This window comes from Nocardia sp. NBC_00403 (assembly GCF_036046055.1).
Taxonomy (GTDB): Bacteria; Actinomycetota; Actinomycetes; order Mycobacteriales; family Mycobacteriaceae; genus Nocardia.
In genome coordinates, this window is record NZ_CP107939.1 from 5,736,124 (window position 1) to 5,851,466 (window position 115,343).

General features: G+C 65.6%; 102 protein-coding genes and 6 pseudogenes (2 of these 108 only partly in view). 51 read left to right on the forward strand and 57 right to left on the reverse strand.

Features of this window, described 5'->3' with window-relative positions:
- From OHQ90_RS25515 to OHQ90_RS25530, 3 genes and pseudogenes are all read right to left on the reverse strand, one after another.
- Nucleotides 1-461 carry the 5' portion of an AMP-dependent synthetase/ligase gene (locus tag OHQ90_RS25515; protein WP_328413090.1) on the reverse strand. The gene continues 1,378 nt to the left of window position 1, outside the view, so only the first 461 of its 1,839 coding nucleotides appear in the window; the start codon lies at nt 459-461; the stop codon falls past the left edge of the window.
- A gap of 399 nt (nt 462-860) precedes the next feature.
- Nucleotides 861-3,187: pseudogene (locus tag OHQ90_RS25525) on the reverse strand (heavy metal translocating P-type ATPase).
- A 296-nt stretch (nt 3,188-3,483) separates the two neighbouring features.
- A complete protein-coding gene (locus tag OHQ90_RS25530) occupies nt 3,484-4,842 on the reverse strand; it encodes a phosphoribosyltransferase (protein WP_328401589.1) in 1,359 nt (452 codons plus the stop codon).
- Nucleotides 4,843-5,238: 396 nt separating this feature from the next.
- On the opposite strand from OHQ90_RS25530, the gene OHQ90_RS25535 reads away from it, so the two are divergent.
- From OHQ90_RS25535 to OHQ90_RS25550, 4 genes are all read left to right on the forward strand, one after another.
- On the forward strand, nt 5,239-5,472 hold the full coding sequence (locus OHQ90_RS25535; protein WP_328401591.1) for a hypothetical protein: 234 nt from the start codon (nt 5,239-5,241) through the stop codon (nt 5,470-5,472).
- A gap of 75 nt (nt 5,473-5,547) precedes the next feature.
- Entirely contained in the window at nt 5,548-6,951 is a 1,404-nt protein-coding gene (locus OHQ90_RS25540; protein WP_328401593.1) for a wax ester/triacylglycerol synthase domain-containing protein, read from the forward strand.
- A 173-nt stretch (nt 6,952-7,124) separates the two neighbouring features.
- Nucleotides 7,125-8,039, forward strand: coding sequence for a universal stress protein (locus OHQ90_RS25545; RefSeq protein ID WP_328401595.1), 915 nt, complete (start codon nt 7,125-7,127; stop codon nt 8,037-8,039).
- A gap of 291 nt (nt 8,040-8,330) precedes the next feature.
- Nucleotides 8,331-8,471, forward strand: a complete 141-nt coding sequence (locus OHQ90_RS25550) for a hypothetical protein (RefSeq protein WP_328401597.1) — start codon at nt 8,331-8,333, stop codon at nt 8,469-8,471.
- A gap of 89 nt (nt 8,472-8,560) precedes the next feature.
- Here the strand turns inward: OHQ90_RS25550 and OHQ90_RS25555 are convergent, their stop codons facing one another.
- Nucleotides 8,561-9,520 (reverse strand): acyl-ACP desaturase, encoded by a 960-nt coding sequence (locus OHQ90_RS25555; RefSeq protein WP_328401599.1) that lies wholly within the window; start codon nt 9,518-9,520, stop codon nt 8,561-8,563.
- An 803-nt stretch (nt 9,521-10,323) separates the two neighbouring features.
- On the opposite strand from OHQ90_RS25555, the gene OHQ90_RS25565 reads away from it, so the two are divergent.
- The 3 genes from OHQ90_RS25565 (at nt 10,324) to OHQ90_RS25575 (ending at nt 12,049) form a co-directional block, all read left to right on the forward strand.
- Nucleotides 10,324-10,803: a nitroreductase/quinone reductase family protein gene (locus OHQ90_RS25565; RefSeq protein ID WP_328401601.1), complete on the forward strand. Its 480-nt coding sequence runs from the start codon at nt 10,324-10,326 to the stop codon at nt 10,801-10,803.
- A gap of 390 nt (nt 10,804-11,193) precedes the next feature.
- Nucleotides 11,194-11,445, forward strand: a complete 252-nt coding sequence (locus tag OHQ90_RS25570; protein WP_328401603.1) for a hypothetical protein — start codon at nt 11,194-11,196, stop codon at nt 11,443-11,445.
- Between the two features lie 244 nt (nt 11,446-11,689).
- Nucleotides 11,690-12,049 (forward strand): ArsR/SmtB family transcription factor, encoded by a 360-nt coding sequence (locus tag OHQ90_RS25575; protein ID WP_328401605.1) that lies wholly within the window; start codon nt 11,690-11,692, stop codon nt 12,047-12,049.
- Here the strand turns inward: OHQ90_RS25575 and OHQ90_RS39540 are convergent.
- The 4 genes from OHQ90_RS39540 to OHQ90_RS25595 all read right to left on the reverse strand — a co-directional run bounded on the left by OHQ90_RS39540 (nt 12,030) and on the right by OHQ90_RS25595 (nt 16,690).
- A complete protein-coding gene (locus tag OHQ90_RS39540; protein WP_442941175.1) occupies nt 12,030-12,536 on the reverse strand; it encodes an NADH-quinone oxidoreductase subunit B family protein in 507 nt (168 codons plus the stop codon). The two genes, OHQ90_RS25575 and OHQ90_RS39540, sit on opposite strands and share 20 nt — an antisense overlap.
- Before the next feature lie 177 nt (nt 12,537-12,713).
- The gene (locus OHQ90_RS25585) at nt 12,714-14,435 is read right to left on the reverse strand and encodes a SulP family inorganic anion transporter (RefSeq protein ID WP_328401607.1); all 1,722 of its coding nucleotides are present in this window, start codon (nt 14,433-14,435) and stop codon (nt 12,714-12,716) included.
- Nucleotides 14,432-16,264, reverse strand: coding sequence for a phosphoenolpyruvate carboxykinase (GTP) (locus OHQ90_RS25590; RefSeq protein WP_328401609.1), 1,833 nt, complete (start codon nt 16,262-16,264; stop codon nt 14,432-14,434). The genes OHQ90_RS25585 and OHQ90_RS25590 overlap by 4 nt, the downstream gene beginning before the upstream one ends.
- 90 nt (nt 16,265-16,354) lie before the next feature.
- Nucleotides 16,355-16,690, reverse strand: coding sequence for an ArsR/SmtB family transcription factor (locus OHQ90_RS25595; protein WP_328413094.1), 336 nt, complete (start codon nt 16,688-16,690; stop codon nt 16,355-16,357).
- 217 nt (nt 16,691-16,907) lie between these two features.
- On the opposite strand from OHQ90_RS25595, the gene OHQ90_RS25600 reads away from it, so the two are divergent.
- Both OHQ90_RS25600 and OHQ90_RS25605 read left to right on the forward strand, forming a co-directional pair.
- Complete coding sequence (locus tag OHQ90_RS25600) at nt 16,908-17,288, forward strand: DUF5313 family protein (protein ID WP_328401611.1); 381 nt, start codon at nt 16,908-16,910, stop codon at nt 17,286-17,288.
- 454 nt (nt 17,289-17,742) lie between these two features.
- Nucleotides 17,743-18,549, forward strand: coding sequence for an alpha/beta fold hydrolase (locus OHQ90_RS25605; protein ID WP_328401613.1), 807 nt, complete (start codon nt 17,743-17,745; stop codon nt 18,547-18,549).
- Here the strand turns inward: OHQ90_RS25605 and OHQ90_RS25610 are convergent.
- Both OHQ90_RS25610 and OHQ90_RS25615 read right to left on the reverse strand, forming a co-directional pair.
- The gene (locus OHQ90_RS25610) at nt 18,536-18,928 is read right to left on the reverse strand and encodes a hypothetical protein (RefSeq protein WP_328401615.1); all 393 of its coding nucleotides are present in this window, start codon (nt 18,926-18,928) and stop codon (nt 18,536-18,538) included. The genes OHQ90_RS25605 and OHQ90_RS25610 overlap by 14 nt on opposite strands.
- Nucleotides 18,929-18,970: 42 nt before the next feature.
- Nucleotides 18,971-19,627 (reverse strand): annotated as a pseudogene (locus tag OHQ90_RS25615) (DUF4389 domain-containing protein); the annotation flags it as partial.
- 317 nt (nt 19,628-19,944) lie between these two features.
- On the opposite strand from OHQ90_RS25615, the gene OHQ90_RS25620 reads away from it, so the two are divergent.
- The gene (locus OHQ90_RS25620) at nt 19,945-20,499 is read left to right on the forward strand and encodes a flavodoxin domain-containing protein (RefSeq protein WP_328401619.1); all 555 of its coding nucleotides are present in this window, start codon (nt 19,945-19,947) and stop codon (nt 20,497-20,499) included.
- A gap of 123 nt (nt 20,500-20,622) precedes the next feature.
- Nucleotides 20,623-22,920 carry a phosphoenolpyruvate synthase gene (ppsA, locus tag OHQ90_RS25625; protein WP_328401621.1) on the forward strand — a complete coding sequence of 766 codons (2,298 nt, stop codon included), beginning with the start codon at nt 20,623-20,625 and terminating at the stop codon, nt 22,918-22,920.
- Between the two features lie 244 nt (nt 22,921-23,164).
- Here the strand turns inward: ppsA and OHQ90_RS25630 are convergent, their stop codons facing one another.
- The 3 genes from OHQ90_RS25630 to OHQ90_RS25640 all read right to left on the reverse strand — a co-directional run bounded on the left by OHQ90_RS25630 (nt 23,165) and on the right by OHQ90_RS25640 (nt 26,499).
- Nucleotides 23,165-24,052 (reverse strand): universal stress protein, encoded by an 888-nt coding sequence (locus OHQ90_RS25630; RefSeq protein ID WP_328401623.1) that lies wholly within the window; start codon nt 24,050-24,052, stop codon nt 23,165-23,167.
- A 55-nt stretch (nt 24,053-24,107) separates the two neighbouring features.
- Nucleotides 24,108-24,710: an Rv1733c family protein gene (locus OHQ90_RS25635; protein WP_328401625.1), complete on the reverse strand. Its 603-nt coding sequence runs from the start codon at nt 24,708-24,710 to the stop codon at nt 24,108-24,110.
- A 79-nt stretch (nt 24,711-24,789) separates the two neighbouring features.
- Nucleotides 24,790-26,499, reverse strand: a complete 1,710-nt coding sequence (locus OHQ90_RS25640) for a SulP family inorganic anion transporter (RefSeq protein ID WP_328401627.1) — start codon at nt 26,497-26,499, stop codon at nt 24,790-24,792.
- A 147-nt stretch (nt 26,500-26,646) separates the two neighbouring features.
- On the opposite strand from OHQ90_RS25640, the gene OHQ90_RS25645 reads away from it, so the two are divergent.
- Nucleotides 26,647-27,174, forward strand: coding sequence for a flavodoxin family protein (locus OHQ90_RS25645; RefSeq protein ID WP_328401629.1), 528 nt, complete (start codon nt 26,647-26,649; stop codon nt 27,172-27,174).
- A gap of 17 nt (nt 27,175-27,191) precedes the next feature.
- The gene (locus tag OHQ90_RS25650; protein ID WP_328401631.1) at nt 27,192-28,082 is read left to right on the forward strand and encodes a DUF302 domain-containing protein; all 891 of its coding nucleotides are present in this window, start codon (nt 27,192-27,194) and stop codon (nt 28,080-28,082) included.
- Between the two features lie 217 nt (nt 28,083-28,299).
- On the opposite strand, the gene OHQ90_RS25655 is transcribed toward OHQ90_RS25650, so the two are convergent.
- Nucleotides 28,300-29,196, reverse strand: a complete 897-nt coding sequence (locus tag OHQ90_RS25655; protein WP_328413096.1) for an NAD(P)H nitroreductase — start codon at nt 29,194-29,196, stop codon at nt 28,300-28,302.
- Nucleotides 29,197-29,413: 217 nt separating this feature from the next.
- Between OHQ90_RS25655 and OHQ90_RS25660 the strand changes: the two genes are divergently transcribed.
- The 6 genes from OHQ90_RS25660 to OHQ90_RS25685 all read left to right on the forward strand — a co-directional run bounded on the left by OHQ90_RS25660 (nt 29,414) and on the right by OHQ90_RS25685 (nt 36,150).
- Nucleotides 29,414-30,178 carry an SDR family NAD(P)-dependent oxidoreductase gene (locus tag OHQ90_RS25660; protein WP_328401633.1) on the forward strand — a complete coding sequence of 255 codons (765 nt, stop codon included), beginning with the start codon at nt 29,414-29,416 and terminating at the stop codon, nt 30,176-30,178.
- The gene (locus OHQ90_RS25665; protein ID WP_328401635.1) at nt 30,175-31,704 is read left to right on the forward strand and encodes a bifunctional aminoglycoside phosphotransferase/ATP-binding protein; all 1,530 of its coding nucleotides are present in this window, start codon (nt 30,175-30,177) and stop codon (nt 31,702-31,704) included. The genes OHQ90_RS25660 and OHQ90_RS25665 overlap by 4 nt, the downstream gene beginning before the upstream one ends.
- A gap of 26 nt (nt 31,705-31,730) precedes the next feature.
- Nucleotides 31,731-32,381, forward strand: a complete 651-nt coding sequence (locus OHQ90_RS25670; protein ID WP_328401637.1) for a response regulator transcription factor — start codon at nt 31,731-31,733, stop codon at nt 32,379-32,381.
- Between the two features lie 69 nt (nt 32,382-32,450).
- Entirely contained in the window at nt 32,451-34,196 is a 1,746-nt protein-coding gene (locus OHQ90_RS25675; RefSeq protein ID WP_328401639.1) for a sensor histidine kinase, read from the forward strand.
- A gap of 128 nt (nt 34,197-34,324) precedes the next feature.
- A complete protein-coding gene (locus OHQ90_RS25680; protein ID WP_328401641.1) occupies nt 34,325-35,242 on the forward strand; it encodes a universal stress protein in 918 nt (305 codons plus the stop codon).
- Between the two features lie 29 nt (nt 35,243-35,271).
- Nucleotides 35,272-36,150, forward strand: a complete 879-nt coding sequence (locus tag OHQ90_RS25685; RefSeq protein WP_328401643.1) for a universal stress protein — start codon at nt 35,272-35,274, stop codon at nt 36,148-36,150.
- Nucleotides 36,151-36,193: 43 nt separating this feature from the next.
- On the opposite strand, the pseudogene OHQ90_RS25690 reads toward OHQ90_RS25685, so the two are convergent.
- The 3 genes and pseudogenes from OHQ90_RS25690 to OHQ90_RS25700 all read right to left on the reverse strand — a co-directional run.
- A pseudogene (locus tag OHQ90_RS25690) lies at nt 36,194-36,380 on the reverse strand (alcohol dehydrogenase catalytic domain-containing protein); the annotation flags it as partial.
- Between the two features lie 29 nt (nt 36,381-36,409).
- Nucleotides 36,410-37,417, reverse strand: a complete 1,008-nt coding sequence (locus tag OHQ90_RS25695; protein ID WP_328401645.1) for a 1-phosphofructokinase family hexose kinase — start codon at nt 37,415-37,417, stop codon at nt 36,410-36,412.
- 160 nt (nt 37,418-37,577) lie between these two features.
- Nucleotides 37,578-38,036 carry a DUF2267 domain-containing protein gene (locus tag OHQ90_RS25700; RefSeq protein ID WP_328401647.1) on the reverse strand — a complete coding sequence of 153 codons (459 nt, stop codon included), beginning with the start codon at nt 38,034-38,036 and terminating at the stop codon, nt 37,578-37,580.
- Between the two features lie 402 nt (nt 38,037-38,438).
- On the opposite strand from OHQ90_RS25700, the gene OHQ90_RS25705 reads away from it, so the two are divergent.
- Nucleotides 38,439-39,425 (forward strand): potassium channel family protein, encoded by a 987-nt coding sequence (locus tag OHQ90_RS25705; RefSeq protein ID WP_328401649.1) that lies wholly within the window; start codon nt 38,439-38,441, stop codon nt 39,423-39,425.
- A gap of 147 nt (nt 39,426-39,572) precedes the next feature.
- Here OHQ90_RS25705 and OHQ90_RS25710 read toward each other — a convergent pair whose 3' ends face one another.
- From OHQ90_RS25710 to otsB, 3 genes are all read right to left on the reverse strand, one after another.
- Nucleotides 39,573-40,517, reverse strand: a complete 945-nt coding sequence (locus OHQ90_RS25710) for an LppY/LpqO family protein (protein WP_328401650.1) — start codon at nt 40,515-40,517, stop codon at nt 39,573-39,575.
- 1 nt (nt 40,518) lies between these two features.
- A complete protein-coding gene (locus OHQ90_RS25715; protein ID WP_328401652.1) occupies nt 40,519-41,019 on the reverse strand; it encodes a DoxX family protein in 501 nt (166 codons plus the stop codon).
- 267 nt (nt 41,020-41,286) lie between these two features.
- Entirely contained in the window at nt 41,287-45,276 is a 3,990-nt protein-coding gene (gene otsB / locus OHQ90_RS25720; RefSeq protein WP_328401655.1) for a trehalose-phosphatase, read from the reverse strand.
- Here otsB and OHQ90_RS25725 point away from each other — a divergent pair.
- The 3 genes from OHQ90_RS25725 (at nt 45,229) to OHQ90_RS25735 (ending at nt 48,898) form a co-directional block, all read left to right on the forward strand.
- Nucleotides 45,229-45,849 (forward strand): hypothetical protein, encoded by a 621-nt coding sequence (locus OHQ90_RS25725; protein WP_328413457.1) that lies wholly within the window; start codon nt 45,229-45,231, stop codon nt 45,847-45,849. The two genes, otsB and OHQ90_RS25725, sit on opposite strands and share 48 nt — an antisense overlap.
- A gap of 215 nt (nt 45,850-46,064) precedes the next feature.
- Complete coding sequence (locus tag OHQ90_RS25730; RefSeq protein ID WP_328401657.1) at nt 46,065-47,477, forward strand: wax ester/triacylglycerol synthase family O-acyltransferase; 1,413 nt, start codon at nt 46,065-46,067, stop codon at nt 47,475-47,477.
- 509 nt (nt 47,478-47,986) lie between these two features.
- A complete protein-coding gene (locus tag OHQ90_RS25735) occupies nt 47,987-48,898 on the forward strand; it encodes an alpha/beta fold hydrolase (protein WP_328401659.1) in 912 nt (303 codons plus the stop codon).
- Between the two features lie 312 nt (nt 48,899-49,210).
- Here OHQ90_RS25735 and OHQ90_RS25740 read toward each other — a convergent pair whose 3' ends face one another.
- Complete coding sequence (locus tag OHQ90_RS25740; RefSeq protein ID WP_328401661.1) at nt 49,211-49,537, reverse strand: DUF1918 domain-containing protein; 327 nt, start codon at nt 49,535-49,537, stop codon at nt 49,211-49,213.
- Nucleotides 49,538-49,756: 219 nt separating this feature from the next.
- Here OHQ90_RS25740 and OHQ90_RS25745 point away from each other — a divergent pair, with 219 nt between their 5' ends.
- Entirely contained in the window at nt 49,757-49,882 is a 126-nt protein-coding gene (locus tag OHQ90_RS25745) for a hypothetical protein (RefSeq protein ID WP_328401664.1), read from the forward strand.
- A 282-nt stretch (nt 49,883-50,164) separates the two neighbouring features.
- On the opposite strand, the gene OHQ90_RS25750 is transcribed toward OHQ90_RS25745, so the two are convergent.
- Both OHQ90_RS25750 and OHQ90_RS25755 read right to left on the reverse strand, forming a co-directional pair.
- A complete protein-coding gene (locus OHQ90_RS25750; RefSeq protein ID WP_328401666.1) occupies nt 50,165-51,055 on the reverse strand; it encodes a universal stress protein in 891 nt (296 codons plus the stop codon).
- A gap of 324 nt (nt 51,056-51,379) precedes the next feature.
- Nucleotides 51,380-52,351: an Acg family FMN-binding oxidoreductase gene (locus OHQ90_RS25755; RefSeq protein ID WP_328401668.1), complete on the reverse strand. Its 972-nt coding sequence runs from the start codon at nt 52,349-52,351 to the stop codon at nt 51,380-51,382.
- Nucleotides 52,352-52,457: 106 nt separating this feature from the next.
- Here OHQ90_RS25755 and OHQ90_RS25760 point away from each other — a divergent pair, with 106 nt between their 5' ends.
- On the forward strand, nt 52,458-52,727 hold the full coding sequence (locus OHQ90_RS25760) for a hypothetical protein (protein ID WP_328401670.1): 270 nt from the start codon (nt 52,458-52,460) through the stop codon (nt 52,725-52,727).
- A gap of 5 nt (nt 52,728-52,732) precedes the next feature.
- On the opposite strand, the gene OHQ90_RS25765 is transcribed toward OHQ90_RS25760, so the two are convergent.
- Nucleotides 52,733-52,954, reverse strand: a complete 222-nt coding sequence (locus OHQ90_RS25765; RefSeq protein ID WP_328401672.1) for a hypothetical protein — start codon at nt 52,952-52,954, stop codon at nt 52,733-52,735.
- Between the two features lie 366 nt (nt 52,955-53,320).
- Between OHQ90_RS25765 and OHQ90_RS25770 the strand changes: the two genes are divergently transcribed.
- On the forward strand, nt 53,321-53,779 hold the full coding sequence (locus OHQ90_RS25770) for a CBS domain-containing protein (protein WP_328401675.1): 459 nt from the start codon (nt 53,321-53,323) through the stop codon (nt 53,777-53,779).
- Nucleotides 53,780-54,449: 670 nt separating this feature from the next.
- On the opposite strand, the gene OHQ90_RS25775 is transcribed toward OHQ90_RS25770, so the two are convergent.
- The 8 genes and pseudogenes from OHQ90_RS25775 to OHQ90_RS25810 all read right to left on the reverse strand — a co-directional run bounded on the left by OHQ90_RS25775 (nt 54,450) and on the right by OHQ90_RS25810 (nt 62,674).
- Nucleotides 54,450-55,358: a DUF5995 family protein gene (locus tag OHQ90_RS25775; RefSeq protein ID WP_328401677.1), complete on the reverse strand. Its 909-nt coding sequence runs from the start codon at nt 55,356-55,358 to the stop codon at nt 54,450-54,452.
- 204 nt (nt 55,359-55,562) lie between these two features.
- A pseudogene (locus OHQ90_RS39545) lies at nt 55,563-55,812 on the reverse strand (SDR family NAD(P)-dependent oxidoreductase); the annotation flags it as partial.
- The gene (locus OHQ90_RS25785) at nt 55,803-57,017 is read right to left on the reverse strand and encodes an NADH:flavin oxidoreductase (protein ID WP_328401679.1); all 1,215 of its coding nucleotides are present in this window, start codon (nt 57,015-57,017) and stop codon (nt 55,803-55,805) included. The gene OHQ90_RS25785 and the pseudogene OHQ90_RS39545, both read right to left, overlap by 10 nt.
- On the reverse strand, nt 57,014-57,592 hold the full coding sequence (locus OHQ90_RS25790) for a helix-turn-helix domain-containing protein (RefSeq protein WP_328401681.1): 579 nt from the start codon (nt 57,590-57,592) through the stop codon (nt 57,014-57,016). The genes OHQ90_RS25785 and OHQ90_RS25790 overlap by 4 nt, the downstream gene beginning before the upstream one ends.
- Nucleotides 57,593-57,932: 340 nt before the next feature.
- Nucleotides 57,933-59,927, reverse strand: a complete 1,995-nt coding sequence (locus tag OHQ90_RS25795) for a prolyl oligopeptidase family serine peptidase (protein WP_328401683.1) — start codon at nt 59,925-59,927, stop codon at nt 57,933-57,935.
- A gap of 216 nt (nt 59,928-60,143) precedes the next feature.
- Entirely contained in the window at nt 60,144-60,518 is a 375-nt protein-coding gene (locus OHQ90_RS25800) for a hypothetical protein (protein ID WP_328401685.1), read from the reverse strand.
- A gap of 96 nt (nt 60,519-60,614) precedes the next feature.
- Nucleotides 60,615-62,006 carry a HAMP domain-containing sensor histidine kinase gene (locus OHQ90_RS25805; protein ID WP_328401687.1) on the reverse strand — a complete coding sequence of 464 codons (1,392 nt, stop codon included), beginning with the start codon at nt 62,004-62,006 and terminating at the stop codon, nt 60,615-60,617.
- Entirely contained in the window at nt 62,003-62,674 is a 672-nt protein-coding gene (locus OHQ90_RS25810) for a response regulator transcription factor (RefSeq protein WP_328401689.1), read from the reverse strand. Before OHQ90_RS25810 ends, OHQ90_RS25805 begins: the two co-directional genes overlap by 4 nt.
- Nucleotides 62,675-62,912: 238 nt before the next feature.
- Between OHQ90_RS25810 and OHQ90_RS25815 the strand changes: the two genes are divergently transcribed.
- Together OHQ90_RS25815 and OHQ90_RS25820 are read left to right on the forward strand one after the other, a co-directional pair.
- Nucleotides 62,913-64,310, forward strand: a complete 1,398-nt coding sequence (locus OHQ90_RS25815) for a glycoside hydrolase (protein ID WP_328401691.1) — start codon at nt 62,913-62,915, stop codon at nt 64,308-64,310.
- Between the two features lie 4 nt (nt 64,311-64,314).
- Nucleotides 64,315-65,268: an endonuclease/exonuclease/phosphatase family protein gene (locus OHQ90_RS25820; RefSeq protein WP_328401692.1), complete on the forward strand. Its 954-nt coding sequence runs from the start codon at nt 64,315-64,317 to the stop codon at nt 65,266-65,268.
- 151 nt (nt 65,269-65,419) lie between these two features.
- Here OHQ90_RS25820 and OHQ90_RS25825 read toward each other — a convergent pair whose 3' ends face one another.
- From OHQ90_RS25825 to OHQ90_RS25835, 3 genes are all read right to left on the reverse strand, one after another.
- Entirely contained in the window at nt 65,420-66,475 is a 1,056-nt protein-coding gene (locus OHQ90_RS25825) for a DUF4185 domain-containing protein (protein ID WP_328401694.1), read from the reverse strand.
- A gap of 928 nt (nt 66,476-67,403) precedes the next feature.
- Nucleotides 67,404-68,606, reverse strand: a complete 1,203-nt coding sequence (locus OHQ90_RS25830; RefSeq protein ID WP_328401696.1) for a lipid-transfer protein — start codon at nt 68,604-68,606, stop codon at nt 67,404-67,406.
- A complete protein-coding gene (locus OHQ90_RS25835) occupies nt 68,599-69,045 on the reverse strand; it encodes a Zn-ribbon domain-containing OB-fold protein (protein ID WP_442941178.1) in 447 nt (148 codons plus the stop codon). Before OHQ90_RS25835 ends, OHQ90_RS25830 begins: the two co-directional genes overlap by 8 nt.
- A 132-nt stretch (nt 69,046-69,177) precedes the next feature.
- Between OHQ90_RS25835 and OHQ90_RS25840 the strand changes: the two genes are divergently transcribed.
- Nucleotides 69,178-69,969 carry a GTP-binding protein gene (locus OHQ90_RS25840; protein ID WP_328401698.1) on the forward strand — a complete coding sequence of 264 codons (792 nt, stop codon included), beginning with the start codon at nt 69,178-69,180 and terminating at the stop codon, nt 69,967-69,969.
- A 319-nt stretch (nt 69,970-70,288) separates the two neighbouring features.
- Here OHQ90_RS25840 and OHQ90_RS25845 read toward each other — a convergent pair whose 3' ends face one another.
- The 5 genes from OHQ90_RS25845 to OHQ90_RS25865 all read right to left on the reverse strand — a co-directional run bounded on the left by OHQ90_RS25845 (nt 70,289) and on the right by OHQ90_RS25865 (nt 74,366).
- Nucleotides 70,289-70,957, reverse strand: a complete 669-nt coding sequence (locus tag OHQ90_RS25845) for a hypothetical protein (RefSeq protein WP_328401700.1) — start codon at nt 70,955-70,957, stop codon at nt 70,289-70,291.
- A gap of 124 nt (nt 70,958-71,081) precedes the next feature.
- Nucleotides 71,082-71,621, reverse strand: a complete 540-nt coding sequence (locus tag OHQ90_RS25850; protein ID WP_328401702.1) for a tetratricopeptide repeat protein — start codon at nt 71,619-71,621, stop codon at nt 71,082-71,084.
- A 693-nt stretch (nt 71,622-72,314) separates the two neighbouring features.
- Entirely contained in the window at nt 72,315-73,169 is an 855-nt protein-coding gene (locus tag OHQ90_RS25855; protein ID WP_328401704.1) for a haloalkane dehalogenase, read from the reverse strand.
- 10 nt (nt 73,170-73,179) lie between these two features.
- Nucleotides 73,180-73,554 (reverse strand): pyridoxamine 5'-phosphate oxidase family protein, encoded by a 375-nt coding sequence (locus OHQ90_RS25860; RefSeq protein WP_328401706.1) that lies wholly within the window; start codon nt 73,552-73,554, stop codon nt 73,180-73,182.
- Entirely contained in the window at nt 73,551-74,366 is an 816-nt protein-coding gene (locus tag OHQ90_RS25865) for an NAD(P)H-binding protein (protein ID WP_328401708.1), read from the reverse strand. The genes OHQ90_RS25860 and OHQ90_RS25865 overlap by 4 nt, the downstream gene beginning before the upstream one ends.
- A gap of 68 nt (nt 74,367-74,434) precedes the next feature.
- On the opposite strand from OHQ90_RS25865, the gene OHQ90_RS25870 reads away from it, so the two are divergent.
- Together OHQ90_RS25870 and OHQ90_RS25875 are read left to right on the forward strand one after the other, a co-directional pair.
- Nucleotides 74,435-74,653 (forward strand): hypothetical protein, encoded by a 219-nt coding sequence (locus OHQ90_RS25870; protein ID WP_328401710.1) that lies wholly within the window; start codon nt 74,435-74,437, stop codon nt 74,651-74,653.
- Between the two features lie 21 nt (nt 74,654-74,674).
- Nucleotides 74,675-75,562: an LLM class flavin-dependent oxidoreductase gene (locus OHQ90_RS25875; protein ID WP_328401712.1), complete on the forward strand. Its 888-nt coding sequence runs from the start codon at nt 74,675-74,677 to the stop codon at nt 75,560-75,562.
- A 230-nt stretch (nt 75,563-75,792) separates the two neighbouring features.
- Here OHQ90_RS25875 and OHQ90_RS25880 read toward each other — a convergent pair whose 3' ends face one another.
- The 3 genes from OHQ90_RS25880 to OHQ90_RS25890 are packed head-to-tail and all read right to left on the reverse strand — an operon-like array spanning nt 75,793 to nt 78,325.
- Nucleotides 75,793-76,950, reverse strand: coding sequence for an oxygenase MpaB family protein (locus tag OHQ90_RS25880; RefSeq protein WP_328401714.1), 1,158 nt, complete (start codon nt 76,948-76,950; stop codon nt 75,793-75,795).
- A gap of 48 nt (nt 76,951-76,998) precedes the next feature.
- The gene (locus OHQ90_RS25885) at nt 76,999-78,051 is read right to left on the reverse strand and encodes a polyprenyl synthetase family protein (RefSeq protein WP_328401716.1); all 1,053 of its coding nucleotides are present in this window, start codon (nt 78,049-78,051) and stop codon (nt 76,999-77,001) included.
- Nucleotides 78,044-78,325: a hypothetical protein gene (locus OHQ90_RS25890; protein WP_328401718.1), complete on the reverse strand. Its 282-nt coding sequence runs from the start codon at nt 78,323-78,325 to the stop codon at nt 78,044-78,046. Before OHQ90_RS25890 ends, OHQ90_RS25885 begins: the two co-directional genes overlap by 8 nt.
- A gap of 433 nt (nt 78,326-78,758) precedes the next feature.
- On the opposite strand from OHQ90_RS25890, the gene OHQ90_RS25895 reads away from it, so the two are divergent.
- Complete coding sequence (locus tag OHQ90_RS25895; protein ID WP_328401720.1) at nt 78,759-80,765, forward strand: polyprenyl synthetase family protein; 2,007 nt, start codon at nt 78,759-78,761, stop codon at nt 80,763-80,765.
- A 66-nt stretch (nt 80,766-80,831) separates the two neighbouring features.
- Here the strand turns inward: OHQ90_RS25895 and OHQ90_RS25900 are convergent, their stop codons facing one another.
- The 3 genes from OHQ90_RS25900 to OHQ90_RS25910 all read right to left on the reverse strand — a co-directional run bounded on the left by OHQ90_RS25900 (nt 80,832) and on the right by OHQ90_RS25910 (nt 83,628).
- A complete protein-coding gene (locus OHQ90_RS25900) occupies nt 80,832-81,650 on the reverse strand; it encodes a hypothetical protein (protein WP_328401722.1) in 819 nt (272 codons plus the stop codon).
- The gene (locus tag OHQ90_RS25905) at nt 81,647-82,252 is read right to left on the reverse strand and encodes an ABC transporter ATP-binding protein (RefSeq protein ID WP_328401724.1); all 606 of its coding nucleotides are present in this window, start codon (nt 82,250-82,252) and stop codon (nt 81,647-81,649) included. The genes OHQ90_RS25900 and OHQ90_RS25905 overlap by 4 nt, the downstream gene beginning before the upstream one ends.
- A gap of 935 nt (nt 82,253-83,187) precedes the next feature.
- On the reverse strand, nt 83,188-83,628 hold the full coding sequence (locus OHQ90_RS25910; protein ID WP_328401726.1) for a LysR substrate-binding domain-containing protein: 441 nt from the start codon (nt 83,626-83,628) through the stop codon (nt 83,188-83,190).
- 127 nt (nt 83,629-83,755) lie between these two features.
- On the opposite strand from OHQ90_RS25910, the gene OHQ90_RS25915 reads away from it, so the two are divergent.
- Together OHQ90_RS25915 and OHQ90_RS25920 are read left to right on the forward strand one after the other, a co-directional pair.
- Nucleotides 83,756-85,105, forward strand: coding sequence for a serine hydrolase domain-containing protein (locus tag OHQ90_RS25915; RefSeq protein ID WP_328401728.1), 1,350 nt, complete (start codon nt 83,756-83,758; stop codon nt 85,103-85,105).
- A 249-nt stretch (nt 85,106-85,354) separates the two neighbouring features.
- Nucleotides 85,355-86,140 carry a CPBP family intramembrane glutamic endopeptidase gene (locus OHQ90_RS25920; RefSeq protein WP_328401730.1) on the forward strand — a complete coding sequence of 262 codons (786 nt, stop codon included), beginning with the start codon at nt 85,355-85,357 and terminating at the stop codon, nt 86,138-86,140.
- Between the two features lie 445 nt (nt 86,141-86,585).
- On the opposite strand, the gene OHQ90_RS39550 is transcribed toward OHQ90_RS25920, so the two are convergent.
- A complete protein-coding gene (locus tag OHQ90_RS39550) occupies nt 86,586-86,771 on the reverse strand; it encodes an oxygenase MpaB family protein (protein WP_442941180.1) in 186 nt (61 codons plus the stop codon).
- A gap of 93 nt (nt 86,772-86,864) precedes the next feature.
- Between OHQ90_RS39550 and OHQ90_RS25925 the strand changes: the two genes are divergently transcribed.
- The gene (locus tag OHQ90_RS25925) at nt 86,865-87,086 is read left to right on the forward strand and encodes a hypothetical protein (RefSeq protein ID WP_328401732.1); all 222 of its coding nucleotides are present in this window, start codon (nt 86,865-86,867) and stop codon (nt 87,084-87,086) included.
- A 12-nt stretch (nt 87,087-87,098) separates the two neighbouring features.
- Here OHQ90_RS25925 and OHQ90_RS25930 read toward each other — a convergent pair whose 3' ends face one another.
- Nucleotides 87,099-88,331 (reverse strand): alpha/beta hydrolase fold domain-containing protein, encoded by a 1,233-nt coding sequence (locus tag OHQ90_RS25930; protein ID WP_328401734.1) that lies wholly within the window; start codon nt 88,329-88,331, stop codon nt 87,099-87,101.
- Nucleotides 88,332-88,441: 110 nt separating this feature from the next.
- Between OHQ90_RS25930 and OHQ90_RS25935 the strand changes: the two genes are divergently transcribed.
- Together OHQ90_RS25935 and OHQ90_RS25940 are read left to right on the forward strand one after the other, a co-directional pair.
- A complete protein-coding gene (locus tag OHQ90_RS25935) occupies nt 88,442-88,891 on the forward strand; it encodes an alpha/beta hydrolase (protein ID WP_328401736.1) in 450 nt (149 codons plus the stop codon).
- Nucleotides 88,888-90,147 carry an FAD-dependent monooxygenase gene (locus tag OHQ90_RS25940; protein ID WP_328401738.1) on the forward strand — a complete coding sequence of 420 codons (1,260 nt, stop codon included), beginning with the start codon at nt 88,888-88,890 and terminating at the stop codon, nt 90,145-90,147. The genes OHQ90_RS25935 and OHQ90_RS25940 overlap by 4 nt, the downstream gene beginning before the upstream one ends.
- 356 nt (nt 90,148-90,503) lie before the next feature.
- On the opposite strand, the gene OHQ90_RS25945 is transcribed toward OHQ90_RS25940, so the two are convergent.
- Complete coding sequence (locus OHQ90_RS25945) at nt 90,504-90,731, reverse strand: hypothetical protein (protein ID WP_328401740.1); 228 nt, start codon at nt 90,729-90,731, stop codon at nt 90,504-90,506.
- A 39-nt stretch (nt 90,732-90,770) separates the two neighbouring features.
- On the opposite strand from OHQ90_RS25945, the pseudogene OHQ90_RS25950 reads away from it, so the two are divergent.
- Nucleotides 90,771-91,072, forward strand: a pseudogene (locus OHQ90_RS25950) (HD domain-containing protein); the annotation flags it as partial.
- 35 nt (nt 91,073-91,107) lie between these two features.
- On the opposite strand, the gene OHQ90_RS25955 reads toward OHQ90_RS25950, so the two are convergent.
- The 3 genes and pseudogenes from OHQ90_RS25955 to OHQ90_RS25965 form a co-directional block, all read right to left on the reverse strand.
- Nucleotides 91,108-92,193 (reverse strand): sulfite oxidase, encoded by a 1,086-nt coding sequence (locus OHQ90_RS25955; protein ID WP_328413102.1) that lies wholly within the window; start codon nt 92,191-92,193, stop codon nt 91,108-91,110.
- Nucleotides 92,194-92,561: 368 nt separating this feature from the next.
- Nucleotides 92,562-93,064: pseudogene (locus tag OHQ90_RS25960) on the reverse strand (amino acid permease); the annotation flags it as partial.
- 201 nt (nt 93,065-93,265) lie between these two features.
- The gene (locus OHQ90_RS25965) at nt 93,266-93,676 is read right to left on the reverse strand and encodes a DUF3224 domain-containing protein (protein WP_328413104.1); all 411 of its coding nucleotides are present in this window, start codon (nt 93,674-93,676) and stop codon (nt 93,266-93,268) included.
- A gap of 2 nt (nt 93,677-93,678) precedes the next feature.
- Here OHQ90_RS25965 and OHQ90_RS25970 point away from each other — a divergent pair, with 2 nt between their 5' ends.
- From OHQ90_RS25970 to OHQ90_RS25995, 6 genes are all read left to right on the forward strand, one after another.
- On the forward strand, nt 93,679-96,942 hold the full coding sequence (locus tag OHQ90_RS25970) for an AfsR/SARP family transcriptional regulator (RefSeq protein ID WP_328401742.1): 3,264 nt from the start codon (nt 93,679-93,681) through the stop codon (nt 96,940-96,942).
- Nucleotides 96,943-97,015: 73 nt separating this feature from the next.
- Nucleotides 97,016-97,453: a DUF4267 domain-containing protein gene (locus OHQ90_RS25975; protein WP_328401744.1), complete on the forward strand. Its 438-nt coding sequence runs from the start codon at nt 97,016-97,018 to the stop codon at nt 97,451-97,453.
- Between the two features lie 7 nt (nt 97,454-97,460).
- On the forward strand, nt 97,461-97,913 hold the full coding sequence (locus OHQ90_RS25980) for a DUF2871 domain-containing protein (protein WP_328401746.1): 453 nt from the start codon (nt 97,461-97,463) through the stop codon (nt 97,911-97,913).
- A complete protein-coding gene (locus OHQ90_RS25985) occupies nt 97,910-99,373 on the forward strand; it encodes an amidase family protein (protein ID WP_328401748.1) in 1,464 nt (487 codons plus the stop codon). The genes OHQ90_RS25980 and OHQ90_RS25985 overlap by 4 nt, the downstream gene beginning before the upstream one ends.
- 25 nt (nt 99,374-99,398) lie before the next feature.
- Nucleotides 99,399-99,644 carry a hypothetical protein gene (locus OHQ90_RS25990; RefSeq protein ID WP_328401750.1) on the forward strand — a complete coding sequence of 82 codons (246 nt, stop codon included), beginning with the start codon at nt 99,399-99,401 and terminating at the stop codon, nt 99,642-99,644.
- A gap of 654 nt (nt 99,645-100,298) precedes the next feature.
- Nucleotides 100,299-100,817 (forward strand): hypothetical protein, encoded by a 519-nt coding sequence (locus OHQ90_RS25995; protein ID WP_328401752.1) that lies wholly within the window; start codon nt 100,299-100,301, stop codon nt 100,815-100,817.
- Between the two features lie 277 nt (nt 100,818-101,094).
- Here the strand turns inward: OHQ90_RS25995 and OHQ90_RS26000 are convergent, their stop codons facing one another.
- Nucleotides 101,095-103,158: a LuxR C-terminal-related transcriptional regulator gene (locus OHQ90_RS26000; RefSeq protein WP_328401754.1), complete on the reverse strand. Its 2,064-nt coding sequence runs from the start codon at nt 103,156-103,158 to the stop codon at nt 101,095-101,097.
- A 123-nt stretch (nt 103,159-103,281) separates the two neighbouring features.
- Between OHQ90_RS26000 and OHQ90_RS26005 the strand changes: the two genes are divergently transcribed.
- The 3 genes from OHQ90_RS26005 (at nt 103,282) to OHQ90_RS26015 (ending at nt 107,423) form a co-directional block, all read left to right on the forward strand.
- Nucleotides 103,282-106,035 (forward strand): ATP-binding protein, encoded by a 2,754-nt coding sequence (locus tag OHQ90_RS26005; RefSeq protein ID WP_328401756.1) that lies wholly within the window; start codon nt 103,282-103,284, stop codon nt 106,033-106,035.
- A 369-nt stretch (nt 106,036-106,404) separates the two neighbouring features.
- On the forward strand, nt 106,405-106,662 hold the full coding sequence (locus OHQ90_RS26010) for a helix-turn-helix transcriptional regulator (protein WP_328401758.1): 258 nt from the start codon (nt 106,405-106,407) through the stop codon (nt 106,660-106,662).
- Nucleotides 106,659-107,423, forward strand: a complete 765-nt coding sequence (locus OHQ90_RS26015; protein ID WP_328401760.1) for a hypothetical protein — start codon at nt 106,659-106,661, stop codon at nt 107,421-107,423. The genes OHQ90_RS26010 and OHQ90_RS26015 overlap by 4 nt, the downstream gene beginning before the upstream one ends.
- 1,321 nt (nt 107,424-108,744) lie before the next feature.
- Here OHQ90_RS26015 and OHQ90_RS26020 read toward each other — a convergent pair.
- Nucleotides 108,745-108,993, reverse strand: a complete 249-nt coding sequence (locus tag OHQ90_RS26020; protein ID WP_328401762.1) for a recombinase family protein — start codon at nt 108,991-108,993, stop codon at nt 108,745-108,747.
- Between the two features lie 410 nt (nt 108,994-109,403).
- Here OHQ90_RS26020 and OHQ90_RS26025 point away from each other — a divergent pair, with 410 nt between their 5' ends.
- Together OHQ90_RS26025 and OHQ90_RS26030 are read left to right on the forward strand one after the other, a co-directional pair.
- Complete coding sequence (locus OHQ90_RS26025) at nt 109,404-110,510, forward strand: HesA/MoeB/ThiF family protein (protein WP_328401764.1); 1,107 nt, start codon at nt 109,404-109,406, stop codon at nt 110,508-110,510.
- Nucleotides 110,507-111,781 (forward strand): hypothetical protein, encoded by a 1,275-nt coding sequence (locus OHQ90_RS26030; protein WP_328401766.1) that lies wholly within the window; start codon nt 110,507-110,509, stop codon nt 111,779-111,781. Before OHQ90_RS26025 ends, OHQ90_RS26030 begins: the two co-directional genes overlap by 4 nt.
- A gap of 77 nt (nt 111,782-111,858) precedes the next feature.
- Here OHQ90_RS26030 and OHQ90_RS26035 read toward each other — a convergent pair whose 3' ends face one another.
- The 3 genes from OHQ90_RS26035 to OHQ90_RS26045 form a co-directional block, all read right to left on the reverse strand.
- Nucleotides 111,859-112,227, reverse strand: a complete 369-nt coding sequence (locus tag OHQ90_RS26035; RefSeq protein WP_328401768.1) for a hypothetical protein — start codon at nt 112,225-112,227, stop codon at nt 111,859-111,861.
- A 14-nt stretch (nt 112,228-112,241) separates the two neighbouring features.
- Complete coding sequence (locus OHQ90_RS26040) at nt 112,242-112,373, reverse strand: hypothetical protein (RefSeq protein ID WP_328401770.1); 132 nt, start codon at nt 112,371-112,373, stop codon at nt 112,242-112,244.
- A 1,122-nt stretch (nt 112,374-113,495) separates the two neighbouring features.
- Nucleotides 113,496-113,621, reverse strand: a complete 126-nt coding sequence (locus OHQ90_RS26045; RefSeq protein ID WP_328413459.1) for a hypothetical protein — start codon at nt 113,619-113,621, stop codon at nt 113,496-113,498.
- 265 nt (nt 113,622-113,886) lie between these two features.
- Here OHQ90_RS26045 and OHQ90_RS26050 point away from each other — a divergent pair, with 265 nt between their 5' ends.
- A complete protein-coding gene (locus OHQ90_RS26050) occupies nt 113,887-115,113 on the forward strand; it encodes an SMI1/KNR4 family protein (protein ID WP_328413105.1) in 1,227 nt (408 codons plus the stop codon).
- A gap of 69 nt (nt 115,114-115,182) precedes the next feature.
- On the forward strand, nt 115,183-115,343 hold the start of the coding sequence (locus OHQ90_RS26055; RefSeq protein WP_328401772.1) for an MFS transporter. It continues 1,225 nt past the right edge of the window; only the first 161 of its 1,386 coding nucleotides appear in the window; its start codon is at nt 115,183-115,185; its stop codon lies beyond the right edge, outside the window.

A 115,343-nucleotide genomic window follows, 5' to 3' on the forward strand; every position in this document is an offset into this window, starting at 1 on the left:
TCGAAGATCACTACCTGTTGCACGTCAGGCAGTTCGGCGCGGTGCTCGATCAGTTTGTCGACCTGGGTCTGATTCTCGGCAACAACGACACGGCTGCCCGAGTTGGCGACGATGAACGTGACGCCGGTGGCGTTGGTGGTGGGGTAAACGGTGGTGGTGGCCGCACCGGCGCACATCACCGCGAAATCGACGAGCACCCATTCATACCGTGTGGACGACACGAGCGCGATCCGGTCCTGAGCGTCGATTCCCAGCGCGATCAATCCGGCGGCGAGGATGTTGATTCGGTCACCGACCTGCTGCCAGGACACACTGGTCCAACCCTCGCCGTCGGGGAATCGGAATGCCTCTACGTCTGGAGTTGCGGCGACGCGGTCGACCAGTATCTGGGCGACCGACGGTGCCCGATTCTCGATCTTGCCGAGGTCGGGAGGTTCCTCGGATTCCTGGAGGAACGTCATCATTCGATCCTACGAGTCCCCGGCCGATCGCCGGGGCGTTCGGATGAGAAACATGTGCGCAAAGACAGCCACTCCGCAGGTGAAGAGCGGGAGCAGTGAAAGCGGCCGGACGTGCACCGTAGATCGGGATGGCGTGCTGAGCTGGCGGCCTGGGTGAGGCGGGCGGTGAGTGACGAATTCACTCCCGTCGGCTCTTTCGGATTGCTCGGTTTGGTACTTCCCGCTTGCGGGAGTATCTCGGCCGCTAGATGGGCCACCCGTGTAGGTAGGCGAGAGAAGTCTCCCTTCGAGGGGATGAGATCGTGTGGCTACCGGCCTGCGGTCGGGACCGCCGGGATCGGTTCCGAACGTTGTGCGAGACGCACGAGGCGGGTACGTGGTCGTCCTCGATGTCCACTCTCAGGCTGGACTCGTCGCGGAGTTGTCGGCCGGGTTGCGCGCCAGCGTGAACAGCGCCTCGTCCTCCTGCGCGAAGTGCAGGGTGAGGACCGCGTCGAGTCCGTAGAGGGTGGCACGCAGATCGTCGATCTGGTCGGCGCGGATTCCGTGTGGTGAGTCGTCGAGGTGGCGGCGGATCCGGTCGACGAGCCGTTCGATCTCGGTGTGCTCGCGGCTCATCGTCACCATCGCCTCCGGGTCGCGCAAATAGTCGGCCAGCGCTGGATACAACTGCGACTCCTCGGCATGTTCGTGCGGCAGTATGTGCTCGACGAGAAGATCGAATGCGCGGCGGACTGCCGCATCGGCGCGCGGGCCAGGGCCACGGGACAGCGCGTCGGCCGCTTGCCGAACCGAGGCGCGTGCAGTCTGCAGCCGGTCGTGCTCCCGCGCGAAACGAGCGACCAGAGGGTCGATCTCTGCGGTGCGACGCCCACGATGAATCCGTAAGGCCCGCAACGCGTTCAGGATCACCACGATGTCGATCCCCTCCTGTACCAGCGCGCCGGCAGCGGGCACGAGCAGCCCCAAGGCAGCAGCGATCATCGCCGCCAGTGACAGCGTCATACCCGCGACCGCGCTCTGCACGGCCAGCCGATGCGCCCGCTGGGCGACCTCGACCGCGTCTGCGAGGCGATCGATGCGGTCGTCTACGATCACCGCGTCGGCGGCCTGTACGGCGGCCGTGGACCCACGAGATCCGAGGGCGACGCCCACATCCGCCACTGCGAGTGCCGGTGCGTCGTTCACACCATCACCGACCATGACGGTCACGCCGTCGCCGCGTTCCGCGCGGATGGCCGCGATCTTGTCGGCAGGGTCGGCGTCGGCGACAACTTCGGTGAGCCCAGTAAATGTGCCACCTCGGCGGCGTTATCGACCCGGTCGCCGGTGAGCAGGAGCAGCCGCCGCAGGCCCGCGGATCGCAGGCGACGCATAGTGCGTGCGGCGTCGGCGCGAATGCGGTCACGCACCAGCAGTGCAGCCATGGGCACATCATCGACGCACACCCACACGAGGACTGCCAGATCCAGCCGCGCCCGCCGCTGGGCGGCTTGCGCCCAGGGCGCGGGCTCGGTTCGCGACGGCAGCCGCCCGACCCGAACCCTATGACCGTCCACGGTCCCCGTGGCACCCAGGCCGGGTTGCTCCGAAACATCCTGCGCGGCATCGGGCTCCAGCCCGCGAGCCGTGGCCGCGGCGGTGACGGCGTTGGCGAGCACATGCGGTGAGAACCGTTCGACCGCGGCGGCCTGTCGCAGCACCCGGTCGGCGTCGGCACCGGGCGCGGTGACGATGTCGATCACCGCTGGTCGGCCTACGGTGACGGTACCGGTCTTGTCCATCGCCAGACACCGTGCGTGCCCAAGAGTTTCGAGCGCTGCGCCGTCCTTCACCACCACACCCGCTCGGGCAGCCCGCGACATTCCGGCCGTGATCGCGACCGGCACCGCCAGCAGTAGCGGACAGGGCGTGGCGGTAACCACCACGGCAACAGCCCGCACTGGATCCCGCGTGAGTATCCAGGCGAGACCGGCGATCACGAGCGCGAGCGGCAGGAACCATACCGCAACTCGATCGGCCAGCCGCGCCGTCGGCGCCACCGTGGCGGCCGCCTGCCGCGCCAGCGTGACGATTCCGGCATAGGTACTCTCATCCACGGTTGCGGAGGCCCGAATATCCACGGCCGCACCGGCATTCACCACACCGCTGCGTACCTCGGTGCTCACGCGGCGCACTACGGGGACCGACTCCCCGGTCAGTGCCGATTCGTCGAAAACCCCCGCCATGGCGAGCACTCCGTCGACGGGCACCGTCTCACCGGGCAGAACGACCACGACATCGCCCGGAGAAATCTCGGTGGCCGCAACGGTTTCGATGCCGCCGGCACGCCGCTGATGCGTCTGCATCGGCGCCCGCCCCAATAACGCGGATAGGTCGCGCCCGGCCCGGCGGCTCGCATACGCCTCCAATACCCGGCCGGTGGCCACCATCAACGCGATCAGCGCGCCCGCGAAATACTCGCCGACCGCGGCGGCACCTACCAGCGCCACCAGCGCGAGCAGATCGGCGCCGTAACGTCCACGCCGAAGATCCTGGAAAACCCACACTGCTGCGGGCACGAGCGCGACCACTGTGGCCACGAGCCACAACATATCGGCGACCGCCCCACTGAACGGACGTACGACCAGCCCGGCCGCACCCAACACGCCGATCACGGCGACGAGGACCGCCTCACGAAGCACCCTCCGCGCCGGTGTCTTCGACGTGGTCTCTGCAGTTTTCATGGAGTCTCCTCGATCTCGAACCGCGGCGACGAAGCACCGATCCGGGCGCTGCCCGCCCGCGAGAAGGGACTACTCGGCCACGGAGCTGCGATCGACCGTGCCGTAAGTGGCTTGTGTTGCAGCTGCGCTGTGGAGACGAGCGATGGCATTCGCCCGCAGCGGGCCGATCACGCAGACCTCGATCGGCGGGGTCGCGTCCTGGTATGTGAGGGTGTCGCCTTCCACGACACGACGCAGGCCGAGATCACGCAGTCAGCGGCCCGTGCGTGGCGGCCACGACGATGTCGCCGGCGTGGTCATGACCGTGTGTCCGTCGTCGAGCCGCTCCGGTCGTCGGCCGCAGGCGCGGGCGCCAGCTGGTTGACCAACCAGTCGCGGGCGAGTTCGGCGACTTTCTCCAATGCGCCCGGCTCGGCGAACAGGTGGGTGGCGCCGGGCACCACCGTCAGTGCGGTCTCGCACGACATCTCCTGCGCCGCGAGACGGTTCAGCTCCAGCACGACATGGTCGTGCCCGCCCACGATCAGCAAAGTCGGCGCGCACACCGCCGCAAGGGCCGTACCTGCCAGATCCGGCCGGCCGCCACGTGACACCACTGCGGCGATGTCCACGCCGGGGTCGGCCGCCGCCCGAAGCGCCGCGGCGGCACCCGTGCTGGCCCCGAAGTACCCGATCCGCAGGCCGCTGACGTCGTCTTGACGAGTCAGCCAGCCGGTCGCGTCGACCAGTCGCCGCGACAGCAGCTCGATATCGAAGACCAGTGCCCGGTGGATCTCCTCTTCCGGAGTGAGCAGGTCGAAAAGCAGGGTGCCCAACCCGGCTCGGTTCAGCACCGCGGCCACATAGCGATTGCGCGGGCTGTGGCGGCTGCTGCCGCTGCCGTGTGCGAACACCACCATCCCGATCGGGTTCTCCGGAACGGTGAGATGCCCGGCCAGTTCGACCTCCCCGACCCGGACTCGCACCTCGTCGTCGCGCAGCGGTGGATCAACCGCGGGATCCGCCTGGGGCTCCCGCACATCTCCGGCGGCCCGGCGCAGCAACTCGGTGACCTCTGCATCGGAGACCTGGCCGAACCGCCGATACCAGCAGCCGACAGCGCCGAACCACGTCGGTAGCTCCAGGCAGACCACCTCGTCGGCTTCGTCTTTCAGCATCGCCAGCGTGTCCCGGGGCGCCACCGGAACGGCAAGTACGACGCGCTGTGCGCCGTGTGCCCACGCGACCTGGCAGGCCGCACGGGCGGTCGCGCCGGTGGCGATGCCGTCGTCGACGACGACGACGGTGCGGCCCGACAGCGGGATACGCGGATGTGCGCGCCGCAGCCGCTCGGCCCGCCGCGAGAGTTCCTCGCGTTCGCGGCGCTCCACAGTCCCCATATCCGCACTGGTGAGTTGCGTGTACGCGACCACGACGTTGTTGATCACCTGGACGTCGTCCTCGCCGATCGCGCCGAAAGCCAGCTCCGTCTGATATGGGACACCGAGTTTGCGCACCACGATCACATCCAATGGCGCTTCCAGCGCCCGCGCGACCTCGTACGCGACCGGAACACCGCCGCGCGGTAGGCCGACCACGACAACATCCTCGTCCCGGAGATATTCCAGCCGCCCCGCCAGTCGGCGTCCGGCGTCGCGGCGATCGTCGAATAGCATCGCAGGCCTCCTCACAGATCTCCTCCAGCGTGGACATCGACGGAGCGCGGCGACAGGTCCGATCGTCGCCGAGTGGAGAGCCGTTGGTCCCGGATGCCTGCACTGTATCGCCGTCGTCGACGCGCACTCGGCCTGCGACCAGCAGTTCGTTCAGGCACATGCTGTGCCGTGCTCAGTAGGGCCCGACTGGGCCGGACGATCGACACCGACAGCGGATGATCAACGCCCGTGCCGCGAGTGAGCAGTTGCGCGCTGGCCGAGGCACACGGCGAAACAGCGTAATCCGGACCGTCGGCGATTCCAGGCCGGCCAGAGCCAGCGGAGAGGACGAAAGGCCTCGTCATAAGGGTCTTCATGATCGGTTGCCTGCGGTCGGGATCGAGCAGGCTTAGTGGTATGGATACCGCCGAGCATGCCGCCGTTCGGGCACGCGCGATCGAGCGAAGGCTAGGCGGCATGGTATGCGATGTCCGCTGGTCGCCACGGGATTCGGCCTATATCGCGTTCGGCGCCGAGTTCCCGGAACTGACGTGCGCCGATGCCTGGTCATCGCGGGCGGCGATCAATGGTCTGGAAGACAAGATCCGCGCGGCACTCTCGGCGGAACCGAGCCGGACCGTGGAGGTCTGAGGAAGCAGAAGCGAAGTGGTACAACGTACAACGGCGAAGACGAAGACAGCAGGCTATGGACCCCGCGAATTCCACATGTCGCAATCGGACCTGTTCTCGTGGAACATGGAGCGTGATCCGATCCTGCGTTCGACCATCGTCTCGGTTCTGATTCTCGATACCGATCCGGACTGGGATCGCCTGGTGGAGACGATCGAACGCGGCACCCGCCTGGTGCCGAGGTTGCGGCATCGGTTGGTCACCGCGCCATTCGGTCTCGCCCCGCCCAGGTGGGCGCTCGATCCGGATTTCGACCTGTCCTGGCACCTGCGACGGGCCGCGCTGCCGGAACCGGCGACCATGTCCGCGGTACTCGAATTCGCGCGCACCGAGGCGATGACCGCTTTCGATCCGGCTCGTGCACTGTGGCGCTCGACGTTGCTCAGCGGTTTGTCGGGTGGGGGGTCCGCGCTGGTGATGACAGTCCACCACAGCCTCACCGATGGTATCGGCGGCATCCAGATCGCCACAGCGCTACTCGATTTCGACCGTGCGGGCACTGATCGTGGCCATCCGCCCCAGCCGCCGTACGACCATGACGGCGCGCTGCGCGATATCGTGGCATGGAACTGGTCTATCGGCTCGGATCTCCTGCGCGGCGGCATCCGGGCGGCGCCACAAACCGCGTGGCGAGCTGTCACTCATCCCGCGCGGGCGGTACGCGACAGCGCCGCGCTCGCGACCTCACTGGTCCGCCTGGCCATGCCCGTTACCGCAACGCTGTCGCCAGTGATGATCGAACGCAGTCTCGGTCGCCGACTGGCGGTGCTGGATGCACCCGTCGAGCAAATGCGCCGCGCCGCGCGGGCTGCGGGCTGCACAATGAACGATGCCTTTCTGACCGCGGTGGTCATCGGGCTGCGCAGGTATCACGATCGGCACGGGGCGAAGGTCGACCATCTGCGGCTGACCATGCCGATCAGTCTTCGGACGGCCGATGATCCACTCGGCGGCAACCGGATCACGCTCGCTCGTTTCGCATTGCCGGTCGGCATCGCCGAGACCCCAGAGTTGATGCGCGCTGTGGACGCCGCGGTCGGCGGTTGGCGCCGCGAGCCTGCCATACCGCTGTCCGGTGCTGTCGCGGCAGCGTTCAATCGGTTGCCGGTCGGAGTGGTCACCGAGATGCTCAAACATGTCGACTTCGTCGCCTCCAACGTCCCGGGTTCCCCGGTGCCCCTCTATATCGCCGGGGCGCGCATCGACCGTATGTACGCTTTCGGCCCTACCATCGGCACGGCCGTCAACGTGACATTGACCTCGCACGCCGGAACCTGCTACGTCGCGATCAACGCAGACACCGCCGCGATCCCGGACCTCGAGACCCTGACCGAATGCCTCGCCGCAGGCTTCGCCACCGTGCTCCGCCTCGGCGGCGAGTGCGCACAGCAAGCCGCCGCCGACGGCACAGCCGAAGCATCTCGATCGACACCGGTCTGATCGGTTCCCGAGCGATCAGAACACCCCCGCTTCTTGCGATCGTCCGACCAGGCATCGTCACATGCTCTTGGTCATCGCGGCCGATGACGTTCGGCACCTCACAGCCGCGTCGGTCGGGCGAGATGCTGTGTTCGACACACCGACTCGAACATCGCGACCTAAGGGGCAGCGGAATGAGCACCCGACATGATGCGGATCGACACCAGCTTGCCTCGGCCGCGGTGGTAGTGGGGACCGATGGGTCCGCGACCGCCGATGCCGCCGTCCGATGGGCGGCTGAAACGGCGGCTCGGAAGGGACGGCACTTGCTGATCGTGCACGGCCTCGACCTCGCGGTCACTCGCACGGTCCTCGGGAGCCACCTCCCCATGATGTCCTCGGTCATCGAGGCGATGCACGGCCACGGCGATCACATCCTCGCCGAGGCCCGTGCCCTTGCGTGCGACATCGCTCCCGATCGCACCGTAGCCACCGAACTCTCCGAAGCGAACCCGGCGAAGTCGCTGATCGCGCTCTCGGAAAGTGCGCACCTCGTTGTCATCGGCGCGACCAGAGGCGACGGCATGCTCGCGCACCTCGGATCGACATTGCTCGCGGTGGCCGGGCACGGCCACGGCACAACCGTGGTCGTGCCGGGCACCGGAGAACCGAATCATCGCAGCGGTCCGGTCGTAGTGGGCGCGGACGGCAGCCCGGTCGGTGAAGCCGCCCTCGGCGCGGCATTCGCCGAGGCATCCGAGCGCAATGCCGAACTCGTCACCATGCACGCCTGGAGCGACCTGACTTTCGGCGCGTACGCCGGAAATTCATATCTCGAAATCCCTATCGTCGACCTCGAGATCGCCGAACACGCACTGCTGGCCGAGCGTCTCGCGGGTTGGCAGGAGAAATACCCTGACGTCACCGTGACCCGTAAGGTCTCCGTTACCGGGCCGCGCGAGCAGTTAGCGAACTGGTCGAAGTCCGCGCAGCTGCTCGTGGTCGGCAGCCGCGGCCGCGGCGGATTCCGCGGTCTACTCCTCGGCTCGACCAGCAGCTGGCTCGTGCAGCATGCGGACTGTCCGGTCATGGTCGTGCACCCGAACTAGTTCGCACTCCCACAGCGGCGAAACAAACCGCCGCCGTCGCCATCGCGCTGATCATGGTGATCATGCCCCGTGCCCGGGGCCGTCGTATCGCAGGCCCGATGCCGAGTGATGCGCCCCGGTGGTGACTGGCCCCAGGAGGCCCGGAAGTCCGATGGCACACCGTCATCTGGCAACCGCGCGCCGTGATCCGGCATGCACGCTCCCCGAGGGCTCCAGGACCACGGCAGCCGACCGCCGCAGACAAGAACGGTTGATGGGTTGGCAACATGCGCACTAACCTGTATCGCCGAATTGCCCACGGGCCGACAGGTCCTCGCGATCCTGCTCGCCCATCCCGGCGTGCCGCAGGTCGTGATTCGCATCGGCACAGCGCCCGACAAGGAAGCCGAGGCCCCGCCGGCCCTCGTCGATATCCTCACCAGCCGCCGGTGACCCCGAGCCGTCTTCACGATGCGAGCCAACGACTACGAGAGGACACCGCGGGATGCGGCGCTCGCGGCCGACCCGTCGTCGCGGTCTGATCAGGCACGGGCGCGGTCGCGAGCCAGAGCGCGGTCGCGCTGTTCCTCGAAGCGCGGGATCTTCACCTTCTCCATATCCTCTAGGAACGCGGCGAGCCGCTCTCGGATCTGTTCGCCGCGTGCACTGAAGTCGGTGCGGCCGAACAGATTCCACTGCCGCAATACCGGCTGCAGCACCTCTTCGAGGTGCTGACGCAGGTCGTAGACACCGTGTTTGGCCATGAGTACACCGTTGCGGCGGAAGTGCGGCATCCCGGCGCCGGGCATCCGGAAATTCTGCACGATGTTGGCGACAGCCTCGATCGCCTGATCCGGCACCAGATCCAGCGCCCCGCCGCACATAGTGCGATAAAAGATCATGTGCAGGTTCTCGTCGGCGGCGATGCGTTGCAACATCTTGTCGGCAATCGGATCATTGCACACCCGGCCGGTATTGCGGTGGGTGACCCGGGTGGCCAACTCCTGAAAGCTCACGTAGGCAACCGAATGCAGGAAGCCCGCGCCGCTGTCGACCTCGGCCTCGCTGACTCCCGAGGAGAAGCCATTGGTCATATGCACCATCCTGGCCTCTTCCAACGCGACCGGGTCGACACCGCGGGTCACCACCAGATAATCGCGAATTACGGTGCTGTGCCGCATTTCTTCAGCGGTCCACCGCCCCACCCAGGTGCCCCAAGCACCGTCGCGGGAGAAGTTCTCGGCGATCTCGCGGTGGTAGGAGGGCAGATTATCCTCGGTCAGGAGGTTCGTGACCATCGCCGCCTTGGCGACCTCGCTGAGCCCGGATTGTTCGGCCTCCCAGTCGATTCCGCCGAGGGCGGCGAAGTTGCGGCCTTCGTCCCATGGTATGTAGTCGTGCGGATGCCAATCCTTGGTCATCGATAAGTGCCGATGCACGCAGTCCCCAGCCATCGGCTCCAGCTCGGTGAGTATTTCGCGTTGGGTCAGGTCACGCGTCAAAGGTGGTACCTACCTTTCCTTCTCGTTGAGTCCAAGGCCGTCTGTCGGCTCCCATGCCACCACCGAGTTCCGGCGGCCCCCAGGGCCGAAGGTCCCGCAGAGTTCGGGACCGAATGCCCTTATCTCGAGGCCGCGAAATGGACCACACTCCCGCGATGTCGCGGCGGTCCAAGACCGGCAGGGCGGCCACCAGCGCCACCGCACCCGCCAGCACCAGCCAGCCGTATGCGGCGGGCAGCCCGGCACCGAGTGGGCCGCCCTCGATCACCTGAACGGCGGTGCCAGTCTCCACGGCCGGACGGCCTCGACCAGTTTGCTCGCGACGTAGCGCACATACGCGCCGACCGCGAGCACCGACGTGACGGCAGGTGCCGCAGTCCGCCTCCGCCGAGAGGCATCCCCGCACCTCAGGTTTCGCCGATCGTGCCGGTCAGCCGGAGGAGTGCTGATCGTTAGTGAGCGGGAGATCAGGGTGATCTCGCCGGTGTCGCGTCGGCGGATGAGCTCCTCGCGGGTGATGGCATCGTCGGGAGTCCGAGGACCTCGGAGGCGGCGCGAGCGACGTCGGCCAGGTGCGTCTCGGCGACGATTTGCACCTGGGGCGAACAGATGGGCGGCGTCGGTCCCTGCGACGCGGTAGTACGGTATGACCGCCCTGCGATCACATTTCCGATCGGGGTGGTAGCGAGCGCGGCCGATGGCCCAACGGCGGCGGATATGCGAGAGTGAATCCAGGACGACAGCAGTGCCGCAAGACCATCGCGGACAGGGGCTTTGGGCCCTGGGCAGTCGAGGAGCGCGTCATGCGGGGTTACGGCAACTATCTGCGCTCGCTGTATCGCACCGGTCGGCCGAATTGGTTCGCTCGACTACAGAATCGTTGGTCGGCATGGGTCTTCGCGGCAGGGATCGCACCGCGGCGGGTCGCCGCCCTCGGTGTCCGCGGGCGCCACAGCGGGCGGCTGATCTGGTTTCCGGTGGTGCTGACAGATCTCGACGGCGCCCGCTATGTGGTGTCGATGCTGGGGCGGAACGTGAACTGGGTCCGTAACTTGGCCGCCGCCGACGGCCGGGCCGAGTTGCGGCACGGTGCACGCGAGCGCGTGCACCTCGTGGCGGTCGAACCGGAACAGCGGGCGCCGATCCTGCGGCGGTACGTGCGCATCGCACCCGGAGCCCGCCCACACATCCCGGTATCGCGGCACGCCGCGGCGGCGGACTTCGAGCGGATAGCCGCGAAGTACCCGGTGTTCCGCATCGAATCCGAGCCGGTACCCGGCTGACCGAGTGGGCGGCGGTCACACCTTGTCGACCGCGTCCTCGTCGTCTTGCTCATCGAACGGTCCCGTGTTGATACCGAACAGCAGGTTGCGAGCGATGGCAGATCGAAATCACCTACACCGAACTCGTATCGACCATCCGCAATGGCCACGGGCTACGCGCCCGCACCCAGGACGGGATCAACCAAGAGGTCTACGCCCTTCTAGCTCGAGTCTTAACCTTGCGGGTGCCGGGCGCAGCACCCGGTTGATCTTGAACGAAGGCCCTTGGCCGATGATTCTTCTTGCGACAGAACGAATCTCACAACTTGGGGCTTCAATTGATCAGTGTAAACGACAGCTGGCTGCGTCCAGGGGCCCGTACCTGCCCGCAGCGGATCCTGTGCCACACCCATGGCCGCGGTAGGGACCAGCCATCTGATGATTCCCGGCTGGCCGTATTCGCTGATCTGTGCGTTTGAATCGGGCCATAGTTCCTGGACCGCGCAGCAGATGCGAAGGGTCGTGGAGAACCTGATCGCCGCCGGGCACGGGCAGCCCGGTGATCCCAACATCTGGGTGCTCATCGACGCCGGATACGACGCACCCCAGCTAGCGTTCCTGCGAGTCTCCGGTCGCAGAGGCAATCGATATCGGCGCCGGTGACGCTGTGCTCGATCGGGATTCCGACCTGCTGACACAGCGATCGCGCCACTGCCGCGGAGTCGCCGGTGAAGCACCTTCAGTGCGACACCCTCGCTGCGGAACCCGGCCGCCGCGGCGGTGGTTCTCGACCTTGCCTACGCTGGCGTCGACATCCGACGATGGCGGATCCCCGCGACCGGTCTACAAGTTGCTAAGATTAGAAAACAATCTCGGGGCCGTGTACATGCGGGGAGTGGAGGACGTCATGGCGGATTCGCGTCAGCCGCTCTATCGGATGAAAGCCGACTTCTTCAAAACGCTCGGTCATCCCGCGCGGATCCGGGTGCTCGAGTTGCTCAGCGAACGCGATTACGCGGTCTCGGAGATGTTGCCCGAGGTCGGTATCGAGCCGGCCAATCTGTCGCAGCAGTTGTCGATCCTGCGCCGCACCGGCCTGGTCACCGCCCGTCGTGAGGGGCTGTCGGTGTCCTACGCTCTGACCTCGCCGCGCGTCGCGGAGCTTCTGACAGTGGCCCGGGCGATTCTCACCGGGGTCGTCGCCGGGCAAGCCGAGCTGCTCGAAGAGCTGCCCGAACCCGCGCTGATCACCGAGTCCACCGGCTGACCCCACCATCCACAGCGAGGCAAGCAGGGCTTCGCAGGATTTCTGAAGTGCGTACCTTGCACAGAATGGGTCTGCGCCTACGGTGACCACCGATTCCGCCGCCGAAGAGGCCACGCCACGTCGGAAACCCGCGACAAGCTGCCGAAGTTCTGGTGCTGGCCGCGGTGCGATGGTGCACGAGTACCAAGCGCGGCCGCGGCGTCGCGTCCAGGGTCCGTTGCAGTGGTTCAGCCATATTCCGGGTGACGACCCCGGTCACCAGCAACGCATCGGCGTGACGAGGGGACGCCACCAGTCGCGCACCGTAGCGTTCCGCGTCGTACACCGGCCCGAACGCACCCGAGATCTCCACCTCGCAGCCGTTGCACGAGTCGGCGTCGACGTGCCGGATCCGCAGTGAACCCCGCACGGCGGCAGGAACATCGGCGGCTGCTGGCGCTGCCGGTGCCGGTTCGGCCACCCGACCGACCCGCAGGATCTTGCGCACTCAACCATCGCGAGCTCTGCCGGCTGCCGGGTCGATCTACCTCGCCCACAGTTAGACGTCGACCAGACTACGAGCCAGCAATCTCTTTGATTGCGAAAACATGCAACCGCACATATTGTGTCGCTTCGAGCTGAGTCGTGATCCGCCGCCCGTGCGGCCGCAAGTCGGTGTACGGATTCAGCCTGGAATGTGGGTAAGCCGCTGAGCTCGAGGCGTGTTGGTGGGTGTGGGGGTCTGGGCCGCCGGTGGCCGGTGTGCGATGGGTGCCCGGCACAGCGGAACGTAGCGGCGCGCGTGGTCTATCGCCTCACAGGTATTGGCGAACAGGCTGTCGCGACCGTCGGCCGGTAGCGCGCCGAGGGCGGCTAGGCGTCGTTGATGGTCGGTGCGTAGTCCGGACAGCAGCACTGTGATGTGACGGTGTTCGAGCTTGCCGATGGCGTCTTTGAGCACCAGCGCGCCGGTGGTGTCCAGGGCGGTGATCTTGGACATGCGCAGGATGACGACCTTGACGTCGGCGACCTCGGCCAGTTCCAGCAGGAACCGGTGCGCGGCAGCGAAGAATAGCGGTCCGTCGATGCGGTAGGCGACGATGTGGTCGCGCAGGAGATCGTGTTCCTCAGCGAGGTGGTCGGTTTCGTCGAGGGATACCTGTTCGAGCCGGGCCTCGCGTGCCACCGAGCGCAGCGCGAGGACGACGGCGAACCCGACGCCGACCGCGACGGCGGTGACCAGGTCGAGCGCGACGGTGACGCCGAAGGTGACGACCATGATGATCGCGTCACCGCGCGAGGCGCGGGCAATCGCGATCAGCGCAGTGGTTTCCACCATCCGCACCGTAGTCGCCAGCAGCACGCCCGCGAGGGCAGCCAGAGGGATGTCGGCGACGAGCGGCGCGGCCAGGTAGATGATGGCGGCCAGAATCACCGCGTGGGTGAGCGCGGCCAGGCGGGTGCGTGCGCCGGAGCGGACGTTGACCGCGGTGCGGGCGATCGCGCCGGTGGCGGGTACACCACCGAACAGCGGTGCTGCGATGTTGGCCAGGCCTTGGCCGAACAGTTCCCGGTCCGGGTCGTGCCGGGTGCCCACAGCCATCGAATCCGCCGCAGTCGCCGACAACAGTGATTCGAGTGCGGCCAACGCCGCAACCGCCAGCGCGGGTCCGATCAGCGACCCAAGCTCGTCTAGTTGCAGGAAACTCAGCGACGGTGCGGGCAACCCGGACGGAATAGTGCCGATCCGTGTGAGGCCCATCCCGAACAACTGCGCAGCCACGGTGGCGGCGACGACCGCGACCAAAGCGAAGGGCAGCTTCGGCAGGTAGCGTCCGCCAATCAAGACGGTCGCGGCCACCACCAGTGCGGTAACCGGTGTCGCTGCGCTCGGCTCCTCGGCGAAGCGGCGCACGGCGTCGAGAGCGGACTGCCATACTTTCTCGCCCTCGGCGTGAGCGATGCCCAGCGCGGACGGGAACTGTTGCAGCGCGATCACGACCGCGATCCCCGCGGTGAACCCCTCGATCACCGGGGCAGGCATGTACCGCACCGCGCGCCCGACACCCGTGACCGCCAGCACGACCAGCACGAGTCCTGCCATCAATCCGACCGCAAGGACCCCGGTTGCGCCGTGCGCGGCCACGATCGGCACGAGCACCACGGTCATCGCGCCCGTCGGACCTGACACCTGGAACCGCGAACCGCCGAAAACCGCCGCCAGCACACCGGCGATGACCGCGGTGGCCAGACCGGCCGCCGCGCCGAGCCCGGAGCTGATCCCGAATCCCAGCGCCAGCGGCAGCGCGACCAAAGCGACGATGAGTCCGGCCATCAGGTCCGCACCCGGAGCGCGCGCGGCGGGTTTCCATTCCGACCAGGTCGGCAGCAGCGTTCGCACCGTCATCGAGCACCGAGCAGGCGCAGCTTCAGTGCGGCCAGCTGGTCGCGCAGCTCTTCGGGCAACCGGTTGCCGCCGATGGTGGCGTACCACTCATCGATCGAACGGGTTTCGGCTACCCATTCCTCGTTGTCGACTTCCAGCGCCGTGCCGACCAGTGACCGGTACCGCTCATCGAGACCGGTGAAATCGAGTGCGTTCAGGGTCGGTACATGTCCGATCGGCGTCCACCTGGCGGGGGCAGTGCCGTCCAAGCGTTCCAGCGCCCACTTCAGAACCCGGATGTTGTCGCCGAATCCCGGCCACAGGAATTTTCCGTCCGCGCTGCGCCGGAACCAGTTGACTTGGAAGATCTTCGGTAGCTTCGCTGCATCAGCACCAGCGCCGAGCGACAGCCAGTGTGCGAAATAGTCCCCGACGTGATAGCCGAGGAACGGTAGCATCGCCATCGGGTCGCGCCGCACCACGCCGACCTTGCCGGCTGCCGCGGCGGTGGTCTCCGAGGACAGCGTGGAGGCCACGAATACCCCATGGGCCCAGTCGAAGGATTCGGCGATCAAGGGGATGGTGCTGGCGCGGCGCCCGCCGAAGAAGATCGCTGAGATGGGCACCCCGGTGGGGTCGTTCCATTCCGGTGCGACCGATGGGCACTGCTCGATGGGGGTGCAGTATCGCGAATTCGGGTGTGCGGCGGGCGTTGCGGATTCCGGTGTCCAGTCCCGGTGATGCCAGTCGGTCAGGTGCGCTGGCGGGGTGTCGGTCAGGCCCTCCCACCACACGTCGCCGTTGTCGGTGAGCGCGGTGTTGGTGAAGATCGAATTGCCGCGATCGATGGTCGCGATCGCGTTCGGATTGGTCTTGGCACCAGTCCCCGGGGCGACGCCGAAGAAACCGGCCTCCGGGTTCACCGCGTAGAGGCGGCCGTCGACGCCGAAACGCATCCAGGCGATGTCGTCACCGACTGTTTCGGCCTTCCATCCGGCCAGCGCCGGTTCGAGCATCGCGAGGTTGGTCTTGCCGCACGAGGATGGGAACGCGGCGGCAATGTAGTGCACCTTCTGCTGCGGGGAGGTGAGTTTGAGGATGAGCATGTGCTCGGCAAGCCAGCCTTCGTCGCGGCCCAGTACCGAGGCGATCCGCAGCGCGAAGCACTTCTTGCCCAGCAGCGCGTTGCCGCCGTAGCCGGAGCCGTAGCTCCAGATGGTGCGCGACTCCGGGAAATGCGCAATGTATTTTGTGTTGTCGCACGGCCACGGCACGTCTGCCTCACCTGCGGCCAGGGGCGCACCCACCGAGTGCAGGCACTGCACGAATTCGTCACCGGCGGTGAGCTTCTCCCAGACCGGGGCGCCCGATCGCGTCATGATCTGCATCGAGACCGCCACGTACTCCGAATCGGTGATCTGCACACCGAATTTCGGCTCCGCCGCATCCAATGGGCCCATGCAGAACGCGATGACGTACATGGTCCGCCCGGACATCGCGCCGCGAAAGTGTTCGGTCATCACTGTGCGCATGTCGAGCGGGTCGACCCAGTTGTTCGTCGGCCCCGCGTCCAACGCCGACTCCGAACAGATGAAGGTCCGGTCCTCCACTCTGGCCACATCGTCGGGATCCGACACACACCAGAACGAATTCGGCTTTTCCGCCAACCGGACGAACGTGCCTCTATCCACCAGCTCCGCGGTAAGCCGGTCCCATTCCTGCCGGGATCCGTCGCACCAGACGATCCGATCCGGCGCCGTCAGTTCGGCGACTTCGCGGACCCAGGCGGCGATACCCGGGTGATCGGTCGGGCGCTTCGGGGTCAGGGTGGACGCGGAGCGTTCGGTCACGGGTGCTCTCCTTCGAACTAACTAGGTACTTAGTTTAGAAATTATGCAATCAGTTGGCCATGGGTGGAGCAGGTGATCATGCCCACTGCCTCACGCGCGCCCGCCACCCGGCCCCCAGAGTCCGGTATCGATGGCGCTCTCCAGCAGTTCGGCCTGCACTGCCACCACACCGGCCAGGATTGCGCGAGCGGCGACCAGGAGGTCCACGATCTGCGGCGAGGTCGGGGCATAGGTCGCCGACAACCCCTCGCAGCGTGCGGTAAACAGACCGGCCCGCCGCAAAATCGACAGTTGCTGGGACAGGTTCGCCGGCTCCACCCCCACATCCGCCAGGATCTCCGACACCGCATGCTCACGTTCACTGAGCAACTCCAGTACCCGGATCCGAACTGGGTGCCCGAGGGCCTTGAAGAAGTCCGCCTTCATCTGATGCAGGGGTGTACTCGATCCCGGCACTCGCGAACTTTCCTCCCACCACATACGACACCAGCGCCCGTAGTCGATATATTGATTGCGCAGTTTAGCAAGCAGGGAGAACACAGTTGATCATCGCATTACATACCAACCCAGCCCAGCAACCGGATCAGTCCACACTGCCCCCACGCGGCTGCCCCACCGCGCACGCAGCCGGGGCGATGCACCGATGACCGAACATGCAACTCCGACCCCCGCCCAGCGGATCGGCTACATCTGCGGGCGCACACTGCCCGCGGAGATGGCGCAGTGGGTTGGCAACGACCTGACAGGACCTGGCGCCACCCGCCGGTATCTGATGCGGATCCTGATCCCGATCACTCCGGTACTGATGTTGTTCCTGCTGGTACCGGGACCGATCTGGATGGGCCTGGCCATGATGGCCCTGTTGTATCTGCCGCTGATCTATTTCACCGTCGCGCTGAGCAACGTTTATCGGCGCAACCGGCTGATCAAACACGGACTCGACCCCGAACTCGCCGACGCCCGTGCCACAAGCCACGCCGAGGCCGAACGCCTCGCCTACGAACGCCGACATGGCCGCGCCTGATCCAGCAAACGACTCAGCGGTCGACGGCAGTGCAACCAGCCAGGCCAGACAACCTTCGACTAGATACTTGCTAACATTAGCAAGCATCTAGGGAGGTCGATGTGATGCGTGTGACCCCGATCGGCCGATTCCGCGGGCGGATCTTGCGGTGCCCGGACTGCGGCCTTCTGTGCAGAACATCGGCGCTGGCGGCGGGGACCGCGGCCTGCCCCCGATGTGGGGCGCAACCGCTGACAGTTCTCGGCACAGGCAAGTCGTACAGCGCCTCCAGAACAGAGTGAGGCGCTCGGCGTACCATGCTGCGAACATCCGAATTCGCCTGGACCGGGCTCGGTCCGCAGCGAACAGGATGCGCATCGGATCGATCCGTCGACGCCCGGGTGATGGCGTCGACTCACCCCGCACCACAACACCATTCGTCACACATCGCACGCTGTTCCACGGAAGAAGGACCATGCCCATCGCCACCCTCAACGGGACCCGTATCAACTACGACATCACTGGAACGGGTCCGCTGGTCGTGCTGGTGATGGGGACCGGCAGCCCGGGGAGAGTCTGGCGGACCTATCAAGTGCCTGCCCTGGTCAAGGCCGGATTCCGGGTCGCAACACCAGACAACCGCGGGATCGCACCGTCGGACGAATGCGCCGGGGGCTTCGACATCGACGATCTGGTCGCCGACACCGCCGCGCTGATCGAGCATCTCGGCGTCGGCCGCGCCAACGTGGTCGGCCACTCGATGGGCGCAAGAGTCGTCCAGGAGTTGGCTCTGGCCCGTCCTGACCTCGTCGACAAAGCCGTCATGCTCGGAGCCGCCGGACGACCGCATCCGTTGGCGCGCACCTTCAACGTCGGTGAACAAGCCCTGTACGACCAAGGAATTCAGTTGCCTGCGCAGTACGCGGCAGCCATCAAGGCAATGCTGAACCTGTCCCCGCACACCCTGAAAGATGAGACAAAAGCCCAGGAATGGCTCGACATCTTCGAGTTCACCACGGGCAAAACAACACCGGGGGTCCGCGCGCAGATCGGCATGGACCGCTCCCGCGACCGACTGCCCGACTACGCGCGAATTACCGCACCGAGTCTGGTCGTCGGATTCGCCGACGACCAGATGACGCCGACCTTGTTCGGCCGCGAGGTCGCCGCCGCCATCCCCCGCGCCCGCTACGTCGAAATCGAACGCTGCGGACACTACGGCTATCTGGAACGACCGGACGAAGTCAACCGCGTGATCATCGAATTCCTCACCGCCGCATAACAATCGGTAAACGTGAAAGGACAACTCCGTGACCGGCGAGGAGCACGACATCGACAACGACCTGTGGCTTGTGTACGGTCTGTCCTTCAAGAACGCCGTTGACGGCGAAATTCGACATATGCGTTCGGCAGATTCCATGTGTGCTCGCCGGTGAGCAGGATGATGTCCGCGGCCCGAGCGGATCGAGCACATCGCAGACGATCATCGTGCTCTGGCTGTATTGCCAGTAGACAGGCAGGCCCTGGGTGGTGCCTTTGACCTCAATTCGCGCGACCGTGAATGGATCGGCTTGGTAGCCCTCGGCGGTGTCGACCTCATCAATCCAGCAACCCCGAACACAGCCACTGCGGCGATCAATACGGCCTCGCTGAACATGCAAAGCCGCAACACTTTTCGAAGCTCACCCAGCGGCTTCATCAGGTCACGCCAGAGCTGAGTCGGAGGATTCGCGTGGGCCTTGGTCGAGGCGGAACGGCGGGTACTCGTCACGCATCAGCGCGGCGTAGGCCAGCACGCGATAGGACCAGCGGTTGATGCCGACGATGAAGTCGAACATCGGGCGCGGGTATCGGGCGGTGAACAGCAGCGTCACCATGGAGACCAGGACGAGTAGTCCGAGCAGAGAGATCCCGGCAGAACCATTGTCACCGTCGCCCCAACTTATGGTCGCCCCCGCGCTGGTCATCGCGGCGACGATCAAGTAGTGCGGGATCGCCAGTAGCCACCACTTCACCAGCACCTGGCCACGGGACAGCTTTTCCGGGTAGCCGACCTGCAAGTCCGCCGGATAGGCGGTGGGGCGCAGCGTGAACGGCGGGTACTTATCGGTGCCGATCGGGGAGAACGCGTAGAACTGGACGCGCCACATCCAGCGCAGCACGCCGACGTTGAAGTCGAATATTCCCCGCGGGTAGCGGCCGGTGAACAGGATCGCGAAGCCCGCGACGACGGTGAGCACCACGAAGGCGATCCAGAAGAAGAACAGGACGACGTAGTGCGGTATCGCGAGGATCCATTTCACGAGCCAGAGCCAACGTGACAGCGGTTCGTCGAGATCACCGCGGAAGTTCACAGGGTAGAGGGGGGTCTTGTCGGGGTTCATGATCGGCGCTCCTGACCGGGTGCAGCGTTATGCTCCGCGCCGACGCCGTGCAGCGCGCACGCGGTTCGTATCCAGCATTGCCGGATTCGATGCGACCTCCGAGGCCGAAATGTCATTCATCGGGAGGACGTTGGACCTCAGGTTCGGCTGCTGTATTGCCACAATGCCCACGATGCCGAGGCGGGGATGGCGACCCTCCTCTGATATCGGAGCCGACGCCGAGGGCCCTTGGTCCCGGCGCAACGGGCATCACGCCTCTGCCCGCCAGGTACGCGACGCGCGACGCTGTTCACATGGAAGCGAACAAGACCCGCATCGCCGTCATCTACGCGACGGCACAAGGATCGACCCGCGATATCGCCGAGTTCATCGGCGAAACACTCACCGCTCGCGGCGTTGCCGTCGAATTGAGCGATATCGAACACGCACCGGAGCTGTCCGGCTTCGACGCGGTGATCCTGGGCAGCGCGGTGCACGACAGAGCCCTGTTGCCCGCGGTGACATCGTTTGTCAGCACACACCGCGACGCATTGGCGGACACCGACGTCTGGCTGTTCAGCGTCGGCCTCGGGCCGGCGCTGCGCGGCCCGATCGGTCGGCGCATCGGCCGCACCGTCCCGAAGAAGATCGCCGCACTGCGTGATTCGATATCGCCGCGCGACTATCGTGCCTTCGCGGGACACTACGAACGCGCAGGCGTCTCGTTGCAAGCGCGGGCGCTCTACCGGCTCATGGGTGGCACCCGCTACGGCGATCTGCGCGACTGGACCGCGATCCGCACATGGGCCACCGACATCGCCGTTTCGCTCGGCCTGCCGAAAGCGAAATCGACGCCGATCCACCCCTAGCTGATATCCGGCCGCGGGCCCAAGGCCGCCGGACGCCGGGACCTGCGGTAGTAGTGGTCGCCCCGTGGTCGGAGTGACGCTGAGATCCGAGTCCATTCCAGGTGCTAACGATGGGAAATCGACATGGGCGACTACGTAGCCGAACTCGGCGAGCTGCGACTCACCGACGCGAATCAGGCAGGCGGCAAGGGTGCGAACCTGGGCGAGCTGGTGGCAACCGGAGTACCAGTACCCCCGGGTTTCGTCATCCTGCGCTCCTGCTACGAGCAGGTGATCGCGGACGGACCGAATGGCGCGGAGCTCGATCGCCTACACAGCGAAGCGCTGCGGTCGAGCACCGATGGACCTCGGGTGAACGAACTATGTCGCAGAATGCGGGAACTCGTGCATCAAAGCATGCTGGACGCGCCAATGCGCGAGATGATCCTGGCGGCCTATCAGGCACTCGGCGATGATGTTTCGGTGGCCGTTCGCTCGTCGGCGGTCGGCGAGGACAGCGCCACCTCTTCGTTCGCCGGAATGAACCTCTCACGGACCAACGTGCACGGCGACGAGAAGCTGCTCGCCGCCGTGATCGACTGCTGGGCTTCACTGTTCACCCCGCGCGTTGTCACCTATCGGTCGCGACGCGGAATGGATCAGCGGCCGGTGATGGCCGTGGTCGTGCAGCGCATGGTCAGCGCGCTATGTTCCGGGGTCGCGTTCACCGCCGACCCGACGACCGGGCGCCGCGACCGGGTGGTGATCGACGCCGCACGCGGGCAGGGCGAGGTCGTGGTATCCGGAGCCACCGAACCCGACACTTATCTACTCGACGCCGAGGGGCCCACCCTGCTGGAGACCCGCAACGGCCACCAGAGTTTCGCCATCGTGGCAGGCCCTGACGGCGACCGGCGAGTCGAATTGACCGGAGCCGAATCGGACGCACCGGCGCTGAGTGAGGAGCAGGCCGTCGAGGTGGCTCGGCTCGCGTTGACGGTGCAGAAACATCACGGCTGTCCGCAGGACGTCGAGTGGGCCTTCGACACGGACATGCTGTGGTTGGTGCAAGCCCGCCCGATCACCACACTGCCGGACTATCCGGCCGGACCGACCATGGCGGGCACGATGCCCCGGACTGTGCTGGTGCGTGGTCTCGCCGCGGCACCGGGTCGTGCGAGCGGACCGGTCCGCGTCCTTACCTCCCCCACCCAGGGCCAGGCGTTGCGCGACGGCGAGGTCCTGGTGGCGCCGATGACCAACCCGGACTGGCTGCCGACCATCACACGGGCAGCGGCCGTTGTCACCGACAGCGGCGGCATGACCTGTCACGCCGCCATCGTCGCACGCGAATTGGGAGTCCCGTGTGTGGTCGGCACCCGCACGGCCACAACCGCGCTGGCCGATGGAACGTCGGTGACCGTCGATGGCTCGACAGGCGAAATCCAAGCGGGGCAAGTGCCTTCGAGCACCAGTGCCGTCATCCCTACGCCCACGGTGGCCGCTGCAGAGCCGACGGCCACCCGAATCTACGTCAACCTCGCGCTGCCCGAGGCGGCCGAGCGCGTCGCGGCGAGCGACGTGGACGGCGTCGGCTTGCTGCGTGCGGAAACGCTGCTCACCGAGGCGCTCGGCGGTCGACATCCGCGGGACATGATCGCCCGCGGCGAGGGGCACGCCTTCGTAGATCGGATGACGGAGTCGCTGCACCGCATCACGGCCGCCTTCCAGCCTCGACCCGTGGTGTATCGAGCCATCGATATGCGCAGCAACGAGTTTCGCGCACTGGAGGGCGGCGCCCGATACGAGCCCGTCGAGCACAACCCGATGATCGGCTATCGGGGCTGCTACCGCTATGTCCACGAACCCGAACTGTTCGGACTGGAGCTCGCCGCACTCGCCCAGGTGCGTGAACGAACCCCGAACCTGCACTTGATGATTCCGTTCGTCCGCACCCGCTGGGAGCTGGAGGCGTGTCTGGAACTCGTCGATACAAGCCCACTCGGGCGGCAGCGTGGCCTGCACCGCTGGGTGATGGCAGAGGTGCCCTCGGTGGTGCATTGGCTGCCAGAATACGTCGGTCTCGGGATCGACGGGGTGTCCATCGGCACCAACGATCTCACCCAGCTGATGCTCGGTGTCGACCGCGATTCCGAGCAGTGCGCCGAGTTGTTCGACGAATCCGATCCCGCGGTACTGGACGCCATCGGCCGTATCGTCTCGACCGCGCGCCGTCTCGGGATCACCTCCTCACTGTGCGGGCAGGCACCATCGAATAGACCGGAGTTCGCCGAACACCTTGTGCGCATGGGTATCACTTCGATTTCGGTGACACCGGACGCGGTATCGGCAACCCGACGAGCGGTCGCCACAGCCGAGCGGCGCCTGTTGCTCGACCGAGCGTTGGCAGACGGCCAGCGGAAATCGACCGCATCGCACTGACAATCGCGACCGTGACCCTGCGCTGGAGCGTGGGGCCACAAGTGGGTCGCTGTTGCGCGAACAGTGACGACAGTCAACGCTATTTCGCTGAGAACGAATGCTTCCCACCCGAGTTCACAGCACACTCCAAAAGTCCGCCGAATGCCCATCGTCTGCCGGGCGTTCGGCAAATCCGGTGGCGCGGGGTCCGATTCCGAACACCACGCCATCGGCAGATCGAATCAGCTCTTGCGGGCAGATCGAATCAGGTCTTGCGCACCACGACCATCGGGCACTCCACCGAATGCAGCAGCGCGTTGCTCGTGGAGCCGAGGACCATGCTCTCGAAACCTCCGCGTCCGTGACTTCCGACCACAAGCAGCTGAGCGTTCGCCGATTCCTCGAGGAGAGCACGAACAGGCCTGTCGCACTTCAGGATTCGCTTCAAAGGTACTTCGGGGTAGCGGTCGCAGAAGCCGGCCAGCTGCTCGGCCAATCGTGCCTGTTCCGATTCGCGTTGCGCTTCCCACCCGGAATACGGCAGCTCGATCCCGCTGGCATCGCTCCAGGTGTGCAGTGCGGTCACGCCGACCTTGCGCCGCGATGCCTCCTCGAATGCGAGCTCGATGGCGGGCACGCTGTTGGCGGTCCCGTCGACGCCGACCAGAACAGGCATACTCGCCGACACCGGATCGATCGCCGCGATACCGTGGATCACGGCGACCGGGCAGTGCGCGTGGTGAGTCACCGCGGTGCTGACCGAACCGAGCAGCCCGCGGTGGAACGCTCCGATGCCGCGACTGCCCACAACGAGCATCTTGGCGCGCGCTGAGCGCTCGATCATGGTCGGGATGATCTCGACGAAGGTCAGTTCCGTCGTGAGGTCCAGCTCCTCGGCCGGTGCGGCCTGACGCGCCACCCGCGCGGCCTCGGTCAGGATCCGCTCACCGTCGCTTCGCAGCCACTCCACGTCGGCCTTGCCCAACGACATCCCGGACCCGAAGCCGGTGGAGATCGCCATCGAGGTGAGGATATGCAGCGAGTGGTGGTGCAGCGTAGCGTCGACCGCCGCCCAGGCGACCGCCTGGTACGAGCTCGCCGAACCGTCGACGGCTGCCACGATCGGCGGCAGCGGCGTGGAGGGGTTGGGCATGATTGTTCCTTTCGGTGCCACAGATGTCACGGACGCCGCAGCGGTGTCGGCGGACTCATTGAGTGTCTTCTCTGATCGGGCGATTCAGCTGCCGCCACTGCCGGGCGCATTGGGCGTCATGATGGCGTTCGAGCAGCCACCCTGAGCCTTTGACCAGCGACCACGCGGCGAACCAGGTGGCGACCAGCACCACGACCCCGACACCGATCCCGGTCATCGCGGCCACGCCGGGCGGGTGCGGTGGCGTCGTCGGAAGGACGTCGGAGTCGAGCCACACGACGACCTGATCACCGAGAGACGCTTTGCTCGACACCCGCACCGTGGCGGTGCCGGGTCGGCCATCGCGGGTCCACTGCACAGGCGCTTCGAACAAATGCGCCTTCAGCTGCCCGGGTTCAGCGGTAATCGTCGCGCTGACAGCGGTTTTCGCCGCGTCCTCGGTGCGGATCCGTGCGGCGTCGGAGGTGTAGGCGGTCGTTGCCAGCGCACCGGCAATTGGTATCGCGACGAGTACCACGAGCGTTGCGATGATCCGCAATACGGCCTCGAGCCGATCCGACGGGCGCAGCAGCGGATTGGGATTCCATGGACGCATCCACCACAGGCGCGCCACGGGTGACCATGCTCCGCGGATCGGGAACGCCGAGTACTCGGACATCGCCGGTCACCTTCTTTCGGTGGCATCTCTCTCGACTTCGAGCATCTCGCGTCGGCGCGCGGGCAGGCAGAGACGAAAGTCATTGCTCGTGAGGGTCTACGGGCCCTGCTTTGCGGTACGCCCGGTACGCCGCGATCGCGGTCGGCAACGTCGGATACAGATGCTCGGCACCGATCTTCGCGGTCAGCCCGGCCGCGTCCAGATCGTCGCGCAGATCTTGTTTGACGCGCGCCATCGCGAAGACCACCCCGCGCGCCGCCAAGTCCGACCGCAGCTGCTCGACCGCGTCCATCGCGGTGAGGTCGACCTCCACGTTGGCTTCGGCGTTGAGCACGAACCAGTGCACACTCGCGCCGCGCTCGGCCCATTGATCGACCGCGGCGAGTGCCCGACGGTGGAAGTCCTCGGCATTGGCGAAGCACAGTGGCGCGTCGTAGCGGTAGACGACCAGTCCGGGAACCGGTTTCGCGTCCGGATAGTCGTCGACGTCGTGCATCCCCGCCAGCCCGGGAACGAACCCGAGGATCGCGTCGTGCGCCCGCGCCACTCGACGCAGCAGATCGAAGATCGACAGCGCGATCGCCACCAGCACGCCGTAGAGCACACCCAGTGCGAGCACCGCGACAACCGTGCCGAGCGCAAGGACGAACTCGCTGCGCCGAAATCGAGCGATCCGCCGGAACTCCGTCACATCGATCAGGCGCAGCGCCGCATAGATGACCAGCGCGCCCAGTGCCGCCGTCGGGAACCCCGCCAGGATTCCGCGTGCCCCGAGCAGGACTACCAGCACACTCCCCAACGCGACAACGGAATACATCTGGGTGCGCGCGCCCATGGCGTCGGCGATGGTCGTCCGACTGCCACTGCAACTCACCGGGAAACCGTGCAGCAACCCCGCCGCCACGTTCGTCGCGCCCAACGCGGCCAGTTCGGTGTTCGCCTCGATGTGACGTCCGTGCCGGGCCGCGAAAGCCCGCGCGGTCAACGCATTGTCGGAGAAGGCGACCACCGCGATCCCGACAGCGGGCAGGATCAACTGGGCGATATCGGCGGTGGCGACGCCGGCGAACCCCGGAACCGGCAGCCCCGCGGGAATCGACCCCACAACCTCGATGCCGTAGCGCCGCAACGAAAAGATCGCCACCACGCCGGTGGCGAGCAGCACCGCGAGCAACGGCCCTGGCACGCGCGGCGCATACCAAGCCCCCAACAGCAGACCGGTCAGCACAAGCACGGCAAGGACCACGGTCTGCCAGCGCCATTGATCAGCATGCGCGACGAACGAACGGAGCTGCGCGAAAATCGATTCCCCATCGACCGGCACTCCGGAGACCCGCCCGAGCTGGCCGACGATCATGATCACGGCGGTACCTGTCAGATAGCCGACCAGGACCGGCTTCGACAGTAGATCGGCAAGGACACCGAGCCGCCCCGCCGCCCCCACCAGGCACAGCGCACCGACCAGCAGTGCCAGCACCGCCGCCAAGGCTGCATATCGGCCAGGATCACCGAGCGCCAACGGCGCGAGTGCCACCGCCGTCAGCAAAGCCGTTGTCGATTCCGGCCCGACCGACAGCTGTCGCGAGGTGCCGAACAGTACGTACACCGCGAGCGGCCCGATCGCCGCCCACAACCCCACCACCGGTGGCAGACCAGCGACGGTCGCATATGCCATCACCTGCGGCACCAGATAGGCCGCGACCGTGACGCCCGCAAGTACATCCGATCGGAGCCGAACTCGGTCGTAACCCTCGAATTGCCGTAGCCCCGGAAACAGAAGCGCCCGCACCCCGTCAGCATGACGTGCTTCGTTGCCCGATGTGACTGTCTTAGGTCCCTCGGCAAGCGTCGGTTCGGCACTGTGCCGCCGCCATCGCCGGTGCGTAGCGTCGAGATCGACAAGATCTTCGCAGGTCGAGACGCATAGGAGACCGAGATGCGTGCCCGGGTCGTCTACGAATCCATGTTCGGCAATACCGCCGCCATCGCCGAAGCCATCGCACAGGGGTTGGGCGAACACGCCGCGGTGGAAGTGCTCGATGTGGCAGCCGCCGCCGAGGTACCTGCCCCCGTGCTGGACTTGCTGGTCGTCGGCGGTCCGACGCATGCCTTCGGTCTGAGCAGAACCCGGACCCGACTCGACGCCGCGAATCGGACCGACACGCCGGTCGTCGTCGACATCGGTATCCGCGAATGGCTCGACGCGGCATTCCCGGTGGCACCGGGGTCCAGGGCCGCAGCCTTCGGCACCCGGACCGCCAAACCGTCCTGGCTGCCGGGGTCGGCCGCCCGTGGCGCCGGAAAGCGGTTGCGACGCTTGGGCTATGAGCTTGTCGAGGACCCCATGGACTTCCTGGTCGACGGCATCCTCGGACCGATCACGAAGGGCGAGCTGGAGCGAGCCCATGCGTGGGCCGAACGGTTGGCCCGCACCGAGGCCGACCGCATCGCGCACCGGGCGTGACGGTGAAGGAGCCGACGATGGCATATCGGGTCGACGTCGTCGAATCGACGCCGCAAACGGTGCTCGAGCTGCGCCGCACGGTGCGCGCCGACCATGCGGGCGATGATATCGGCGCGGGAATGCGGGCGCTGTACGACGTGGCCGACCGCATCGGGCTCGTGCCCGAAGGACCGCCGTCGACCACCTACCGAGGCGACTTCGTTCCCGACGGCGCCACCCAGGTCGACTTCGGTCTTCCCGTCGCTGCGGGACCGCTCGACGGCACCGCCGAACAGGTCACGGTCCGGCAAACTGAGCCTGCGCTGTTCGCGCGCATCACCCACCAAGGCGACTACCACCGGATCCGTGCGGCCTACCAGGCACTCGACGACGGCATCCTCGCCTCGAACCTGCGACCCGTCGGCCCGCCAACCGAGGTGTATCTCATCGCACCCGATGACGCGATCAACCCGCGAGATCTGTTGACCGAGATACGGATACCGGTGATCGCCGCCGAACAATTGGCCATCAGAGTGCAGACGATGTTCGCCGACACCGTGTCCGAACTTCGAAACGCATTGGCCGACCAGGGCTTCGGCATCATTACCGAGGTCGACCTGCGCGCGGTACTGCAAACGAAGCTCGGCGTGCGAATGGACAATTACCTCATCCTAGGGGCCTGCAACCCGGTCCTCGCGCAGCGAGCACTCGCGGCCGACCCTCGCGTCGGCCTGCTGCTCCCGTGCAACATTGTCGTACGTACAGACGGCGCTGCGACCGTCGTCGAGGCGGTCGACCCGAACATGCTGCTGAACGGCGATATCCTGCACGACACCGACCGACCTCAACTGCGCGCGGTCGCCCGAGAAGCCAGAGCCGCGCTCGCGGCCGCGCTGGAGACCGTCGAGAAACGTGTGCTCCCCTCATAGGGACCTCCTACCGGCATAGGGGGCCCTCTTCCGGGCGAGAGATCGTCCCTCCAACTCCGACTCACCTCCGACGAAAGGCGGGGAGCGGGCCTTCGGACGCACCGCAGACTGCAGTGAGATTCAGTGAAACCGAACATCCCCGCAGTCTTGCCTCTGTTCCCAGGCCCGCCTCCGGCTCTACCGAAGGTCGATGTTCGGGTTCAGCACGCCACCATGCTCAGCACGCCCTCACCTCGATCGGGTCAAAAGGGTCCAGCATGTCCTCGATCAGGCGGCGCGGTGTGACCGGCCTCGACGCGGCGCTGGTCGGGGCCCAACCGATTCTGACGACGGCCTGCGGGTAGGCAAAATCGTCGAGTACTCCGCCGCGAACCGAGCGGCGCAACGAGGGAATCTCGAGCGGCTCGGTCAGCGTGCAGGTGGCCAAGCCGATGTTCGTCGCGGTCAGCAGCACGGCGCTCAACGCCTCTCCCGCGCGTAAGCGCGAGAGTCGATCGTCGGCCGTGGTGCCGATTACCAGCAGCTCGGCGAAGTCGGGCTCGATGGCAGTGTCCGCGTGCCGCTCGGCCGGTTCGAACCGATCGCCCGGGTCCCCTGCATGCCGTTCGGCGGCGGCACGCATCGCTATGGCCAGCCGGTCGCGTGCGTGGTCGGTCGCCAGCCGCAGGATCGCCCCCTGAGCGGCGGCGCGCTCGGTGACAAGCCCGAGATAGCCGGGCGGAACCGGCCACGACGTGTAGGGCCTGCGATCGGTCGACCTGCGCGAGATCGCCGCACATAGCGCGATGTCGAGCGGAGACGGCCGATGGCGCACCAATCCCACCGTCGCCAGATGATTCGGATTCGCCGGATTCGGCAGCCGCCGCACTACGGCCGACCAGCCCAGCGCCGCGAACGTGATACGTAGGTGATGAAGGACCGCACCACAGCTCAGCACGAGGTCTCGTGCCTCGGAATCGGTCGACGAGACCGCCCGCGACGGGTCGAGGTCGAGCCGCACACTGCGGTCCTCGATCCGCCACCGCCACGGTTGGATGTTGTCGATCGACGGGGCCCGCACCGCGAGCGCCAGCGCTGTCTTCACGGTGCGGTCGTCAGGTAGTCCGCGGTCCATCACCTATGCCCTTCCTCTCGTCACGACCCACGTTCGCACCGGCGGGCTTCACGGATAAGAGCAGGAGGACCCCAACCGGCAGGACTTCAGACGCCGGTGCGTCAAGACGATCCCTAAGACCTTCGACATCGATGACCTTCGGCCATCACCTCACGGTCTCCGTTGCGAAATTCTGAATGTGTCAGCAGAAGCCGGAACCTATCGAAAGGTCGGCATCATGCCCGAATTCCATGGCCGTAGCGCGGTCGTCACCGGCGGCGCACGTGGCATCGGTGCGGCGATCGCGCGCACGCTCGTCAAATCCGGCCTCGGCGTCGTCGTGGCGGACCTGCTTGCCGCGGAAGGTCGGGCCACCGCCGAATCTCTCGGCGCGACCGCGATGTTCCGACGCCTCGATGTCACCGACGAGCGCGAGTGGCGGCAGGTGCTCGACGACGCGGAAGCGAACTTCGGTCCGCTGGCCGTGCTGATCAACAATGCGGGCATCGTCGATTTCGGCGGCATCGAGACCGAGTCGCCGGCGATGTTCCGACACGTCCTCGACGTCAATTTGGTGGGTGCCTGGCTCGGCATGCACCTGGCCGCGCCACGACTGCGTGCCGCGGGCGACGGCGTGATCGTCAATATCTCCTCAACCGCGGGCTTGACCGGTTACCCCGGGATCGCCGGCTACGTGGCCAGCAAATGGGGCCTGCGTGGATTGACCAAGGCAGCCGCGATCGAACTCGGCGGTTCCGGAGTCCGGGTCTGTTCGGTACATCCCGGCCCGATCCATACACCGATGACGGCCGGTTTCGATGCGAGTATGACCGCGGGTCAACCGCTTCCACGCTTCGGTGAACCAGAAGAGGTCGCGGCAATGGTCGGCTTCATCGTCGACAAAGCAACCTTCTCGACCGGGTCGGAGTTCGTCATCGACGGCGGTGCGACGGCGGGCCAGGCCCTCGTCGAGCCTGTTCGAGCCCACGACTCCCAGCGATGATCGGGTCGAGGCCCGCACAGCTGCGGGAAACCCATACCGGGATCGTGGTGCTGTGCGGGGAACGAGCGTACAAACTGAAGAAGCCGATCGCCACCGACTTCCTCGACTTCAGCACACCGGAACGTCGGGAACGCGCATGTGCGCGCGAATTCGAGTTGAATCGACGGCTCGCTCCGGACGTATATCTCGGCATCGCACACCTGACCGATCCCGAAGGCGGACCCGACGAACCGGTGGTGGTCATGCGCAGGATGCCGGAAGAACGGCGCCTGTCGAACATCCTGGCCGATCCGGCAGTGCGCAGATCGGAACTGTCAGCGCTCGTGCAGGTGTTGACCCACTTTCACCACACGGCGCGCCGCGGACCAGACATCGATCGAGCGGGCACACCGGACGAACTGCGCAGCCGCTGGCGGATACTGCTGCACAGCCTCGGCGAACAGCAGGCCGACCTGGTCGACCCAGCGCAGCTGGCGCGAATCGCTGAGCTCTCGATGCGCTATGTCGACGGCCGAAAGCCGTTGCTGGCGACCAGGGTGGCCGAGGGCCGAATTGTCGACGGACACGGCGATCTGCTCGCAGAGGACATCTTCGATCTCGCCGATGGATTCCGGGTACTGGACTGTCTCGACTTCGACGATCGGCTGCGCTACGTCGACTGCCTCGACGACATCGCCTTTCTGGCAATGGATCTCGAATTCATGGGACATCGCGAGCTGGGTGATCGGCTGCTCGACGACTACCTGCATGCCGCCGCGGACCCGGCGCCGACGTCGCTACGCGACCACTATGTCGCTTACCGTGCGCTGGTCCGCGCGAAGGTGGACACCATCAGGTTCGGACAGGGCGAGGCGGCCGCGCGCGACTGCGCGCACCGACACCTGGAGATCGCGGCTCGCCACCTCGAACGAGGCGCTGTGCGTCTCGTGCTCGTCGGAGGCTTGCCCGGCACCGGGAAATCTACTGTGGCCGAAACCCTGGCGGCGACCACGGGCGCGGTGGTGATCTCCAGCGATCGTGTACGCAGAGAACTGCGTGCCGGTCACGAGATCACCGGCGCCATCGGCACCTTCGGCGTCGGAGCCTATGCTCCCGCCGACAAAGCCCTTGTCTACACCCAAATACTGGCCAGGGCCCGAACGCTCTTGGAGTCCGGTGTGTCGGTGATCCTCGACGCGAGCTGGATAGACGCGGCACAGCGGCGCCGTGCCACCGCGCTCGCCGACGAAACAGCTGCCGAGCTGGTCGCCCTGCGGTGCGAATGTTCACGTGCTCTGGCGAACCACCGGATCCGGCAACGCGCAGCCTGCGAATCCGACGCGACGCCGCATATCGCTGACGCCATGGCAGTCACGGCATCGTCATGGCCGGAAGCGGTCGTTCTCGATACCGCCTTGCCACTCGACCAGACAGTTGCTGCCGCCGTTCGGGCCTGGCAGCGAGCCGAGAGCGATCAATCAAAGGACTTTCGTCACCAAAACGGGGTCGATCTACGACGTGCCGAGCTCGATCGGTCAGTAATCTGAATGCACAGTTCAGGGAGGTGTATCAGGTGATCACGGTGTTTCTGGTCGATGACCATCAAATTGTGCGGCGCGGTGTGCGTGACCTGATCGACAGCGAATCCGATCTCGAGGTGATCGGTGAGGCGGGCAACGTGTCGCAAGCCTTGGCACGTATCCCGGCATTGCGCCCCGATGTAGTGGTCCTGGATGTGCGACTCCCGGACGGCAATGGCATCGAACTCTGCCGCGATCTACTGAACCAGCACCCCGACTTACGCTGCTTGATCCTCACCTCCTTCACCGATGAGCAGGCCATGCTCGATGCGATCCTGGCCGGGGCCAGCGGCTATGTGGTCAAGGACATCGGAACGCTGGAACTGATCGACGCCATTCGAGATGTCGGGGCGGGCAAATCGCTGCTCGACAATCGAGCCGCCGCCGCCCTCATGGCGAAATTACGCGAGGAGGCCGAGACCAAGACCGGCCCGCTGTCGACTCTCACCGAGCAGGAACGGACCTTGCTCGATCTGCTGGGCGAGGGGCTGACGAATCGGCAGATCGCGGGCCGGATGTTCCTGGCGGAGAAAACCGTGAAGAACTATGTTTCCCGGCTATTGACCAAACTGGGAGTGGAGCGCCGTACCCAGGCGGCGGTGCTCGCCTCGAAGCTCAATACGCCCACGAAACGAGAAGGCTGACCTGCGCCGAGCAGGTAGTGCACGCCGTGGCGCTGCTCTGAACTCGGCTTTCGTGCGAAAATGTCATATATGGATCGCACGTCCTCCGAGTCGGCTGTGCCTGGCCCGGCTCCAGTGTTGGAGACCTTGGCGCAGCTGCGCTTGCGCGAGCTGCTCGGCCAGGTCCAGGACCGAATCGCGGAAATCGTCGGCGTTCGCGATCAGATGGACCGCCTGATCGAGGCCATGCTGGTCGTCACCGCGGGATTGGATCTGGACAACACGCTGCGCACGATCGTGCATACCGCCATCGAATTGGTCGACGCCGAGTACGGGGCGCTCGGTGTCCGGGAAACCGACAAGACGAGTCACCAGCTCGCCGAATTCGTCTACGAGGGCATCGACGATCGGACCCGGGTCATGATCGGCGACCTACCCCGCGGCCACGGGGTGCTCGGACTGCTCATCGAGGAGCCGAAACCCATTCGGCTGACTGATCTTTCGACCCATCCCTCGTCCGTCGGCTTCCCCCCGAATCATCCGCCGATGCACACCTTCCTCGGTGTTCCGGTGAAAGTCCGCGACGAGGTATTCGGCAATCTGTACCTCACCGAAAAATCCGGCGGCCAGGAATTCACCGAGGATGACGAAGTAGTGGTCCAAGCGCTGGCGGCCGCGGCGGGCATCGCCATCGCGAATGCCAGGCTCTACGAGCAGTCCAGGGTCCGCCAGCAGTGGCTGGAAGCGACCGGCGATGTGGCAACTCAACTACTTGCGGGTGGGGAACCCGGGGCAGCCCTCGACCTGGTCGCCGACCGGGCTTTGACACTCACGCAATCCACCTGCGCCTTCCTCGCGCTACCCGACGACCCCGACATCCCGCACGACGAGGTCACCGAGCTGGTCGTGGTCGCCGCGGCCGGCGTCGGCGCCGACGAGATCATCGGTGAGCGAATCCCGGTGCGCGAATCCCATTCCGGTAGCGCCTTCCAGCACGGCCGGGTTGTTGCGGTCGACGAACTGAACTTCAACCCGCTGTTCCACAATCCGTCCAGGTTCGGCCCGGCACTGATCCTGCCCTTGCGGGCTGAGCATTCCGTGATCGGCGTCCTCGCCACCGTCCGGCCCCCCGGCGCACAACCACTGGACGCCGCCCTTCAGTCGATGATGGCATCGTTCTCCGGTCAAGCCGCACTGGCCTTGCAGCTGGCCCACACACAGCGGCGGATGCGGGAACTCGACGTGCTGGCCGACCGCGACCGGATTGCCCGAGACCTGCACGACCACGTCATCCAGCGACTCTTCGCCGTCGGTCTCTCCCTACAGGGCACCGCGCAACGGGCCCGGGTACCCGAGATCAAGTCCCGGCTCGCTGACACGATCCTCGATATCCAGGGGATTGTGCAGGACATTCGGCACTCCATCTTCGACCTGCACAGCAGCACGACCACAGATTCACCGACGCTGCGCAAGCGGCTGCACGGCGTGATCGCCGACATGGTCGGCGAAAGCGGCCTACGCACCACCATTCGACTTGCCGGTCCGGTCTCGGTGCTCGCGCCGCCACTGTCGGACGATGTCGAGGCGGTGCTGCGCGAGACAGTGAGCAACGTGGTGCGCCACGCGGACGCGACCAAGGTGTCGGTCTATCTGCGGGTGGATGACGATGTCACTATCGAGGTGACCGATGACGGTAAGGGCGTGCCCGATGACCTCACGCAGATGAGTGGGTTGGTGAACCTGGCGAAACGAGCCGAGCTGTCAGGTGGCAGCTTCAGTGTGGCGAAGGGCCAAGAAGGGGGCACCGTGGTGCGCTGGTCGGTGCCGCTGCCCTAGGCAATATCGCCGAGCACATGAGCGGTCTTTGGGCCCTGCGGTTCATGACCAACGACAGGCGTGCCGGACCCCCTCGAATTCCTAACCTACGGGTAACCGAAATATCGGAACCTGAAGGGACGCCGCTCATGACCGCACAGCACAACGATGACCCGCACCGACTGGCGTCGGCCGCGGTCGTGGTCGGCGTCGACGGCTCGGAAGCCGCCGACCTGGCCGTCCGCTGGGCGGCCGAAACGGCGTCACAGCGACACCGCCGACTGCACATAGTAGAAGGCATCGACCTCACCGCGTCCGCGTCCGCCTTCGGCGCGTACGACGTCATCGAGCCCTCCGTGATCGATGCGATTCGCCGACTCGGCGCCGACCGCGTGAGCGCGGCTCGCAGGCTCGCCCTCGAGGTCGACCCGAATCTGGACGTGGAAACCGAAGTCTCCGAAGCGAATCCGGCCAGGCTGCTGATCGACCGGTCCAGGACGGCGCATCTCCTCGCGATCGGCGCGGCGGGCGAGGGTGGCACGCTCAGCCATCTCGGTTCCACCCTGCTTGCGGTGGCCGCGCACGGCCACGGCGCCGTCGTGGTAGTCCGCGACACCGGTACCGAGCAGCAGACCCGATGCACAGGTCCGGTCGTGCTCGGCGTCGATGGCAGCCAGGTCTCCGACGCCGCGGCGGCGGCCGCGTTCGCCGAGTCGAGCGAACGCGGTACCCAACTCGTCGCCGTCCACTCGTGGAACGATCTGTATCTCGACCGCGTCGCCGGGGTCCCCTACACCATCCCGGACCGCGACGCGGAGGCTGCCGGCGAGGCGATCATCGCCGAACAGCTTGCCGGCTGGCAGGAGAAATATCCGAACGTCGAGGTCATCCGCAGGGTGTACCTGACAGGACCGCGGCAGCCGCTGCTCGAGTTGTCGAAGTCGGCCCAGCTCGTCGTTGTCGGCAGCCGGGGACGGGGTGGATTCCGCGGATTACTGCTGGGCTCCACCAGCAATTTCCTGGTCCAACGCGCTCACTGCCCGGTCATGGTCGTCCACCCCAACTAACGCCCAGTCACAGAAGGGGACGAGATCACATGTCCGCCAACGCCGCCAATCCACCCGTCATCGTCGGTATCGACGGCTCCTCCGCCGCCACCGAAGCCTTGCGCTGGGCAGCCGTCGACGCCGTCCGTCACCGTGCGCCCTTGCATATCGTGTACGGCATCGGAGCCCCTGCCGACTTCGGCCCGGGGATCGCTTTCAATCAAATCGACTACGACGCCTACCGAGAGGCCGGGGCAAAGGCCGTCGCCGCGGCCAGTGAATTCGCCACGGCCGCCGCAGCACCCCTCGATGATCTCGACATCGCCACCTTCGTCGTCGAAGCACCACCGATTCCGGTACTGCTCGATCGCTCGAAGGACGCCCGCATGCTGGTTGTCGGCACGCGCGGCATGGGCGCATTCCGCCGGGGCCTGCTCGGCTCGGTGAGCACCGCCGTAGCCCGGCACGCGCACTGCCCGGTTGCCGTCGTCCCCGAGCCCCCGAAATTCGATCCGCGTCGGGTGCTCGGTCCCGTTCTCGTCGGCGTCGACGGCTCGCCGAGCAGCACCCGTGCCATCGATATCGCCTTCGACGAAGCCTGCCGTCGTGACGTCGCTGTGCGCGCAGTACTCACCTGGTCGGAATTCAACCGCTACATCCCCCGCGCCGACATGCAGAAGGAGGCCGAGGAACTACTGTCGGAAAGCCTGGCAGGCCGCGCGGAGAAGTACCCCGACGTGGAGGTGCAGCGGATCGTCGCCGAGGACCGGCCCGCCAAACGACTGCTCGCGGAAGCCGAAACGGCCCAGCTCATCGTCGTGGGCAGCCACGGCCGTGGCGGCTTCGCCGGTATGACCCTCGGCTCGGTCAGCCAAGCCGTCCTCCACAGCGCGGACTGCCCGGTCATCGTCATCCGGCCACAAAGCTGATGCGCTCGGTTATGACCATCGCTGTGTGGTGGTCATGATCGATACCGACCGCTTCGTGCCCGAGTATTCGACCAGGAGCCATCTCGGGCACGTCACCTTTGCGGATGTGCAGGTCCGTGCCGCAGATCGTGACCGCGTCCACGCGCACGATCACATCGGCGCTTTCCAGGAGCACCGGGTCGGGTACCTGCTCCCACGAACTCCCGGCCGTGAAAAACCATGGCATACATGACGACTCCCTCTCAGACCGCGAGCACGATCAGTTCTGCTGGAAACTGTCAGCCGACGCGGCTGCCGGAGTGACGGTGCGATCGACGGTGTAGGTGCGCACCTCACACAACAGCGTCTCCACGGTCGAGCGTTCGAATATGTCGGTGCCCGGTCTCATGACGGTCGCCGCGGCCGCGGCGACGCCGTACTCGCATGCATGCAGGCAATCTGCTCCCGCAGCGAGCTGATAGGTGAACGCACCGACCAGGCTGTCGCCCGCGCACGCGTCGCTGCTGCACGGCAGGTGCGGCAGCCGTGGCGCGGAAAGTCTGTGGTGCGAAATGGAATTCGAGCAGACCGCGCCCAGGGCGCCGACCGTGGTGATCGCGTTGGCAACCGAGCCTTTGCCGAGCACGAGTTCGTTGGCGTCTTGGGCGTCGGCGAATCGCTCGATCGGTCTACCGAGTAGTCCCGCGGCCTCGCGGCGGTCGAGCCGGATCGCGAAAGCGGTTTTCTCGAGCACCGCACGTAATTGGGCGCCGGCGATATCGAGTACGGTCCGAGTCTCGGCCGGGTCGATGCGGCGCAGGATCTCGGCGCAGAAGTCGTCGGGTAGCCCTGGAGGTACGCTACCGGTCAGTACCAGATACGGAAACTGTTGCGCGGCAGTGACAATCGTCTCCGCACACCGTTGCCACTCGGGAATGGTCAGTTCAGCGCCCGGTGGCACGATGTGGTAGCTGTGTCCCGAGTGCGCTTCTGCGACAACAACTGCCTCTCGGGTGTCGGAACCGATCTCGATACCGCGATGCGCCAAACCCTCCTCATCGAGCAGCCGATCCAGTCGCCGACCGACCTCACGCCCACACGTGTGCAGCGCGACCGCCGAACCGCCGAGCGTGCGCACGCAACGCGCGACATTGATCCCGCCACCGCCCCCTTGCACCGACCGCACCTGAGCGCGGTTCTTGCCTTCACCGATCAGTCGGTCCACTTCGAGGGAGATGTCGACGGTCGGGTTCAGCGTTACCGTCAGGATCGTTGGAAGCACAGGCATCGAGTCCTCCTCGAACAGGTGGGCACATTCAGATTCCCGCGCCGACGGCGCGTCACCACAGTGCCGAAAGGCCCACACCCGAGGACATTGGTCCAGACCGGACCATAACCCCGGTTGCGCCGCAGGCGGTCCCGGCGATACCCACCACAGACTCGAGCGCTTACACGGCGACGATTGCTTCGCCCGATGGATCCGTGGACATACCGAGCAAGAGAGCGCGAAGATCGATCGGCAGCACAGCGAACACCTGCTCCAGCGCGCCAGGAGAGAACTGCTCCCGTAGCCCGTCGGTGACCAGCCACGCCAAGTCGGCCGCCTCGTCCTCGGTCACCCCGGCCGCTTCGGCGAACTCGGTGATGAACACCGAGGTTCGATGCGAGACAGGCACTTTCGCAGGCTCCCACCCTTCGAAGAAGACGCCACGAAGCAATAGGGGCAATTGCGCGCTCAGACGCGCGGCTGCGGTGACCTCGAGCCGGTCGCGGACACTGTGCAACCAGGCGCGGGCCACCCGGTAGGCGAAGGCGCGGTCCCGGGTAGCCAGGTCGTCGGTAGTCCAGCGCAACCAGACGTGTGCGGTGTGCTCGGCGTGGGCAAAAGGATCATCACGATACGACATAGTCGTAACGGTATGGACGAAGTCCACGAAGCCGCTGCCGGATATCGTCACCCGTTTCGGGGCCAAAGGACCATACCCCGCCATGGTGACCGACCGCACCGCGACGTCAGCGATGACGTGCTCGGGCAGCGGCAAGATGCGGTACCCGAGACCGCCGCGGTGCCTGACCCGTCACAGCTGCCGAGCGCCTCCATGGCGGCTGAATCCGCAGCTCACTGGAGGTCCGCTCTGCCCGCAATCGGCTTGTTCACCGATCCTTGTCCGGTCATGCGCCCAAGTGAGCTCGGAATCCGCCTTGCCTCGAACCACAGCCACCGACAATCGGCGGGGAGGGCAGGTCGTCGGACGGCAGGACGTGGCGTTGTCCGGTGCTGATGGCCGATATTGGTGCACAATCCTCGCGTGTACCCGTTGCGTCGTATCAGCCGCGTATTGCTGGCGTTCTTGCTGGTGGTGCTGGGCGGTACCGTCGGCTACCTGATCCTCGGATTCGGGGTGCTCGACGCGCTCTACCAGACGGTGACGACGATCACCACGGTCGGCTTTCGCGAGATCCATCCGCTCGGCCCGGCAGGCCAGGTGTTCACCATGGTGCTCATCCTGGTCGGCGCGGGCACCGCCCTGTATATGTTCGGTGTGCTGCTCGAGGCACTCATCGAAGGACATCTACGCCAACACATGGAGAGACGTCGAATGGACCGCCAGATACTCCGGATGTCCGGTCACATCATCGTGTGCGGCTGGGGACGTGTCGGCTGCTCGACCGCGCAGTACCTCCGTGGGCTCGGCAAACAAATCGTGGTAATCGATCACGATCCGGCACGCCTACAAAACCTCGAATACCCGAACGTCCTCGGCGACGTCACCGACGACAGCGTCCTCGAGGCCGCCGGAATCGGGCGCGCCCGCGCATTGATCGCCGCACTCGACAGCGACGCCGACAACGTCTACGTGACGCTGTCCAGCAGAGCGCTACGCCACGATCTGGTGATCATCGCGCGAGCGCGGACCGAAAGTTCCAAATCGAAACTCCTTCGCGCCGGGGCGAACAGGGCGGTGAACCCCCAGTTGATCGGGGGTCGCCGGATGGCGGCATTTGCTCTGCAACCCAACGTGGCCGAATTCCTCGACGTCGTCATGCACGACGACACCCTCGAATACCGGATCGAGGAAGTCCAGATCGCGTCGGAGTCACCATTGATCGGCCGCTCCCTGAAAGAATCGGCGTTGCGCCAGCGAACCGGCGCGCTGGTGCTGGCGATCCGGATGCCGACCGGCAAGTTCATCGCTAACCCAACCGGTGAAACCCAGCTTGTCGCCGACACGATCCTGATCGTCCTCGGCACACCAACCCAACTCGACGCCATACGCGACCACACCAATATCTGACACTGAGCTATCGCGCTACCGAGGTCTTCGAGCGACCGAGGCCGGGAAGCAGGCGCTGGCCGAGGACCGCAGGGCACTGCCGGAACCCGCCCGCGAAGTCTTCGGCGACCGCCCCGCAGCCTGAACGCCCCTGTCGCATCGAGGTTCTCAGCGCCGGGGCGCGCGCACTTGATCGAGGCCGGCGCGCAATCCTTGTGCGAGGATGGCGGCGTCTCCGGTGGCCCAGAAGTGCAGGTAGAACAGTCGGGGGGATTCGTGAAGCATGTGGTTGTGCAGCTCGATAACTTGGATGTCGTGGGAGCGCAGCGCCGCGATGACGGGGTTGACCTGGTCGGCGGTCATCGCGAAGTCTCCGTTGATCGCGACCTTTCCGCCGCCCAGCGGCTGGAACATCAACAGCGTGGACGCCTCCATCTGAGGCGGGAGTGTCACATCCGCCCGGGTTTCGGTCACCTTTTGCGCCACCGGAACGCGCACATGGTAGGTGCCGTGCTCAACCTCGCCGGTGGCACCGAGAATAGTGTCGATCGCGGTGGTGTCCAGATCGATCGGCGCCTGGTCCCCTTCGACCTCGGGTGACTGGCCTAGGGGGATGCCGGTCCGTGCCAGGGCCTCACGCAAAGTCCGGGCGATGGGCGCGGGGTCGCCGTAGGCGGCGTAGTGCAGGGCGAACAGGCGGGGTGTTTCGTCTTGGAGGTGCTTGTGGATCGCGGTAATCTCGACGCCGCCTTGTTCTAGCCGCGGTCCCACCGCGTTCAGTTCCTCGGTGGTGAGAGCGGCTTCCCCGATCATGACGACGTTGCCCGGCGTGGTCTCGCGGAAGTCGGCCTCGGCGACGAGTTCCATTCCAGGATCGAGGGTGACGCCGGCGTTGACCACGTGCAGATCAGTCCGCAGCCACTCGATCGCATGCACCCCTCCGTCTTCGATGTGCAGCGGCATTCCCAGTGCTCGGTTCACCGCATCCCAATTCACGCCGGGAGATTGCTCTGGCTCCGATGACGTGCAACCAGCGGTGAGCAGCCCCAGGACGGCGGCGAAGGTCACGGTCGTTGCTGCCCGGCGGTGCCGGTAGGCGGTGCGAATGGTCATGTCACGCCTCCTCGGTCTGAGCTGTGCGTTGTGAGGGTGCGCGGTGAAGGCGGGCGTCTAGAGACCAGGCGCCTGCACCGACGACGAGCAGGAGCAGGCTTCCACACAGTTGTGCGAGATCGGTTCGGGATTCGTGGATGAAGTTCCACCAACCGGATTTGCCGGTGAACAAGGGGGCGTCACCCCACAGGATCGGCAGTTTGGTGATCAGCAGCGCACCTACCATGTCGACGATCATCGGAAGGGCGGCAAGGCGGGTGAACAGGCCGGCGAGAATGAGTGCGCCGCAGGCGATTTCGAAGCCCCCGTCCAGTGGTCCGAAGAAACCCGGGGCGGGGATACCGGCCTTGTCGAACCGTCCGGTGCCCAGGGCGTCCGGATAGAGGAACTTCTGGATCCCCTCGAACAGGAACACCACACCGACATAGAGACGGATCAGGATCACTGAGGCCGGGGCGGTGGTCGCGGTCAGCCGGGCCTGCCAGGTGTCGAGCTGTAACACGGGAATGCCCTTTCTGATCAGCTACTTCGAACACTCACCAGCGGCCATGCGCGGCATCACCGGTCGACTCGGCCCGGATCACAACCGCCGATAACAGCCTCACCTGCATCTACGCGATCTTCGTTGTTTGCTGCGTGGATACTACGGCGACCCCGGCTTGGCCGGAATGACCCTCGGCTCGGTCGGCCGTGCCGTGCTGCACGGGAGCTCAGGTGCCGCTGATCATCGCCAGGTCGGCGAAGACGCGAATCAGCGCATCGGCCGTCGTCACTCTCCGGGTCGGGGTGTCGAGTTCATCGGCAGGCGAACCATGTTCCCAGCCGAGAGCCGTGCGATCTGGCCTCGGCAGTCGATCTCGATCGGCGGCGACGTACCGGGATCCGAGCCGATCTCGACACTGTCGCCGCTGACGCGCACGGTAAGACCGTGGCCTCGGTAGAGGATCGGAAACGATAGCACCCCGAGCGATTTCGGCAAGGACGGACAGAAGATCAGACGGTCGCTGCGGATCTCCAGCCCGGTGAAGCAGCGCTGCAGCAGGTCGATGCTGCCGGCCATCGCGCCGAGGTGAATCCCCTCCGCGGTGGTGCCGCCCTGGATGTCGGCAACGTCGGATTGGAGCACAAGGTCGTAGAACTCCATGGCGCGGTCGCGGTTGGCCCGGGCCAGCACCCACGAATGCACCAGGGCGCTCAGCGTCGAACCGTGCGAGGTGCGGGCCAGGTAGTACTCGATGGTGCGTGGGATCATCTCCGGGGGCAGCTCGTAGCCGAGCCGCTCCATTAGTTCCCGCAGTTCGTCGGCCGACAGCAGGTAGAACAGCATCAGCGCATCGGCCTGCTTGGCAGCGCGGTATCGGTTCACGTCGTCGCCCTCGGCCTCCAGGATCCGGTCCAGCCGCTGGATGTCGCCGTAACGCTGCCGATAGTGGTGCCAATCCAGTTCGGCGAGTTGGTCGTAGCCCTCGAATTGGCTGATCACGCCGTCGTGGAAGGGCACGAACATGCGGACGGTGACATCGGCCCAGTGCACCGGCTCGGACGGCGCCACTGCCAGCGATTCCAGCAGCTGAGCCCGGGAACTCGGGGCGAGCAGCTCGAGTGCGTCGAGCGCACGCAGGATCGTCCACACGGCCATCACGTTCGTGTAAGCGTTGCTATCGATGCCGGCGCGGGGTGTGTGCGGGTATCCGGTGTGGAATTCGTCGGGACCGATCACACCACGGATGGTGTAGCGGTCCCGCGCGGCGTCGTAGGTGGCCAGGCTCGACCAGAAGCGCGCGATCTCCACAAGCAGCTCGGCACCGCAATCGCTCAGGAACTCGAGATCGCCGGTCACCTGGTAGTACTGCCACACGTTGTAGGCGATCGCGGTGCCGATGTGGTAGGCGCGTCGACTGACATCTGGATTCCAACGCCCCGACAGTGGATTGAGATGCAGCCGCTGGCTCTCCTCGCGGCCGTCGGAGCCGGACTGCCACGGGAACATCGCTCCGGCCAGGCCGGCTTCCTCGGCCGCTTGGCGGGCCTCGGGCAGGCGGCGGTGGCGGTACCGCAGCAGCGATCGGGTCAGGGCCGGAAAGCGCAGATTGAGCACCGGAGACACGAACAGCTCGTCCCAGAACACGTGGCCGCGATACGCCTCACCGTGTAGTCCGCGCGCGGGCACACCCACGTCGAGATCCACCGTGTTCGGTGACAGGGTCTGAGCCAGGTGCAGCAGATGTAGCCGCATGATTCGCACCGCGTGTTCGCTGTGGTCGAGGTCGATCCGCAGCCGTGCCCATAGATGCTCCCAGGCCACCACATGCCCCTTGAAAAGCCCCAGGTAACCATCGACGGCACCTAGCTGACGGGCGGCTTCCTCATCGGGTCCCGCTGTCGCGTGGTCGCGTCCGGTGAAAACGGTGACGATCTTCTCCAGCGTCACCGAGTCTCCAGCGGCCATATCGACAGTGAGATCGTGCCCGATCAGTCCGTCTCGGTCGACCAGTTCGCGCGTCGTGTCGACGGTGTCTCTGCCGCGCCGCAGCGTGCTGCGAGTTGCCACCGCCACCGGAATTCCGGACGTGCTGGTCTGCACCGCGAGTAGCACCGAATCGGCGGACAGTTGCTCGGCGCGCACGGTCCTCAGGTGCGTGTTCGACAGGTCGCGGTAGCGCTCCACTCCACGATTCCGTACGGATGCGTCGATGACCGACCGAAGCCCCAGGCTCCCCGACCAGTTCTCGGCGGTGATCGTCGTCTCCAGCGCGCCCAGATGCGGCCGGTGCATGGCGACGAACCGGCGCTGAGTCACCGCGGTGATTCGTCCCGTGGTGTCGCGGAAGCGAAACTGCCGCACGAGTTCGGCGCGGCGCAGATCCAGGTGCTGCCGGTAGCACAGCAGTTCCGCGGAATCGGGGTCGAACCAGTCACCGCCGTCGATCCGGAAGGTCACTGGCAGCCAGTTCGGCAGATTCACCAGGCTCTCGTTGTCGATGGTGGCCCCGGCGAGCTCGTCGGAGAGCCGGTTGTACACCCCGGCGACATAGGTGCCGGGGTAGTGAACCGCCCCGGCCGGGCATTCCGGTGCCGCACCCCGGGTGGCGAAGTAGCCGTTGCCGACCGTGCACAGTGCCTCGCGCAGTTTCTCCCGCGCCGGATCGTAGCCATCGAAGGTGAGTGTCCAGGTATCCCGGACAGCCGTAACGGTTCCGGTGTGCAGCAGCGCCGCGACCCGATCGAGGAAGTCACCGACCTGGCGTGGCCCCGCGACCGCGTATCGAGCGGCGGTGTACCTGTCGCCGTTCTCGTTGTGGCGCACCACGATGGCGAGTCCGTCGGATTCGACGGCGTCGAAGGCATCCTCGTCGGTCAGATCGTCGCCGAGATAGACCGGCATCAGCGGGGCAGTGAGGTGTTCGAGGATCCAGCGCAGTGCGGTGCCCTTGTCCCAGTCCACATCCGGGCGCAGTTCGGTGACCCGGCGGCCGTGAGTCACACGCAGTCCGGCCGCGTGCCCGGTTTCGTGCACTGCGGCGACCACCCGGCTGACTTTTCCGGCCGCCACATTGCGGTGGTGGACGGCGACCGCGAATCGCTTGTGCTCGACCAGGACGCCTGGGATATCACGCAACCGGTGCCGCAGTTCATCGGCGGTCCGAGTGAGTGTGTGTTCGGCACCCGGTGCGGCGTCGTGCACGTACCGGGTGCCGTCGGGCGCCATCAGCTCGAAGCCATGGCTGCCCGCGTACCAGATTCCCTGGACACCTACACGGTCGCGCAGATCGGTCAGGTCGCGACCGCTGATGACCGCGACGGTGCATTCCGTGGCCAGTTTCGCCAGCACCGTCGTCGCTGTGTCGATCGGCTTCGCGGCGGCCGGATCGGCGACTATCTCGGCCAGGGTGCCGTCGAAATCCATCAGCACCGCGGCTCTCTCGGTGTTCAGGAGATTCTCGATGCGCGGCCAGAACTCGAAGACATCCGGAACCTCCGACATCCGGCGGAAGCCGCCGCGCAATCGCACCTGGGCGAGGTCATCGACTACGACATCGGCGCCCTGTGCCCGCAACTGGTCGGCGTGTGCGTTCCGGTCGACGCCGACGACCAGTGCGAAACCGCCGCTTCGACCGGCCGCCACTCCTGCCTCGGCATCCTCGACGACCACGGTGCGTTCAGGTTCGGCGCCGAGCCGCCGTGTGGCCTCCAGCAGCATCGCAGGATCGGGTTTCCCCGCCAGACCCAGTTCTTCGGCGTCGATACCATCGACCCGCACCGCGAACAGGTCGGCGATACCGGCGGCCGCGAGGACCTGTGCGCAGTGGCGGCTGGCGGAGAACACCGCGGTGCGGATTCCCGCAGCGCCGAGCCGCCGGACCAACGTGACCGTCGATTCGAATACCGGGACACCGTCACGCGCGATCCGGTCCCGGAACAGGTCGTCCTTGCGATTGCCCAACCCGCACACGGTTTCGGCGCTCTCCGGATCGGAGGGATCGCCCCAACGCAATGTGATACCCCGCGCGGCAAGGAAGTCGGCGGCGCCCCGATAGCGTGGTTTGCCGTCGACGAAACGCAGGTAGTCGGCTTCGGTGAATGGAGAGCGGTCCTGTCCGGCATAGGCCGGACGTCGGGCAAGAAATTCGTCGAACAGCTCCGTCCAGGCCGCGGCGTGAATCGACGCACTATCGGTCACCACTCCGTCCATATCGAATATCACCGCGTCGTGGCGCCGGGAATCGACCTGCGCAACCGCCCGCTCACCGTTTCCCACGCCTTCAGCCTGACACCGTTCTATTCGTCCTGGCCAGGGGCGAAGGTCTCACAATCGCCCGGCGTAATGGGGTCGCTAGCGGCGATATCCGGGACCAACGACTCCTCCCACGCCGAGGTCCGATTTCCTACTGGGACATACCATCGCCAGAGCCGGTATCCTCGGGACGCCCTGGTCTCGGAGGAGGAACGGCAGCGAGTCGCCATCGGCCGCCAATACCCCGCTAGCACCGGTGCGCCGCGCCGAACCGAGATCACCACCGACCGGTCGGCAGTTCTTGTGCTGTCCACCGACGGTGACACCCCGGACGAGCTGGTGCGCTGCGGTGAGGTGCTGTCCACGGTCCTGCTCGAATGCACACTTGCCGGGTTCGCGACGTGTCCCCTGACCCATTTGACCGAAGTGCCGCGCAGCCGCGCTGTCATCCGCGGCCTGATCGGCCGCACCCAACTGCCCCAGGCCATGGTCCGTGTCGGCACCAGACCCGAATCTGCGGGCAATGATCCAGCAACACCGCGCCGGCCGTTCGCCGAGATCCTCGACATGCCCGAATCAACCGAGCAGGCGCACTGACCGGATTCGGTCCCACGCCTGGGCGATGAACGCGGCACGCGCCAGATCCGATGGCACCTCTGTCAGCCGGCGGTTAGGCGTGGGCCCAACGTCACTGGTACCGGTTACCTTGGCATCTCACGCCCGATGTCTGGTTTGCGCGAAGATTTTTCCGGCAGCAGTGGCAGTTTCAGCCATGGGCAGCAGCCCGCGGCCGCTGCCAGGACAGGTGCGCGATGACGGAATTGGGCCCGCTGGACACGGGTTTCATGGAAATGGAAGACACCGACCCCCGGGTCAGCCTCGGCATCGGGACGGTGGCGATCATCGACGGACCAGCGCCGGCACGGGACCAGCTGCGCGCGTACGTCGATCGCGGGCTGGAACGGCACAGGCGGCTGCGGCAGCGGGTCCGTCGTGCGCCTTTGGACCTGAAAGCGCCGGTGTGGGAGGACGACCCGAATTTCGATCTGGGGCACCACATCCGGTGGACCGCGTTGCCCGACCCGGGTGGCGAGACGGAGCTGCGAGAGGTTGTCGCCACTGAATTGACCGAGCGGCTGGATCGTGATCACCCGCTGTGGGAGGTGGTCGTGGTCGACCACCTGGCGCAGGACCGCTGGGCGATGATCCTCGAGGCTCACCACACCATGGTCGACGGAATCTCCGAGATCACGCTGCTCGAAAGCTTTTGCGACCCGGTCGCTGACGACGCGGGCGAGCACGGTCCGGCGACCGGAAGACGTTCGCGCACAAGTCTTCTGAAACGAATGTTTGAAATGATCCAGGCGCCAGTAACCATACCGCGCTTGGCCATCGGAACTGTGCGTACCCTGGCGCCGGTGCTGTACGCGGCGATCGCGCCGGCCGGCGAATCCTCGCTGAACGGGCCCATCGGGCGGCAACGCCGCTACACGGTGGCGCGAACCATGCTCCCGCAGGTGCGGGAGATATGTTCGGCATTCAGTGTGACGGTCAACGATGTCGCCGTCGCCGCCATCGCCGCCGCCTACCGTCGGTTGTTGCTGGGCCGCGGCGAACATCCCACCCCCACCACGCTGCGCATCGCGGTACCGGTGTCGACGCGAACGACCGAGGCGAAATCCGTTCTGGACAACCGGGTTTCGGCGATGATCTCGCATTTGCCGATCGAGATCGACGACCCGGTCGAGCGCCTGATGACCGTTCACCAGCAGATCCGGCGGCATCGGTCCCGAGGTGAAGTCGACGCCGAGAAATCGTTGCTCTCATTGTCGCAGCGGCTACCGTTCGGGATCGTGGCCGAAGTGTTCCGGCTGGCATTGTGGTTCCCCCAGCGCGGCGTGGGCGCCCTGGCGACCAATATCCCCGGGCCCGGCCGCCGGCTGACAATCGGCGACCAGGAAGTGGTCGAGTTGTGGCCGTGTATTCCGATCGCGCTGCGGGTGCGCACCACGATCGCGATCCTCAGCTACCTCGACCAATTGATCTTCGGCATTACCGGCGACTACGACACCACCCCCGACATCGACACGATCGCCTCAGGCGTCGCGACCGAGATCGCGGTGCTGCTGGCCCGCGCGCGCGGCCGACCGCCACCGCGCCGACCGCAACCGGTCGCGAACCGCGGCAACGGTTCACCCTCGGCCCGACCACGGCACGCACGGTAAGTCATGCATCACCCATCAACCACCACCGGACACAGACCCAACGGAACACACCGGATATCAACGGCGCCAAAAATTTTCTTCCGATGATATTCGCGAACTCCGTGTTGGAGCGGGAGCGGCGTGGAGCACAGCGACCAGGTCGGACGGCGCCGAAAGTCCCGAGATCGAGAGACCGGCGACCCGGACATGCCGGACGTTGCGCCCTTCCGACTGGATAGCGCTATCGGCGATTCTCGATATAGACCAGCTCGCTTTCTCTGGTGGCCGGAAATGCGGAACCGTCTGTGGCTCTGCGGCCCTGACAGCGACACAGTCGAGACGACGTCAGGAGTTCGGATGCCGCAGTGGCGAGACTTTCTCCAGCGCTTGCGCCGCCTGCCGGAACTTCCGGCGCGGCGGCCGCGAATGTGTCTGCTGGTCGAATCGCCGACGCCGCAGCCGAACCGGCGCCACTGCTCGAGGTCCGGGGACCCTCTTTACCCTGGTGCGATCGCGGTGGGATGGCAGCCATGAATACGAACCGGTCACCACAACTCCGCTCTCCTCGACTGCGGTGGCGCTCGACCGTGGTCGAGGGCCACACTGCCCGCTACGCGGTCGGCGGGCTCGGCCCTCGCGTGCTCTTCCTGCACGGCTGGGGACTCGGCGGACAAGCCTATGCCCGCCCGCTCGAACAGCTCATCCGCAGGGGAATGCGCGTGTACATCCCCGCGCTTCCCGGGTTCGGCGGCACCGCCAGCCTGCCTGCCGAGCACCGAACCCTCGCTGGATACGCCCGGTGGGTCGGCCACTTCGCCGACGCGATCGGTTTAACCCGACCGGTGACCATGGTCGGGCACTCCTTCGGCGGCGGCGTCGCGATCAAAACCGCCCACGACCTACCCGACCTCGCCGAGCGGCTCGTACTGGTGAACTCCATCGGCGGCTCGGCGTGGACCGACGGCCGAGGCGTGGTCCGCGCACTGCGCGAACGCCCGCTGTGGGACTGGGGCCTGCACCTGCAGGCCGACCTGCTCCCCGGTCGCCAACTGACCTGGGTCCTGCCGGTGATCTTGCGCGATGCCGTGCCGAACTTGCTGCGGAACCCGACTGCGGTGTGGGAAGTCGCCCACCTCGCCCGAACCGCCAATCTGGCTCCCGAACTCGCTGCGCTTGCCGAACGCCGGCTCCCTGTCTTCGTAGTGTGGAGCAAGCGGGACACGGTCATCCCCGAATCCACCTCGATGTCACTGCAGACAGCACTCAGTGACCCGCGCACCATCACCGTGCCCGGCGGGCACACCTGGCTCATGGACGACCCCCACGCCTTCGGCGAAGTCATCACCAACGTGATCCGCGAACCAGTTATCGGCCCCGACGCCATCGCCGCTCGGGAAGATGTCGAGCCCCAACCTCGACGTGTGCGTCCGTGGGGAGCTTGACGGTTTCGCGACCGCGGCATCGGCGTGTCACCGGCGGCTGCCAATATGCGGATGCCAGGCCTGGTCGGCGGGCGTGAAAATCCCTGTGTTTCGCTCGGCAGCCGTCAGGTGCTAGGGCGCGCCGGTCCCGCGGCGAGGCACACCGATGTCGAATCCGGCGGACATCGTCGGGGTACTGGGCTGCGAAGCATGGTGAGCCACTCACCGAGGCCCGGTTCGCGGAGCGTGCCACTGCGCGGCAGTCGATCGGATCACTGTGCGCCGGAAGAGGTTTCGATGGACCAGCATCCCGCCGCGGACTGATCCGGGAGTTCAGCCTCCGGCGGACTCGCTGCAGCGCTGGCTCGGCCGGTAGTGCTTCGAGGAGAAGTGGGCCGCCGCGATGTCTTCCTGCGCGCGCAGCTGCTCGCTGGTGACCACGTGTGCGTCCGGACCAGGGTAGGTGAGTACCCGGTGTTCCGTGTCGGTCCAGTGCACCAGGTAGGGGGGTGCCCCGTCCCTCCCGTGCACCTCTTCGATGAGACCGTGCCGGACTGTGCTGCCGACACTGCGGCCCTCGACGATCAGCCAGTCCCCTGTCTTTGCTTGCATGACGCCGACCTCCTTGTTTCTGGTCGAATCCATCGTTGCGACGGGCATCGAATCAACGGTAGGGCCGTTGGTCGCTGCGTCGAGGTGTTTTTGTCGTCGCGAGGCTCGCTGCGCTGCCGGAATCAGCCGATGACGGTCGAACCCACGATCGTGCGAAGGAAGGAACCGTAATAGTCACGGCCCGAAACATGATGCACTCCGGCGTGGAAACCATCACCGAGAGCGACTCCCTAGCGGGGACCCCACGCTGTCGCCGACAAGGACGAGATGACGCGCGACGTGAACCACGCTCCCAGTACTGGCGTATCCCGGTTCGCCGCGCTCGCCCGTACCGGCGACGGTGTGCACCGCGCCGAGGTGGTGGACGACGCTGCGGTGACGCCCGATCGCTGAACGACGGCCCCTTCACGATGGCGCGCGACCTGCGCTGGTGGCTGCCTGATGTCGCATACAAAGTAATCATGGATCGACTGCGTCGAGGACCCAAACCGGCGCTGTGACCGGAATCGCCACCGTCGCTGGTCGTCCCCGCAGCCCGGCGTGCGGCGCGGCCCGGTCGGCGCCACGCGATTGCAGGCCCAGCGCGATGCCCTCTACCACGTCCGGATCATCTGTCGCCGGCGCCCGCGCCGAGTATCGCGGGCGGGAGCGAAGTCCGGCCTTGTCGAGCGTGATTCAGCGCTGACGTACCACGATGATCGGGCACTGCACCGAGTGCAACAGCGCGTTGCTCGTGGAGCCGAGCAGCATCCCGGCGAATCCGCCGCGCCCGTGACTGCCCACGACCACCAGCTGCGCACGCTCCGACTCGTCGAGCAGACAGCGAACGGGCCTGTCACGCAAAAGAACCCGTGTCATGGATACATCCGGGTAGCGCTCCGCAAAGCCGGCGAGGCTTTCGGCCAATACCGCGTCCTCGGACTCGCGGATGGCATCCCAGCTGGAAACGGCAATATCGAGCCTGCTCGTCTGGTCACTCCACGCGTGCAGGGCCGTCAGCGAAACCTTGCGCCGCGAGGCCTCGTCGAAGGCGAGTTCGAGGGCAGGCATGCTGTTCGCGGTGCCGTCGACCCCGACCAGCACCGGTTTGACCGACGACAGCACATCGGTCGCCGACGTCGAATGCACCACGGCGACAGGACACTGCGAGTGCCGGGCGACGGCCGTGCTCACCGAGCCGAGGAGCCCGCGCCGGATCGCACCCCGCCCACGGTTGCCGACGACGACCATCCGGGCTCGGCGCGATCGGTCGATCAGGTACGGGATGATCGGATCGAAGATCAGCTTGGTTTTGATGTCCAGTGCCTCGCCGCAGGCTGCCCGCGCAACCCGTGTCGCCTCGGTCAGGACGCGTTCTGCGTCTTCGCGCAGCCATTCCGTATCGGCATCGGTCAGCACCACCCCAGGACCGTATTCCTTCGGGATGGATACGGAGGTGACGATCAGCAGTTGGCAGTGGTGCAGCCCGGCATCCACCGCTGCCCACACCGCCGCGTGACCTGCGGTCGCCGAACCGTCGACGGCGACCACGATCGGCTCCGAGGGTGGCGCAATGCGCTCGGCCACGGTGTCCTCCTCGCTGAATCGGGATGTCATCGGAAGCCATTTCCGATCGAACGATTGATCTGTCGCCATTCCCTGTCCCGACCGGTGTGACAACTGGTGCTCAGCAGTCGGCCCTGCACCAGACCAGCGCCGGCGCACCGACCCAGAATCCGACCAGCAGTGCCAGACCTGCACAGGTCCTGTCGACCGTGGCAGCACCAGAACGCAGTCGGGGGTACTGCCGTCTTGCCGTCACCGCAGCGCCCACCGTGTTCGATTCGATGCTTCGAGCATCCGGTGCGACGCGAACCGACAGCAGAGACCAAGGCCATCCCCTAGCCGGAATCACAGTGGCTGAACGACATCATCCAGCGGGCGCCGCGGCGTCGCCGGAACCTGGTCTGCGCTTGTTGCCGCCCAACCCATGCGGACAATGACCTGGGGGTACCCGAAGTCGGCCAGGATCTCGCTGCGGATGCCGGCCCGGATATCGGGCAGCTCGAGCGGTTCGGTCAGAGGGCATGTCGCCAGCCCCCGCGTCGTCGCGGTCAACAGGACGGCACTGGTGGCCTCACCGGCGCGCAGCCGGGACAGCCGATCGTCGGAGCTGGTGCACAGCAACAACATCCGGGCCGTGTCGTCGATGTCGTGGATCACGGCCTCCGGCAGCGTGGGACTCGCGAACACACGCGTCGTCGGATCGTCGGCGACCACCGCGTTGCGAGCCGGAACACCCTCCGCCGCGGCATGGCGTCCGCTCCAGCGTGCAAGCTCGGCACCATAGGACGAGTCGGCGGCGTGTTCCAGTGCAGCCCGTTCGAAGAATCGCAGTAGAGTCGCGCGGTCTCGAGCGGAGTCGATGTCACGGACGACCACACCTGTTGCGGCGCTGGCCGCTACCACGGCATCGACATAGGTCGACGGGACCTCCCAGGAGGTGAACCGGCGCCGGTCCGTGTGGCGCTGCCCGATGGCCCGCGCCAGTCGTTCCGCCTCGGGGGTCGGGGTCGCCGGATGGAATTCGACAGCCGCCAGATGCTGCGGATCGGCCGGATTCGGCAGCCGGTGCACTTCGGTTTCCCAGCCCAGTCCGAGCGCGGCTACCTGCAGATGATGTAATGCCGCGCCACAGCTCAGCAGCAGATCGCGGCCATCGGGGTCGGCGTGCGGCAGTTGCCGGGTGTCATCGGTATACAGATGCACGGTGGTGTCACCGACCCGCCACCGCCACGGCTGGGTGTTGTGCACCGATGGTGCACGTACGGCCAGCGCCAGCGCCGCCCGCATAGTGTCCTGGTCGGGGTACGAGTGCGACATCGCTCTCTTCTTTCACATTTGTTCGGTGCCAACAGGATTCGTCGATCACGTCGAGCCGGCGGAACATCGTCTTTGCGCCGAGCGATTCGGCCGGCGCGGCTTCGTCGTGTTCGAGCAGATCGGCGATGACGACACCGATGTGATCCTTCGCCAGCGTGGTGACCACAGCTGTGCCGATCCCCGTGCGCCGACAGTGGCGATCGCGCTTCTACACAGAAACCCGGTCACGATTGCTCCCTTTGGCTCGCGGCTCGCTGGTCTGTGTTCAGCATTGCTCGATCGTTCAGCGACGGTGACGGCCGAAGGTCACCGGATCACGGGCCATCGGACAGTGATCGAGGCCGGGACTGCGGCGTCCTCGTTCTCCACCGCTTGAGGGACCTACGACCCTATTCGTGCCTTCGCCCCGCCAGCAGAGTCGACGATCGCCCAGCTGTGCTGCAGTGCCAGATCGACGTAGAACGATTCCGAACCCGCTACCGGCGCCAAGGGCAGCTGCGTCTGCGCGCTGACGGCGCGAATGTCCGATCGACTGCCGTGGTCATCGATCGCCGCCCGCAACCGTTGGGTCACGATCACCGCCGCAGCCACAGATCGACTCACCCGCCTCGTGATCCCGTCTCGGGGTCCGCCATGCATCTCGGTCCAGCCCTGTCACATCGTCATCGTCATCGTCGGCAGGATCCCCCACTGGCGCAAAAGCATCATCATCATGTGCAACATCCGGCCCGCATTGCATCATCGTCGATCTCCTCGCTGAGGTTCGACGTGTTCTTCACGAGACTGCGCCGGACCGACCGCCTCGACCAGGGCCCCAAGTGGCCATATCAACGACCGAAGTCGTGGTGTCCCTGCGGCCCGGTCAACGGAGAAGATTCCTGCTCTGGGAGGACCTTCGCCTCTGGGCGCACGGTGCGACTCGACGAATGATGATCGTGCCAGCGAATGACCACGACATGGAGATTTATCATGACCACAGCGCAGACCATCATGCATCCTGATGTGGCATGCATCGGGGTACGGGACACCATGGACACCGCAGCGCGGCGCATGCGCCAACTGGACGTCGGCGCGTTGCCGATCTGCGACGGCGAAGGCCACCCGGTCGGTATCGTGACCGACCGCGACATCATCATCAAGGTCGTCGGTATCGGAGAGAATCCGAAGTCGACGACCGCGGGCGAATTGGCCCAAGGAGATGACCATTTGCACACCGTGGATGTCGGCGCCGATATCGACGACGCCCTGGCCCTCATGGAACAGCATCAGATCCGGCGACTCCCCGTGACTGAACACGGCAAGCTCGTCGGCATCATCACCGAGGCCGACCTGGCGCGGCGGCTGCCTGAACAGACCATCGGCGAATTCGTCGAGGCGGTGTGCGCCCAGCACCTGCCGATGTCCGCACGCGAAGCTCCGCACGAGTAGGCGCCGGTCCGAACATTCCGTGCAGCCTGTGCCGCGACCTGCTGTCGACAGCGTGCACACCGCCATGGCTGGCCGAGAACTGCAGCCACCTGGCGGACCTGGACGGATTCGCGCGGACGCCAGGGCCGCCTGTGATCGGGCCTAACACCACACGGCAATCCGACCGTTTCAACAGGCTGCCATCCGGCGATCGCACCTCGCGCCCGGCCGGAGTGTCCTGTCATAGCCACAGACCGCCTCATTCGGATCAGCCAGATCGAATGAGTAGCGGCTTTCCGACGAGAGTGGCCACGATGGCGATTCCGGCCCGAAGAGGTGTAAGCGAGACGACAGACAACGTGTGGCAAGCAAGATTACGACGTCGGAATTCACCGATCCAGCCAAGCGCAGGAGAATGATTCAGGGCGCCACCAGCGGGCCGGCCTGCTAACGAGGTCGACCTGGATCGCCGATGTGTTTCTGTTCTCCGCTGTTGAGGCCGATCACGACGTTGTGCGCCGTCGATCGGAGAGGCGTCGACGAGCCGGGTCGGAAAGGTATAGATGGTGAGCTCCCGGAATCCGTAGTGCCGCACGGCTGAGCGGACCAAATTATGGACCGGACTCATTCTCCGAGGGGTGGGCACTTGGGTTGGCGAGCCGGGTCCGCAACAAGATGCGCCATACCAGGGTCATAGACCGCGAAGCTGCACAAGGACATCGAAGGCGACTTCGGCGGTGTCGGTCAGCAGATGGATTTCCGTGGTCGTCGGATCGTGCAGCGCCGAATCCCGCAATGCCAGACCATTACCGAAAATCACCACATTGGCGCCGAGGTCCGCCAGCCGTAGCAGCGGGCCGGTCGCCACGCCGCGACCCAACAGCAGGTCCATGCCTTCGCCGACGAAGTAGAACCGCCACAGCGGACCGAGGTCACCGTGGTAGACCTGCTCGGTGCGGTCCACGATCACCTGTCCCGCGGTGGCGATGGCGTCGACGATCTTGAAGTAGTCGCGGGCGTTTTGCGGGGCACTGCATACCGCAGCCACCGAATACGACAGATCGACGGCGAGGTGGGCGTTGTAGCCCGCCATGGCAAGTCGCGCCGCGGAGACATCGCAGCGTTGCGCCATCTCGAAGTAATTTGCCCACTGCGGTTCGACGACCCCGCCACCGAAGGCGGCATGCACGTTGTCGAGATAACGGCTCAGCAGTTCGAGGCTGATCGCATGTGCGTAGTCCCGGTCGAGGAACGCGCTCGGATCTCGCTGCAGCGGCATAACCGCGGACTCCTCTACTGCATCAAGCCCCAGCGAGAACACGCCACGCCGATCACCGTGCGCAACCAGGATCCGGGTGATCTCACGATGGCGCCGCACTGCGTTCTCCAACCGCTGAAGAGAATCTCCGGCCAACGTTGCGATATCGGACGACCGGACGATGGTGTCCAGTTCAGCCGAGGAAAGCGCTGTTCCACAGGCTGCCGCCTCGACCGCGACCGGGCGCGCGGGATGCGCGACCGCCGTGGGGGCCGATCCGATGGCCGCCGCGGCGAAGGCCGAGCTGACGAGTCCGAGGACACTCATACGATCAAGAGACATGAGCCGCAGCTTAAGTGCCACCGTGACGGCGGACGGGCAACGCCATTACTGGTCGGCAACCACCGGTTGACTCACCTGTGTCCGACCGGGTGGCGACCCGTCGCGGACGGCGACGAAAGTGCGGCCCGCCGTCCGGATGACCATGGGAAATTCCCACGTCCCCGCCCCGACGACGTCGGCGCACTACTTGCATGCGGATACGATCCCTACCCGAACGATTCCGGCATTGTTGACCAGGACGGTCAGCCCGCCGAATTCTTCGACGGCTGTTCGCACGGCGTGGTCCCAGTTGTCCTGGTCGGTGACGTCGGGATGGACGACCGTGCCGCTGTGCCCAATTCGGCCGCCGGCGCGCAACCTTCCGGCCCCGTGCTCGACCAGGGGCTCCTACATGCGCCGCGCCGGTACCTCGTGCTCCGCCACTGACAAGGGCGACCTTGCCCGCTACTCGCTCGCCCGCACCTCCAGTTGTACGGAGGACGACTCGACGACGGGTTTGTTCAGCCGGTAGCGGCATCTGGTTCCGGTGTAGATGGTGGGCACGCATTCATTGCAGTGGACGCAGGCGGATCGGGTGGTGGCGTCGGATTGGATGCGCCGCAACAGGTTCGGTTCGCGCAGCAGGGCCCGGCCCATGGCGACGAAGTCGAAGCCCTCGGCCATGGCACGATTCATGGTGTCGAGATTCGTGATGCCGCCCAACAGGATCAACGGCATGGACAGTTCGCGGCGGAACTGGCGGGCCCGCTCCAGGAGGTACGCCTCCTGATACGGATACTCCTTCAAGAAGGAGCGACCCGCCAGACGGAAACCCCAACGTGCCGGGGGTGGAAGAACTTTTGCGAACTCGCGGCGGGGCGCGTCGCCGTGGAACAGCAGCATCGGGTTCAACAGCGAACTGCCCGCGGTCAGTTCCAGCGCGTCCAGGGCTCCGTCGTCCTGCAACCAGGACGCCGCCCGGAGCGAATCCGGCACGGTGAGGCCGCCGCGCACACCGTCTTCCATATTCAGTTTGGCAGTCACCGCGAGGCGGTCCCCCACCGCGTCCCGGACTGCACAAGCTATCTCGCGCGCCAGACGTGCCCGGTTCTCAGCGGAACCGCCGTAGCGGTCGGTGCGCCGGTTGAGCAGTGGGCTCAGGAACGAACTCGTCAAATAGTTGTGGCCGAAGTGGATTTCGACCGCGTCGAATCCGGACTTTTCGGCCAATCGTGCGGCATTCGCGTGCGCGGCGATCAGTTCGCGGATCTCGCTCTCGCCGGGCACCTTCATCGGGCGCATACCGAGCGGGCTGAACATGCGACTCGGCGCGAGGGCGGGCAATCGGTTGGAGGCCGCGTTGGCCACCGGGCCCGCATGCCCGATCTGCGCACTGGCCGCCGCGCCTTCGGCGTGCACGGCGTCGGTAAGCTTGCGCAGACCAGGCACGGCCTCCGGGCGCATCCAGATCTGATGCCGGTCGGTGCGGCCGCCCGGCGCGACGGCGCAGTAGGCGACCGTGGTCATCCCGACCCCGCCGGCGGCCACCTCACGATGGAAGGCGATCAGCTCGTCGGTCACCAATGCCTCAGGGGTGCAGCCCTCGAAGGTTGCGGCCTTGATCACTTTGTTGCGCAATGTGACGGGCCCCAATTGAGCCGGTGTGAATACCTCTGTCAATTCTGCTCTCCCGACGGTGCGGTCAATCCGGCCACCACGAAGTCACGCAGCGCGGCCACCGCTGCTTCCGACATTTCCCGCCCCTCGGTTCCCGCGCCCCCGAACCGCATAATGATCAGGTCGAAGGCCAGCGCCCAGCGGCGACGACTCTCCTGCTCCCCCACCTCCGGCAACAGCCCGACCCAGGCATCCATCCGGAACCAAGGCTGTCGCCATAACCTCGTATGCCGCCTGAGCACGAACTGCGCCAGCAGACGTAAATGCAAGCGCCCCAACGGATCATCGGCCAGTGCGACGAAGGGTTCGAGCACCGCGTCCACCACCTCCGCCACCGAGACGCGCGCGGCCGTCACTGCCGACAGTCGCTCGGCCCACAGCGGCCCGAGGCGGTCCTCGAGCAGCGACGCGACGAGTTCATCCTTCGAGCCGAAGTGGTAATGCACCGCGGCCGGATTCGCTCCTGCCTCCACGCAGATCGCACGCACCGACACCTCGTCGTAGCGCTCGGTCAGCAACAACCGCTCGGCGGCGGCCAGCAGGCGGGCACGCGTGCCCACCGAAACCTTCTGTGCCATGCGCCAAGCGAATCACGTTTCAATCATTATTTCAATCATTGATTGAACCACCGCGTGAAGATAGCCTTGCCCGATGCGCACAGGTACGGCAGCGGCCCTTGGGTGACCGGCGACCTAGACAGGTTCTCAACTCGTCGATCGACTCCAACCCGCCAGTCAGCAGCATCATTAGAGCTGAACTGAAAGACTTGACAGGGAACTGTGTTCGTTACCGCACTGCCAGCGCTTTATCCGGACTACGGTTCACGGCCTCTCGAAGTGGGTGGGAGGTGGAGGACCGCAGTACCGTTGCAGGCTCGTTTTCTCTGGCCTTTCGAACTGGCTTCGACTGGTGTCGCAATCATCGGTGCTCCCGCCCTTGGTTGTTCGGGAGGTTCTCGACGGTGACCGGCTCGATCCTTTCGGCAGCCGGCAGTTCGAATCCGAACACCTGTCCGTAAAAACTCAATTCGGAGTCCAATGCCCTGCGGATGTTCTCCGCCCGCCGAAACCCGTGCTGCTCCCCCGCGAAGAGGATATAGGCGACCGGGATCCGCCGCTCCCGCAGCGCGTCGACGATCATCTGTGACTGACTGGGCGGCACCACGGCATCCTCGCTGCCCTGCAAAACGATCAGGGGACTGCGGAACCGGTCGACGTGGTGGATCGGCGACCGCTCACGGTAGAGGTCCCGCTCGGACGGGTATTCCCCGATCAGGCCGTCCAGATAACGGCTCTCGAATTTGTGGGTCTCGGCGGCGAGGGCCTCGAGGTCGGCGACTCCGTAATGGTCGGCGCCCGCGGAGAAGGGTGTGTCCGCTCGAGCCAGCGCGGCGAGCGTCGTGTAGCCGCCGGCCGAGCCACCGCGGATGGCGAGTTGGCGCGGATCGACGCGGCCGTTGTCTGCGAGCCATCGGGCAGCTGCGATGCAGTCGGCCACGTCCACCACACCCCAGGCGTCGCGCAGCAGTTCGCGGTAGGCGCGGCCGTAGCCGGTGGAGCCGCCGTAATTGACGTCCACGATGGCGAATCCGCGGCTGGTCCAGTACTGGGTACTCAGTGAGAGTACGGGCAGCGCGTGCGAGGTCGGACCGCCGTGGATCATGACCAGCAGCGGCGGCAGTTTCCCGTCGGGACCGCGGTATCGGGTGCTCGCGGGCGGGTAGAACAGCGCGTGTGCGGCGCGTGGCGCACCGGCGCGATCCATCGAAGGGAACGAGATCGGCTCGGGTACAGAGACATCGGTAGATTCGAGACCGAGTTCGCGTGGAGCGCGCAGGGTTTCGAGTTCGAGGTTTGAGTCGACGAATTCGATGCGATAGATACCGAGTTCGGCGGTGGGTGTGCCCGCTGCCACGACCACGGCGTTCTCGTCCGCTCGCTCGACCGCGACGATCGCGGAGAAGGGCAGCTCCAGATCGGTCACCGACCCGTCCGGGCGACGCACAGCGAGTCCGTCGTAGCCGTCGCGCCAACGGGCGAACACGATGCCGTGGTCGCCGAGCACTGCGTAGCGCGCCGAGCCCAACTGCCATGCGGGTACGCCGATTTCGGCGTCCACTTCGATGACGGCCTCGATGTCGCCGCCAGGTGTCCACCGGTAGAGGTTCCACCACCCGTTGCGGTCGGACAGGAACAGCAGAGAGCCGTCTTCCTGCCAGCGCGGCTCCTGCACCGACTCGCCCGGGCCGCCCGCGACGACGGTGTCGGTACCAGTCGCCAGATCACGCACCCGCAGGACAGTGTCGTCCCACGGCATCGACGGGTGATCCCACGTGACCACGGCGAGCAGGGCCCCGTCCGGGCTCAGTCGCGGTGCGACGACAAAATCCGGGCCGCTCACCAGGACTTCCGGCTGCGAAGGCCGATCGGCGGACAGCCGCACGATCTCGTTGCGCACATCGATCGCGCCGCGTCCGCCGACTGGATGGCTCTCCCGGATCGCCACGACGGTGGCACCGTCCGGACCGAATGCGCCGTCGCCGTAACGGTCACCGCGCGGCACGGCGGGCGCCGGGGTCAGCACAACCGGCACACCGCCCCGCTCGATCCGGTACAGCCGCTGATCGGCCCAGTTGACGAAATAGAGCACCCCGTCGCGCACCCACCACGCGGCGCCGCCGTATTCGTGGACCGCCGTGCGGGCGTCCATCCCCTCCGGCAGCAGGTCGGTGCGCGCTCCGTCGGGGGCGCGGCGCACGATCTGGGTCCGGCCTCCTTCGGCGGGGCGGCCCTCTGACCAGTACACCTCGGTTCCATCCACCCGCACCTCGCCGAGACGCACCGCGGCGCTGACGACACTCTCGGAGGTAATGGAGGTCGGCCAGGACCCGAAGGGCAACTCGGTGATCGTCACCCGCACAGGTTAGTCGCCGTCGACGGCACATTCCGGGTGAGCCCGAGGCCCCGGCACGCTAGCGGAGCGTCCCTGAGCGGCTCAGCAGCGCCCTGATCTCCATTGCTACGAAGGCGGATCCGACGACACTCTGCCCACACAAAGGCTCGTGTGGTAGCACGACAGCCCAGAAACAGGTCATCCGCCACGTCCAACGCCACCTGGCCTCGAAACGTGTCAGTCATCCAGCGTCTGGTGGCTGCGAGCACTCCAGCGTGCGAGGGTCAACACCACGGGCACTGGTTCGTCCGGTTTGCGAACTGCCAAAAGCTGCAACAGGATTTGCACCGCTAGCGTGCTCTTTCCTGCACCAGGTTCACCGAGGATGGCCAGTCGGCGTCGCTCGAGTGCGAGGAAATGTGTTGTGAGGCCGACAATCTGGTCGCTTCGCTCGTCAAAGAACCGTCCGCGCGCAGAGAAATGATGGCGGTGGTCTGAAATATTGCGTTCGGTGAGCAACCACCGCACCGGCAACGGCTCGGGGTCATAGCGACCCCGAATCTTCGCCTCTGCATGCCACCGCTTACCCACAGCTTCGGCCAGACGCTCCACAGCGTAGGCACGCTGCTTTGCTCGAGGCACCGCGGCTGGGGGTGGCCGGCGCATCCAGACGAACGTCGATGCGCCAGACCTGGCGAGCTGCCGAGATCAGCTGGTGCGGATGGCAGGAAGGTTCAGTTCGAGGATTGCTCCGCCGTCCGGCACCGACCCGGCGGTGACGGTGGCTCCGTGCAGGTCGGCGACCTGTGCCACGATGGCCAATCCGAGTCCGTGGCCGGTTCGGTTACCTGCGGTGCTGGCCCGGTAGAAGCGGTCGAAGATGCGCGGCAGGTCTTCGGCGGCGATTCCGGGGCCGTGGTCGCGCACTGTCAAACGGTGATCGCGTAGGCCGATGTGGACTGTTCCGTGTGGCGGGCTGAATTTGGCGGCGTTGTCGAGGAGGTTGGTGACGGCTCTGCTGAGGCGGGTGGGTGCGCCGTGGATCGTTGTCGGTTCCAGGGCCTCAGCGAAGATGATTGTGGGCCAATGCCTTCGGGCGGTCTTGACGCAGTCCGCGACGAGGGTGTCCAGCCGGAGATCCTCGAAGGGTTCGTGCATGGCATTCGGGTCGTCGGCGCGGGCGAGGTCGATGAGGTCGGTGACGAGTCCGGAGAGTTCTTCGGCTTGGACGCGCAGTGCGTCGCCGGTGTCGGCGAGTTGCTGTGGGGTGAGGCGCTCGGCGCGGCGCAACAGATCGATATCGGTGCGTAGCGCGGTGAGCGGGGTGCGCAGTTCGTGCGAGGCGTCGGCGACCAGACGGCGCTGAGCCGCACGGGAATTGCGCTCCGCGGTCAGCGCTTGGTCGAGTTCGTCGAGCATGGTGTTGAAACTGCGCGCCAGACTGGCAAGTTCATCGGAGCCGATCACGTCGATGCGTTGGCGAGGGTCGCGGGTGGTGGCGACCCGTTCGGCGGCCCGCGTCAGCGCCGTGACCGGAGCCAGCGCGTTTCGCGCCAAGAGCAACCCGGCGCCGATCGCGAGCACGGTGCCTGCCGCGGCCGCGGCGAGGAGTGCCAGGCCGACGCGGCGCAGGCCGGTGTCGACGGGGTCGGACCGCTGCGCGACCTGCACGGCGCTGCCGGGTTGCAACTGGGCGGTGTACATACGCAGCGGGTATCCGTCGAGGGTGATGTCGGTGTAGTAGGCCTGCCGCGATCCGGCTGCCACCGCGCGGGTTTCGGTGTCGACCGGCAGCGAGTCTTCGGGGTCGTGCTCGGATGCGATGCGACCGTCGGCGGCGACCACCTGAACACAGCTCGGTGCGGCCAGATATCGGCACGGTCCGGACATCGCGGCGATATCCGGCTCGGCGGCGAACTGCCGGGTGATCCGGGTGGTCTCACGGCGCAGTCCGAGATCGAGGGCACCGTTCATTTCGTGGCTGACCACGGCGTAGGCGGCCAAGCCCATGCCGGTGAGCGCCAGCGTCATCGCGAGAACAAAGAGGACAGCGATGCGTCCGCGCAGCGACCGTGCCAGCCGATCGACACGCAGCCTCATGGCGGTCCGAGCCGGTAGCCCACACCTCGGATGGTGTGGATGAGCCGTGGCTGCGCATCGACCTCCAGCTTGCGCCGCAGATAGCGGATGTAGACCTCGAGCGAGTTCGACGATTGGCCGAGCTCGTGCCCCCATACCCGTTCGATCAGTGTCTCGCGGGGCAGGGCCTGGCCGCTGTTGCGTAGGAACACCTCGAGCAGCGCGAACTCGGTCCGGGTGAGCTCGACCACCCGTTCGCCGCGCCTGACCTGATGCGCGGTGGTGTCCATGACGAGGTCCGCGCAGGACAGTACGGCTCCGTCGTCCGGATAGGTGCGGCGCACCAGTGCCCGCACCCTGGCCAGCAGTTCGTCCAAGTCGAAGGGTTTGACCAGGTAATCGTCGGCGCCTGCGTCGAGGCCCGCGATGCGATCGGCCACCGCGTCGCGTGCGGTGAGCATCAGGATCGGGGTGCGATCACCGCGCGCCCGGAGTTGCTCGCACGCGGTCACACCGTCCATGAAGGGCATCAGGACATCCAGCAGCACGACCTCGGGATGCCACTGCTGTATCTCGGTGAGCGCGGTGGCGCCGTCGCGGACGGCGCGGGTCTCATAACCCTCGCTGTCCATGGCGCGCACGAGTGCGTCACGTACCGCGGCTTCGTCGTCGACCACCAAGACACGCATGGTCGCCCATAGTACGGAGCCGCCGCGGCAGACCTTTCTCACCGGATTCTCATCCGGCATGGGAAACGTGCTGGATATGAGATGGCGAAGCCTCGATCGAATCGACCGATCCACCGCGGCGGCGACAGCAACGGTCCTGTGCCCGACCGTTGCCCTGTGCGTTGCCGCGGCGCTGAGCACGACAGCATGTGCCCGCCCAACGACTGCCGAACCACCGCGGGTGCGTGGGAGCCACGTCGTGATCCCGGTCAACGGCGACCGCGCCGATGTGGACACAACCACGCTTGCGGTTACCGCCGAGGGGGTCGGGATCGATCTGTCCGCTCCAGCCCTGAGCGAGCTCGGCCCGGTCGGCGCGATCCGGGTAGACGGTGACGTCGCCACCTGGACCTACCCCGACCAGGCGCTCACCGCCTCGGCCGCCGCCGAGCAGGACCAATTCCGGTCGCTCTCCGACAAGATCCAGCAGAACCCGTCGATCGCGCGGCTGCTGGGAGCCTTCCACGCCTATGTGTTCGGCGACGGTAAATCGCCGGAGGCGATGCAGCAGCTACACGACCTCGGCGTGAGCCGCATGTGGATCGGCTACGATGCCGACGACAACCCCTTGTCGGCAGCGGCGATCGACGCGGCTGAACAGGCCGGATACCTTGCGGGACCATATGATTCCTACGCCAACGCCCAGGATCCGGCCACTGCCGACAACCCCTCGTCCCGCTGGCCGGACCAGGTGTGGCCGGACAGTTGCGTACTGACAGCGGACGGGACGCCGCAGACCGGATTCGGCGACCGCGGCTGCTATCTGAGTTCGCAGGCACTGGCACAGGATTCGATGCTGCTCGACGACAGGTACGCCGCTATGACCGGCAACGGCGCCGACACCTACTTCCTCGACGTCGATGCCGCGGGCGAGTTCTTCGACGACTACAGCCCGGACCATCCGATGAACCAGCGGCGGGATCGCGAAAACCGGCTCGCCCGAATGGGCCTGCTGGCGCAGGACCGGCAGCAGGTACTCGGGTCCGAGGCCGCGGGCGCTTGGGCCGCACCGGATCTCGCGTTCAACCATGGCGCGCAGACTCCGGTGACCGACCTCCTGTGGCCGCTGGAACGCAATAGGGAGGTCGGGGGCGGCTACGCGCCCGCGGGTGCGCCGAAGGCCTTCTTCAAACCGGTCGATCTGCCCGCTGAGGTGGCCGAGGCCATGTTCGATCCCGCCTACCGGATTCCCCTGTACGAGACGGTGTTGCATGATTCGATCGTCAACGTCGACCGCTGGGAGCTGTCGTATTACAAGCTGCCGCAGCAGCGGACGATGCGTACGTTGACCGCGATGCTGAACAATACGCCGCTGAACTTTGTGCTCGACCGCGCGACGCTCGCCGATCACGGCACCGAAATCGCCGGTCTGCAGCAGTTTTTCGCACCGTTGCACGAAAGGGCCGCCACTCTGCCGATAGTGAGTTTTCAATGGCTGGCCGACGACCATTCGGTGCAGCGCAGCGTCTTCGGCGACAACGCGCTCACCGTGACAGCCAATTTCGGGTCGCAGACCTATGGCGAGTTGCCCGCAGGGTGTGTGGACGCCACGCTGGCCGGTGACACCACCCCGCGCCGACTATGCCCGGGGCAGTGAACGAATGACACTCCGGATGCACCGGATCACCCCGAGCCAGCGTCGTCGCGATCTCGTGTGTATCGGTGGCGCAGCGGTTCTCACCGTTGCGCTGATCGGACATGAGCGGGTACCCGATGGGTTCGGCATCGGGATCGTGCTGGACAGCGCGTTGCCCTGGCTCGGTGTGGGCATTCCGGTGCTCACACTGACGGCCGCGCTGTGTCGGTCCAAGGTGGGCGCACTGACGGTTCTTGTGCCGCTGATCGCTTGGACGTACCTGTTCGGGTCGTGGTGGGCGACCGGAACCGGCTCGGCCACGGTTCCGTATCCGACACAGGTGAAGGTCGTCACGCAGAACCTCTACGCGGGCAACCAGCAACCGGCCGCCACCGCACGGGCATTGTCGGCGCTCGATGCCGATCTCATCGGTCTACAGGAGTTCTCGGCAGGAAACGCGGATGCCGTGAGCTCGATCCTGGCCGATGATCACCGGTATTACGTGGTGGAAGGAACTGTCGCGCTCTGGAGCCGGTATCCGATCTCGAGGACCACCTCCGTCGATGTCGGTGTCGGTTGGCGCCGCGGCCTGCGCGCCCACGTCGAAACTCCGCACGGAGGTCTGGTCGTCTACGTGCTGCACCTGCCGTCTTTTCGGCTCGGTGATACAGCGCAGCGCGATCACGGATTGAGGACTCTGTCACGGAGTTTGGTCTCCGATACGGCCGAGCGGGTCGTTGTGCTCGGAGACTTCAACACCACCGACACCGACCGCCGCTGGCAGGGATTCGCGCCCGGCTACCACGACACCCAGCGATCCGTCGGTTCCGGTCCCGGATTCACCTGGCCGGCAAGGCTTCCCGTCGTCCGGCCCGACCACGTACTCATCCGCGGTATCCGGGCAACCTCGTCGAAGGTGGACCGGACGCCCGGCACCGACCACCGCGCCGTGGCGGTCACCCTCGATCTCGAGCGGTGACCGAGTCATAGTCGTTGGACCACTTTCGCCCCGCATTGTCCGAGCCCGCGCATCTGCCGCATTCTCCAAGGAATTTCTTCAAGGTGCCGACGCGGGTCATCAGTGCATTGGGTAAGAAATACCTTGTGTAGAAAGCTTGATGTCGGCGCGGCTACGGGGTGATGCCGTCGAATTGCATGACCCAGTAGGGGTTGTTCGTGGTGGTGTTCCATTGCGAGACATACAGGGTCACGTCGGTGGGTGAGGTGGATCGGGGGTGGATGTAGCCGCCGTAGAGTTGTGGGAAGGAGCGGACCCAGAACTGCCACCACGGTACGGCGCCGTGGATCTGTTGTCTCGGATTGGTCCATACCCGGTCGATTGCCGCTGCGGTGCGGGTGGCGATGCAGTAGCCGTTGACGTCGAAGTAGGACATGACCCAGGTACCCGCAATGTTTTTCACACTCAGCTCCCCGATGGGTCCCATCCCCGCGAACAACGGGGTGGGGGTCGGGTTGCCCCACTGCCAGGCCGAGCCGTTGTAGCCCCAGTACTGGTAGTCGGCGCGGGTGGCGATCTGTTGCCACGGCACGCGCATCAGGATCGGCCCGTCCTGGTTGTGGGCGCGCCCCCATTCCTTGGAGACGATGTACAGGTAGCCGTCGCTGTTGTTGTTGCCGATGCCCGCGAAGGACTGCATCATGAACGGGCTCCAGCCGTTGTAGCCGTCGCTGCCGTCGTTGCGCCACACCGCTGTGTAATCCGTCCAGGTGGTGCCGTCGTCGTCGGAGTAGGCGAGCCCGCAGAACAGCGCCCCGTACTGGTCGTCGGAGGCGTTCCAGTTGTGGACGCTGGTGTAGGTCAACCAGGTGCGCCCGTTCGGGTCGACGAAGGCGTCGTTGGGGATGCGGGTGACCTCGATCCCGTAGCCGTTGTCGGCGTTGTGGGTGTAGGTGAGGACCTGTTTCGCCTGCGCCCCGCCGGAGGCGCCGGTGAAAGTGGTGGTGGTGTCCGGGATGTTGGGGCTGAATAGCAGGATCGGCGAGCCGAGCCAGGTGCCGGAGCCTTGGCTGTTGCCGGTGAACGTGTCGCCGAACACGAATCCGGACCGGCCTGGTCCGAAGTGGCTGCGGTCGTAGGGAATGCCGAGGTCGGCGCCGCCTACCCCGAACTGCTGCGCGGTACTGGCGCTGTACCCGTTGATCGCCGTCCCCCAATGTCTCGACATCGCCGAGGTCCTCCCTGCTCATGCATACGTTCGTTACTGGTGTCCCCGGCGAGCGAACGTTGTCACCGGGCCAACGGCCGGCGTCACCGCCGGCGCGTCGGACGGAACCGGTGCCGCAGAATCGACCACGGCTGGTTAGCTTTCGGCCCCTGTGGATTCGGTCTATGTGGATTCAGCGAGGACGAATCGGGCCCATGCCCCGGCTCGACTGGAGTTGTCGGTCGTCGACCGATACTGGGAAGTCGGACACGTCGGCGAAAAGGGAATCAACCATGACTACCCTCCGAGAAGGACTACCGGCCCCTTGGGGAGGACCGGAATTGCGGTGGTAGCTACCGATTTTCCGGTGCCGCGGCCGCGACGTCAGGAGTAGTGCACTAATGTGACCGCGTCGTAATCGGCGATGCCGCAACAAAGCCCCATCGCCGCCCGGCGGGCTAACGGCCGCTGGTGCCCGCCACGACGGCGTGGATCCTCAGTTTTGTCATGGTCGCCTGCGCGAGACTACATGCTGTCCCGGCGCGTTCGAGGCAGAGCGATACGGTGTTGTCGGGCAGGTAGATTCGCAGCCCGGATACCGACACCGGTTTGACATTGCTCGGGCGGAATGTTGTGCACGTTTGGTCGCGTACGCCAGCGCCGACGCCTGCCCAGCGGGCGCCAACTGAACCGGGCCCGACGAGGCACCGTCCCGCGCGGCGGGCGCGCCGACGGGTGCGCTGTCCCGGCCGGTAGCGTTACTGGCCAAGCTTCGCCGAGAGAAGCCGGCGCCGGAGAGTGACCTGCGGGTCACACTCCACCCCATCGACCTCGGCGGCGGCCTCGAGGGCTCCGTAACGGCGGGTCAGTAGTGCTTCATCGCGGTCGATACACGAAAACCCGGACATGGCCCGGGTTTTCGGAGAGTGGACCTGGGTGGCCCCCGGGTTCAGCGGGTGGCGATGATTGCCGAGCCGTGACCGAAGAGGCCTTGATTCACCGCAATACCTGCGCGGGCGTTGTCCACTTGGCGGCCCTCGGCCTGGCCGCGCAACTGCCACGTGAGCTCGCAGACCTGGGCGATCGCCTGCGCGGGTATCGCCTCACCGAAACAGGCCAGACCACCACTGGGGTTCACCGGCACACGTCCGCCCAATGTCGTTGCGCCGCTGCGCAATAGTTCCTCCGCGCCGCCTGTCTCGCAGAGCCCGATGTCCTCGTACCAGTCCAACTCCAGCGCGGTGGAGAGGTCATAAACTTCCGCGAAGGACAGGTCGGCGGCCCCGAGCCCGGCTTCTTCGTACGCGGCGTACGCTACGGCGGAACGGAACGCGCGTGGCGGAGCCTCGACGGCCACGGCGGAGTCCGTCGCGAAATCCGGCAGATCGAGCACGGTTTTCGGGAATGTCGGCGTGACCGTCGACAGCGCCCGGATGCGGACCGGATCGGTGACGCCATGGCGACTCGCGTACTCCATCGATGTCAGCACCAGTGCGGCACCACCGTCACTGGTCGCGCAGATGTCCAGCAGCCGCAGCGGGTCCGAGACCACCGCCGAGGCGGCAACCTCCTCGACCGAAACCTCCTTGCGATAGCGGGCATACGGGTTGTTCAGGCCGTGCCTGGCGTTCTTCACCTTGACCGCGGCGAAATCGTCGAGCGTGGCACCGTGCAGCGCCATCCGCCGGCGGGCATACAACGCGAAATAGATGGGGTTTGTAGCGCCGAGCAGATGGAAACGCAACCAGTCCGGATCGTCGCGGCGTTCACCGCCGACCGGCTGGAAGAAGCCCTTCGAGGTGGCATCCGCGCCGACCACCAGCGCCACCTCACACAACCCGGCGAGGATCTGGGCGCGCGCGTTGGCGATGGCCTGGGCGCCTGAGGCGCAGGCTGCGTAGCTGCTCGAGATCCGCGCACCCGACCAGCCCAGCGCCTGGGCGAACGTCGCGCCCGATACGAAACCGGGGTATCCGTTGCGGATCGTGTCCGCGCCGGCGATATAGCCGACGTCGCGGTGCTCCACTCCGGCATCGGCCAGCGCCGCACGCGCCGCGACCAGCCCGTATTCGACGAAATTGCGCCCCCACTTACCCCACTGATGCATGCCCGCACCGAGGACGGCGACATCGCGATCATTCGTGTCAGTCATTGACCGGCCTCCACATCCACACCGTGTGCTCCGCTTCCTCGTCCTCGTACAGCACGCCGAGGGTCAGTTCGACCGGCATGCCGACGGCCAGGTCGTCCACTGTGATGCCGCGCACGACCTGCCCGAGAATCACCATCTGCTCGACCTCGAGCTCCACCGCCGCGACGACATAGGGCTCGAACGGATCGGGCGAGACATAGGGCGGGGGCGGCTTGTACCGGGCGTCCGCATACGACCAGATCCGGCCACGTGTGGAAAACAGGTACTCGACGAGCTCGGAGCCGTCTTTCGGACCTGCGCACTGCGGGTTCCGACAGGCCAACGTGTTCCGCGGGAAATACGGTGTGCCGCAGGCAGTACAACCACTTCCCTTCAGACGCACGGTGCCGTCGTCCGCAGTGAACCAGTCAGCCACGGCGGGGCGTTGTTCTTTCTGCACAAACCCGACGGTATAGGAACACGTTCTACTTTGGGGCGGAAATCTGCTCCACCGGTGCGCGGGCGGAGGTACGGTGAGACCGGATTGAGGATGCGATGACATCCTCGAGTCGATCTGGAGTACCACAACGCGATGGGCACCAAAGCCATTGAACCGCAGTCGATCCGCAACGTCACGATCATCGGGGACCCCGATGAGACAACACGAGTTGTCCACGGCCTGTTCCGCCGTTTCGCCAAGACCGGGTCCAGCACGGCGGCCACGGTCCATTGGGTGACGGGCCACGTCGATCACACGATTCGTATCGCCGAGCTATCGAGCCACGCGCCCATCGCGGCCCTGGAGCGGTCCATCCGGGTAGCCGATGGGGTAATCGCGGTCGTGAACGCTGCCGAGAAGAGCGCCCCGCGTCTCGAGACGATACTGCGGGTTGCCGACGACCACCAGGTCGCACGGCTGTGTCTGGTGACCGGACTCGATCATCCCGCCGCCGACTTCGACCGCTGCGTCCGCACGATCGCCGACACGCACGGGGCGGTGCCGTTGACGCTGCAGATTCCTCACGGCCTCGGCACCGAGTTCGAAGGTGTCATCGATCTGGTCCCGATGTGGGCGCTCGAACCGATGGCCGTCGAATTCTACGGGAGCCATTGGAAAGTCGCCGAGGAGTGGTATCGCAACCTCGTGGACACGGTGATGGAACAGGACGCCGCAGATTCGGACAACATCCTCGGCCTGCGAGAGATCCCACCCGAACAGTTGCGTGACCGCGTCCGCTGCCTCACGCGAATCGGCGACGCTGCGCCCGTCCTGTGCGATGCGGCGCCGAGGAGTGACGACATCGCCCCGCTCCTGGACGCCATCGTCCGGTATCTGCCGTCTCCCATGCATGTTTGCCAACCCGAACACGCCCTCGACTATTGACGGACGCTGCCTGCAACCCGACACGGAATGGACGGTACGCAGGCAACGGGACTGCCCCGAGTTCGGTGGGCCCGAGTACACCTGTGCGCCGGAACCGCTGGCGATCACGCAGCCAGGGGGTCGACCTACACGGCGATCAGGTTCGCAAATCGATTGGTCGACAACGGTATTGCGCAATCGATGGGGTCTGCCGGCGATGCCGAGGCCGACGCTGGTGAGCGAGCCGATCGGCCGACGACAGACACGGCCGAAGAGAACCGGCAGCTGAAGAGGGTCGTCGAACTCGTATGGCGATGCCGGGCCCGGAAAACGTTGTCGGTCAACGCATCTCTGCGCGAAGCGGGAGCGGCCCCGGCGGTAGCAGTTCCTGCATATGTCCCGCGCTTATGCGGTCGACGACTTCCCGCTCCGCCTCGGTCATCACCCTCTGCTCGGGCATCCGGGGGCGCAACCACATCTGCGTAAGAAGTGCCCGCAGAGTGCGAATGTCGGAGAGCGTGGTCAGCGGCCGGTGTGGCCGGTACCGCGACTCGTACTCCGGCCAGGGCTCATCCGCTGGCCACAGCAGCGGCCCGCCCACCGAACTGTCGTGGACGGTGGGTGCACCCGGGTAGGGGTGCAGGCGGGTGGCCGTCCTCGCCAGGGCCGCAAGCTCGGGAAACTCCACGGCCATATCCAACGAGCGCGACGGTGTCGTCGGGGTCATGATCTTTCCTTTCCAGGCGGTGCCGTATCCAAGCACACGGAACCGACAGCCTGGTCCGGCTTTCATGCCAGGGCGGGAGGCCCCTGGGAGCAGTTCGGCCGTTCCGGCCAGCGCCCATTCCGACGGAAAACCGCCGGTGGGTGCTTCTCCGGTCACCCCCTCACTGTGGTCCACCTGCTCGAACTGCCCTCCCGTCAGCGAAGGCGTGCTCGCAACCCGGTCCGCAGAGTTGTCCTCCCCGACAACGCGCTTGCCGTGGTCGAACAGCTTGCACGGGCGCACCACGACGAGCGTCAGCCCGGTCAGGCCAGAGAACTTCTCGGCGGCCTCACGAACAAGGCCTACGCCTTCCTTGTCGACCTCGGTCGCAGCGCGGCGAGCGGAACTTCACGGTTTTTCGGACAGGCTAATTGTCGATTTCCTGGTCTGGCGCCCGGTGTTGAGCTGTGATCAGCAGGCTCTGTTGGTGGATAAGGTCACCGCGGGTCCGCAGGGTTTCCTCGTGCTCCGGGCCGAGCACTCGGCTGCGCGTGTCGAGCAGTTGCTGGAAGTCGGCGGCGGCGCCCTCGTGGTCACCGGCGGATGCCCGGGTGTCGGCAAGCATGTCCAGTGTTCGCAGTGTGTCCGGGTTGTCGGGCCCAAGCATGCGCGCTCGCCCGTCGTACACCCGCTGGTAATCGGCGACAGCTCCGGTGTAATCACCCATGAGGGCGCGGGAGGTGGCCAAGTTGGAAAGCATGATCAGCGTCTCCTCGTGATCGGCACCGCGGATGCGTACCCGGGCGGCATGCAGTTGCTCGTAGCCGACGACCGCCGCGGCGAAATCGCGGCAGTCGAACTGGAATTCGGTCAGCCGACGCAGGCTGGTCAGGGTGTCACGATGATCAGCCCCCAGCACGCGAGTCTGGTCTGCGATCAGCTGCTCATAGTCCGAAACGATGCTCACCCGCTCCACGGTACGACCGGAAAGGCAATTTGCTCAGCGCTTTTCGGCGCGGGATTATCGTCGGTTTTCTGAGCTGCCGACTTGTGCCCCCCGCTCGTCGAGGCCGGACAGCCTCATTGGCGGATCTGAACACAGACCAGTTGAGCCTGACTTCCAAATGCTTAAGCCAGTTGACAGGCTGCTATCACCAGCCTGTGACATTCTTGCGTCGCCTCGCACAGTGCGAGGCGGCACGAAAATGTCAGGCCTGACCTGCTGCGAGGCCGCATGAGAATGTCAGTGGCGTGAGCTGGGGAAACCGCAGAGCGTTCGGCGGTAGGCCGCACGAAAACACCAGTGGATACCGCACGAAAACGTCAGTGCCACTACAGGAATCCGCAGGGCAGGCTCTGGCGGCGCGCGGTCAGGGTCCGCGTCGACCACCGGCACGGCCTTCCAAATCCCCGGCCCGCAGTAGCAGGAAGGTCACCCGGAAACCGCCGTTGCGGAGCCGGAATCCTGAAAAAAATCAGACTCCATGTGCGGCTGATTCCGCGGCACGACGACCTTCCGGAGAAGGAACCCGCCCCCGGGATGTTCCACCGGCACCTCGCCGCACCAGCCGCCGGGCTCGTCCGGAGGACGAGTGGAATCGGATCGCGGCGGTGGCCTCGCACGGACCTGCTGCCGGCGTTCACCGCGCCGCGTGACGGGTCAGCGGAGGCTGTTGCGGTCCAGCCAGTCGGAGATGGCGGCGGCGAGCAGGTCCGGCTGGTCCTCGGGCGTATGGTGGCCGGCGACCTCGTCGTACCGCCGGATGTCGAGGGCGGCGATCGTGTTCGCACACCAGTCGATGACGGCGGGTTCGGTCATCGTGCCGTACGACGGCGTGAAGGTCACCATGAGCTTCGGTACATCCGGGCTGGACGCCAGCCACTCGTCGTACGCTTCGGCGCGCGCGATGACGTCGCTCGGTGTCCCGTCCAGCGGCATCGAGCGTGCCCAGCGCAGCAGCGGAAGCCGACTCTCCCGCGTCGGGTACGGCCGCTGGTAGACCTCCAGGTCGGCGGGGTCGAGTCGGTCCGAGATCGCACGCAGCCCGTCCCGGACGAATGAGTCGTCCAGGAACATGGACTCGCCGACGCCGTCGGTCCGGATGGCTCGCCACAGGTCCCGACCTGCCTCGGGGAACTCGTCCCAGCTCATCGGCTTGACGATGGTCTCGGTGAACGCGACTCCGCGTACCCGGTCTGGATGGCGGGCCGCCCAGTCGAACGCGAGCGCGCCGCCCCAATCGTGGCCGACCAGCACCACGCGGTCCAACTTCATCGCGTCGAACCAGGCATCCAGGTACCGCGCCTGGTCGGCGAACGTGTAGTCGATCGCCGGCTTGCCCGAGTCCCCCATGCCGATCAGGTCCGGGGCGAGCAACCGGCCGGGGCCGACGGCGGGCAGGACGTTGCGCCACAGGTACGACGAGGTCGGGTTGCCGTGCAGGAACACGATCGGTGCGCCGGTGCCGGTCTCGCGGTGGTGCATGGTCGAGTCGAGTACGCGGGTGTTGGGCATGGGATGTCCTTCAGAGGTTGAGGGTGAGGATGCGGTCGACCGCGATCTCGATGACGACGCGGCTGGAGGGGTCGGGCGGGGTGCAGCGGTAGCGTCGGTGGTACCAGCGGGCGGCGATGGCTACCCGATCCGGGTCAGCGGACAGGGAGGCGGTGCCTTCGAGCGTCACCCAGCGGAAGCCATCCGGCTGGCAGAGGGCGACGCGCCCGCCGGTCGCCATGTTCCGTGCCTTGCGGGACGTGGCGACCGTCAGGACGCGGGCCGTGCTTGCCATGTCGTCCCAGGTGAACCGGACCGGTGCGACGTGCGGCGTGCCGTCCGGGCGGATCGTGGTGAGGGTCGCGATCCGCGGCTCGGTGAGGAACGTCTGGACCGTGGGTTTCACCGGAAGGCGGCGGCGGTGCGGGTGGCCCAGTCGGCGAAAGTGTGCGGGGCGCGACCGAGGACATGTGCCACGTCGGGGCTGATGCGCTGTTCGGCGGGCAGCGGGTCGCCGAGGATGGCGAGGGTACCGTCGACGACCGGTTCGGGCATGAATGTGAGCATCTGGGCACGCGCCTCGTCGCGGGTCTGTTCGACGTAGCGCACCGGGGTGCCGAGCGCGGCGCCGATGGCGGCAGCCCGGTCACGCGGGGTGACAAGCTCCGGGCCGGTCAGCTCGTACGTCCGGCCGGCGTGTCCGTCCTCTCGCAGCGTCGCCGCGGCGACCGCCGCAACGTCGGCCGGGTCGACGGTCGGCAGCCCTACACTGCCGAACGGTGCGGCGGCAGTGCGGTCGGCGCGGATGGACTCGGCCCACGCGAACGCGTTGGAGTCGAGGCCGCCGGAGCGCAGAATCGTCCAGTCCAGCCCGCAGCCGCGCACCGCGGCCTCGAACATCGCCGCGTGCCCGTACGCCGCCGGTCGCGTGCCGACGCCCTGGGACGACATCAGCACGACCCGCCGGACTCCCTTCTCCTTGGCGATGCCGAGGATCGCATCCGGGTCGTTGCCGGCGACGAGCAGGAACAACGCGTCGGCCCCGTCGAACGCGGCCCGCAGACCGTCCGGGTCACCCAGGTCGGCCGCCCGGTGCGGCACGCCGTCCGGCAGCAGCCCGGGTCGGCGGGACACGGCGACCACATCCTCGCCGGCAGCCGTGAGGATCTGGACCAGCTCGCCGCCGACATTTCCGGTCGCGCCCGTTACCACGATCATTGTTACTCCCAGAATTCGTTAGTTAGTTGACTGACTTACATGCAGAACGTTAGCCGAGCCGCGCCGACTTGTCTAGACTCAGTCAGACGACTCACTCAACTGCGCGAAAACCGGGCAAGCGGGAGCGGCTCACCGCCGCCGCGGCCACCGTCCTGCACCAGCAGGGCGTCGAGAAGACGTCGCTCGCCGACATCGCGCACGTCGCTGACGTACCCGATTACAGGCGCCCACAACACGTCGACCCCGAGGTCATCGATATGGTCGCGGACTGGCTGAAGGCGCGCTGACGCGGCTGGCATGATCGCGGTGTGAACCTACGATTCGGTATTCAGTTGGCACCGACGGTGACCGAGCTGCCGCAGCTACGCGCGATGGCCAAGGTGGCGGACCGGGAAGGCCTGGATCTGCTCGGCATCCAGGATCATCCGTACTCGGGCGGGCTGGCCGATACGTTCGCGGTGATCGCCACGGTGCTGGCGGAAACCGAACGGCTGCGGGTGTTTCCGGATGTGGCCAGCCTGCCGTTGCGCGGGCCCGCGATGCTCGGGAAGCAGAGCGCGACCTTGGATCTGCTCAGCGGCGGGCGATTCGAACTCGCTTTGGGAGCGGGCGCGTTCTGGCCCGCGATCGGCGCCATGGGCGGCCCAGTGCGGTCGAATCCCGAAGCGCTCCAGGCGCTCGAGGAGGCCACCGCGATCATCCGGGCCATGTGGCGGCCGGGGACGAAGGCGAAAGTCGAAGGCACGCACTACACCGTGAAGGGCGTGCAGTCCGGACCCGCGCCCGCGCATCCGGTCGGGATCTGGTTCGGCAGCGTCGGCCCGAAGGCCAACGCCCTCACCGGGCGTATCGCCGACGGGTGGGCCGCGCCCATCCCGCACTATCTACCGTACGAGAAATGGCAAGCGACACAGGACATCATCTCTGCCGCCGCGATCGACGCGGGACGTAACCCGGCCGACATCACCCGGATGGCACAACTCGTCGGAACGATCACCGACACTCCGGGGCCGGTCACACTGCGCGGTGAGGAACCGATTCGCACCGACGCCGCGGGCTGGGCCCGCATTCTGGTCGATCTCGCCATCGAGACCGGCTTCGACACCTTCGTATACTGGCCGGAATCCGCCGACGATACCCAGCTTCGCCGCTGGATCGGTGACGTCATTCCTTCCACCCGAGCCTTGTGCGCCTGACCATCCCATGTGCCGCACCCGGCATTCGGTTTCCTACGTTGGACACATCGATACGACACCACCCTCGGCGGCACACCTGCCGGGGTGGTGTCGAATTGGCGGCCGAAACCGACGTTGTCGCCGAGCGCGGGCGAGTGACGACGTCGCCCGCGCGCCCAGGTGGTCATTACCGTGAACGCGGTGAGCCCTGGCCAAAGCGCGGATCCGGTTGTGCGGCGCCGCTGGTTGGTTCAGGTGGCAGGCGGGGGTGTCCAGCGCCGTGTGCGTGGGAGTGTGGACGAGACGCCGAAGTCTTGTTTGAGGTGTTCCGGGATGGCGTATTGCATGACGCGGCCGCGGGTCAGGGAACTGAGTTCGAAGCGGGTGGTGAGGTGGCCGAGGCGGTCCAGCGCCCATGCGCCCAGCGGGGATTTGTCCTCGATGGTTTCGAGGACTCCGAGCAGGCCGGGCACGGTTTTGACGGCGGTATCCCAAGCGGTGCGGGGTACTTGGAGCCAGTCAGCGCTCGTGTCGCCGATCAGGTAGCGGATGAGGGCGGAGACGACGGGGTCGAAGAGGGTGCCAGGGACAACCTCCTCGTAGAGGTCGATGAGTTGGCGGGTGAGGTGGACGCCTTCGTCGCTGGGACCCATGTAGCGGGTCAGGTAGGTGTCGAGGAATTCTCGGCCGGATTCGAGGTCTTTGGGCGCGTGCGCTTGGTCGACGCCGAGCATTGCGCCGACTACCCGCCATGCGTAGTAGTACGCCTCGGCCCCGTCGACGCTCATGTGGATGTTGAGCCGATGCAGACTGTCGAGGACGAGGATGGAGAACAGCATTTGGCCGCCGATCAAGTCTTCCTGGCAGATCGGCGTGCCGAGGGTGTCGGTGTCCCAACGGTTTTCCCTGGAGAGGTGGTGGCGGATCGATGCGTGCAGCAGCCGGACTTTCTGGACGGCGGGGATGAAGCGGCTGCCTGCTTCGAAGGCGTCGGGCTGCATCAGGTAGACGGTGAACTGCCCGGTCTCGGCCATGCGTTTGGAGGGGTACTCCAGGGAGTGCGTGGCCGACAGCAGTTTCGCGATATGCGGGACGAGGTAGCAGGCGGGCATAGCGGCAAAGGACAGAGCCGTGGAGATGTGCACGTTGTTGTCGATGAAGAACAGCCGGGCCTTCTCCATCTCACCCCAGTCCACCCAGGAGGGCGGAGCGCTGGTTTCGTGCAGGTATTCGCGGGCGATATCGGGCAGACCGTCGGGTAGGGGCGCGCCATGGGTGGAGACGTAGCGCATGAGGGTGTTGAACGTGCCGACCTCGCCACGTTCGAACAACGTGGCCACCGTTGAGTCGGCGAGTTCGTCACCATATTGCCGCAGTGCGTCCATCGACGTGTGGGTGTAGGTCACCATGACTCCTTGTGTCGACGGCGAGACGGTGGAAGTGCTTCTGCCGCAAGGTCAATGCCTGCGTGTGGTGGCGGCGTGCGCGAGCTCGGTCAGAGCTCGGGCGGCGGGCGGCGGAACATCCAGGCCGACCAATACGTGTGCGGCCTCCTCGACCCGCTTGCCGATCATCCGTTCGATCAGTTCGGGAGATCCGACAAGGCTCATCAGCTCGCGCATCTCCTGGAGATCATCGGGACCGAGATCGGGTCGATCCAGCAAGGTGTGCAACTGTTTTCGTTGTCTGCGATCGGCGGCCCGCCAAGTCTCGGCGAGCAGGGCGGTCGGACGGCGGGCGCGGAGGTCATCGAGGCTCGCCTTGCCGGTCCGGGCCGGATCGCCGAACAGGCCGAGCAGATCGTCGCGCAGCTGAAACGCCTCGCCGAGCGGTAATCCATACGCGGAGAACGCTTTCAGCAGCCGGGGATCGGCGCCGGCCAGCGCGCCGCCGATGAGCAACGGCTGTTCGACGGTGTACTTCGCCGTCTTGTACCGGACCACCTTCAACGATTCTGCGGTGTCCGGTGCCGCGCCGGTGCAGAGAATCTCCAAGCACTCACCTGCGATCAACTCCCGCGCCAGCGCCGCCCACAGTGGACGCGCGCGCGATAGATACGCCGCAGGCAGTCCGCTGAGAATGAACAACTGCCCGGCCGACGCCATCAACAGATCCCCGACCAGCATGGCGAGGGCCCTGGCAGACTTCTTGGTGTTCGGGCGCCCGCGCAACGGTGTGCGCAGAGCGATCTGTGCGGTGGGCAGGCCGTGCCGCAGCGGGCTGTCGTCGATGATGTCGTCCTGCACGCTGGCCGCCGCGTGCACCAACTCCATCGCCGCCGCGGCCCGCACGAGCGCGTCACTGTCCGGTTGTCCCGCTGCCCGCCAGCCCCAGTAGCAGAACGCCGCCCGCAACCGTTTGCCGTGCGTTGTCGCCACCACGATCTGATCGGCCACCGGCCGCAGTTGCGGGTCGACCGCCAGGAGTTGGTCATTCTCCTGTGCGACGAACTGCTCGAGTGTGGTGTCGATGCGGGCCTTGAACGCAGCGGGGTCGTATCGGTCAGACATCGCGCGAGGCAGCACGTCGCGCCGCAGCCCGCTGAGCGAGGATCTCCAGGTGGGCCGGAGGAGCGGTGGCATACCGGTCCAATGCCAGCCTGCCGCGCGCCTTCAGATCCGCGTCCGCCTCACCGGCCAGTGCCACCAGGTCCGACCGCCGCAGTAGTCCCCACATACGGCCAACCATCGGTCCGACGCGGCTGAGTGTCAGTTCGGCTAGACCGGCCGCTAAAAGCAGGGCGTCCTCGCCACGAGATCCGGGATGATCCGACTTTTGCGACATGCGACCACGCCTCCATCCACACGACCGGTACCTGACGCCGTGCGGTCCCGAGAACAGGATGGAATGGCCCGGCCAACACAGTGTGACACCGGCTCCACTCGGACACGCCGAGAATCTTGGCACAACAGCGAAGCAGATTCTCGCCCATCACCCAAGATCAGCAGGCTAGCGAAGACTCGGAACCACCCCCACGGTGCCACTAGGAGAACCGCGAACGCCGAGGTGTACCAGCACATTTCGTCCGGCTGGCCCGCAAGCTCGCGGATGGTCTTGACAGCTACGGGAATCCGGCTTCATCTCGAGCACCCCGAGCTGGCAGCACCCAAGATGCCGAGGCACCAAAATTGGCTGATACCAACATCTTCCGCGCCAGTGTGGTGTCAAATTGCCATTGATCGACCTTTGTTCGATGTAACCAGTCAGGAGTGCCCGCGTGCCACGTGAAATCGATTCGGCTGTCTTCCCGCATCTGGATGCGGACTTGGACCGCGTCCGTGACGTTCTCGGCCCCGTGCAATTGGAGGGCAGGCCCGAACTGGCCGCACTCACCGACGAAGGGCCCGACACCTCTCGCCGTCTGGTCCGCCCTACGTTGACCTTGTTGTCGTACTACCTGCTGACCGATCCCGCGGTCCCGGCCGAGGACCGGGTGGTGCGCGCCGCTGCTGCCGTCGAGTTGCTCCATCTGGGTTCGCTTTACCACGACGACGTCGTCGATCACGCGTACGAGCGTCGAGGCCGTCCCAGCGCCAACGCGGTGTGGGGTTCGCATATGGCCGTATTGGGTGGAGACTCCGTGATACTCACGAGCGTGCGCATGCTGGCCGAACTCGGCCAGCGCGAAGTTCTCGCGGGGGCGAGCGCGGGTGAGCAGATGTGCGCGGGCATGGTGATCGAGGCCGCCGACCTCTACGTAGCCTCCCGCAGCGAGCAGTCCTACCTGGACGCGATCGACGGCAAGACCGCGGCGGTGCTGTCGCTGGCATGCCGGGTGGGCGCGATGCAGGCCGGCCGCCACGAGGATGAAGAAGAGGCGTTGGCCCGGTTCGGTCGACACTTCGGGCTGGCCTACCAGCTGTATGACGACATCCTCGACCTGACCTCGACCGCCGAAGAAACGGGCAAGCCCGTCAACGCGGATCTGCCCGAAGGCATCTACACACTGCCCGTGATCCGCGCCGCTGCCCGCGACCAGGACCTTGCCAACATGCTGCGCAGAACAATGACGCGTGAGCAAGCCGTACATGCCCAAGAGCTCGTCGTCGCCTCCGGCGCCGTGGACGAAGCACAAGCGAGGGCCGATGAATTCATGGACCAGGCCGCCGGCCAGCTCGCCGCCCTGCCCGTTGCACTGAGCGCCCGCCACGCAATGACCGCCTACGCCCGGTCCATACTCGACCGGCGAACTCCTGGCCCCGCGGTCCACCGGCAGTCGACACAGCCACCCGGGGCTCACAGCGATGCGCTCCCGCCGCAGGTCGCGCAACGGTTGAGGAGCTGGATGGTGGACACCGGCCTTGTCGTCTCCCCGGGCGAGGCCGACTACCACCGGTGGACAGGAGCGATCCGGATCCCGCGACACTGGGCCCCAGCAGTGGACCCGGCTGTTGAACAGACCGCCTACCGCATGGCCGTGCTGCTCCTTGCGTGGGACGACCTGTTCGAGGATCCGCAGCTGACCGACCCGGAAGCCGTGACCGCGCTGAGGCGTGGCATGGTGGCAACACTGCGCCAGGACCCGGAGAAGCCGTGGAGGCCCGGCGCGATCCCGACGTCGTGGGCGAGTTTGTGGCCGCGGCTGCGCGAGGGCCGGAGCGCCCGCTGGCAGGAGCGGTTCCTCGACGGCCTCGAGGAGTGGTGCGAAGCCTGCGAACGCGAAGCGCACCACCGCATCAACGGCTACATCCCGCCCACGGCCGACTACCTGCCGCTGCGGATGTCGACCAGCGGGATCGAAACCGCCCTCGCCTGCATGGAGGTGCACCAGGGCCGGGAACTGCCGCCGAAGCTGCGCAACCACCCGGTGATCCGCCGTCTCGAGGAACTCGCCTTCTGGGTGACCTTCGTGGAGAACGACCTGGTGGGATTGGATCAGGACGAGGCCGACCAAGTCCCCTACAACCTGGTGCGGGCGGTCCGTCACGAGACCGGCTGCACCCGCCGCGAAGCCGTCGAGCAGCTGCAGCGCCAGGTGGCGGATCAACGCGCCCAGCTCGAGGCGCTGATCCGCTACGTCCCCGCGCTCCTGCGCGTGCTTCCCGGACTGTCGGGCCAGGGGAAGGACTACGCGGAGATATACAGGAACATGACGAACGTGGGGCTCTGGGCGCGTGAGAGCGATCGGTACGAGCAAACCTCGTCTTCCGCGGCGCCGGACTTGGAACGCTTGCGCCGTGAGATCTACTACCCGGCCACCCAACCGGCCCCTATCGCGCCGTAAGCCACCGCAATCGGCAAAGCAGGGTGTCCCGCGCGATACACCGTGATGGTCGCGCGGGACGCCCTCTCAGTGCTTCGTCGGCTGTCCGGACTTCGTCGGTCCGGGGAGGCGGATCCACATCGTGGGTCGCAGCGACGAGCGGGTGCGCAGATGGAAAGCGACCAGCCCGAGCAGGGCGCTCGCGGTGAACCAAACCACTTGCACGGCGAAACCCGCGAATGAGGTGGTGTCGGAGAAACCGGCCGCGGTCGAAGCCTGCATCGCCCCGTAGGAGGGCAGCCAGCGCACGAAGTCGCTGTCCGCCCCAGCGCTGGCGATGGGGTTCTGCACCGCCAGGTCGAAGCAGGTGATCATCGCGATGGCGAACATCCCCTCCACCTCGCGGCGCAGCAGGGCCCCGAGACCGACACCCAGCGCCCCGTAGGTCATCGCCGCACCGAAAAGCGCCGCAGCGAGCTGGACAGGCCGGCGAGGCGACCAGTAGCAGCAGATCACCGCGGTGGCGTACGCGCAGACCACCACCGAGGCCACCACCAGGCAGGCAATCTTCGCCAGCCCCAAAGCAACCCGGGGATACCCGGCCATCGACAGACGCCGGTCGAATGCTCCGCTGCTGAACGTTGCCGCGAACATCATGAACCCGATGATCAAGCAGACCGCCGTCAGCGCACCACTGATCTGAGCGAGCTCATTGCCGTTGGCACGCAACACCAGACCGGTGCCGCGAAGCCGGAACGGCACCTCGATATCGGTGACGGCCACGCGCACCAGAGTGATCGAGGCGGGGATGAAGGCAGCCACCAGCAGCATGGCGAACCGGTTACGAGCATGCTCGATGAGGCCGTAGCGCGTGGCGATCAGAAACAGCCGCACACCCTCGCTCATCCGGCCTTCTCCTGTCTGCTGTGTAGGACACCCTCGTGCAACCGCCACACCTGATCCAGCTTGTCGGTGTCGTGGGCCAGATGCGAGACGATCAGAACCGACCGGCCGGTGTCACGGAACTCGGCGACCAGATCCCAGAAACGCAGATACGTCTCCCAATCGAAACCCTGATACGGCTCATCGAGCAGCAAAACCTGCGGATCATGCATCACCGACAACGTCAAGTTCAGCTTCTGCCGCGTGCCGCCGCTCAACGTCGCGACCCGCTCACCGGCATAGTCGGAGAAACGCAAGATCTCCATGGTCGCCTCGGCCCGCCGCAAGTCCGGGATCGCATAGGCCGCTGCGAAGAAATCCAGGTGCTGACGAACCGTGAACGCATCGTTCAACACCACCTGCTGCGGGCAGTAACCGAACCGCCCACGATGCCGGACCACCCCCCGATCCGGTCGCAGCCCCCCGGAGAGGACCTTCAACAACGTCGACTTGCCCGCGCCGTTCTCACCAACGATCCCCACCAACATTCCGGCCGGCAACACGAGGTCGATACCACGCAACACCGATCGCCTGCCATATGAATGGTGGACGTCCTCCACTTCCATCAACGCCCCTTACCTGCCATCGACCCAGGAGCCCGGCAACCGCCCGAATGCTACCAACAAACAACGAAAGCCCATGCCAGGACGGCCAATTCGCGGCACGCACGCCGCCGACAGGGTGGCCGGCCGCCCAGGATGTTGGATTTCAGCTCCAGCTAGTGGGCTTCGATCGATGACCCGGCGCGAACGCACACGTCAACTCTCCCAACACATCCGGCTTGACATCCGACCCAAGCCGCTTACTGAGCGGGATTGGCCGAGTCGTATGCTTCCGACGCCAGCCGCGGACGCCACCGGCCGTTCTCCGGAACAGCCCCGGTCGCAGCGGCCTCTTCTCTTCAACCCAAGTGACACAGCAGCCGCGGCTACCGGCAGCTCACGACGGCCGCACTGCCGGGGTGCCCAATCCCGCATAGCCAGGGAGGGCTTTCGGTGATGCCCCCCGGCAGGGCCACTGTCGCAGAGGTCATCGGTGTAGCGCGCCAACGCCACTGCGGCGGCTATGTGCGGCAGGCTCTCCGGCGGAGCCAAGACCCACAGCGGCCCCCAGCCCTCGAAATGCCTGGGCAGGAGATACCGCGCTGCAGCCGAAAAATCGGCACGCGCCGTGTCGCCCCGTACCCCTGCTGCATCCAGACAACGTCGCCACGTCCGCATGGACACGCCCCTAAGATTGGCTGTTACGCAAAGGAATTCGACTGCACCCCTGCATTCCCACCGGCAGTGTGGATCAAGGATGTTTCCGGCCCAACGCGCTGAACGAGATTCAGCGCGGAGAAGGCTTTTTGAGCCGTAACACCCTCCGTCTGGCCACACGCGAGGGACTGGGATGCATTGCGCCACAACGTGAACCGCTCTACACCGCGCACCCACCGCCGCCCTTAGCATGACTCTTCTCGCGACTGCTTCGAGCCCACCAGCACGCATCTGTGGGTGCCTCAGTCGGATGATGTGGTTGGGCTCCTGGGTGTGCGAAGGGTCCGGCGGACGGTGTTGCGGAGCCAGTGGTGGGCTCCGTCGGCTGTGTGTCGGGGGTGCCAGGCCATGCTGATGGTCAGTGGCGGCAGTGCCAGGGGGATGTCGAGGAGGTGCAGTCCGAGGGCGGTTGCGTCGTTGGTGAGGGGCGACGGGTCGGCGCCGGGGAGTGCGGCTGGTGCGAGGCAGACGATGTCGCTGCGGGTGGTGAGGGTCATGGCGGCCAAGTGGTTGGGGAGGACGACGCTGACTCGCCGTTGGAGGTTCTGCTGGGCCAGCGCGGTGTCGAGTGGGCCGGTGCACCGGCCACGGCGGCTGACCGCGACGTGTTGGGCGGCAGCGAGCCGGGCCGGGGTCAAGGGTTCTTCGGTGAGGTGGTGGCCGGGCCGGACGGCCGCCACCATGCCCGTGAACTGCCGTTTCGGCCCGAGGTGACACGGAGTCAGAGGCGTGTCAGCACGGTGACGGTCCGGTGTCAGGACGGGGGGCGATTGTGGTTTTCGTTGAACGCCACACCAGAGACGAGGAACCATGAAAACCCAACCCCCACTCGCGATCACGGCGACCAGGACGCGCATCGACGGCGTGCACCAGCTCCCGGTCCTCCCCGGCAAGGCCGAGGATGAGGTTCCAGAAACAACCAGGGGCACCAAAGACAACAGCGCCCGGATACCGCGGGTCTTCCGGCGGGTGGCGGTCACGGCGCTGGCGGCCACGCTGCTGACCGGGGCAGCCGCACTTGGGCCGGCCACCGCGGACAACCCAGCAGTGCCGGATGCCCCAGCCGGGCAGGATCGCCCGGAGCTGCAGCAGGCCATCCAGGAGATCGTCGATGCCGGTATCACCGGGGTGCAGCTGCGCGTGCACGATCAGCGAGGCGAGTGGGTCGGCAGCGCCGGGGTGCGCGAGCTGGGCCAGGCCGCGAAGCCGCCTACGGACGGGCGGTTCCGGATCGGCAGCGCCACCAAGACCTTCTACTCGACCGTGGTGCTGCAACTGGTGGCCGAGGGCAAGATCGGGCTGGACGCCCCGGCAGCCGACTACCTTCCCGAGTTCGGGCTGGACCGGCGGATCACGGTGCGGATGCTGTTGCAGCACACCAGCGGGTTGTTCAACTACACCGGCGAGTACTACCCCGACGGGACGGTCGCGGCGGGGATCGTCTGGCAGGGCAAAGCCTGGGTGGACAACCGATTCCACACCTATCCACCGGAGGAGTTGGTGCGGCTGGCGTTGGCCAAGCCGACGCGGTTCGAGCCGGGGACGGACTGGAGTTATTCCAACACCAACTACGCGCTGGCCAGACTGCTGATCGAAAAGGTCACCGGCAGCTCGTACGCCGACGAGATACAGCGGCGGATCCTGCGGCCGCTCGAGCTGTCGGACACTGTGGTGCCTGGCGCCTCGCCGGAGATCGCCGAGCCGCACGCGCACGGCTACTACAAGTACGAAGACGGCGGGCAGTGGAAGACGGTCGACGTCACCCGTCAGAACCCCTCCTGGATCTCCGCCGGCGGCGACATGATCTCGACCACCGAGGATCTCCACACGTTCTTCTCCGGGCTGCTGGGCGGGAAACTCCTCCCGGCCGCGCTGCTGGCCGAGATGAGCAAGGGGCACCCGACGCCCGACCCGAAGATGAGCTATGGCCTCGGGCTGGAGGTGCGGACCGTGGACTGCGGCGGCACCGTCCTGTCCTCCGACGGCGGCGTCCAGGGCTACGGGACGCTGTTGCGCAGCACGGCCGATGGCAGTAGGACCCTGGAGGCCTCGCTGACCTACGTGGACGCTGATCAACAGCACGCCCCGGTGGAAGCGCAGCTGAATGCGGTACAGAGGCTCACCAACGAGGGGTTCTGCGGCGGGCAAGCCGCGGGCTGACGAGGCCGAACCGGCTCAGCCGACGGGCAACATCATCATTCGCCACGCCGCTGCCGCCTGACACACCCCGGCTCCACACACCAGCACCAGCGGCAGCAACCCCTGGGGCCTGTCCACGGACACCGCTCAGCGGCTGGACTCGGGCCTTCGACACCCGAGACGGTCGGCCGCCGAGTTCTGCCCGGCTGGGTGGGCACTTTCCGATTCATCTCACGCACCCATTCGCCAACAGCTCTAGGAACTCTTGTCATGCGCGCCTTCGAAGACACTCGACCGAACCGAATAGTCCAGCGGCTGCTGAACGACCGCCACTCCCTGCCACTGTCGATCGTGTTGCACCTTGTCCCCGGCGCCCTGATCGTCGCCGCCTACCTGCTCATCGGCGAACCACTCGCCAACACCATTGGATATCCGACCCTCATAGGCTGGGCGATCGCTCTATGTCTGGTTCTCATACCGATCCTGTCGGGGCTACTGTGGCTGGGCCGCAAGCACAACGGCCACATCTCGCTACGCGGCGTGCTGCACTACACCGACAAGCCGCTCCCGCGCGGGAACCTCGTGGCGATGGTCATCGGGCTCATCGTGTGGATGATGGTGGTGGGGTTCGCGCTGGCACCGATGAACAACTTCTTCAAAGACTTCTTCACATGGCTCCCGTACGCAGACACAGGCGGCAGCGTTACCGCATACCTCGACGGATACTCGCACTCGATCATGCTCACCACGATGGTGATCTGCCTGCCACTGACCGGAATCTCCCTCCCGCTCATCGAGGAGCTCTACTTCCGCGGTTTCCTGCTGCCCCGCATCTCCCACCTCGGCGCTTGGGCGCCGGTGCTCAGCACGGTCCTGTTCGCGCTCTATCACTTCTGGTCACCGTGGATGTTCGTGTCGCGGGTGATCTTCACCTTCCCCGGGTTCTGGTTCGCCTGGCGGAACAAGGACATCCGGCTCTCGATCGGGATGCACGTCGGCGTCGACTCGATCCTGGCGACGCTCGGCACCATCGCCCTGGCGCTGAACCTCATCTAAGACTCGGCACGCCGCCAGCCGAAACCGCACGAAATCTCGGCGATCGTGAACCGATAACTACTCCGCCGTCGGCGTGGCCGTGCTGACGTTGCCGATCGCCTACGTGTTCTCCAGCACCGACATCCCGTTCGTCGTCAACGACGCCGGAAGCAAGGCGGCCGCCGTCCTTCGGCGACCGGGCCTAGGCCGGAACGATCGGGGTCTTGTGCTGGGCGGTGTTCATCGCCGCGTTCTGGCAGCCCGCCCGCAACACCATCGCGTTTCGCTCACCGCCGTTGCCACTGCCCTGATCACCGCCACCGTCGGCCTTGCCGCCACTGCTCAGGCCGCCCCGCCGTCGAGTCAGCCCCCGCGGCCATCGGTTACACCGCCGGCACCGAGGACAAGTCGGCCACCATTACCGTCGAGGACGGCACGCTCGCGGTCGAGGACAGCACGCTCGAGATCAAATCCACCGACGGTTCGGTGATCGCGGGAACCGAATTATCCTTCCGCGGTCGTTCGTGGGGAGGATTTCTGGGCTCAGTCCGAGCAGGTGTCCGGTGTATCGCCACAGTTGGTAGGCCGCGTCCTTGTCTTGGCGAGTGAAATATATTCCGAGAGCTTGTGATCCAGCGATGTGTGCCCACACTGGACGCGATCATGAACCATGGAAAATACCGGGGTGTCCAACAGTCGAACTGCCGAACACGTTTCGACACAGGCGAACTGATCCAAGCGACCGGTGCTCGACGAATCCGACGTCGGCCAGGCGCGGGTGTTCTACGACTTGCTCAACAATGAGGCCGCGGCCCTGGCCACCACCGTCCAAGCCTTGACAATCAGGCGCGGCGAGTTCCGATCGACTGCCGAAGCGCAGCTCTACCGCCGAGAGCTGAACGAGGTTTGCCGGTGCCTCGATCAGCTCCGAAATAGATTCCCGCAGCTCGACTTCAGCGCCGATTAGGCGAGCTCGACGCTATGCGCTCGACCGAGAACTTGTGCGCGCCACGCTTTGGCCTGCTTCCTCTCGAATGAATTGACCCGCCTGCTGCAATGCGTCGGATGCTTCGGGCAGGAAAGACCAGAAGATGTGGAAGTTGTGGGTCTCGACCGGGTAGAGCTGAAGACGGACATCGACACCGTGTTCGCGAGCGTGGTCGACGAGTTGGTGGGCATCGACGAGATGGGGGTCGCCGGTGCTCGCCTGCACCAGCATCGGCGGCATGCCGGTCAGGTCGGCCAACAGCGGGTTGACGACCGGATCGTCGTCCGGGTGACCGGCCAGGTAGTCGCCGACGATGCGCCTGCGGAACTGGCTCGCCGAGACGGTGTCCGCCTGCGCCTGCTGCGATCGTGCCACCTCCTCGTGGCAGTGCAGATCTATTCCAGGGCAGAGCATTACCGTGGCAGCGGGCATCGGTAGCTGCTGTTGTTCGAGGCGTGTCAGCGTGGACATCACCAGGTGCGCGCCGACAGAGTCGCCCACGATGGCGATCCGGTCGGGTTCGGTGCCACCGTCGAGCAGCCATAGGTAGGCGCGCAGCGCGTCGTCGATGGCCGCGGGGAACGGATGCTCTGGCGCCAAACGGTAGTCCGGCAGGAGGGTGGTGGTGTTCGCAGCGGCGGTGAGAGCACCGGCCAGCGAACGATATCCGAACGCGGATCCGGCGATATAGCCACCGCCGTGCAGGTACAGCACGGTGATGTCGGCGGGCTGCTGCGGCCTGAGCAGCAGGCTGGACACCCCGTCCGCGGTGATAGGCCGCACAGAAACCTCCGGCGGCGGTGGAAACTGCGCGTGCAACTCTTCGTATGCGTCACGGAGCACTGGCAATTCGGGATCGGGATCCCCGAGCGGCTCCCAGTACTTGGAGATCCGTGCCAACAGCTCACCGCCGACCGATCGGGTCGCCACTACCGCTTCGTCCACGTCACCGAGGATCCGCCTGGCCCGTTCGAGCAACGCGTCGCCCGCGACTGTGAGCTCGACCTGATGCGTGGTGCGGCGCAACAGATCACAGCCGACGAGGCGCTCGAGCGAACGGATTTGCCTGCTGAATGCGGGCTGCGATATATGCAGCTTGGCCGCGGCCCTGCCGAAATTCAGTTCGTCGGCCACGGCGACAAACGACCGAAGGTGGCGCAACTCGATCGCGTCCGGCGCTTTCGGCATATGTGACAGCGTCCCCGCCGCATCCTCGCTGCTCATGACATGCAGTATCGTCTATTGCCATCCGTGGGTGGTTATGTCGCTGACGCAAGACTGCCATGCCCATTCGGACCTTCCTTCTCGCCCACACCGGATGCGAACGTTGTCGGGTGACATCTTCACCAACCGTTTGCCGGGCAGCCGAGGTGCGGCTGCGCCGCACCATCGGATCCCGTAGCACTCGGATCTATTGGCCCTCCCCCACCGGGCCACCGCGGCCGCTGCTGGCGCTGTTCGACATCGGCGCGCCGAGCGACACCGCGGATTTCGACGTCCACTGCCGGAATATCTGCAGCGCATCCGATTTCATCGTCTTGTCGGTGCGCTACGCACCCGCGTCCCGGAGCTTTCGGTCGGACATCGTGCCGGACGCGTTGAGCGTGCTGCAGTGGGCCGCCGATCATGCCGCGGAGCTGAACGCGGACCCGGCTCGGTTGCTCGTCGGCGGCGAGCACGCGGGTGGCCCGCTCGCCGCCGCCGTCGGCGAGCTCGCCCACGAGCAAGGGTGGCCGCCGATCCTCCGAATCCATGACCTACGACAACTCAGGAGAACCCCATGAACAACCGCACCGTCCGACGCAGTGTTCTGATCTCCGGCGGCAGCATCGCCGGGCTGACGCTCGCGTATTGGCTGCGCCGCTATGACTTCGACGTCACCGTGGTCGAGCGAGCTCCCACACCGCGCCCCGGCGGGCAGGCCGTGGATCTACGCGGCGTCGCCAAAGAAGTCGCCGAGCGGATGGGCATCATGCCGGAGATCGATCGGGCGCGCGTCCACGAGAATGGGCTGGCCTATGTCGATAAAACCGGCGCATGGAGCGCGAGAATGCCTGCCGAGCTCTTCGACGGCGAAGGCGCGGTGGCGGGGATCGAGATCCTGCGCGGCGATCTGACCGAAATCCTCTACGCGGCCGCACAATCGGGTGTCGAATATATCTTCGACGACACGATCACCGGTATGCGTGAAGTGTCGGATGGCGTTGTGGTCTCCTTCCGGCACCGCGCATCACGCGTATTCGATGTGGTCGTCGGCGCAGACGGTCTGCACTCAACCGTCCGCAAGCTGGCTTTCGGGCCCGAGGCCGACTTCGTCCATCATCTCGGCGCGTACATGGCCTACTTCACCGTCCCGGTGGACGGGCTCGGGCTCACGGATTGGTTCCAGCTGCACAACGCACCCGGCGGCAAGCTCGTGGCCGTCCGGCCCGAAGGACCGTCCACCGCCAAGGCGATGTTCGGTTTCAAGGCAACGGATTTGGTCTACGATCGGCACGACGTCGAGGGGCAGAAGCGGATCCTGGCCGAGACGTTCGCCGAAATGGGCTGGCTCGCACCGCGATTGCTGGCCGGAATGGAGCACGCGCCGGATTTCTTCTTCGATACCATCAGCCAGACCCGAATGGACGATTGGTCGCGTGGGCGGATCGTGCTGGTCGGCGACGCGGGCTACTGCGGATCACCACTCTCGGGCAATGGCACCGCCATGGCGATGGTCGGCGCGTATGTCCTCGCGGGCGAACTCGCCCGGTCTCGAGGCGATCATCACGCTGCATTCACCGGGTATCAGCAGCAGCTGCGGCCGTATGTCACCGAGTGCCAGAAGCTGCCGCCCGGCGGCGTCAACGGGTTCCTCCCCAGCAGTCGCGCCGCCATCCGGATGCGCAACCTGTCGGTGCGGATGTTCACCTCGACGCCGCTGCGCGGATTGATGGCCAAGTCCATGCAGAAGGCCGATTCCATCGTCTTGACGGATTACACCGTGTTCGAGCCTGCTCGACAGCCTGCAGCCTCGAACATCCCACCAACGTCTTCTTGAAAGAAGACATGCTCATCGACCCCATCGACAACTGGCTCGCAGAGGTGTACGCCCGCCGAGCCGGTGTCGACAGGGGCCAGCACGCGAACGAAACCGAACGAAAACCTGCGACCGGGCGAATATCACCGCAGGTCAACAAGTGTCGGCCCCGCACGCGGGGATGGTCCGGAGGCCGCGAATGTCGAACCGCTTCTGGCGGTGTCGGCCCCGCACACGCGGGGATGGTCCTGGTTCGCGGCGGTGGAGCAGGAGACCTCCTTCGGAAATCCATCCACACCTCACCGCGGGGCAGCCCGTGGCACGTCACCTGTGGCAGACCATCCGGCAACCTTCCCGATCCGCGGCCAACTCAATCGCTAGCTCGCATCCGGTGTCATCGGATATCGTTGTGCACCAGGCGGTTCAGTCATCCACGCATTGGTGTCTTCGCTGCGCGACGCGAGCCGCTGAGAGACCAGTTGATTGTCTTTGGATCGGGCAGCGCCCATCGAACGCAAACGTTGGTCAGCGCCGCTTCCGACGGCCTCGGGGGCGATTTCGCGCAGCTCGTCGAGGATGGCACATTCGTCTGACTTGATCGGCATCGTTATCCCTCTGAATCCGCACACGCCCGACCGCGGCTCATGGACCGCCCCGGAGTGGATATGCAAGGTGACCTGCCGTTCGGTTGCTCGCGTCGAGTTTTCTTGTTGGGCGCGTTGCAGAGCCGTCGCTGCGGACTGCAACCCGACTTGGAATGGCCCTATGCCGCGGCGATGTTCCACGACATAGGGATCACCGAGCCGTATCGCACCTCAGCCCTGCGCTCCGAGATCGATGGCGCCAACGCGGTGCGCGACTTCCTGCTCGAGCGCGGCGTCGCTGAAGCCGATGCCCGAAAGGTCTGGCTGGCATCGCATCGCACACCACACCTAATGTGCCGGAATCTGGCTAGTGGCCTGACCTGCACACCGCGATGCCTTACAGGATCGTCAGTTTGATGCGGGCCCAGGCGTTGTTGCCGTATCCGCGGGGATTCCATATGGATGCTGGGGATTCGGGTTGTGTGGCTCCGGCGTCGTCCCAGGCACGCGCGGTGATGTTCAGTGGCCCGGGTCGCATGTCAACGGTCAGCGACCACGGCCGCCACGCCCACCGGCTGGGTGCCGGGTGTAGGTCGGCCTGCCGCCAGCTGCGGCCGTCGTCGACGGAGACATCGACCCGTCCGATGCCGTGGCCGTCGCCGGCGATTGCCCATCCACGAACGGTACGGGAGCCACGCGGAATCTGATCGCCCTCGGTGGGCACGAGGATGTCGCAGTTGAGCGCCAGCGACGATAGCGAGATGCCCTCACCCGGTGCGACCGCCTCTGGGTCGGCCTCGGGCGGAAGAATACGGTAGTCAAGGGCCTGAAAATAGTTCTGTGATGGGACGGATTGTATGGTGACGGCGGTGACCCATTTGACGCTGCGAGCCCCGATGTAGCCAGGCACCACCACACGCACCGGGCCACCGTGAACGCGCGGAAGTGGCTGAGAATTCATCTGCCAGGCCAACAACACCTCCTCGCGGAGCGCCTTGGACAGTGGGATGGAGCTGCCGTAGGACTGGACCGGCCGGGCCTCTTGGGCCACGTCGGGCGCAGCGAATGCGACGTGCAGTCGGTCATCGTGGTACACCCCGGCCGCCTGCAGTACATCGGCCAGCCTGGGCCCGGCCCACTCTGCGGTCGAGATCGCGCCGTGTTCCCATGGCTCCTTGCCAGGGATCGGGCGCACCGCCAGCAGTTCAGCGCGCCGATTGCCGGCACACGCCAGCGTCGCTACCACGCTGTGTTGCTCAAAACCAGTCGTCAGCTGGGCGTAGGTCACGGTGAGCGGATTGTCCACCCGTCCATCGACGCCCAACCGCCAGCGCTCGGTGGGGATGTCGGGGAACGGACCGTGATTGCGCGCATAGAACGCGTCCACCGCGGTGATTTCGCTGCTGGCCAGCACCGATGGCGGCGGCTCGGCGTTGAACGGCAGCCGTCCCCGCACAATCATGTCCTCGCGCTTACCCCACATCTCACCGCCCCGCCAACGAGTAGTCGCGGACTGCGACTTCAATCCTATAGCCGGTTGAAGGAGATCTGCTTGTAGTCGACTCCGAGGCGGCGCGCGGTGTGCGTCGGCGCAGGAGAAGCCGCTGGCGAACAGCATTTCGCCGCGGCCAAGGCCGGTGCCGGGCACCTGGTTCCGCTTGAAGTTGGCCACCTGCTCGATGATCATCGCCACCATCAGCACCCCACCGACACCTAGCGGCGCGAAGGGCTTCTGCTGCCGACGGCGGTTCCGGCGGTGAACACCAGGAAGAAGGTGCCGATCGCCTGGACCGCATACTCCACAGCCGATCGTGGTGTGCAGGCGCTATCGGATGCGCATGGCCGCGAGAAACCAGCATTCAGACTGGAGAACGCGGCGGTCAGACCACCAGGTTCATCACCGAATCCGCCTATCCGACACCGAGTTTCGAGAAGAAGGTGACGAACGGGCTGACTCCCGGCGCAAATGCCTTGTACAGCAACAAGAGTCCCGGCAGCACCAGCGAACCGACTTAGCACACCGCGATTCTGGCGATGACCGAATGGATCGCCCGCGGCATGATCTTCGCGGGGTCGTCCGTCTCGCCTGCCGCCGTGCCGACCAGCTCCACCGCGGAGTAGGCGAAGACGAGGCCCGTGGTGACGGTCACCACCGGCAGCAGGCCGGTCAGGAACAGACCACCGTGGTCGGCGATCACACCGACGCGCGTCGTCTGCACCTGGAGGGTGAACCGGCTCGCGAGGAAGACCGTGCCCACGATCAGGAATGTCACCAGCGCCGCGACTTTGATCAGCGCCGCCCAGAACTCCATCTTGCCGAACCACTTCACCGACACCAGATTGATCGAGACCACAGTCCGAATCTCGGTGTCAGTGACGCCGGTGTTCATCGACGGCTCCGAAGCAACCGCTGTTCGCACCGCGGACGCCTGACTATGTCAGGGCCCGTTTCCGCCAACGTCCACAGAATCTATCCCGTTAATCGGACACTCCTGCCACACTTCGGGGTCGCTGGCCGATCAAGTCCAGGTGCCGACGATGGTTGCCGCCGGTGTTCAGGGTTGCCTGTCGAAGGTGTACGTGAGGGTCAGGACGCCGTGACGGGCCTCGGTGGCATGTCCGGACAGCCCGGCGAGGTCGGCCGTGCCCGAGTGCGGCACCACGGTGCCGAAGGTGCTTCGGTCGTCGCCATTGGCCAGGCCGCCGTGTTGGATCACGAAGGTGCCCCGCCGGCCCTCCAGGATCGTGTTGATGTGTTCGGAGGCGACGTAGCCTGCGCCCGTGGCGCCCTGTGCGGTGAGAACCTCGGCGATCCCAGTTCCCTCCAGACCCGGTCCTCGCGGCCGTCTGCCTTCGTCGGCTTCCGCCTGAGGCGGTTCGATAGCCGCAATGCGGCGAGGTCCCAGGTTCGCCCGGGTTGACGAGAGGGCCGGGCGCCACGCAGGATCGATCGTGAGATGAGCGATTCATGCTGGTAGGACTATTGGGTCCGGTGATGGTGGAGGCCGCGGACGGGACGAGGGCGTCGGTCGGGGGGCCGCGGGTACGGGCATTGCTGGGGTTGCTCGCGCTCGAAGCCGGGCGAGTGGTTCCGGTGGCGCGACTGGTGGACGGGGTGTGGGGAGAGGACCCGCCGGCGGGGACAGGGAATGCGTTGCAGACCTTGGCGAGTCGGTTGCGCGCGGCGGCGCCGGGGGTGGTGCGGAGGGATGGGGGCGGGTATGTGCTCGAACTTGCGTCCGAGGACGTCGACGCGCATCTGTTCACGCGTGAGGTCGAGGCGGGGCGGACATTGCTCGCGGCCGGGGAGACAGAACGAGCCATCGCGCGCTTCGATACCGCGCTCGCGTTGTGGCGCGGGGAGCCGTTGATCGATGTGGGGGAATCGGACGTATTGCACGCTGCGGCACTGCGATTGACCGAACAGCGACTCGAAGCGGTCGAACTGCGAGCGGACGCCTTGCGAGCCTTGGGCCGAGGCGGCGAAGTATTGCGTGAGCTCCGCACGGACGTCGCGGCACATCCGTTCCGTGAGACGCTCGCCGCGCGACTGGTGCTGGCACTGGCGGCAGCGGGGCGCACATCCGAGGCGATACAGCAGTTTCAACGCACCGAGGCCCTGTTACGGGAGGAGCTCGGCACAACACCCGCCGAGGTGCTGCGCTCGGCCCTGGCCGAACTTCACACCAACGCACCCCATGATCCCACCGTCGACGGACCTGTCTCAGAGACGACGTCCGGATCGGGTCGTACGGGAGTTGTGGCAGCATCCCCGACCACCGGGGCATCGAAGGTGTCCGCGCCACTGCTGCCCAGGCGTCGCACCAGCTTCGTCGGACGCGGACACGACGTGGACGAAGTGCGGCAGGCGTTGCGCGAGTCCCGACTGGTGACACTGTCGGGTAGCGGGGGCGTGGGGAAGACTCGGCTGGCCGCCGAGACGGTCGGGGCGCACGCCGTGGACTGGGTGGATGGCTACGCCTTCGTCGAACTGGCCGGACTCGAGCGAGAACGAGCCGGCCGACCTGCCGTGACCGCGGTCGGAGTGGCGATAGTGAACGCGCTCGCCGGGTTCGAGCGACCCGACGAACTGTGCACGGAGTGGGCCGAAGTACTGGAGCGGACGCTGTCCGGCCGCCGAATGCTGTTGGTACTCGACAACTGCGAGCATGTCGTGGAGGCGACCGCGCGCCTGATCGACGATCTATTGCAACGGCTACCCCTGCTGCGGGTCCTCACCACGAGCCGGGAGCCGATCGGCGTGGACGGCGAGCGACTGTATCCGGTCCGGACCTTGGACCTGCCCGAAGCCGACGTGGATTTCCCGGCGGCAGCCGCATCGCCCGCGGTCCGGTTGTTCCTCGACCGCGCCACCGCGGCACTCCCGGATTTCGCGCTGTCCGAAGGCAATTCCGCGGATATCCGTGCCATCGTGCGCAGCCTGGACGGCATGCCGCTGGCCATCGAGCTGGCCGCCGCTCGCGTGCGGAGTCTGCCGCTGCCGGACCTCAGCGCGCGGCTCACCGATCGCTTCCGTTTGCTCACCAACAGCACTCGTCACGCGGTCCCGCGTCATCGCACCTTGCACGCGGCTGTCGCCTGGAGCTGGGAACTGCTCACCGATGCGGAAGCCGCAGCAGCCCGGCGTTTTTCGATTTTCGCGGGCGGCGCGACCTTGGACGCCATCACCAGGGTGTGTGGTCCGGACGCCATCGACACGGTCACCTCACTGGTGACGAAGTCGTTGGTGGATTTCGACGGACAGCGCTATCGAATGGCGGAGACCATCCGAGCCTATGCGAACGCGGAATTGACCGCAGTCGGCGAGGCGGACGAGGTCGCCCGCATCCATGCCGACTGCTTCCTGGGGTTCACCGATGCCGCCGCCCACGGATTACGCACTGCCGCACACCCCGATTGGCTTGCGCGTCTGATCGCCGAACACGCCAATTGCGAAACCGCGCTGCGGTGGGCGCTGGACGCGGGCGACGGCGAGCGTGCGGTTCGCCTGTACGGGAATCTCGTCTGGTACTGGCTGCTGCGCGGGTTGCACGGCGACATCTCCGAACGCCGCCGCGAGGTCCTCGCCCTGCTCGGCGACACACCGCCGCCGGGGTGCACCGGGGCCTACCTGGCCTGCCGGTACGGCCAGGAGCTGCTCGCGTACTTCACCAACATCTGGTGGGGCCAAATCCGGGAGAACACGGGGCAATTCGAGCGACTGACCCGTGCGGCCCTCACCGAAGATCCGCCCCCACACCCGATGTTCGTGCTCATACTGGCGCTGCGTGACCTGCTCGGCGACGACGACAGCCTGTTGACCGCCTGCACCACCTCGGACGATCCATGGCTACGCGGAAATGCGCTGATAGCACAAGGTTTCGATGAACTGGGCGGCGACCATCCGGCCCGCGCCCTGCCCACGTTGGAGGCGGCGCTGACCTGCCTGAGCGCGCACGGTGACGCCCGGTCACACAGCCGCGCCCTGATCTCCCTGGCCAGCTACCGGACCCGGATGCTCGGCCTGGACAGCGCCCGCCCGCTGATCGCGCACGCGCTGGAACTGCTCAGCGCCGACCTGGGCGCCGGTGAGCGCATCGGCGTGCTGCTCTTCGCGGCGGAGATGTACCTGGTCGGCGGCGATACCGACAGCGCGGCAACCTATCTCGACCGGGCCGAGCCCCTGATCACCCCGCACATCATCCCCGCACCCGGGCGCTTTCTGGCGGCGACGCAGGCGCACCTGGCGCACCTGCGCGGCGACAACGACCGCGCGATGGAACTGTTCCGGCGGATGTCCGAGCAGCCGCTCCCCGCCGGCCCGCCGCCCGCGGGACGCCACGATACCGTCCGCTTCGTGAACCCGGTCTTCGTGAGCACCGTGCACGCGGCGACCCTGGTCGCGGCGGGGCAGCCGGACGACGCGCTGCGAGAGCTGGCCATGCCTCGCGATCTGGCCGCCCAGACCTCGGCGGCGCTGCTGGCCGAGGTCGGTATCGGTTACGCCCTGGTCGCGCTGGCGAAGGATGCCCCGGGGCGCGCGGCCCGCATTCTCGGCGCCACCGACCGGATCAACCGCAGGGCCGGGGTGATTCGCATCGGCCCGTTCCGGCGGCGGGCGCTCGACCAGGCGGAAGCGGCGCTCGGGCCCGTGCGCCTGGGCGCGGAATTCCTCGCGGGCGCCCGGCTTCCGGACGAGGCGGTGCTCGAACTGCTGCGTACCGTTCGCTGACAACGACTGTCAGCGAACGGTACGGGCAGCACTGGATGCTCTGGACGCGTATCCCACCGATCCAGGAGTGTTCATGTCTGTTCTCCAGAACACGGAATCAGTTGTTTCCGTGCGTAATTCCCGCCGACTCGGCGAACGTCTCGGCACGGCCGGCGCCGTAATGGGTGCCGCGTTCATCATTGCCGTCGGCGCCGGTTATTTGCTCGCCCCACAGGCAATGGCCCCGGGGTTCGGCTTCACTGATTGGCCGCACGGTGAAGCCAACGGTTTCCTGAACGTCAAAGGCGTCCGCGATGTGGTCTCCGGCCTGATCTTGCTCGCCTTGCTCGCGGCCGGGCAGCGGCGCGCCGTCGGCGTCGCCACGCTCACCGTCGCCCTCATCCCGACCGGCGACATGCTCACCATCCTGCTGCGCCACGGTTCCACTGCCACCGCCCTGAGTGTGCACGGCCTCACCGCCGCCCTGGTGGCCGCCAGCGGCGCGCTGCTGCTGCGCCGTGAAAGCCGGTGAGCGCCCGATGAAGACACTGCTCAATACCGCTCACATCTACATGATCATCGGCCTGATCTCCGGGTTCTACTACCGCGAGATCACCAAGCTCGAACATTTCACCGGGAAGTCGCAGCTCAGTGTCATGCACACCCACCTGCTGGCGCTGGGCATGCTGTTCTTCCTCATCGTGCTGGCCTTGGAGAAGCAGTTCACGCTCAGCGCCCGGAAAAGCCTGTACGGCTGGTTCTTCCGGCTGTACAACGTCGGCCTGGTCATCACCGTCGCGGCCATGACGCTGCACGGCACCCTCACCGTGCTGGGCAAGAGCAGTGGTGAGGCGATCGCGCTCGTCTCGGGTGTGGGCCACATCCTGCTGACCGCCGGGCTGGTCCTGTTCTTCATCACCCTCGGCAAATCTATCGACGACAGCCGAACACCGTGCACCGCAGCGGTATTCGCCGAACAGGAGGCATCGTGACCACCGGCCGGGACAGCGCGCTGTGGACGCGGGACGCGGTCTCGCTCGCTGCGCTGATCGCCGAGGGCGCCGTCACCGCGGCCCAGGTCGTCGAGGCGCATCTCGAGCGCATCGAGCAGGTCGATTCCGAAATCGGCGCGCTCACCACGGTATTCGCCGAGACCGCGCGTGCGGAGGCGGCCGCGGCCGACCGCAGGGGGCCGACCGGGCCGCTGCACGGGGTTCCGGTCACCGTCAAGAACAACCTCGATGTCGCGGGCAGCCCGACCACCTGGGGCGTGGCGGCCCTCGGACAGGCCGTCGCGACAGCGGACGCACCCGCGGTGTCCGCACTACGGCGAGCCGGGGCGATCGTCATCGGGCGAACGAACATGCCAGACTTTGCCACTCGCTGGCACACCGACAACGACGAGGCGGGCCCGACGGTGAATCCGTGGTACCCGACCCGCAGCCCGGGCGGTTCCAGCGGTGGTGACGCCGCTGCGGTAGCGGCGGGCATGACACCCCTCGGCCTGGGCACCGACTTCGGCGGTTCACTGCGGATACCCGCCGCGTTCTGCGGAGTCGCCTCGCTGCGTACCACACCCGGCCGGGTGGCGGTGGCCTCGAGCCTGCCCGGGGCCGCACCCGCACCGACAAACCAATTGTTCGCGGCGCCAGGGCCGTTGGCGCGCAGCGTGCGCGATCTGACGACCGCCTTGGAGGTCCTCAGCAACAGCGCTGACGTGCGCGACCCCGGATGGATTCCGGTGTGTGACGCGACGGACACCGCGCTGCCCGCGGTCGCCGTCACGCTCGGTGACGATATCGATCCGCAGGTGCGGGCCGCGGTACTCGGCTGCGCCGACGCCCTCGAACGCGCGGGATATCCGGTAGCCGAACTGGATCCGCCGCAATTGGGCGAGGTGGCGGCGGACTACGGCCGATTGGTCTCCACCGAGGTGGTGGTCCAGCGCCGCGAAGCCATGCGGCGAGTCGGCAGCGCCGGACTGAACACCTTCATGGACGCGGCGATCGATCTGTTCCCGCCGCTGGATCTGGCGGGCTACATGACCGCGCTGGGTGAGCGCCTCACCCGCCGCGCGGCCTGGTCCCGCTTCCTCGCGGAGCATCCGATCGTGCTCGGCCCGGTCTCGGACGAACTGCCCTGGCCGGTCGGCTACGACCTCGGCGGCACCGCACAAGTCGCGACCATGTATGCGGCGCACCGCCTCACGATCGCCGCCAACTACCTGGCCCTGCCCGCGGTCACGGTCCCCGCGGGCGTCTCGGCCGAGGGTCTTCCCATCGGGGTCCAGTTGATCACCGCCCCATTCGCCGAGCGCCGCGCGCTGACTGCCGCCGCCCATATCGAGGTGGCCTTTCCGATGCCCACACCCATCTCCCCGGCAACCGACCCGACCACCCGGCGCCCTGCCCCGAGCCAGGCTCCGTCCAGTGGCTCGCGCACGACGTGGTGAATATTTCGTAGCGAAGGGAATCCAGATGTCACACAACACATTGCGATCCGCCGTGCGCGGCCGAGTACTGCTGCCGGGCGATGAAGAGTTCGATACCGCACGGACGCCGTGGAATCTGAATATCGACCAGCCGGTCGCGGCGGTCGTGCACGTCGAAGACGCGGACGATATGGCCGCCGTGGTCGGCTACGCGCGCGAAGCGGGCCTGTCGGTGACCGCCCAGCCCAACGGCCACGGCGCTTCCCGCGCCAACTTCCCGATTCCCCACTGAACCTTCGGTTTCGATCCCGAGGTCAGGCACCTCTGCACAGCACTGCCCCGCCGATCGTGATCGGCGGGGCAGTGCTGTGCCTGCGATCAGCTATCGCAACCCCGGTGAGGCCGAATCCTGTTACTGCAGTTGGCGACTCGGGGGCGCGGGTAGTCCCCGACCACTTCAGAGCCGGAGACAGCTAACCACGGAACATACTCTCTGGCACACACACCATGTCGAGAAGCTGGTGTCGGTGCGGAGTTAGCCGAGATCGGCGCACGCTAGCCACAAGTTGTCGCAGTTCAATGGCGATCCTCAGGGCATCGCGAACACTGCGACGCCGCTTCCGCAGCTCAACGCTTTGTGTACAAGCGCATTCGACCAATCGGCTTGGCTGATCGACAACAGAACCCCAGGTCCAGGGGTCGCAGGTTCGAACCCGGGTTCGTTCCAGATAACGGCCAGGTCGGAGCCGAACACGACGCCGAGTCCTACTCCGAACTGGTGCAGCATGCGCGGAGCCCACGACTGTTGCCGGTGCAGACAGAGGACTTGCGCTTCGGACTGCTCGACGGCCCAGACCGGATGGACCCGGAGATCCTCAACCTCGACGTGCGCGTCAGCGCGACCCGGTAGGTACCGTCATGTGGCCTGCGGGTTGCAACATATAAGGTGGACAAGATCATTCGTCGAGGATCTGATGCTTCTGATATCGAAAGGTCTTACATGTCCATCGGTTCGTTGTCACGTGTCCTGTCTTCCGTCTGTGCCAGTGCGGCACCGTTACTCCTGTTCGCACCTGCCGCTGTCGCCGCCCCGGATAGCCCTTACAGCTGCTCGGGCTCATACCTGTCGAGCGATGGCTCCGCAGAAGTACAGTCATGCATTTACGCCGAGAATGGGGTACCCCGGGCATTCGGCGGCCTCACGATCAAATCTGGCGACATCACGCCCGAATCCGATTGCACCATGGTCGTGACCATTGTGGATTACAACGCGTATGAGACCGGGGCGAACGAGCAGGTCGCGACCAGCGGCCCATTTCATTGCTCGAACGGCAAGTATCCCTCCCCGCCGTTGACTGTGGACACAGCGCTGGCGAAGCCCGGGCATCGCTATCGCAGTTTCACCGAAGTCACCAAAGATGGCCAGGGGATCGCTCGTATCTACAGCCCGGACTTGAATCTGTAGACCGGATTCGAGAGTCAGCCCCGGTCGCCGGTGATAAGTCGGGCCGTCGGCGACCGGAGCGGATCGATTCGACCGACCCGTACCGGTCCACAAGATCACGCAGCTCCTATGTAGCTGTGCACGTAGGAGTGGATGTTCAGCCGACGCGCGACTGCCCGAAATGAGCTCAGCTAGTTGATCTCTGGGCAAGGCGCGTGGCCGTTTCGATCCGCGCGCCACGCGGCTACTCACCAGGTGGGTCTGAGATCATTCCGACTTTGTCGGACGCCGACAGCTGCTACTTATTCGACGATGAGCCGTTGGGGTGCTGCTGGCGCGTTGCCCGCAGGCCCTGTTCGGCATTGGCCACCAGTTGCACGCGTGATTGTGCGCCGCGCTTGGCCAGTATGGCCGAGACGTGCGACTCCACTGTGCGTTGTGAAAGGTATGTCCGAGCCGCGATTTCCGAGTTGCTGTGGCCCAAGGCAATCAATTCTGCCACGCGTTTTTCGGCAGGTGTCAGCGCTGGCTGCCCGGTGTTGGTGTGACCGCTCAGACGGTTGCGGCCTCGACGAATTCCGAACTGGCGCAGGCGCGCATCGGCCCGTGTGATGCCCATAGCCGCCCCGAGGGTCGAGTACTGATCTACCGCTCGGTACAGCGCGGCACGTGCATCGCCCCGGCGCCCCGATGCGCCGAGCAGCGTAGCCAGGTTCTCGCACGCCTGCCCGACGTAGTGTGGACGGCCCGCGGCCCGGAATTCGGCTTCGGCCGACTCGACCAATGTCGGCTTACTGTCGGCAAGCCCGCGACAAAGGAGTGCTGTGCCACGGCGGGCAGCAGTCGAATATCGACTCTCCCACTGCTCAGCAAGCAAAGCCACCTGCGTTGAGATCTTCGAATCTCCGGCAGTCACCGCCATCCGAGCGAGGTCTGGATAAACGTAATAGCGCAACGCCATCGTGGCACCGTCAGCTGTGTCATCACAGAGCACTACCAGTCGCTTGATCGCGTCCGCTAACTGTCCGTTTGCTTCGTCTACCAGCGCTCGGGCCCATGACCACACGAATTGCTGCTCGCAGGTGTCCGAGGCTTCGCGGAAATCGACCGGATCCAATATTTCCGCGCCGATGATGCCGCGATTGATCTCGATCAGTGTGGTCCAGCTTCGCGTCGTAGGGTCGTCGACTCCTACAGGCGAAGATGATTCGGTCTGACCCTCGGCAACCACGTCCCAGTTGCCGGTGAGGAATCGAAGCCTTGCACGAGCCCGCCATGACTGCGGTGGGTCGATTCCCGGTTCCACGCGACCGAGTTCGAAGGAGCGATTCAGCGTGTCCTCTGCCTCGGTCGTGCGACCCAATTCGATCAGGCACAAAGCGCGAACCGCGAAAAGGTCGAATGCCAGTGGCTGCCACTGCAACAGGACACCGCAATAGCGGTGGTCGTCGGCTACTACGTCGCCCAATTCGATGGCCTCGTCCAACAGGCCCTCGTGGTAGCGGATCATCCCCAGCACGTGGCGACCGAGTCCTATTGCCGTCGTGTCGTTTTCCGACTCGCCAACCGAGATAGCCTCGGCAGCGGCCGCCTCGGCGTCAGTGGTGCGCTGGCGGGCCAACAGAATCAGGGCCGCCAGACCGGATAACCTGCCTCGCAAAGCCTCGTGGCGATCGACCCGATCGATGGCCGTATTGATTGTCTCCAGCGCATCGGTGAAGCGACCTTGGGTGTATTCCACGTAGGCGCAGAGCCACACCATGTCGGCGACCTCGCGGAGGTGACGATCCGACCGGCGTGCGTGCTCCAGCGCCGATCGAACAGCAGGGACCGCCGCAGCAGCGCGACCGCAGCGCAGCAGCGCTCGCACCCGCCACACGCACAACACCTCAACGATGTCGTCGTCTGGTAGCCCGACCGCGCAGGCTCGTGCCAGCAGGCGGACTGCGAGTCGCGAGTCCTGCAAGGTCAGAACGGCCGCGACTGCGGCAATCCATTCGAGGAGGTCTTGGTCGAACGATGCTCTGGCTTCCAACAAGTAGCGTGCGATTCGCTGGTCGGATACGCCGGCTGGGATGAGCCGGCGAGCTGCGTCCAGGGGCATTCGCGCGCGGTCCGGTGCAGGCAGACGATTGGCGAAGGTCGTGCGTAGCGCATTGTCCCGAAAGGTCAACGCATCACCCATATGCTGCAGAACACCGCAGTCCACCGCAGCGTCGAGCATCACCCATATCGTGAGCAATGGCTGGTCGAGGATGATCGCGAGTTCAACGGGCTCGATGTCCGGCCCGACCGCGGCTGCCGTTGACAATACGTTCTGCACAGCTGGATCCAGATAGTCCAACTGCCTCGAGTCCTCCATAACCAGTCCTCCCAGGCCAGGTCTACGGCAGTCTTGTCTCCAGTCACAACGCTCGTCAATGGCCGGTACTCCCTCACGTGGGTATTAGGGATCGGTAGTGTCGAGTCTTTTACACTGATGGTTGTGGTTAGCAGCGCGAACGGCGAGTTACACGGCCGTATGGACGAAATCGCGTTCGCGACTGAGTTGATCACCCAGGCACAGGCGGGCAACGGTAACGTCGCGACGATTATTGGCGAGCCCGGAATCGGGAAGACCGCGCTGCTGAGCTTGCTGCGCAACGAGGCGGCACACCGGGGTTTCCGAGTGCTTGCCGGAGCGGCGACCCACCTCGACAAGCACGTGTCATTCGCCGGCCTACGTGCCTGTTTCGAGGGGCATATTGGGCCACACGAACTGCTCATTGACAGAGTACTCACGCTGCTCAGCGGGGCCGAAAGAGCGGAAGGTGGCCTCCTCGGCCGAGAACTCGCGATCACCGAGTCGCTGTTGGCCCTCATGGACCACTGGTGCGCTGCAGCTCCAGTGGCCGTCATCGTGGACGACGTGCAATGGGCCGACGGCTCCACTATGAAGGTGTTACAGCACCTGAGCCGATATGCCGTCCAGCAGCCGGTTCTGCTGTTGATAGCGACTCGTCGATCGCAGTTGCCGACGGTCCTCGCCGAACTGGATTCGAGCGGCGGGCACCACATCGAGCTGGCACCGTTGAGCGAGCCCGCGGTGGTGGCAATGGTGGCACAGACGCTCGAGCGAGCACCCGAACCGGTCGAGCTGGCGGCCGTCGCCAGGGCTGGCGGAAATCCGCTCTATGTGACCGAAATACTGGCGGGAATCATGCCTACGTCAACGCTTCCGACCGTCAGGCAGCCACCTAACTCTCCTGAGGATGTCATTGAGGCGAGGCTTGCGCTGCTCCCCGCGACCGCGCGTCAGGTGCTGTCGGTTGCGTCTGTGTTAGTGCCGAATATTGCAACGACAGAGCTCGCGGAAGTGCTCGATGCTCCCGCTGGGCATATCGACTCCGTCGTGAAATTGGCGCTCGAGGCCGGATTGCTGGCCGGTACCCCAGAACGGTTCACCTTTCGCCACGATCTCATCCAACAAGTCCTAGCTGAGCGTGTGCCACAGGCGACCCAGCGGAACCTGCACGATCGGGCCGCGCTGATACTAGCAGCGAACGAGGCCTCCCCCGAACGCGTCGCGGGCCACCTGGTGCAAGCTGCTTACCATATGGTCAACCCAACAATGGAAACTTGGCTGCTCGACAATATGAGCGGGCTTGCCCTCCGGGCACCGGAACTCGCGGCCGACTTGATCGAGCGCACCCTACCGAGGGTCTCGCGTGCGTCCAACACCTACCGGGCATTGTGGGAGCACTATATTCGCGCGCTGCTGACGAAAGGCAGCTCGAGTGAGGCCGAAGCGTCGATTCGCGCATTATTGCGGTCGAACGAGCCCTTGGAGCAACTGCCGTCATTCACCGCAGTCCTCTGGTGGCTTCTCACGATGGCTTGCATCGGGCAAGGCAAGCTGGACGAGACGATATCGACGATTCGGCAGGTGACGGAACGGCATGTACTCACCGAGTCGGAGCTCTCCCGCTATACCGGGCTTGCCAGTATCTGCCATTATCTGCTCGGTCGGCTGGAACCGGCCGAGTTCGCAGCGAAAGACGCTTTCACCCACGGCGACTTCGGAAATCACGGTGCGGTGACATTGGGATCCCTGGCCTACGTCAGCGGTCGGCTGGACGAAGCATTGAGCTACGGCAAACTCGTCGTGCACGGTTACCAGACGCAACCACTCGATGACAAATCGGATCAGTTCGATCCCTATACGCTGCAAGGCAACAGTCTTACCGAATTGGACCGCTACCCCGAAGCTCTCCACCTTCATGGAGTAGCGATGCTGCACGGATACCAACACCAGGGCACGTTCATCGCGTCGAGCTTGTACGCTCGGGCACGGATCCATTTCCTCACCGGCAATTGGGATGACAGCCTGGCCGAAATCGAGGCGTGCGCCGACACGCCGGACCCCATGGACTTCGGTCCGACAGGACTAGCTCTGGCCGACTTGATCGCCGTGCGACGTGGCAGCCCGGCGGCCCGTCCGTGCTCGCCGACCGAGGGATTCGGCGACCGCGACCGAAAACCGTGGCAGGCGTGGACGCACGCCCTCCTACTCGAACGCGACGGCAAACTGGAACACGCCCAGCAAGTGCTCGCCGAAATATGCTCGCAGACCTTGGGCGTGCCGACGTTATATTACCTGTTCCCGGATCTGGCTCGTCTTGCCTTCACGTGCGACAACAACGCACTCTCCCATGAGATCGCAGCGAAAGCCGAACTGTTGGCCGAGATATCGACACCAACGCACAGCCGCCGCGGTACAGCGTTGTACTGCCGCGGTCTGGCGGATAGTCGGCGCGACTTGCTCGACGCGGCGGCCGACGCGTTCCGCAGTGCAGGGCGACCGCTCTACGAAGCATTGGCTCGCGAAGCCCTCGCTGCCGCCCTGGCGGCCGATGGACATCGAACTGACGCACGAAAATCGCTGGTAACGGCCATCGCGAACTATCAACGGCTCGACGCGTATTGGGACATGGCCCGCGCCGAATCAACATTGCGCAAACATGGAGTCCGCCTCGGTCAGGTCGGCCCCCGCAACCGACCCAAAACAGGTTGGGCATCATTGACTCCCACCGAGCACCGAGTCGCGAAGCTGGTCGCCGAGGGCCATTCCAATGCGGCGATCGGCACTCAAATGGTCCTGTCACGGCGAACCGTCCAATCTCATGTATCCAGCATCCTGACCAAGCTCGCGGCACAATCCCGGGTTCAGATCGCGATCGAATTCCATCGCCAGCGCTGAGGCAACGTCGAAGGCTCCTTGCACTGTCTCTAGCTGGATTGGCCGATGTTTCGGTATGCCCACCTATGGTCCACTCGTCCCATGTCCAGGCCAATTTTGCACTCACTCGCAAGGAATTCGCCACGCCATGCGCCGAACATCCTGAAGATTGGGACCTGGATGCCGGAACACCGGCACGATGCCGAGTCACCACCGGTACCTTTCCGATCTCCTCACCAGGAGAAAAACACAGATTCGCGCGGTTCGGAGGCCAGTCGCCGCACCGAAGCCCACGACGCCGCATTGCGCTTGTACGATCACATTGGCACGCACCGAGACTCGGCGCGAGTTCGGGCTCGACTCCGACGACACGGCGTTTGGCCCGCCGGCATGGCCCGCTCGGACGCGGGCGGCACAAGTGCGTCTCTCACACCCACTGAGCGCATCGTCGCCGATCTCGTCGCCGAGGGATACACCAACGCGGCGATTGCGAATCGCCTCTCCGTGTCGAAACGCACCGTCGACAAGCACGTTTCGAAGATCCTCGCCAAACTCGAACTCCGCTCTCGCATCCAAATCGCAGGAGTCCTCGCGAGCCCGCATGCTACTGCCAGGATGTCGGAACAGACCGATACTCTCGCGACATGAGCGACATCACGAAGAGCGTTGACGTCCCGGAGTACACGGACCCCGAATTGGTCGCAGGTGAGGAGCTCGCCCGCGAACCGGCCTTCTGGCTTGCTCACCTGCTGGGGACGATGGGCAATCTCTCGGACGACACAGATGAATACGACGTCGCGGCGTCCGCGTTCGAGCCGATGCTGGAACGTCTCAGCGACGCCGAGCAGCCGTGGCTTGTGTTCCGGGTCGCCTTCGGCGGTGGACACACAGTCTTCGCCATCTACGCCAACTTCGAGGACACGAATACAGTCGAGTTCGTCGTACGCCACCCTACATGGGACCGTCTCGGGCATCTGGGGCAGTGCGGGCCCGAGGATGCCGGGCCGGGGCTGTGCTGGACGGAGTTGACCGCCATCGCCGCAAGCGTGCCGGAGAACGCGTCTGACGCCGAGGGCCTCGTCGATCCGGCACAGCGTCTCCTGCTTCTCTTACCCATGCTCGGGGACGCCGCCACGCCACAGGACGCATGGGAGGTCGTCGCGCGCGCCCTCGTTCGCTGCGGTACACCAGACGACGTAGCGCCCCGGTTCGCACGGGAGTTGCTCGAGACCGTCACGGGCGACGGGCATTCCGAACCGTCGTGGATGGTATCCGGGGACAATCCGGTGCCCGTCTGCTCGTGCCGCTACAGCCCGCGCCAGATCCCTATCGCGCTTGGGATCACCCCGAATCAGGCCCAAGCCTTGGCCGAAGCGCTCCGCGGCGACGGCCCGTCGGGACCGATCTGAGTAAGCGTGTCCGGGCCTCAACCACTTTGGGCTCGTCGGACCACTTGGCCAGGCCGCTATGCACCGGTTTACCACTGCTGGCAACATAGCTCGACCGTCACCAAGTGCAGCGTTAGTTTATGGGACACCCAACGAAAGGTATGTGCCCGACGTGGATCTGATCACAATGATTTTGGCGCCGTTTACGTCGTTGACGGACACCGGCAGTTCCTGCACCAATTGGTGTTTTCCCTGGTAGAGAGCCCGTTATTTCGTTAAGACGAAAGGAGGTTCAGTGTGCGTATCGCTAAAGTCTCCGCCGCTGTCACAGTCGCAATGGCCGCAACGAGGTTAGCAATGAATTTCGGCGCTGCACCAAGTCACACAGAAGGCATCGCGGCAGAGGGTGTCATCGTTTCGCCGACCGTGGATAGCCGTGCCGATGAGCCGATCGGGGACCACGCGAGTGCGTGCGATCTCCCCGGAGTACTGGCCAACCCGGGCACGGCCCTAATTTGCGTCGTCACCGGTTCGTCCAGCTTCTGACGAAGCCAACCACTGAGTTCTTGACCGGTCGCTGCTCGCGCGACGACCGGTCAAGAGCTGTCGACGGTGCGTTTCGACACGGAGAGGCGATTCGCAATCGCCGCGTTGGTGTATCCCTCCGTGATGTCGCTCATATCGCGAGAGTATCGGTCTGTTCCGACATCCTGGCAGTAGCATGCGGGCTCGCGAGGACTCCTGCGATTTGGATGCGAGAGCGGAGTTCGAGTTTGGCGAGGATCTTCGAAACGTGCTTAACGCATGCCCTGAAATCTATTGCGTCCTTGGCAAGTTCGCGCACAGCGGAGTTATCCCAGAAAACGAGATATTGTTGTCAATACCTGTGGACTGGTGAGTTTGAACGGCCGCTGGTCCAGTGGGGCGGCCGGGGGCTCAGCGGCTTTCTGGGATTCCTATCTGTGAGCTCATTTCCGGGGTGAAGATGACCATGACGTCGTCGGTGCCCAGCCGGAAGCTTGTTGCCGATATTGTGTCTACTGAGCATCCTGTGGCGATCCAGACCGCTGTTCCTTGGAAGCCGAGTCGGATGGCTGATGGCACTCGGATCGCACCGCCGGGATCGTGGTCCCAGCAGATGCGCTACCTCACCTCGGCCTTCACCCACGACTGACCGGAAGAACATTCCTATGATTTGGGAATGTCAAGGATTATCGTGCTGAGCGCACCTTGCATTCAGAATGCCAACTTCTCAGGCGTGGGCGCCGCGTCCTCGCATGAACACCCGCTCCATGTGCGCAAATAGGCGAGCATGGCGACGGCGATTTCGGCCACAACCGAGTCATCGCTGGTGTTGATCGGGATCTGGATCCTTCAGCGCATTGATCCCGATGCCCTGTTCACACAGGTCGTGCACGATGTTGAGACATTTGCGCAGGTTACCGCCGAGCCGGTCGAGAGTGACGGCGACGATGGTGTCGCCGGGGCGCGCGTAGCGCAGCAGCTCGGTGATGCCAGGGCGGTCGAGGATGGCCCCGGTCTTCTTGTCCGTGTAGATCTTCTCGGCGGGGATGCCGCACCGCCGAGGCAACGAGCGCGGAGGAAGCCGAAGGCCGCCAACCCCGAGATAATAGGCACTATGGCGGATATTTGGGCCGTTACGACTCGGTAGTGTCGGCCGAGCGACCCGCTCGCCCGCCGAAATTGGTTGGTGGTTGCGAGTACTCAGTTAAGGAGTGCAGTCATGAAGAAGATCGAAACCACAGTTCGCCCCTCCGATGAGCGCCCGAGTCCGATTTCAATCCGTCCACTGGACAAGAAAGAAACCGCTGGCATGCCCAGTAACGGGAACGGCGCCTAACGGATAGTAGTTTATAGCGTGTGATTCGTCTCCGCCGAGAATGTTTTCGGTGGAGACGAATCATTCGCCAGTAATGCCGCGCTTTGATCGCTTGACTGATTTCTGGAGGCTTGATGAACGGCCGAATCCAGGTTGTGGACATGGTGAGGCCGCGGGTCAAGCCGGAACTGAGTCCCTACGTGACGGTCGACCGCACCGTAAGAATCGGCGCCACGGTGTATGGGCTGGGGATTGAGATCGACGATCCGGACGGCACAATCAAGGCCCTGGTCGGCGCGCTCGACGGAACAAGATCGCCCGCCGAGATAATCTCGGCGGTTTCGGCTGATCATGCGGACGTATCACCGCGAGAAATAGCCGATGCGATGCAGCAATTGCTCGATGCAGGTTTGCTGGAAGATTACGGCGCTCCGGTGCCGGTGGAATTGACCGACCGGGAGCGTGATCGCTACTCTCGTAGCGTCCCGTTTTTTCGCTGGATGGATGGGGTGCCGCGTGCCAATTCGTGGGATATCCAGATCGGGTTGCGGCGGTCCCGGGTTCTGTTGATCGGTCTCGGTGGTGTGGGGGGAGCTGTTGCGCAGGGGCTCGTCGCATCGGGTGTGGGTTTCCTGCACTGTGTCGACGCGGATTTCGTCGAGGTCTCGAATCTGAATAGGCAGATTCTGTATCGGGAGGCCGACATCGGCAGGTCTAAAATCGATGCCGCAATGGAGCATTTGCGTGATCTCAATTCCGATGTGGAGATCAGCGGCGAGCAACTATGGATTGCGAGTGAGGCCGATCTCGGTGCTCTGCTCGAGCCAGGTTACGACGTGGTGGCGCTGTGCGCCGACAAGCCGCGCGTGATCCGCCGCTGGGCCAACCGGGCGTTCCACCAGGCCGGTGTGACGTGGGCGGTCGGCGGCTATCACGGCCCGATTGCTTCCGCGGGTGTGCACGGACCCGAAACCGGCGCGTGCTGGGAGTGCCTGCATGATCAGGCGGCCGACATACCGGACGTGCGTATGCCGCCGGGAATGTCCATCGAGGACCTGGATCCGCGATTGCCCTGGAATCCGGTCAACATCGTGTCGGCCGCCATCACGGGCAGTTTCGTCACACATTTTGTGCTCGCAGTCCTCACCGGCGCACCACCGATCGAGCTGGGTTTCTGCTACGAGGTTAATCTCGCAGTTCCCGGCGAATCGAATCTGGTTCGGCTCGGGCGCCGGGCGGACTGCGCGATCTGCGGGGACCGGTCGTGACCGAACCCGTGCCCGTCGTCGTGCTTCCGGAGAGCCGGGTGCGTCTGCACGACATGGCGATTCGGCAGGACGGCGATGAATGGATCACCGGCAGACTCGACACCCGCCGGTTCGTGGCGCTGCCCCGTGCAGGCGCGGTCGCGATCGAACTGTTCCGGGCCGGCCACAGCATCGATGAGGCCGCTACGCGGATGGCTCACACGGAAGGTTGCGTGTTCGATGTGCTCTCTTTCGCCCGGGATTTGGCGGCGCTCGGTTTCGTCGCCGACATCGATGGCCGTCCGGTCGCCTCTGAGCCACCGCTTCCCGCGTCGTTTCCCCGCATTCGGCCCGAACACGCCCGATTCGCACTGAGCCCGGTCTTTCCTGTCCTGTTCATTGGTTTGATGCTGGCGGCAACCGTGGCACTCGTGCTCCGACCCGGCCTGCTGCCCAGTTTCCATGAGCTGCTGTGGAGTTCGCAGGGGACTGCAGTATTGGCGCTGAGCGCGGGGGCCGGATGGTCGCTTGTGTATGTCCACGAGCTGGCTCACTTCATCACCGCCCGGGCGGCAGGCGTGCACGCTCGTATTCAACTGAGTACGCGGCTGCAGTTCCTGATTGCCGAAACCGACATCAGCGGTATCGAATTCGCCCCGCGCAGGCATCGGCTTACCGCATATCTGGCAGGTATGGCGACGAATCTGTCGGTCGCGGCGGTCGCGGTCCTGATCCAGGCGACGACGAGCCCGGCGACCACTGTGCACAGGATCCTGGCCGCGACAATGGTGATCGCGCTGATGTCGTTGCCGTTCGAGTTCATGGTCTTCATGCGCACCGACATCTATTACGTGCTGCAGGACGTCCTGGCCTGCCGCAACCTGTTCGGTGACGGCACCGCGTATGCCCGCTACCTCGGAAACCGGGTGCGACACACCATCTTCGGATCGACTACCGGGACAGTCGACCCCAGTCTCGGGTTGCCGCACCACGAACGCCGGGCGGTGCGGATCTATAGCGTCGTCCTGGTCGTCGGAACGGCGCTCTGTCTCGGCGTGATGGCCATATTCACCGTTCCCGCCGACCTGACGTTGATCTCGCGCGCGATCACCCGCATCGGCCTGGGCCAATCGCTGATCACCAACCTCGACAGCGTCGTCGTCTTGCTCATTCTCGGCAGCGTGCACACAGTGTGGGTGCTGACGTGGTGGCGACGGCACCGCGGGTGGGTCGCGTGCTTGTGCGGTCGTCGGAGACTGCGCGGCGCCGGACATACTGCTATAGGTCCATGATCTGGAGAGAGATGTACGACCGTCGCCCGGTGCTACCCGCGTGATCTAAGCGCCGTTCAACGTCGGTAATCGCCCAGTTACAGGGCAGTCGGACCGCCGCGCTTCGAGTCGATCGTCATAAGGAATGCCGACGAACGGCCAGGGCGGTCGGCGGAGGTTGTAGATCTGCCGAGTTTGCTCGCCGGGACTCGGCCCGCGGCCTTGATAGTCACCGGGTTGCCGATCGCCCGCCTCGTACGGCAGCAATCCGAAGGAGCCCGCTTGTAGGCCGAATCCACCTGCGGAGGCGTGGCTCTCGACGTTTGCCACTGTTCGAGAGCCGCGATGATCTTCGCCGCCACGGTGGCGGCGACCTTGGGGTCGAACCAGATCTCTCCGCTACCCGCCTTCCCGGCGAACTGTGCCCACTGAATCCCGATCTGGTCGACGGGGTTGTTCTTGGCCATAGCATCGCCGCCGTTCAGCACGCGCGGCTCAAGGCGATCTCAGCCGGGTCGAGGCATTCCTGATATTCCGGGCTGATGATCTCGCGCGCGACCGCGACCATGGACAACGCCGTGCTACCCGCCGCTGGAAGATTCGGCTCGCTCACGTCCGAAACGCTACATCCACCGAGGTCGCCGCTCCCCTGTTCCCAAACCTGGGAAGCGCAGCGCTCGGATCGACCGGATCCAGTCGGCGAATCTACGTATGTTCACGGATATTTCGGCCCCCGCCTCGCTCATAGCATTTGCACAGACCTCCCATAAACCGAGAATTGCGACGCAGGTTTTCCGATTATGCCAGCACACCCCGCGCTATCAACCTCCCAGCCGCCCTGCGCGGTGCGGCCGGACGACTGGAATCTCGACGTCGGTTCGAAACAAACCTGGTATACGGCCATCGACACCTGCCTCAGCTGCCCGATGCTGGATTCGTGCCGTATGTACGCAGAAACACTGACCGCACAAGGAGAGGGTCCTCGATCCACGATTTGGGCCGGGGTCGCATATAATGCGGCCGGTCGGATTATCGACGACATCGGCCTCTATCACCCACCGTCGAGGACGAAGCCCGGCATACTCCGGATCGTGCGCACCACCGCGGCGAACTCGAACCTGTCGACATCAGATCCCCCGCAGGCTGTCCGCAGGCATCTCGTGATCGGTCGCCGGCAACCCCACGTCGACCTCGCGTAGTCCGCACCAGTCGACCAACTAACCAAACCGAATCCGCGCCCGCAACAAGGGATCTCCACATGACGGCGGATGTTGACGCGGCATTCGGTGTCGCCGCTTCCCGGCCGCCTTCACCGCGACTGGCGGCTACGGCACCGTTCACGCCGTCGCCTCCGGCTACAGCGCGGCCATGACCGTCGCCGTCATGGCGGCCGCACTCGCGACTTCGTCGGAGAGGACTCTGTCGTACTCACCCCAATCCTTCTGGCTGTCACCGGCTGTGGGAACACCTCGCGCAACATCAAGCGCAGCCGTTCGGCGTCGGCGCGCGCGGCAGGCTGCGATGTTCGCAGTCGATGAGACCGGTGACTGGAAGAAGGGAAATCCATACGGTCAGCGTCTTTCTCCGGACACGACATACGAACATAGGCACTATGGCGGATATTCGGTCGGCCCCGGCACGGTTACGCTCTGCGAGGTTCCTGGGCGTCTATCTGCACCACCAACGACCGCGGGTAGCCGCGCGGCTTGTGGTCACCGCGATTCCGATCGCCCCGTCAACTGTAGGAGAGCACCATCTTGATCGAGTCCGCCGTGCAACGAGCCGTCGAGAACATGATCGCGAATGCGCCTGCGGGATGGACGGAAGCCGTATCGGAATGCAATGCAATGAACAACTCCATGAGCGCGGCCTTGGTGTCCTATACGGTGGGCGGTCGATCGGTGCCATTCGTGAGTAGAGACTCATGGAACGCCTCATGGATTATGCAGAAAGATATGCGGGCAATTGCGGCGGAGTTGAAGAAATCTGCCGACTGGGACACAGCAACGATCGCACTTACTTGCGACACGACTGGCGAATACCGATTGGTCGCGGTGCGGCACGGTGTCAAGCGAACCCTCGGCTCATCACCTGGATATCTGGCGACAATTGACCCCACGTATGAAATGCCGTGGCCCGGCGACGGGCAGGACGCTGGGGCATCCGATGCACAAGGCGATCCCGAGCTCGCAGTAGCACGGTTCCACGAGTATCTGCAGAGCCGTGCGACGATCTTGGGGCGGCCCGATCAACTACGACCGCCGGTATCGGCAGCGGCGCTCGCGGCCGCCGAGCGCCGCATCGGTCAACCGCTACCCGCTGACCTGCGGGCGTTGTACTTGATCGCCGACGGCGAAATGGACACCAACACAGGGAGTTTGTTCGGTGGCAAAGCGTGGATGCCGCTCGGAATGGTTGTCGCGACTCTCGAGGAGGAGAGAGACCTATACGCGACCATGACAAAGCAATTCGGCTGGGATCTGGCCTGGGATTGGGTCATTCTCGATGCCCAACCGCCAGAAACTGTTCGACGCTGTGGAGGCCATCCTGGGTGGATACCGATCGGTACCGACCTGACCGGCAACTACATGGCGGTGGACGTGGCTCCGGCCCGTCACGGTCACCCTGGCCAGATCATCCTCACTGGTGGCGATTATTCCGACGGCCCAGTCTATGTCGCCGATTCGGTAACCTCGTTGCTGGGCCACTATCTGACTGCGCTCGAACTGGAACAGTTCGAGATATACCGATCCGGTGACGCGATCTCCATCTCGGCCCCTGACTACGGGATGGGTCCCAGGCTGCTCATAGGCGGAACCGAGATCCTCGACGATGTCACACCGACCCTTCAGCTGGTCACCCTCAGCGGCTCGAGCCTGATCGATCTGGCCCCGCTGGCTGCCGCACCGAACCTGCGGCGCCTACATGTGTGGTGCCCCGTTCGAGACCTCGCTCCGATTCAGCATCTGCCTATTGAATCGCTGCACATCAAGTTGGCCAATGCGGATCTCGGCGATCTCGACGGACATCGCGCCCTCACGTCCTTGGCCGTGGAGACCACGGCCTTTGTCGATATCACCCCGCTACGCACCGTCTCGACCCTTCGCAGCTTGGATCTCTCGAAGGCCGAGATCCGGGACTTGAGCGTATTGGCTGATCTGCCGGAACTACGCTACTTGGCTCTCCGGCCATATCAGTGGGAAATCCTCCTGGACCAAGGAAAACTTCCCGCCACTCTCGCCGCCGCTCGGCTGATCGACGACTCCCCGTCTCTGGATAAAACCGTGGCATGGTCACAGCGCCTAGGCATCCCGGCGAGTGAGGTATTCCGCCTTTCCGGCCAGCTCAGGTGACCGAGCTTGTACCAATCCAACAACACCCCAGTCGAAGTCGATAACCGGGCCGATCCGCGCACAAATCACATGCGGTTGGTTCTGGCGCTGGTTTCGGTCAGCCAGTTCATGGTCATCCTCGACGCGTCCATCGTGAACATCGCGTTGGCGACGATCCAACACGATCTAGGCTTCACCGCCACCGGTTTGGCCTGGGTGGTGGACGGCTACCTGATCACCGTCGCCGGATT

Excerpts from the sequence above, each read along its gene's own strand:
- OHQ90_RS25530 (WP_328401589.1), bottom strand. The coding sequence starts at position 4,842 with ATGCTATTCGACGATCGCCGCGACGCCGGACGCCGACTGGCGGGGCGG.
- OHQ90_RS25535 (WP_328401591.1), top strand. The coding sequence starts at position 5,239 with ATGGATACCGCCGAGCATGCCGCCGTTCGGGCACGCGCGATCGAGCGA.
- OHQ90_RS25540 (WP_328401593.1), top strand. The coding sequence starts at position 5,548 with ATGTCGCAATCGGACCTGTTCTCGTGGAACATGGAGCGTGATCCGATC.
- OHQ90_RS25545 (WP_328401595.1), top strand. The coding sequence starts at position 7,125 with ATGAGCACCCGACATGATGCGGATCGACACCAGCTTGCCTCGGCCGCG.
- OHQ90_RS25565 (WP_328401601.1), top strand. The coding sequence starts at position 10,324 with ATGCGGGGTTACGGCAACTATCTGCGCTCGCTGTATCGCACCGGTCGG.
- OHQ90_RS25570 (WP_328401603.1), top strand. The coding sequence starts at position 11,194 with ATGGCCGCGGTAGGGACCAGCCATCTGATGATTCCCGGCTGGCCGTAT.
- OHQ90_RS25575 (WP_328401605.1), top strand. The coding sequence starts at position 11,690 with ATGGCGGATTCGCGTCAGCCGCTCTATCGGATGAAAGCCGACTTCTTC.
- OHQ90_RS25585 (WP_328401607.1), bottom strand. The coding sequence starts at position 14,435 with ATGACGGTGCGAACGCTGCTGCCGACCTGGTCGGAATGGAAACCCGCC.
- OHQ90_RS25595 (WP_328413094.1), bottom strand. The coding sequence starts at position 16,690 with ATGAAGGCGGACTTCTTCAAGGCCCTCGGGCACCCAGTTCGGATCCGG.
- OHQ90_RS25600 (WP_328401611.1), top strand. The coding sequence starts at position 16,908 with ATGACCGAACATGCAACTCCGACCCCCGCCCAGCGGATCGGCTACATC.
- OHQ90_RS25605 (WP_328401613.1), top strand. The coding sequence starts at position 17,743 with ATGCCCATCGCCACCCTCAACGGGACCCGTATCAACTACGACATCACT.
- OHQ90_RS25620 (WP_328401619.1), top strand. The coding sequence starts at position 19,945 with ATGGAAGCGAACAAGACCCGCATCGCCGTCATCTACGCGACGGCACAA.
- ppsA (WP_328401621.1), top strand. The coding sequence starts at position 20,623 with ATGGGCGACTACGTAGCCGAACTCGGCGAGCTGCGACTCACCGACGCG.
- OHQ90_RS25630 (WP_328401623.1), bottom strand. The coding sequence starts at position 24,052 with ATGCCCAACCCCTCCACGCCGCTGCCGCCGATCGTGGCAGCCGTCGAC.
- OHQ90_RS25635 (WP_328401625.1), bottom strand. The coding sequence starts at position 24,710 with ATGTCCGAGTACTCGGCGTTCCCGATCCGCGGAGCATGGTCACCCGTG.
- OHQ90_RS25645 (WP_328401629.1), top strand. The coding sequence starts at position 26,647 with ATGCGTGCCCGGGTCGTCTACGAATCCATGTTCGGCAATACCGCCGCC.
- OHQ90_RS25650 (WP_328401631.1), top strand. The coding sequence starts at position 27,192 with ATGGCATATCGGGTCGACGTCGTCGAATCGACGCCGCAAACGGTGCTC.
- OHQ90_RS25655 (WP_328413096.1), bottom strand. The coding sequence starts at position 29,196 with ATGGACCGCGGACTACCTGACGACCGCACCGTGAAGACAGCGCTGGCG.
- OHQ90_RS25660 (WP_328401633.1), top strand. The coding sequence starts at position 29,414 with ATGCCCGAATTCCATGGCCGTAGCGCGGTCGTCACCGGCGGCGCACGT.
- OHQ90_RS25665 (WP_328401635.1), top strand. The coding sequence starts at position 30,175 with ATGATCGGGTCGAGGCCCGCACAGCTGCGGGAAACCCATACCGGGATC.
- OHQ90_RS25675 (WP_328401639.1), top strand. The coding sequence starts at position 32,451 with ATGGATCGCACGTCCTCCGAGTCGGCTGTGCCTGGCCCGGCTCCAGTG.
- OHQ90_RS25680 (WP_328401641.1), top strand. The coding sequence starts at position 34,325 with ATGACCGCACAGCACAACGATGACCCGCACCGACTGGCGTCGGCCGCG.
- OHQ90_RS25685 (WP_328401643.1), top strand. The coding sequence starts at position 35,272 with ATGTCCGCCAACGCCGCCAATCCACCCGTCATCGTCGGTATCGACGGC.
- OHQ90_RS25695 (WP_328401645.1), bottom strand. The coding sequence starts at position 37,417 with ATGCCTGTGCTTCCAACGATCCTGACGGTAACGCTGAACCCGACCGTC.
- OHQ90_RS25700 (WP_328401647.1), bottom strand. The coding sequence starts at position 38,036 with ATGTCGTATCGTGATGATCCTTTTGCCCACGCCGAGCACACCGCACAC.
- OHQ90_RS25710 (WP_328401650.1), bottom strand. The coding sequence starts at position 40,517 with ATGACCATTCGCACCGCCTACCGGCACCGCCGGGCAGCAACGACCGTG.
- OHQ90_RS25730 (WP_328401657.1), top strand. The coding sequence starts at position 46,065 with ATGACGGAATTGGGCCCGCTGGACACGGGTTTCATGGAAATGGAAGAC.
- OHQ90_RS25735 (WP_328401659.1), top strand. The coding sequence starts at position 47,987 with ATGAATACGAACCGGTCACCACAACTCCGCTCTCCTCGACTGCGGTGG.
- OHQ90_RS25740 (WP_328401661.1), bottom strand. The coding sequence starts at position 49,537 with ATGCCCGTCGCAACGATGGATTCGACCAGAAACAAGGAGGTCGGCGTC.
- OHQ90_RS25745 (WP_328401664.1), top strand. The coding sequence starts at position 49,757 with ATGACGCGCGACGTGAACCACGCTCCCAGTACTGGCGTATCCCGGTTC.
- OHQ90_RS25755 (WP_328401668.1), bottom strand. The coding sequence starts at position 52,351 with ATGTCGCACTCGTACCCCGACCAGGACACTATGCGGGCGGCGCTGGCG.
- OHQ90_RS25770 (WP_328401675.1), top strand. The coding sequence starts at position 53,321 with ATGACCACAGCGCAGACCATCATGCATCCTGATGTGGCATGCATCGGG.
- OHQ90_RS25775 (WP_328401677.1), bottom strand. The coding sequence starts at position 55,358 with ATGTCTCTTGATCGTATGAGTGTCCTCGGACTCGTCAGCTCGGCCTTC.
- OHQ90_RS25790 (WP_328401681.1), bottom strand. The coding sequence starts at position 57,592 with ATGGCACAGAAGGTTTCGGTGGGCACGCGTGCCCGCCTGCTGGCCGCC.
- OHQ90_RS25805 (WP_328401687.1), bottom strand. The coding sequence starts at position 62,006 with ATGAGGCTGCGTGTCGATCGGCTGGCACGGTCGCTGCGCGGACGCATC.
- OHQ90_RS25810 (WP_328401689.1), bottom strand. The coding sequence starts at position 62,674 with ATGCGTGTCTTGGTGGTCGACGACGAAGCCGCGGTACGTGACGCACTC.
- OHQ90_RS25820 (WP_328401692.1), top strand. The coding sequence starts at position 64,315 with ATGACACTCCGGATGCACCGGATCACCCCGAGCCAGCGTCGTCGCGAT.
- OHQ90_RS25825 (WP_328401694.1), bottom strand. The coding sequence starts at position 66,475 with ATGTCGAGACATTGGGGGACGGCGATCAACGGGTACAGCGCCAGTACC.
- OHQ90_RS25830 (WP_328401696.1), bottom strand. The coding sequence starts at position 68,606 with ATGACTGACACGAATGATCGCGATGTCGCCGTCCTCGGTGCGGGCATG.
- OHQ90_RS25840 (WP_328401698.1), top strand. The coding sequence starts at position 69,178 with ATGGGCACCAAAGCCATTGAACCGCAGTCGATCCGCAACGTCACGATC.
- OHQ90_RS25855 (WP_328401704.1), bottom strand. The coding sequence starts at position 73,169 with ATGCCCAACACCCGCGTACTCGACTCGACCATGCACCACCGCGAGACC.
- OHQ90_RS25865 (WP_328401708.1), bottom strand. The coding sequence starts at position 74,366 with ATGATCGTGGTAACGGGCGCGACCGGAAATGTCGGCGGCGAGCTGGTC.
- OHQ90_RS25880 (WP_328401714.1), bottom strand. The coding sequence starts at position 76,950 with ATGGTGACCTACACCCACACGTCGATGGACGCACTGCGGCAATATGGT.
- OHQ90_RS25885 (WP_328401716.1), bottom strand. The coding sequence starts at position 78,051 with ATGTCTGACCGATACGACCCCGCTGCGTTCAAGGCCCGCATCGACACC.
- OHQ90_RS25890 (WP_328401718.1), bottom strand. The coding sequence starts at position 78,325 with ATGTCGCAAAAGTCGGATCATCCCGGATCTCGTGGCGAGGACGCCCTG.
- OHQ90_RS25900 (WP_328401722.1), bottom strand. The coding sequence starts at position 81,650 with ATGAGCGAGGGTGTGCGGCTGTTTCTGATCGCCACGCGCTACGGCCTC.
- OHQ90_RS25905 (WP_328401724.1), bottom strand. The coding sequence starts at position 82,252 with ATGGAAGTGGAGGACGTCCACCATTCATATGGCAGGCGATCGGTGTTG.
- OHQ90_RS25910 (WP_328401726.1), bottom strand. The coding sequence starts at position 83,628 with ATGGTGGCGGCCGTCCGGCCCGGCCACCACCTCACCGAAGAACCCTTG.
- OHQ90_RS25915 (WP_328401728.1), top strand. The coding sequence starts at position 83,756 with ATGAAAACCCAACCCCCACTCGCGATCACGGCGACCAGGACGCGCATC.
- OHQ90_RS25920 (WP_328401730.1), top strand. The coding sequence starts at position 85,355 with ATGCGCGCCTTCGAAGACACTCGACCGAACCGAATAGTCCAGCGGCTG.
- OHQ90_RS25930 (WP_328401734.1), bottom strand. The coding sequence starts at position 88,331 with ATGAGCAGCGAGGATGCGGCGGGGACGCTGTCACATATGCCGAAAGCG.
- OHQ90_RS25940 (WP_328401738.1), top strand. The coding sequence starts at position 88,888 with ATGAACAACCGCACCGTCCGACGCAGTGTTCTGATCTCCGGCGGCAGC.
- OHQ90_RS25945 (WP_328401740.1), bottom strand. The coding sequence starts at position 90,731 with ATGCCGATCAAGTCAGACGAATGTGCCATCCTCGACGAGCTGCGCGAA.
- OHQ90_RS25955 (WP_328413102.1), bottom strand. The coding sequence starts at position 92,193 with ATGTGGGGTAAGCGCGAGGACATGATTGTGCGGGGACGGCTGCCGTTC.
- OHQ90_RS25970 (WP_328401742.1), top strand. The coding sequence starts at position 93,679 with ATGCTGGTAGGACTATTGGGTCCGGTGATGGTGGAGGCCGCGGACGGG.
- OHQ90_RS25975 (WP_328401744.1), top strand. The coding sequence starts at position 97,016 with ATGTCTGTTCTCCAGAACACGGAATCAGTTGTTTCCGTGCGTAATTCC.
- OHQ90_RS25980 (WP_328401746.1), top strand. The coding sequence starts at position 97,461 with ATGAAGACACTGCTCAATACCGCTCACATCTACATGATCATCGGCCTG.
- OHQ90_RS25990 (WP_328401750.1), top strand. The coding sequence starts at position 99,399 with ATGTCACACAACACATTGCGATCCGCCGTGCGCGGCCGAGTACTGCTG.
- OHQ90_RS26000 (WP_328401754.1), bottom strand. The coding sequence starts at position 103,158 with ATGGAGGACTCGAGGCAGTTGGACTATCTGGATCCAGCTGTGCAGAAC.
- OHQ90_RS26010 (WP_328401758.1), top strand. The coding sequence starts at position 106,405 with ATGGCCCGCTCGGACGCGGGCGGCACAAGTGCGTCTCTCACACCCACT.
- OHQ90_RS26015 (WP_328401760.1), top strand. The coding sequence starts at position 106,659 with ATGAGCGACATCACGAAGAGCGTTGACGTCCCGGAGTACACGGACCCC.
- OHQ90_RS26025 (WP_328401764.1), top strand. The coding sequence starts at position 109,404 with ATGGTGAGGCCGCGGGTCAAGCCGGAACTGAGTCCCTACGTGACGGTC.
- OHQ90_RS26035 (WP_328401768.1), bottom strand. The coding sequence starts at position 112,227 with ATGGCCAAGAACAACCCCGTCGACCAGATCGGGATTCAGTGGGCACAG.
- OHQ90_RS26045 (WP_328413459.1), bottom strand. The coding sequence starts at position 113,621 with ATGGAGTTGTTCATTGCATTGCATTCCGATACGGCTTCCGTCCATCCC.
- OHQ90_RS26050 (WP_328413105.1), top strand. The coding sequence starts at position 113,887 with ATGCCGTGGCCCGGCGACGGGCAGGACGCTGGGGCATCCGATGCACAA.